The following is a 115343-nucleotide window of genomic DNA, read 5'->3' as shown; positions in this document are numbered from 1 at the left end:
TTTAGTGCCCCTGTAGAGCGCGTTTATCGTGCCTTTGTGGAGCCAGATGCTTTGGTTAAATGGATGGCACCGCATGGATTTACTGCCCATGTGGAACATTCGGATGTGCGTGTAGGTGGCTCGTACCGCCTGTCTTTTCAAAATTTTTCAACGGGAACCACACACGCTTTTCATGGTGATTATCATGAAGTCGTGCCGAATCATTTACTGCGCTATACAGACCAATTTGATATGCCAGAGTTGGCCGGTGAAATCGAAGTCACTGTTGAGTTTAAAGCGGTATCAGTAGGAACCGAAGTGACGATTGTACAGGCAGGGTTGCCGAGCGTTATTCCAACTGATGCCTGTTATTTGGGTTGGCAGGAGTCTTTACAGTTACTGGCTTTTTTAGTGAATCCAGCAATCCCCGATGAATAATCTGACGAATGATTGAAAAACTGCAAATAGGCGAAGGAGGGCTTAATGACTGTACACATTAAACGTATTTATGATGAGATAAGCCCAGACGACGGTAAACGCATATTAGTCGATCGCTTGTGGCCGCGTGGTATCAGTAAAGTGAGCGCAGAGCTAGATTTGTGGCCGAAGGCATTGACGCCATCTACAGATTTACGTCGTTGGTATCATCAAGATGAGGCAATGGCTTCTCGATGGGACGAGTTTAAACAGCGCTATTTGCAAGAAATACAGCCACATCAAGCCGAGTTGGAACAACTACGGGCATGGGAAAAAGAGGAGCCACTAACCTTACTCACAGCGGCTAAACATACGGATAAAAATCATGCGCATATCTTAAAAGCGTTAATATTAAATACCTCATTAGAGATCTAAAATTTAAACCTTCAAGTGCTGTAGCGTTGTGAAATTTACGACCTTCACAAGGTGATTAAACCATACGAAATTTATGGTTTTTAAGTTTATGAAATACATAAAAATGTTATATTAAGTTTTTATGGATTTTTGCGTCCATCTTTTTTTGAGGTTTTTTATGTCTTTACCCAATTGTCCCCAATGTAATTCTGAATATACCTATAATGATGGCGATTTACTGATTTGTCCCGAATGTTCACATGAATGGCGTGAAGGCGAAAGTGCTGCAGATGAACAGGTGCTGATTAAAGATGCCAATGGCAATGTATTGACCGATGGTGACACGGTTACTGTGGTGAAAGACCTTAAAATTAAAGGTTCATCTTCAGTGGTGAAAGTGGGCACAAAAGTTAAAAATATCCGTCTTTTAGCTGATGCAACAGATGGTCATGACATTGACTGTAAAATTGATGGTATAGGAGCAATGAAACTCAAATCTGAATACGTGAAAAAAGTTTAAGTTTCGTTATTGTTCGCTTTAAAGCAATCTTCAATCATCCTAAGCCAAGGCCACACTTGGCTTGGGATGTCTACTTAAACATGAAATAGATAACTAATCCGCTATAGATTTTATTTTTCAGCCTGCATAATAGACGCATTACGGGTTTGAAAAGTCTTTACTATGCCGCATATTCATTTGGAATATTCCAATAATCTTGAGCTTGAGGCTCGTCCTTTACTTAAAGCGCTAAACACTGCCTTATTTGAATCGGGTCATGTTAGTGCCATCAATGAGATTAAGAGCCGAGCTGTCGCTCAGGAAGATTTTGTTGTGGGTTTGGATGAACACGCTCAACATGCGTATATGCATGCCAAAGTTTCATTATTGACGGGTAGAACGGTTGAAGTTCAAAAGCAAATTTCATTGTTGTTATTGGACGTGTTGAAACAACATGTCACAGCTTCAGCAGTAGAAGTGCAACTTTGTGTGGAAATTTTAGAAATGAATAAAGCAACATATTCAAAGCAGATCGTCAGTCCTTAAGGCCTTTATTCAATGCGTTGAGTAATGCGCCTCTATTCACAAATACATCATGATGAAAGAATGATGAAATCCGACTTCGGTCGGATTATTTTTTATTGGAATTATTTATTGAAAATCATTTTCTTAGTGATTAAATTTTAAGCCTTTACTCTGATCAAAAAAGACATTGAAAAATGTGACCGAGTTCATTTATATTCTGTAGATCAGGTTCAATTTCCAATAATAAATCCTGATCGAATAATAGATAAAACAATGAAAATGAAGGGGTAACATATGTCGGGATGGTACGAGATCAGTCATTCTAATGATCAGCAGTTTCGTTTTGTATTAAAAGCATGGAACGGTGAAATCATTTTAACGAGTGAATTATATAAAGTGTAAGCATCATCACAAAACGGGATAGAGTCTGTACAAAACAACAGTGCAGATGATAGTCGCTTTGAACGACTGAATGTTAATAATGGTAAACCATATTTCAATCTGAAAGCGGCAAACCATCATATTATTGGGATCAGCCAATTTTATGCCAGTGAGCAATCGCGCGATAAAGGCATTTAGTCAGTTAAAACCCATGGTGCGAATACCCAAATTAGAGAATTAACAGCTTAAATTTGAAACAACCTGATTAAGACAGCCAAAGCGAGATGAACAAACCTGAAGGCTCGTCAAAATCACAAGATCAAAAGCTATATGGTTCTCAGATAAGCGCTGTTAGGTTGGATGCTATTCAATCTAGATCAAGCTTATTTAACGGTACAAGGAAGTACCACAACTTCACTGGCTAGAGTGGTGAACGATGAATAAGCAGAATCATATTTTGTATTATGGGCTCATTGCGATCTTGATCATCGTCTTGGGTTGGATGATTGCGTCTCCGTATTGGGTGCTGTACCAAATACGTCAAGCCTATGAGCACAATCAACCTGAAAAAATTGCTCAATATATCGATTTTGCGGCAGTCAAATCGAGTCTAAAACCACAAGTTAAAGACCTCATTCAACAGAAAACTGGGCTACAGCATTTACCCGAATTCGCTCAGTCGTGGGGTGGGCAGCTCAGCACAGTCCTCAGTGCAACGCTGGTCGACAGTCTGGTCAATCCAAACAGTATCATGCTGCTTTTACAAGGCAAAGCATTAAAAGAGTCGATTCAATTACCAGAAATAACCCAACTAACCAATCCGAGCATGATTAGCTCAGAGATTGAACTATTCACTCATGCTGAAAATAAGGTCGCAGAACAACCTCATACATCAACATCATCCAAAAAGGATGCAACTCCAACTACTGTCGCTTTAAAACAAAGCCAGTCCCTTGAACCCAAAGCAAGCTATAGTGCTTGGAATCGATTTGATCTGTATGTGCCGCTCCAAGGCCTAAGTGAAGCAACATATACCGTATTTAGTATGCAACGCCGAGGTTGGAGCTGGAAGATCGTTGAAATTCAACTTCCAAACGCTTTCCAGAACAATGCTTCATAAAAAATAAAAGAAATAGGTGCCAGAGATGCAAGATAAAATCAAAATAGTCGGTGACCAACAGGCCGCTGACGAAATTCTGCAATTTTTAGCCAATTGGGATGAGGTTATCTGCCAATTGAAAATTGAGAATATTGCTGAATCCTGCGCAGCAGATGTGAACTTTTTTGATGCCAGTTGTGAAATGCGCGGCTTAATGGCATATCAAAAAATGTGGGAATTTTATCGGGAGTATTTTCGTGAAGGTTTAAAGGTGTTTAGGCGGGAACTGGTCATCCATGCAGAACCTGATATTGCCTTTCTGCACTGTTATTCCAAAATTGATGATAAGAGTGGGATACCAACGCCAGGGATCTCGTGGTGTCGTAACACCATTGGGATGAAAAAAACGCAGTCTCTATGGAAGATCGTTCATCAACATATTTCTGTTCCAGTGGATATTGTGACTCATCAAAGTAAAGTAATTATCTTTTAATTCATCTCAAAACACAGTATGAAAACAGAGCCATGTCGCTCTGTTTTTTTTCTTTGCAAATCATTACATGAAATGCGTATGCAGTTCTAAAACTTCAGCCTAAATTAAAAAATAATGACCATCGTTCAGGATAAGAAAATGGATCATAAAAATAATAAATTAGCGCAAGATTTTGAATCATCACCATCAGGTCAAAAGCAAGGCTTACAAGACCTGAACGCCTCGAAGCAAATGCCTCCCGCAGATTTACATAAAGTGATTCGAATCACGGCAGGATTCATCATCTGCAGTTTGCTGATTGCAGCCTTATATCTTGGTAAAGATATTTTTATTCCATTGGCACTCGCAATCTTATTGGCTTTTTTAGTTGACCCTTTGGTGATGAAACTCCGAGGTTGGGGACTACCACAGATGCCATCGATATTTATTGTGGTCGGTTTGGCTTTGGCGATTTTGTCCGGCGCGGCCTCTTATTTGGGTTATCAACTGGGGCAATTAAGCCAAGAGTTACCGCAATATCACGGTACGATTCAAAAGAAAATGGATTCTATTCGTCAATTTGCACGCGGCCCGAGTGTTTGGGATGGCGCAAAAACCACCATAGATACTGTTGAAAACTCGATAGATGATGTGGTGCCTGAAGAGAAAAATCCTAAAGTGCAGCAAGTGGAAGTGGTGGGACAACAACAAACCACGGCTGAAGCGGTCATGGTTTGGAGTGAGCGGGTGCTCAATCCCTTGGCAACCGCAGGTATTGTATTTTTATTTGTGATTCTGATTTTGGTCAATCGGAAAGATTTGCATGACCGTTTCCTTAAGCTACTGGGCGGCAATTTAAATATCGGAACAGACGCACTAGATGAAGCGGCCAATCGTATCGGTAAATATTTACGTATGCAGCTGATGGTCAATGTGACCTACGGTATTCCGATGGCCTTGGGACTTTGGTTTATTGGGGTGCCGGCAGCAATTATGTGGGGAATGGTGGCGATAGTGATGCGCTTTGTTCCCTATGTCGGCCCAATGATTTCTGCGATTTTCCCCATTGCATTGGCTTTTGCGGTAGATCCTACATGGAATATGGTGCTATGGACAGTGGGTTTAATTTTGCTCCTGGAATTGGTCAGTAATAATATTATTGAGCCTTGGTTATATGGGGAAAGTACCGGACTTTCAACCTTAGCCATTATTATTGCCGCCATGTTTTGGACGGCTGTGTGGGGGCCGATTGGTTTAATTTTATCGACGCCTTTAACCGCGTGTTTATTGGTGCTTTCAAGCTATGTACCATCCTTAGGTTTTATTAAAACCCTGATCGGTAGTACGCCTGCATTGGCACCGCATGAGCGCTTTTATCAGAGATTAGTCGCTGATGATGTGCAAGATGCCGTGGATGTCGCACAAAATTTTATTGCTGAAAAGTTACCGAAGGAGGCGAAGGATGAAATCAAGGCACGTCGGGTTAATGCGTTTTATGCCAAAGTCGCGATTCCAGCCATACGGATTTTTTCGAGAGGCCACAACACCGAGGCCAGTGCTGAACATCGACTACGTTTACATCAGGGATTAAAACTGTTTAATCATAGTTTTCAACGGGCATATCCAGTTGCACAGCAGGATCAGAAAGCAGCGGTGTTATGTATCGGGGCACGTTGGGAAATTGATGTTCAAGTATCGGCTATGTTGGCGCATAGCCTAAGCTTAAGCAGTATTCCGGCTCAGGCTTTTAGCGACGTATTGATACAAAATCAGCATCAAAGTATAGATGATATCCAAGAGGATATTCAGATCGTATGTATTTCGATTTTCCATACGGCACCAGAAGCTCAAATTCGCCTTTTAAGCCATGTTTTTAAGGCAAAGTTTCCAGATAAAAAACTGATTTTTGCACTGTGGAGCTGTGATGAGATATCCCAATTAGATGCGATCAAAGAAAATTTCACCGTCGATGCAGTGGTCAATAATATGAATGACTTGTTATTAACCATTGAAGCTTTTCAATTGAAGCAGGGTGAATCTTGGTTGGATGAGCCTGATCCTAGCGTTGAAGCACAGCGCTTAAAAGCATTAGAAGAACTGAATGTTTTGGATGAGCGGAATTTACCGATTTATGAACAATATATTGAAGAAGCCCGACAAGCCTTCGATGTGAAATATGCGCAAATTTCTTGGGTCAAGCAAGATTGGGTTTATACCCCAGATAGCCCTTTGGCTGAGGCTACTGAGCAACCGATGCAGGTGCGCCAGTCGAAGCAAGACTCGATCTGTAGCTATTTGGTCTATCAAAATGAACGCTTGATAATTGAAGACCTACAACGTGACCCACGCTTTGCGCATTTACCTGAATTGATGCATAACCGTATTCGCTTTTATGCAGGCGTTGTACTTAGAGACCGTAATGGGGTGGCGTTGGGAAGTTTTTGTGTTTTAGATCGGCAGCCGAATCAAATGACCGATGATGATATGAGTCTGTTAAAAGGCCTAGCGGCAGATTTGATGAATACGCTCAGTGATGAAAATGTGAAGCGCAAAAAATGTGAGGAGATACAGCAACTGAATGATTCGTCTTTATAATTTCAAATGATGTAGCAGATCCATTTAAACTGGAGTTTCAGTGAAAAGCATTCTAAGATGGCTCTAATATAATTATTCGAGCCAAAGACATGAACAAAAATAATGTCATCTGGCAACTTCTATTGGGCTATGTTGCTGCATTGGGTTGTAGTGTGAGTTTTGCTCAAATTCAAGGAAACTATTTTTCACATAAAGATTGGGAAATCGCTTGTGATAATACGGGGACGTGTCGCATTGCAGGTTATCAAGCGGAGGGCAATCAACCCGCTATTTCTGTGTTATTACAACGTGCTGCGGGCGCACAAGCGCAAGTCAGCGCACGAGTGAAACTCGATCCTGAAACGTTAAGTGCGGCAAATAAACCACTTCAACTTTACACTTTAGGTAAAAATCAGGGAACTGTGCAGCTTGATGCCAAAACTGCGGAAGGTCAGTTAAGTGCAGCTCAAACTCAAAAACTGATTCAAGCCTTACAAGCCAACCAACCAATTGTGTGGAAAGGCAACAACAAAACATGGTTATTGTCCGTGCAGGGCGCAAGCGCCGTATTACTCCGTATGGATGATTTTCAAAAGCGCATAGGGACAAATTCGGCATTATTGCGTAAAGCCAATAGCAGTTCGGCCAATGTACTCAAACCGAAAAGTATTCCAAAAGTGTATATTCAAAATTACAGTAAGGGCTTACAAACGCGGTATGCCGTCAATGCGCCCACAGCCAAACAATTATTTGGATTGATAAAGAAAAAAACCATAGTGGAAGATTGTCCTCAACTCTTTGATGCAAATTTCTTAGAGGATGATCGAGTCGTGGTGTTTCCAATCAATGGAAAAAATGCCTTGGTCGAAGTGCCATGTTGGCGTGGGGCATATAACAGTGGCAATGGCTATTGGCTGATGGATCGTAACTTAAAGCAAATCAAACAATCCGTGACCTTTTCTGGAAGTGGGTTTAGTGAAGGACAAATTTTCTCCAACCAACGTGGACGAGGCATTGGTGATTGTCAAAGTAAAGGGGAATGGTCGTGGAACGGTCAGCGCTTTATCCAAACTTATATGGCAAAAACCACACAGTGCAAAGGATTTGCTGGCGGTGCATGGGAAATTCCAACCTTAGTATATTGGGTTCAACTCGACTCTTAATTACAAAAAGCCCTGATATACAGGGCTTTTAAATCATATAAAGTAGTTTTTATCGGCTTAACATGAATAACCAACAATACTAAAAACGTTTTGGAATTTTTTGTCCGCCCGCAACAGGTGATTCAGCGATTTTCAACACACCAAATAGCCATGTTTCGGCATGATGAACAGCCGCTTTGAGCTCATCACCCAAGGCTAACCGCCCAGCTATAAAACTCGCCAATGAGCAGCCTGAGCCGTGATATTCCCCATCTAGTCGTGGACAACGGGTTTCAGAAACTAATTCACCCTGAATGTACAACGAGTTTTGGATATAGTCTGGCGTATTTTCATGGCCACCTTTTACTAATACCGCTTGAGCGCCCATCGCAAAAAGTTTTGCTGTAGCTTTAGATATGTCGTCTTCACCTGTGAGTGCGCGTAATTCTACGGTATTAGGTGTAAGCACAGTGGCAAGCGGAATCAATTCCGCAAAGGCTTTGACCAACGTTGCTTGATCGCCCAAAGAACCACCACTATTGGCAACTAAAACGGGGTCGAGAACATAATGATATTCGGGATGTTCACGTAAAAACTCAGCGAGAGCCGCGATATTTTCAGTCGTTCCTAGCATTCCTGATTTTACACAGCGAATAGGGAGATCGCCGACGACAGCATGTGCTTGAGCCAACAATAACTCGCGAGAGGTTGCTTCAAACGAATACACTTGTTGTGAGTTTTGAACGGTTAATGCTGTACACGCAATGGCAGCATGTGCACCACTTTGACCAATGGCTTCAATGTCCGCTTGCAGTCCTGCACCACCTGAAGGGTCAAGACCTGAAAAGCACAGTACAGTAGGGCGCACAATGATGTCCTTATTACACAAAATTTACGATAGTATAGGCAACTTTGAGCGAACACTCGATAGTATTTTTGCAGAAGTGAATGGATAAGGTAAAAGCTGTGATTAAGAATATATTGATCGATCTCGATGGAACATTAACAGATCCAAAAGTAGGCATTACCACTTCAGCACGCTATGGACTGGCGAAAATTGGACATCCCATTTCGGATGAGACTAATATCGATTGGATCATTGGACCACCTTTGAAAGCCTCTTTGGCCAAAATCCTCAATGTCGATGTGCATAATGTACTTGCAGATCAGGCTTTACTAGGTTATCGCGAGCGTTTTGCCGTTACCGGTTTATTTGAAAATAAAGTCTATCCTGCCGTTGCTGAAACTCTAGCAACTTTACAACAGCAGGGCTTTCACTTGTACGTCGCTACAGCAAAGCCGACGGTCTATGCCCGCCAAATTTTAGAACATTTTGATTTGGCAAAATATTTTACTGTGATCTATGGCAGTGAACTAAATGGCGAGCGCACCAACAAAGGCGATTTAATTGAATACATCTTGCAGCAAGAACAGTTAGATGCAAAAGAATGTGTGATGGTGGGAGACCGTGAGTACGATATTTTAGGCGCACGCCGTAATGCAGTGGCAAGTATTGCTGTGAGCTATGGTTATGGTAGTGCAGAAGAAATTCAAACGGCTGCACCGGCACTGGTGATTGATCGTTTTAACGATTTGATTTCGAGTATTGAGCAATTGCAGCAGCAGAAAGTATCGTAGTTTGATTTACCCTTGCGAATGAAGCTGATTATTTAAAGATAATCAGCAAAATGAGCAAGATCACCCCACAGAAAAACCATTTGAGCAAAGGAGACTCATCATTTTGGATGGTTTCTGCTTCGAGTGCGATGCCATGTTTATCGTAGACAAATACAAAATGTGCATTTGCGCTTAGAGCCATTTCTTGAATGGCTTGTAGCTCGAGTACGCTGACTTCTTCACTTAAGCGTTCTTTTAACTGAATAAAAATAACCGGCTGTCCAAACTCATACCACTTGAAGTGGATCTGTTGTATGAGTTGGTTGAAGTACTGTTCTGCAACATGATAGTTTCGGACAAAACTTCCGCGTTCTATAAAAGCTAAAGGGCAGTTTTGTTCGGCTACAATTTGATGATCACGCGTTAAAACTTGCATTTGATCATAATTCGTTTTCAAGGTCAGTATTTTGATGAGGAAACAGGGCTACACTATAACCGCCATCGGTATTATTCACCTGATGTAGGGCGATTTATTTCTAAAGACCCGATTGGACTTTTGGGTGGTCATAATGTTTATGCTTATGCACCAAACCCTGTTGAATGGGTAGATCCGAGAGGTTTAGCAAAAGGAAAAGGTTCTAAAGGAAGAGGTAGTGGAAAAGGACGTAATCAGGGAACTACACAAAAACAACCTTGTCCTGATAGTAATCCGTGTAAAACAGCAAATCCATCACAGGGTGCAAGGTATTTTCAGAGTCAGAAACCTTATGATCAACAAGATAAATGGGAAAATATAGTTTTACCAAAGGGAACGAAACTTTATACTCTTGCACCATATGGGGCAAAACCTGGTGGTTTTTTGCAGATGTATCGACGTTGAGTCAAGCTAATGGGTCTGCTATAAAATACCACGATCTCGTTCAGGTTGGGCATAAAGGGATAGCACCTGATCGCTTTCCTCGTGATGCACGGACAAAGGTACGTGAGTTTATCGTTACTAAAGATATTTGTGTAGGGCGTGCTAAGGCATTAGCTAATAAGGATTATGGAACTGGGGGAGGAACGCAGTATTATATTACGCCATCAAATCGGTCAGCTTTAAAGAAAAAAAATATTTCTGGATTAACTTAATATAGGGCTAGCTAATGAGTAATAGTAATATACAAATTAATGATCTTAAAGAGATAAAAAATATTTTTAAAAAGTTAAGTTCAGAAAATATGTTGAAAAAGATAAGGGTTTCTAAATTAAATCATGTGGTTTATCAGTCTTTAATTGAAATTTTAATACATGATTTTAAATTTAATATTTTTTTTGAAACGTCAAAAAATGAATTAACAGAAGCTTTATTACATTGGATAGATGGTCCAGTTACTCAAGTTGATTGGGATAATGTATCCAATGAGAAATTAGATAGAGAGTTTGATTTGTTAAAATTATTTTATGAGAAAGAATTTTCTACTTTTCCCACTGAAAAAAATAATGAAAATTATTGGAATCTTAGTTGGGGTGAGGTTTCTGTAGTTAAAAACAAACGAGATTTTAATGTAATAACTTATATAAAATTTAAAGGGTTGTACTAGATAAGGTTTAAATTTTAGTCAAAATTCGCCAAATTTTAGAACATTTTGATTTGGCACAATATTTTACTGTGATCTATGGCAGTGAACTGAACGGTGAGCGCACCAACAAAGGCGATTTAATTGAATACATTTTGCAGCAAGAACAGTTGGATGCGAAGGAATGTGTGATGGTGGGAGACCGTGAGTACGATATTTTAGGCGCACGCCGTAATGCTGTGCCGAGTATTGCTGTGAGCTATGGTTATGGTAGCGCAGAAGAAATTCAAACGGCTGCACCGGCTTTGGTGATTGATCGTTTTAACGATTTGATTTCGAGTATTGAGCAATTGCAGCAGCAGAAAGTGTCGTAGTTGCACCGAACCTAATGAATGATGCTGATTATTTAAAGATAATCAGCAAAATCAGAAAAATCAGCCCACAGAAAAACCATTTGAGCAAAGGTGACTCATCATTTTTGATGGTTTCTGCTTCGAGTGCGATACCATGTTTGTCGTAAACAAATACAAAATGTGCATTTGCGCTTAGTGCCATTTCTTGAATGGCTTGTAGCTCGAGTGCGCTGACTTCTTCACTTAAGCGTTCTTTTAACTGAATAAAAATAACCGGTTGTCCAAACTCATACCACTTGAAGTGGATCTGTTGTATGAGTTGGTTGAAGCACTGTTCTGCAACATGATAGTTTCGGACAAAACTTCCGCGTTCTATAAACGCCAGAGGGCAGTTTTGTTCAGCTACAATTTGATGATCACGCGTTAAAACTTGCATTTGATCATAATGGATCTGTACCCAAACTGCGTCAGGAAAAGACGCTAATTTTTCTTTTAACATCACTTTTAGGTTTCATTATTGTTTTTAGTGGCTAGCAGTATGTCATTAAAATTTAGAGAAAAATATAGCTGAGATATAAAAAACACATCGATCTATCGAGTTTTTTTTTAACGTCTTTCGCAGTTTTGTCACTTTGAATTTTTAACTTCCACGATTGAAATATCTAAAGCTTAAGTAGGTTTTTAAAGCCATTATCCCTTTTCTAGAAAACTGTATCTCATCTGATTTATGTAATCGACCTTGTAACTATTTCAGGCTTTTGAAAAAATTCAGACAGAAAACAATAAAGCTGAATGCTATGTCCAAATCATTTTTATTCCCTAGTCAGTGGCTCAAACCTTTGCACCCACGTGATCCACATGAGCATCATCGTGTCGCGACCTCTTTAGAATTGCTTTTTGACTTGATCTTTGTCGTTGCGATCGCAACAGCAGGGCAGCAACTGCATCATGCCATTGTTGAAAATCATTTAGCTCAGGGTTTAACGCTGTATGGCATGGTGTTTTTTGCTTTATGGTGGGCGTGGATGAACTTTAGTTGGTTTGCCTCGGCATATGATAATGATGATGCGCTCTATCGAATCTTAACTTTTGTTCAGATTATTGGCTCTTTGGTCATTGCTGCTGGTATTCCAAGCGCTTTTCAAAAGCAGGATTTTGACGTAATTGTGATTGGTTATGCCATTATGCGTCTAGGCTTAGTTACGCAGTGGTTTCGCGTTGCAAAGCATGATCTGTCCCGTCGGAAAACTGCATTACGTTATGCTTTTGGCATCATACTGGTACAAGTCGGGTGGCTGCTCTTTCATTTTTCGCCGCTGCATTTCACCGTTTATCTTTTCATTTTGCTCGCAATTGCTGAACTGTCTGTGCCAGTTTTTGCAGAGGCTGCAAGCCGTACACCTTGGCATGCGCATCATATTGCTGAGCGATATTCACTGCTCACCATTATCGTTTTAGGCGAATCTATTGTCGGATGCTCGATTGCCATAACCGATGCATTAACAAATCAGCGTTTTAGTACTGAACTGATCTTTTTGATGGTAGGCGGCCTGATGATGATGTTCACCATGTGGTGGTCTTATTTTGATACCAGTATTGCAGAGCGTTTAAATAGCCGAAAAATGGCATTTACTTGGGGGTATGGACATTTCTTTGTCTTTATTAGTATCGCGGCGATTGGTGCAGGTTTAGCTGCCGCAGTTGATGTAGTTTCGCATGAGGCGCTGATTAGTTCTGAGAAAGAAAGCTACTTTGTGGCGATCAGCCTCGTGATTTATACGACAAGTTTATATTTACTCCATGAATTGCATCATCAAAGTGGCTTTAGAAAACTTTTATATCCTTTAACCGTGGTGATTGTTTTATGTATTCCGTTGTTTATTACTCCTGCGGGTTATGCAATATTTGCGATGGCAGTGGTATATGCATTGAGGTTGATGTTTACAAAATGCTATTTAAAATGAAGGTTTATTGTCATGGTTCCGTCTGCGATGAAGGGACTATGACCTTGGTTTGATGATGGTATTCGTCCGTAATCTTCATAACGACAGTTATTTTTAGCTTGTCTATTGTGTAGTTTGAATGTGAGGAAGGTGTGATTTGAACAAATAAGAAAAATAAATATATCTCTTAATGGTGTACTCCCAAATGAAAAAGGAGAGAAATAAGCTAACAGGTACGTAAAGAAAATAGCTGTTTTCTAATCTCGATAGAAAAGCCAATGGAATAGTGAATAAAATTACTAAATAGAGTAAAGGCAGGTGATATTTTCGTTGCCATATTCTCCCGTGGATCAATTCATGGTCAAGACTGAATTGGTCTCTATTGGAAATTACTGTAGGGATCGACTGCATAAAATTAGGTTGTTTGAGCAGCGTTTTTATTTTCTTTTGTACAAGATATCCATCAATTAAACAGTAGCTTATGAAGATAATCGAAATTGTATGATTAAAAATGATAAGGGGGTAAAAGCATATGCTGAATATGACCAAGATATTAAACGTTAGTGCTCTAAAATAGCAGTGATGACAAGTTCTTGTTGCAGCAATGAGTGTTACTGGAAGCGTAATGATGATTGCGATAATGAGTAGGTAAAAGCGTTGTATGAACAGGTAATACATGCCGAAAAGAAGCCCCATAATAATGACGCATATCCACGACCTATAAATCAATGAATTTTCTTTTGTTGTTGTATTTATTATTATTTCCATGCTTTATTCTCAAAAAATAAACCCTCCGAAGAGGGTTTAAATATTTATCAATTACCAGCTTAACGCACCACCAGTTTGGTAATCCGTTACGCGAGTTTCAAAGAAGTTCTTCTCTTTACGTAAGTCCATCATTTCAGACATCCACTGGAATGGGTTATTCACACCAGCAAATTGTTCAGGTAAGCCCAATTGGCTTAAACGACGGTTACAGATGAACTTCAAGTATTCTTCCATCATGCCTGCATTCATACCCAATACACCGCGTGGCATAGTGTCACGTGCATATTCGATTTCAAGCATTGTACCTTCAAGAATCATTTGAATGATTTCTTCTTGGAACTCAGCAGTCCATAGGTGAGGGTTCTCGATCTTGATTTGGTTGATCATGTCGATACCAAAGTTCAAGTGCATAGATTCATCACGTAAGATGTATTGGAATTGCTCAGCAACACCATTCATCTTGTTACGACGACCCATAGACAAGATTTGGCTGAAACCACAGTAGAAGAAGATACCTTCAAGTACGCAGTAGAACGCGATCAAGTTGCGAAGCAAGATTTGGTCGTTTTCAGGTGTACCTGTTTTGAACGTAGGATCACTTAAAGATTGTGTATATTTCAGACCCCAAGCTGCTTTACGAGCCACTGAAGGAATTTCACGGTACATGTTGAAGACTTCGCCTTCGTCCATACCTAAAGATTCGATACAGTATTGGTAAGCGTGCGTGTGAATCGCTTCTTCAAATGATTGACGTAAGATGTACTGACGGCATTCAGGGTTGGTGATGTGACGGTAGATTGCAAGAACCAAGTTGTTCGCAACCAATGAATCCGCAGTCGAGAAGAAACCTAAAGAACGCATAACAATGGTACGCTCATCTTCGGTTAAGCCATTTTCAGACTTCCAAAGTGCGATGTCATGGTTCATGTTCACTTCTTGCGGCATCCAGTGGTTTGCACAACCGTCTAGATATTTTTGCCAAGCCCATTCGTATTTGAACGGTACAAGTTGGTTTAAGTCAGCGCGGCAGTTGATCATCGCTTTATCGTCAACTTGAACACGCTGAGCACCCATTTCTAGCTCTTCTAAGCCAGGTGCAACGTCTAGATTTTCTAGAGCGTTAGATGCTCTTGCCAACGGATCGGTTGGATCTGTTGGTCGATTTGTACTGGTTCGAGCGGGTTGTGCAGCTGCCAAATTCGGCGATGAGTGCTGTGCATTAGATACCACTTGCGAATCAGTCGTTTTCTTCGGTTCGACGGGCGCAGGCTGGTGAGCTTGTGCAGCTTGTTTCGGTTCATCATCTTCGAAATCGTCCCAACTTAGGATAGACATATCAATTCTCTCTACGTTGCTTTATATCTTTTATAGACATCCAGTCGCGCTGAGATGTCCTACTATACGCTCAATTTGAGTAAGCAAAATCAAGTTTTGTCGATCATTGCTCTAAATTTGTTCGGTAGAGCAAATATCCCCACTACTTATTTTGATTACGCGTTTTATATGCCTTAAACCAGAAATAGGCGATTGGGACATAAAAAGTCAAAATAAAGGAAACCACCAAGGCAATTAACCCTAACTGATAGTTATGCGTCATATGTGGCATGGTGGAGTCCTTTGTTTCTATTGCTGATTCTTAGATGAGACTAAGAATCAAATTAAAATCATTTTTTAGATGATTTAACTGGCTTCACAGTTTCAACAACAGTAGTTTTTGGATGCTTTTTAGCATATTCCAAAGTTACATATTGACCTGTGATAGCACTACGAGCAGCTTTATTAGCCATGACTCAGTACCTCATTGATACAAAATCAAGATGACTCGTACTGGCTCGCTTCTTGAATCGGTGATACAATTCGTTCACGCATTTTCCGATGCCAGCCTCTTTGTGACCATCTTGGTATCACATCGAGATTAAAAGCCTTCTACGAGTTTTGATCGGCCTGTAGAGGGCTTTTTTATTGCTTAAATTTTTTAATCCCCCTAAATCCCCCTTTGCAAAGGGGGACTTACATCCCGTCATTTGCTTCGAGGAATCTCCCTCCTTTATTAAAGGAGGGCTGGGGAGGATTTTAAAACCTGTCAGATTACTGACAAGCCTCACAATCAGGGTTGTCAATTGAACATGCCATTGGTACTGGCGCTGCTTGACCAAAACCTTCTTCTTCAGCAGGAGCTTCAGCTTTAGGTTCTTCTTTTGCAACTGCAGCAACAGGTGCTGCAACTGTTGTTGGTTTCACTGCGTTTAATGCACCAGTGTTAATGGTCGATTTTTCAGCAGATGTTGCACCCAATGCACGTAGGTAATAAGTCGTCTTAAGACCACGTAACCACGCCATTTTGTAAGTCATATCTAGTTTCTTACCGTTTGCACCAGAGATGTAAAGGTTAAGAGACTGAGCTTGATCGATCCATTTTTGACGACGTGATGCAGCATCAACAATCCAACGTGGTTCAACTTCGAACGCAGTCGCGAAGATTGCTTTAAGCTCTTCAGGAATACGTGCAATTTTTTGTACCGAACCTTCGAAGTGTTTCAGGTCATTTACCATTACAGAGTCCCAAAGACCGCGATCTTTTAACGCACGTACTAGGTACGGGTTGATCACTGTGAATTCACCAGAAAGGTTAGATTTCACATACAAGTTTTGGAAAGTTGGTTCGATTGATTGAGACACGCCACAAATGTTCGAAATGGTTGCAGTCGGTGCAATCGCCATCACGTTTGAGTTACGCATACCGTCTTTTTGAACTTTAGTACGTAAAGTATCCCAGTCCAAACGTGTTGTACGGTCAACTTCGAACATACGGTCAGGACGTGCTTTTTGTACGATATCTAAAGAGTCAATTGGCAAGATACCTTGATCCCAAAGTGAACCTTTAAATGTCTCGTAAGTACCACGTTCAAGTGCCAAGTCGCTAGATGTTTGGATTGCGTAGTAAGAAATCACTTCCATAGATTCATCAGCGAACTCAACCGCAGCATCAGAACCATAAGCCAATTTCATTTCGTATAAAGCATCTTGGAAGCCCATGATACCCATACCCACTGGACGGTGTTTCAAGTTTGAGTTACGAGCTTGAGGAACAGCGTAGTAGTTGATGTCAATCACGTTATCGAGCATTCGAACAGCAGTTTTAACTGTACGAGCAAGCTTTTCACGATCTAACACACCGCCTTGCACGTGTTGTACAAGGTTGATTGAACCTAAGTTACATACTGCGATTTCATCTTCGTTAGTGTTCAGCGTAATTTCTGTACACAAGTTAGAAGAGTGAACTACACCAACGTGTTGTTGTGGTGAACGTAAGTTACATACGTCTTTGAATGTGATCCAAGGGTGACCAGTTTCAAACAACATAGACAACATTTTGCGCCATAAGTCTTTCGCACGGACTTTCTTATGTAGCATGTTGGTTTCTTTCGCAATGCCTTCATAGTAAGCATAGCGTTCAGCAAATTCTGCACCTGTTAGGTCATGCAAATCAGGTGTTTCAGATGGTGTGAACAGAGTCCATTCAGCATCTTCGAATACACGTTGCATAAACAAATCAGGAACCCAGTTCGCTGTGTTCATGTCGTGTGTACGACGACGGTCATCACCTGTGTTCTTACGAAGTTCTAGGAATTCTTCGATGTCCAAGTGCCAAGTTTCAAGGTATGCACATACTGCACCTTTACGTTTACCACCTTGGTTGACAGCAACAGCAGTATCGTTGGCAACTTTAAGGAACGGTACAACACCTTGTGACTTACCATTTGTACCTTTGATGTACGAGTTAAGCGCACGAACTGGCGTCCAGTCATTACCTAAACCACCCGCCCATTTAGACAACATTGCGTTATCACGCATTGCGCCATAAATGTTGTAAAGGTCATCTGAAATCGTTGTTAAGTAACAGCTAGATAACTGTGGACGTAAAGTACCAGAGTTAAATAGAGTAGGCGTAGACGCCATGTAATCGAAGCTAGACAATAAGTTATAGAATTCGATTGCACGTTCTTCACGGTTTGCTTCGTTCAATGAAAGACCCATTGAAACACGCATGAAGAATAATTGTGGTAATTCGAAACGTACACCATCTGAGTGGATGAAGTAACGGTCAAATAAGGTTTGTAGACCTAAATAAGTAAATTGGTTTGAGCGTTCTGGTTGAATCGCAGCAGCCAATTTTGCAAGGTCAAAGTTAAGTAGTTCTGGAGAAAGAAGATCAAGCTCGATACCTTTCTTCAAGAAAGTTTCTAAAGCGTCGCCTTCATTCGTGTCAGTATCTAAACCTAAGAACTCTAACCCTGTAGCAACAAGGTCGTTACGCAATAAACGCGCAGTCACATATGTATAGTTTGGTTCTTGTTCGATACGTGTACGAGTAGCCATCATCATGGTCGTTGAGATGTCTGACTCTTTTACGCCGTTATAAAGGTTTTTTACAGTCTCATCGATAATCGCTCGAACATCGATGCCTTCTAAACCTTCAGCTGCTTTAACAATATTTGCCTCAAGTGCGCCAAGATCAAGCGGTTTAAGCTGACCGTTTGAACCTGTCACTTGTAAAGTAGGGTGGTGGTGAGCACCAGTTTGTTTACGAGCTTCGGCACGTTGTTCGCGGTAAATCACGTAAGAGCGAGCAACTTTTTGCTCACCTGTACGCATAAGCGCAAGTTCAACCTGATCCTGAATTTCTTCAATATGAATGGTACCGCCAGAAGGTAAACGACGGTTAAAGGTATTCAATACCATCTCAGTTAATTGAGAGATACGGTCATGAATACGGCTGGAGTCAGCGCTTTGCTGGCCTTCAACGGCCAAGAACGCTTTACCAATCGCCACAGAGATTTTTTCTGCATCAAAAGGTGCAACGTCACCGGTGCGTTTAATCACCTGAATTTGACCAGGGGTTGAATTCGTTACGCTCATGCTAGCATAGCTCCATTTGTCATCTATTTTTATGTTAGGACCGTTTGAACTGGGCAATTTTTATGCCACAGTGTTTGAGGTTTAAACACAAGACCTAGTGGTTTAAAAATTTATTGAACACAAGATACGGGAAAATTCAGGGTATATCAATATTGACATTTTACTAAATGCTTTGAACTTTTCTGGCAGAAATCCATCTCAAAAAATCCCTATTTTTTTTCTTTGTTATATATGCCTTATCCGACAAGGGCATAGCATAGCAAAGTCGAAAAAGAGTGCTTATAGATAACATTGTGGATAACTTCAGAAAGCCTAAAAAGTTGTGAATTAATCAGTCAGTTTTTATTCGATGAAAATGTATCCAAATTTATTATTGTTGGTATTGTGAGCAATAGGGCATGGAAATGATTGGTAAATACGGCTGCAAAAATGTAGCAGGTTAAAATTTATTACAAAATACGATATTGATGTATCAGTTTGGTGAATGCCATCTTGTTTACAATGTAAACGTGTGTATATTGCAAACTATGTTTAAGCGTATCTATCGGATTTCAAATAGGATACGCCCAATCAAATAAGGGGCAATCAATGAGCCAAGAAGAAAAGTTACCTAAAATTTTAATTGTTGAAGACGATGAGCGTCTTGCTCGTTTAACTCAAGAATACTTAATCCGTAACGGACTTGAAGTTGGGGTAGAACCAGACGGTAATCGTGCGATTCGCCGTATTATCGCTGAACAACCAGATATGGTATTACTCGACGTGATGCTTCCGGGTGCCGATGGTTTAACCATTTGTCGTGAAGTTCGTCCACACTACCATCAACCAATTTTAATGTTGACTGCACGTACCGAAGACATGGACCAAGTGTTGGGTCTAGAAATGGGTGCAGATGATTATGTTGCAAAACCTGTTCAACCTCGCGTTTTACTTGCGCGTATTCGTGCATTATTACGTCGTACAGACAAAGCACCAGAAGATGAGGTTGCACAGCGCATCGAATTTGATGATCTTGTAATTGATAATGGTGGTCGTTCTGTCACACTCAATAATGAGTTGGTTGACTTTACCAGTGCAGAATATGACCTTTTATGGTTGTTGGCATCTAATGCGGGTCGCATTCTTTCTCGTGAAGATATTTTTGAGCGTCTGCGTGGTATTGAATACGATGGTCAAGACCGTTCAATTGACGTGCGTATCTCGCGTATTCGTCCAAAAATTGGTGATGATCCAGAAAATCCGAAACGTATTAAGACCGTACGTAGTAAAGGTTATTTATTCGTAAAAGAAACCAACGGCATTTAATGTAAAATACCGTCCCTTAGTTTGGCAAAGTAGGACACTTTTACGTGTTTAAACACAGTATATTTTTGCGCGTTTATGCGGGGCTACTGATTTTAGTCTTTTTAGTCGCTACATTTGGCTATTTGCTGGTGCAAATCATTAACTACCAGCGCGCGCAAGAATATCGTGAATCGCTTACTGACGGTTTGGCTTTCATTATAAGTGAAGGTATTGCACGTCAGCCAAATGAACAACAAAAGTCAGATTGGGTGTCAGATGCATCTGATCTACTTGAGTTGCCTATTTATTATGTAAAAGCTAATCAGGTTGATTTAACCCGAGCGGAAACAAAACGTATAGAAGAACGTAAAGCTGTAGTGCGTTGGGACGCACAAACGACGGCAGCCTACATTATTATTGGCTTAAAAGATGACCCTGCACATCTGCTGTATATTAAAGCCGATAATATTTCAGAACGCCAAATGAAGGCGTTGCCTGTCTTTATACTGGATTATTTGGTGTATTACCCTGGTCAAGAAAAACAATATCTTGAAAAAATCCAGCATCATTTTTCTTACCCAATTTCAATTCAAAATGTTCAAAGTTTACCTTTAGACTCTGAGCAAATCGGCCGATTACGCTTAGATCACAGCATTATTTTGTATCGTGATAGTGCGACTGAGCGCGGCACAACTATTTCGATCGTATCACCAATTCCAAGCTCAACTTCAGAAGTCTTGGTCATGGGGCCGGTACCATTATTTAATTGGATGCCTTTCCAGTTGGCAGCGGGTATTACGCTACTGAGCTTGTTTGTCTTGAGCTTGGGTGTTTATGGTCTATTGGTGCCGATGCAACGTAAGCTGCGTGCTGTAAATTATGCGTTAAATAAAATGAAGGGCGGGGACTTATCTGTACGTCTGCCTGTCGAAAGCACGGATGAGTTTGGTACTTTAGCATCGAGCTATAACTCCATGTCAGATCATATTGAGCGTTTAATTGAAGCACAGCGTGAGTTAATGCGCGCGGTATCGCATGAACTGCGGACACCCGTGGCACGTATTCGCTTTGGTGTTGAAATGATGGCGGATGAAGACGACTACGATTACCGTCAGCAACAAGTTGAACAAATCGACAAAGATATCGAAGCCCTCAATACCTTGATTGATGAAATCATGACCTATGCTAAGCTCGAACAGGGTATGCCATCTTTGGAGTTTGAAGACGTTAGCTTGTTTGAAGTTTTAGATCAGGTTCTGATTGAAACAGAAGCCTTAAAGACTGGGAAAACCTTGGAATTGCAAGCACCACCAATTGGAGTGGTTGTGGAAACCGAGCGTCGCTATTTACACCGTGTTGTGCAAAACTTGGTGGGGAATGCAGTGCGATATTGTGATGATAAAGTGCTGATTAGTGGTGGTGTGAATGATGAAGGTATGGCTTATATCTGTGTTGAAGATGATGGCCCCGGCATTCCAGAAGAAGATCGTAAGCGTATTTTTGATGCCTTTGCGCGTTTAGATGATAGTCGTACCCGTGCTTCAGGGGGTTATGGTTTAGGCTTATCGATTGTTAGTCGTATTGCATATTGGTTTGGCGGGACTATTGATATTGATGAAAGTCCAATATTAGGCGGGGCGCGTTTCACCATGACATGGCCTGCAACTCGTTTTAAGAAAAATAAACCGAAGTTAGATGTTAAAGAACCGAGTACCAATGAAAATTAAGTTAGCTTAGATATGTAGCTAAGCTGATTTTGGTGAATGATAAGTATAAAAAGCCATTCAATTTGAATGGCTTTTTGATATCAGTTTTATACTTATTCCGTAATTGTTGCATCGGGTTCAATAATAGGTTTGCCATTTTTTAATGCGGCAAGAGCATCTGCATTAAAATCGATGAGTAAGGAGTTGTTTTTAGCATCGATAGAATAATTGCTAATAAGTTTTTGATCACCGTTTAAAGTTTCAAGTTTATATTCATCTGCAATATTCATAATTCCGTTAAGGTTGGTTGTTGCAGAAGCTAAATCTTGTCGTAACAACTCATAAATATCACGTAAATCAAAAATGGCATTTTGAGCATCAGGATGCTTATCTAAGTAGCTTTTAATATGGTGAATCACCAATTGTGCAGATAGAAAATAATCAGGTTTATGCGTAAATTCTAAAGTCATTATTGTCTCTCCGTTGTGATTGCTTTTTCTGTTTTAACTACAAATATCACACTCTTTGTGGATCGTGTCAAAGAATTGCAAAAAAGTCACAAGAAGCTAAAAAAAGCCTTTTTTCTTTGTGCTAATTCAACTTGTTTTTCATTTTAGGGGAAAGATCAAAGCTAATAGATGGGATAAAAAAGGCAACCAATTTGAAACAAGATGGAATTTATTTAATAAATGATACGGCCATGAAAATTTAATACATGAGCTAAAAGTTGAAGGATTTGTTCATGAAACTGAACAGTCATAGTTTTCTGTTAAAATCGCATAAATGTAATAATTAATAAAAAAATAAGATCTAATCTAATTAAACGATTAATCCTAAATTTAAGGGAGTAAACCCAATTTAAATGCTGAAATGATTAAAAAATCATCCTAAAGACGAATATCGATAAGCTAGCAAGAAGCCTCCTCAATCAGGTACAATTGGCGGGATTAATTTTGTGTTTGGTGTATTTGAAGGCCAATACATACATTCTTTGTTAATAAATAGGCCTGCCAGGAGTTATCCCCGCATGAGTGCCATTACTCCATACGATTGGGCAATTATTGCCTTCGTGATCGGCGTTACATTCCTTTGCGTCTTTATGCTGACCGTCCCTTTACTCCTTGGGGGTAAATCATGGGGTCGTGCTAAGCAAGAGCAATTTGAGTCAGGTGTAGTAGGTGCTGGTGGTGCACGTATTCGCTTGTCTGCGAAATTCTATTTAGTTGCGATCTTCTTCGTGGTGTTCGATATCGAAGCACTTTACCTTTATGCATGGGCATCTTCTGTTCGTGAAACTGGGTGGGTTGGTTTTGCAGCTGCAGCAGTCTTTATTTTAGTTTTACTTGCTGGTTTGGTTTATGAATTGTCTTCTGGTGGTTTGAATTGGTCACCTTCTGACAAGCGTAAAGCGGCGGGAATTAAACCTAAAATTGGTTCGCCAAATATGGATATCGCAGAAATCACACGCTTTAACTCTATTGAAGAGTTGGTTATGGACCCTACAGGTCAAATTCCAGCGCAATCATCTGGTCGTGTGAAATCTAAGTCACCGACTGCATCATCTGACAAGGAGTAAGACGGGATGAAATATACATTAACCCGTGCGAATCCGGATGCTGATCAATATCCACTTCAAGAGCGTCAAATCGTTACCGATCCGCTTGAAGAAGAAGTGAATAAAAATGTGTTCATGACTCGTTTAGAGGATGTTGCACATACAGCAGTAAACTGGGGTCGTAAAAACTCAGTTTGGCCGTTCAACTTTGGTACATCTTGCTGCTACGTAGAGTATGCAACGACTTTAACAGGCGTGCATGACTTGTCACGTTTCGGTGCCGAGGTTATTCGTGCTTCACCACGTCAGGCTGACTTGATGATTGTTGCAGGTACATGCTTCATGAAAATGGCGCCTGTAATTCAACGTTTGTACGAGCAAATGCTTGAGCCTAAATGGGTAATCTCAATGGGCGCATGTGCAAACTCTGGTGGTATGTACGACATTTATTCAGTTGTACAAGGTGTGGATAAAATCATCCCTGTCGATGTGTATATCCCGGGTTGCCCACCACGTCCTGAAGCTTTAATTCAGGCATTGATGTTATTGCAAGACCAGATTCAACTTGAGCGCCGTCCTTTATCGGCCGTGATTGGTGATGATCTTAAGCCAGTGTATAAGCCAAAGATGATGCCAGAACGTGACCGTAAGAACGCACAGCGTATTGCAGTGAAAAACTTACGCTCAATGGATGAAATTAAATAATCACTGCGACGGAATATTGATACACCCGGACTGGGTGTAATTGTCGTTTTGATTGACTGAATTTGTATTAAATAGGAAGCCAAGCCAATGGCTGAAACTGACATTGCTATGCCAGAATCAACTCCAGTTGATTCCCGCCCTGCATTTGCAATTGTAGAAGAGCTCAAAACCAAATTTGGTGAGAACTTCTACGTGCAAACGACTTTTGAAGACTTTCCAACAGTCTGGGTTGAGCGCGCACGTGTACAAGACGTTTTAATGTTCTTGCGTACTGTGTCACGTCCATACGTGATGCTGTTTGACTTGTCTGCGGTTGATGAGCGTTTACGTACACACCGCGATGGTCTGCCTGCATCTGACTTCACTGTGTTCTATCATCTGTTATCGCTTGAGCGTAACAGTGATATTCGTATTAAAGTTGCATTGAATGAGTCAGATTTGAACATTCCAACGGCAACCAACATTTGGCCAAATGCCAACTGGTACGAACGTGAAGCTTACGACATGTTTGGTATCAACTTCGAAGGGCATCCAATGCTCCGTCGTATCTTGTTGCCAACATATTGGGAAGGTCACCCGTTACGTAAAGAATATTCTGCACGTGCGACTGAATACACGCCTTATCGCCAAAACCAAGCGAAACAGGATTACGAACAAGAACATCTTCGTTTCGTACCTGAAGATTGGGGTATGAAGCGTGGGAACGATGATGAAGACTTCATGTTCCTAAACTTGGGTCCTAACCATCCATCTGCGCACGGTGCATTCCGTGTGATCTTGCAGTTGGACGGTGAAGAAGTGAAAGACTGTGTTCCTGACATCGGCTATCACCACCGTGGTGTGGAAAAAATGGCTGAGCGTCAAACATGGCACTCATTCATTCCGTATACAGACCGTGTTGACTACTTAGGTGGTTGTGCGCAAAACATGCCTTACGTTCTTGGCGTAGAGCAAATGGCAGGGATTACCGTTCCTGATCGTGCACAATGTATCCGTGTCATGATGTCTGAATTGTTCCGTATCAATAACCACTTATTGTTCATTGGTACTGCGATTCAGGATGCCGGCGGTATGACCCCAGTATTCTATATGTTCGCTGACCGTCAAAAAATCTATGACGCGATCGAAGCGATCACGGGTTACCGTATGCACCCAGCATGGTTCCGTATCGGTGGTACAGCGCACGACTTGCCAAACAACTGGCAGCACCTCATTCGCGAAATCCTAGATTGGATGCCGAAGCGTATGAACGAGTACTACACTGCAGCACTTAAAAACTCAGTGTTTATCGGTCGTACCCGTAATGTTGCTCAGTATGATGCTAAATCTGCATTGGCTTGGGGTGTAACGGGTACTGGTCTACGTGCTACAGGTATTGATTTCGACGTTCGTAAATACCGTCCTTATAGCGGCTACGAAAACTACGACTTTGATGTGCCTTTAGAGTACGAAGGCGATGCTTATGCACGTGTTCTTGTTCACTTCCGTGAAATTGAAGAATCGCTGAAAATCATCAAGCAATGTTTAGACAACATGCCTTCTGGTGCATACAAAGCAGACCATCCACTGGCTGTTCCACCACCAAAAGATAAAACTTTACAAGACATCGAAACATTGATTACGCACTTCTTGAGCGTGTCATGGGGTCCTGTAATGCCAGCAGGCGAAAGCTCTGTAATGGCGGAAGTGGTAAAAGGTGCGTCGAACTACTACTTGACTTCAGACAAGTCAACGATGAGTTACCGTACACGTATCCGTACACCAACCTTCACGCACTTACAGCAAATGCCTTCTGTGATTAACGGCAGCTTAATGTCTGACTTAATCATTTATTTAGCGACAATTGACGTCGTAATGGCTGACGTGGATCGCTAAGGGGTAATCGCATTATGATGATTTTGACTGACAAAAAACCACGTGTGAATGTTGAAGGGATTTTAACTGCGGAAGAAATCCACGATATCGAACATCACATTGGTCACTATCCGTACCCACGCGCAGCATGTCTTGATGCTTTGAAGTGTGTACAACGCCGTAATGGCTGGGTAGATGATGCACAGATGAATGCTATTGCGCAATTGCTTAGCATGAGCCTTGCAGACCTAGAAGGTGTTGCAACTTTCTATAACCGTATTTACCGTCAACCAGTTGGTCGCCACGTAATTTTATTATGTGACTCGATTGCTTGTTTCTTGATGGGTGCGGAAACACTTGCTGAAGCATTCCAGCGTGAATTAGGCATTTCATTTGGTCAAACGACTGCAGATGGTCGCTTTACTTTATTGCCAATTTGCTGCCTAGGTAACTGTGACAAAGGTCCGACGTTAATGATTGACGAAGACACTCACGGTCTAGTTGAAGTGACTTCAATTAAACAGTTATTGGAGAAGTATGTATGAATACTGAACCAAAACCAATTTATGGCGACGGTAACCCAGAAACTCACCCATTAACTTGGCGTTTGAGCAAACAGGAACACGTTCGCAGTGCAGATGATTACGAAGCACTTGAAGGTTATGCTGGCTTTAAGAAAGCTGTTGGCATGCAACCGAAAGAAGTGCTTGAAGTGATTAAAGCTGCGACAGTAAAAGGTCGTGGTGGTGCGGGCTTCCCTGCAGGGATCAAATGGTCGCTTATGGCGCCAAATGATAACTCAGGCCCTCGTTACCTTATCTGTAATGCCGATGAAATGGAACCAGGTACCTTTAAAGACCGTCTGTTGATGGAAAAACTTCCTCATCAGTTGATCGAAGGTATGTTGATTGCTGCTTATACATTAGAAGCAACACAGGGTTATATCTTCATCCGTGGTGAATACGTCGAAGCGGCTCAATACTTAAATGAAGCATTGGACCAAATTCGTGCCAAAGGTTACTTGGGTGAAAACATCTTAGGTACAGGTTGGAACTTCGAGTTACACGTGCATACCGGTGCGGGGCGTTATATCTGTGGTGAAGAAACTGCATTGATTAACTCGCTTGAAGGTCGCCGTGCGAACCCTCGTACTAAACCGCCATTCCCACAAGTTGCAGGTGCTTGGGGTCGTCCTACGATTGTAAACAACGTAGAGACTTACAACAACTTACCCGCAATTATGCTTCGTGGCCCTGAATGGTATATCGGTTTATCTGAAGGTAAGTCGAAAGATCCAGGTACTAAAATTTATGGCGCTTCAGGCAAAGTAAAATTCCCAGGTCTTTGGGAACTTCCATTTGGTACAACTGCGCGTGAAGTGATTGAAGATCATGCGGGTGGTATGCGTGATGGTTTAAAACTCAAAGCATGGTTACCGGGTGGTGCTTCTACAGACTTCCTTGCTGCTGAACACATTGACCTTCCTATGGATGCGGAAAACATCATGAAAGCAGGTTCACGTCTAGGTACGTGTTTGCTCATGGTAGTAGATGAAACCCAATGTATGGTTTCAGCAACACGTAACCTAGAAGAATTCTTTGCACGCGAATCATGTGGTTTCTGTACGCCTTGCCGTGATGGCTTGCCTTGGGCTGTGAAAGCGCTGAAAGCACTCGAAGATGGCACAGGTAAGAAAGAAGATATCGATCACTTACAAGAACTGACTCGTAAGCTTTGGATTGGTAAAACTTTCTGTGCCCATGCACCGGGTGCAATGGAGCCGCTTATGGGCGCACTCAAATATTTCCGTGGCGAATTTGAAGCGAAGGTTGTGAATGCCGCCGCTCAAACCAGCAACGTAGAACAAGCTTAAGGAATTCGACTATGGCTACAATTCATGTCGATGGCAAATCGTATGAAGTCAACGGCTCGGAAAACTTGCTACAAGCATGTTTGAGTCTTGGCATTGATATCCCATACTTTTGTTGGCATCCATCCTTAGGTTCTGTCGGTTCTTGCCGTCAATGTGCCGTGACCCAATACGCGAATCCGGAAGATACGCGTGGTCGTTTGGTCATGTCATGTATGACGCCTGCTGCTGACAATACCTACATCTCGATTGAAGACAAAGAAGCAAAAGATTTCCGTGCTTCGATTGTTGAATTCTTGATGACTAACCACCCGCACGACTGTCCGGTCTGTGAAGAAGGTGGTCACTGTCATTTACAAGATATGACTGTAATGACGCAGCATGACCGTCGTCGCTACCGTTTCACTAAACGTACGCATTACAACCAGGAGCTAGGCTCATTCATTTCTCACGAAATGAACCGTTGTATCGCGTGTTACCGTTGTGTGCGTTACTACAAAGACTACGCAGGTGGTACGGACTTCGGCGTGTATGCCAACGCATCACGTGTCTACTTTGGCCGTCCAGAATCAGGTACTTTAGAATCTGAATTCTCGGGTAACTTGACTGAAGTTTGTCCAACAGGTGTATTCACCGACAAAACCCACTCTGCTCGCTACAACCGTAAGTGGGACATGCAGTATGCGCCAAGCGTATGCCAAGGCTGTTCTTCGGGCTGTAACATTTCTCCGGGTGAGCGTTATGGTGAACTGCGCCGCGTAGAAAACCGTTTCAACGGTGAAGTTAACCAATACTTCCTGTGTGATAAAGGTCGTTTTGGTACGGGTTATGTGAACCGTGAAGATCGTCCACGTCAACCACAATTCCGCTCTGGTGCAAATGTGACTACAGTTTCTGTAGACCAAGCATTGGATACCGTAATTGAAAATATCCAAGGCAAAAAAGTATTGGGTATCGGTTCACCACGTGCGTCACTTGAATCAAACTTCGCGCTTCGCGAACTTGTAGGTCAAGACAACTTCTCAACAGGTATGTCTCAAAAAGAGCAAAAACTTGTTGAGCTTGCAGCTTCTATCATGCAAACCGAAGGTGTTTATAACCCAGGTATGCGTGAAATCGAAAGCTACGATGCTGTGTTGATTTTGGGTGAAGATCTGACTCAAACTGCGCCTCGTATGGCTCTATCTGTTCGCCAAGCTGCGAAAAATAAAGCCAAAGAAATGGCTGCAGAGCGCCGTACGCAAGAGTGGTTGGCTGAACCTGTACAACGTATTGCTCAAGATGCCAAATCTCCGATTTACATCCTTGCTGCCACTCAAACACGTTTAGCTGATGTTGCTACCGGTGAAGTTGTTGCATCACCTAACGACATTGCACGTTTAGGTTTTGCGGTCGCTGCTGCTGTGAAAGGTGAAGTGATCTTAGGTTTGGATGACGATGCAAAAGCATTTGCACAAACCATTGCTGACACTTTAAAAGCTGCGAAAAAACCATTAATCATCTCTGGTACAAGCTTACAAGACGCATCAATCATGGAGGCTGCTGCACAAGTTGCACAGAACCTTGGTAATGCGGGCTTAACATTGACTGTTCCTGAAGTGAACTCAATGGGCTTAGCGATCTTTGGTGGTCAAAGCTTAGAACAAGCATTTGCACAAGATTACGATACCGTGATCGTGGTGGAAAATGACCTTTATCGTCGTTTACCAGCTGCTCAGGTAAATGCTGCACTTTCAGCGAAAGAAGTGATCGTACTTGACCATTCTGAAACTGAAACTGTGAAAAAAGCCAACATCGTACTTTCTGCTGCTTCATTTGCTGAAGGTGATGGTACTGTTGTCTCTCAAGAAGGCCGTGCACAACGTTTCTACCAAGTGTATGACCCAAGCTACTACAAACCTGAACTTGCGATCAAAGAATCTTGGCGTTGGTTACATGCCATTGAAACTGGCGTGAAAGGCAAAGCGATTTCTTGGACACTTCTTGATGATGTTATCGAGTCAGTAGCGAAAAACGTTCCTGCACTTGAAGCGATTCAAGATGTCGCACCAGATGCTGGCTTCCGTGTACATGGTCTGAAAGTGGCACGTGAACCACGTCGTTACTCAGGTCGTACTGCGATGCGCGCACCACTTTCTATTCATGAACCAAAACAACCAGTCGATAAAGACTCTGCGTTGACGTTCTCTATGGAAGGTTATGTAGGTAACCAAACTCCAGCTTCACTTGTACCATTTGCTTGGTCTGCAGGTTGGAACTCACCACAAGCTTGGAACAAATTCCAAGACAACGTGGGTGGTCACTTAAAAGGTGGCGATGCAGGCGTTCGTTTATTCGATCGTTTAGCGAAACGTCCAGCACGTACATTCGTTGCACCAGCACCTGTTGCGGTTAATGGTGAAAGCTTCCGTCTTGTACCGATGCATCACATCTTCGCTTCTGGTGAATTTACAGTGAAAACACCTGCGATGGAATCACGTATTCCTGAAGCAATGTTTGCTGTGGGTGAACAAGATGCAGCACGCTTAAATGTTCAAGATGGTCAACGTATCGCTGTGAAAGCAGGGGATGTTGAAATCGTCCTTCCAGTTCAAGTGATTGAATACTTACCTACAGGTTATATCGGTTACCCAGTGGGTCTAGCACCTACAGTATCGCTTGCAGAACCTGTTTCAGTCGCGGTAGGAGTGTAATTCATGGAACAAGAATTAATCCGTCAAACGCCGCTGTGGGCTGAAAACTGGCCAATCGCCTATTCAGTTCTTCAAGCAATTGTGATCTTACTGGTAGTGGTATTGATCGCTGCGTTGATGTCTTTTATTGAACGTCGTTTACTCGGCTTGTGGCAAGACCGTTACGGTCCAAACCGTGTAGGTCCGGGCGGTATGTTCCAGATCGTTGCCGACATGCTGAAAATCATGTTCAAAGAAGACTGGACACCAAAATTTGCTGACAAATTGACTTTCCGTATGGCTCCAGCAGTTGCGATGGCAACTGCGGTGCTATCGTTCATGGTTATTCCTGTTTCACCTTATCTAGGTGTTTCAGACATGAGCATCGGTCTATTGTTCTTTATGGCAATGGCTGGTATTGCGGTATATGCAGTATTGTTCGGTGGTTGGTCATCAAATAACAAATACGCATTACTTGGTGGTTTACGTTCTGCTGCTCAAACCATTTCTTATGAAGTGTTCTTGGGTATTTCACTGATGGGTGTGGTTGCGATTGCAGGCTCATTCAATATGCGTGAAATTGTTGAAGCTCAACGTGATGTTTGGTTTGTTATTCCTCAGTTCTTAGGTTTCTTGATCTTCGTGGTTGCGGGTGTTGCGGTAACTCACCGTCATCCATTTGACCAACCAGAAGCAGAACAAGAATTGGCGGAAGGTTACCATGTCGAATACGGCGGTATGAAATGGGGTATGTTCTTCGTTGCGGAATACGTCAACGTAGTACTGATCTCTGCATTAATCGTGACTTTATTCTTCGGTGGTTGGTTAGCGCCTTTCAACCTAGATATTCCATTCATTCCAGCTGCGTTCTGGTTCATTATTAAAACAGCATTCTTTGTAATGATGTTTGTCTTGGCTCGTGGTTCTTTAATGCGTCCACGTTATGACCAAGTCATGAACTTTGGTTGGAAAATTTGCTTGCCATTGGCGTTGGTTAACCTTCTGGTAACTGGTGCTGTGATTCTGATGAATCAGGCCTAAGACAGCAGGGAGAATAAAATGTTTAAATTTCTAGCTGGATTTGGGTCAATTGTACGTTCGTTGTGGATGGTATTCTCACACGCGACACGTAAACGTGACACCATTTTATATCCAGAGGTTAAAGCGGAAGACATCGTACCACCACGTTTCCGTGGTCGTATCGTGTTAACGCGTGACCCTGATGGTGAAGAGCGCTGCGTTGCATGTAACCTTTGTGCGGTTGCATGTCCAGTCGGCTGTATTTCACTACAAAAAGCTGAAAAAGAAGATGGTCGTTGGTATCCGGAATTTTTCCGTATCAACTTCTCACGTTGTATTTTCTGCGGTATGTGTGAAGAAGCATGTCCTACGACTGCGATTCAAATGACACCTGACTTTGAGTTAGGTGAGTATGTTCGTCAGGACTTAGTATATGAGAAAGAAAACCTTCTTATCTCAGGTCCTGGTAAATACCCAGACTATAACTTCTACCGCGTAACAGGTATGGCTGTTGCTGGTAAAGATAAAGGTCAGGCTCAACGCGAAAGCACACCAGTTGATGTACGGAGTCTATTACCATGATGTGGCCATTTTATTTGATGGCGCTTGTGGCCATCGTCTCTACCGTTCGTGTTGTAACTAACACGAACCCAGTACACGCTTTATTAAGCTTGATTATCTCTTTACTTGCAGTTGCAGGTATTTTCATGATCGTGGGTGCGCCGTTTGCCGGTGCCCTCGAAATTATCGTTTACGCTGGCGCAATCATGGTGCTATTCGTATTCGTCGTGATGATGCTGAATCTTGGTCAAAATACAGTTGAACAAGAAAGCAAATGGCTGACTTCTTCAGCGTGGGCATATCCTGCGTTGATGAGCTTCCTGATGGGTCTAATCCTTGTTTGGATGTTGAAGTCAGACTACACAACTGCTGGCACTATCATGGGTGCTCAAGTTGTCGGTCCGAAAGAAGTGGGTACTTCACTCTTTACTCAGTACTTATTGCTGGTTGAAGTTGCTGCGATGTTATTGCTTGGCGCACTTGTCGCTGCATTCCATCTTGGCAAACGTGAGCCAGGTGCAGAAGAGGACAAAGAATAATGGGCAACATCCCTTTAGAACATGGTTTGATCGTTGCAACCATTCTTTTTGCACTGGGTTTTTACGGTGTGATGGTTCGACGCAACCTACTATTTATTTTAATGAGCCTTGAAATCATGATGAACGCTGCTGCTTTAGCGTTCGTTTTGGCAGGAAGCGCATGGGCACAGCCAGATGGTCAAGTGATGTTTATCTTGATCTTAACGCTTGCTGCAGCAGAGGCGTGTATCGGTCTTGCGATCGTCCTTCAGTTCTATCATCGCTTCCATCATCTGGATGTGGATGCTGCTAGTGAGATGCGCGGATGAGTTATTTATATTTAACAGTACTTTTCCCGCTAATTGGTTTTATCCTGTTGGCGGCAGGTCGTAAAAACCTTCCTGAATCAGTTGCTGCAATTATTGGTGCAGGTTCAGTTGGTCTTTCAGCTTTATTTGCATTAATTGCCGGTATCGACTTTGTTAATAATGGTTCAGTTGCAACAACTCAGCATCTTTGGACTTGGTTCAGTGCAGGTAACTTAGCACCGGGCTTCACGCTTCATTTAGATGGCTTATCATTATTGATGATGGGCATGATCACAGGTGTGGGTTTCTTAATTCACATCTTTGCAACATGGTACATGCGTGGCGAAGAAGACTTTGCACGTTTCTTCTCATATTTCAACCTATTCGTAGCAAGCATGCTGCTTTTAGTGTTGGGTGACAACTTAGCGTTGTTATTCCTCGGTTGGGAAGGTGTAGGTCTATGTTCATACCTATTGATTGGTTACTACTACCAAACACCTGCAAACGGTTTTGCTGCAATTAAAGCATTCACTGTGACACGTGTGGGTGACGTATTCTTACTGATTGCATTGTTCTTGATCTACCAACAATTCGGCACTTTAAACATTGCAGAAGTTGTGGCTGCTGCGCCAACAGTTTTGGCTCAGAGTTCTTCGATTGCAATTTGGACTGCATTGATGTTGTTCTTGGGTGCTGCAGGTAAATCTGCTCAGATCCCATTACAAACATGGTTGGCAGATGCGATGGCTGGTCCTACACCAGTATCTGCATTGATCCACGCAGCAACAATGGTAACGGCGGGTGTTTACCTATGTAGCCGTATGTTCAGCGTGTTTGAACAAGCGCCAGAAGTGATGATGTTCATCTCAATCACGGGTGCAGTGACATTGTTAGTAGCAGGCTTTGCTGCATTGGTACAAACAGACATCAAACGTATTCTTGCTTACTCTACTATGAGTCAGTTGGGTTATATGTTTATGGCTGTAGGTGCTGAAGCTTACCAAGCTGGTCTATTCCACATGCTGACTCACGCATTCTTCAAGGCATTATTATTCTTGTCTTCTGGTGCAGTGATTTTGGCTTACCATCATGAACAAAACATCTTCAAGATGGGTGGTCTATTCCACAAAAACAAATTCTTGTTTGCTTGTTTCGCGATTGGTGGCGGTGCATTGGCTGCGATTCCATTCATCACGATCGGCTTCTTCTCGAAAGATGCGATTCTTGGTGCGGTATGGGTGAAAGGTCAAGCGATTGCAGTTTATGACTGCTTGTACTGGACTGGTGTAGCAGGTGCGTTCTTAACTTCAATTTATACATTCCGTCTTATTTGGGTTGTATTCTTTGGTAAAGAAAACACGCCTTACCACGAAATCAAAGGTGTTACTTACTGGGGTCCATTGGCGATTCTTGCAGTGCTTTCAACTGGTTTAGCTTATGTATTAAAAGCACCAGTAACGAATATTTTAAATGCTGCACAAATCCCAGCGTTTAATATTCCAGAAGCGCTAGAACATGGTATGCATAGCGCTGAATACACAGCTGTTGGTATTGCACTTGCAGGTCTTGTAGTCGGTGTTGTTTTATTTGCATTTGCTTATGGTGCAGTAAAATCGTTCGCGAAAACTTCACTGGGCGCGGGTCTTGCAAATATCTGTCGTAATGCACTTGGTTTCGATGCTTTGTACAACATTGTTTTCGTTAAGCCTTATTTGCTAATGGCTAAAATCTTTGGTCGTGATCCAATTGACGGCTTATGGCTTGTATTGCCTGCACTTGTTAAAGGCGGTAATAGCTTTACAAGTTCACGTCAAACAGGTTCATTGCGTGAATACGCATCTAGTATGGCATTCGGTACGTTTGCATTACTATTGATCCTGGTCGTGATTCAGGTCGTGGGGAAATAAAATGGAAACTCCAAACAATTTAATTCTACCCGCTCTGATCCTTATTCCGTTCATTGCAGGTTTTGTATGCTGGCTTGTCGATAAACTCGACAAGCACTTACCACGCTATATTGCCTTAATTGGTATGCTATTAACGTTGGTGTTAACCGTCGTTTTATGGCAAAGCGGTACTTATAACTACGAGTTGGGTACACAAGCTCCACAGTGGGCTGCTCAATTTAACCTACCATGGATTACCACTTTAGGGATTAACATTCACCTTGCGGTGGATGGTCTTTCACTGCTTATGGTGGGTTTAACTGCATTACTGGGTGTACTTGCAGTTGGCTGTTCATGGGGTGAGATTCAAAAGAACGTTGGTTTCTTCCACTTAAACCTACTTTGGTCTTTAGGTGGTGTGATCGGTGTATTCTTAGCGATTGACATGTTCCTATTCTTCTTCTTCTGGGAGATGATGCTGGTACCAATCTACTTCTTGATCGCACTTTGGGGTCATAAAGGAGCAGAAGGTAAGTCACGCGTTTACGCTGCAACTAAATTCTTTATCTATACTCAGGTTGCGGGTCTGATCATGTTGATCGGTATCTTGGGTCTAGTGGTTGTTGGCTTCCAACTTCACGGTCAAATCAGCTTTAACTATGACTTCTTGATGAGTGTTGCACACACTGTTGAGGCAAAAGCTCCAGCACTTGCGTATGCATTCATGATCTGTATGTTCATTGGTTTTGCGGTAAAACTTCCAGTTTTCCCATTACACGGCTGGTTACCAGATGCACATGCACAAGCACCTACAGCGGGTTCTGTCGACCTTGCAGGTATCTTGATTAAAACTGCGGCTTATGGTCTTTTACGTTTCGTTATTCCATTCTTCCCGGTAGCATCTGCTCAGTTTGCTGACATCGCGATCATTCTTGGTCTAATCGGTATTTTCTACGGTGCATGGTGTGCATTCCAACAAACAGACATGAAACGTCTGCTTGCGTACACATCTATTTCGCACATGGGCTTCGTACTTCTTGCTTTGTATGCAGGTAACATCCTGACATTCCAAGGCTTGATGATTATGATGCTGGCTCACGGTCTATCTTCTGCTGCATTGTTCATTATGTGTGGTCAGGTTTACGAACGTCTGCATACACGTGACATGCGTTTGATGGGCGGTATTCGTGGTCAGTTCCAATACCTTTCATTCTTCTTAATGTTCTTTGTTGCGGCACTTGTAGGTATTCCGGGTCTAGGTAACTTCATCGGTGAATTCCTGATCTTGATGGGTTCTTATGACAAGTTCCCTGTGTATACAATCCTTGCTGCAGTAAGCTTAGTATTTGCCGGTCTTTACGGTTTAATCCTGATCCACAAAGCGTTGTTTGGTACACCAAACGAAGAACAAAAACAGCATTACGCAAATCCGTTGAAAGACTTAAATGCGCGTGAAGTTGTGATTCTTTTAATCTGTGCTCTTGGTCTAGTATGGCTTGGTCTATTCCCACAAAGCTTCCTTGATATTTCAAATTCAAGCATGGCGTGGATTGCAAATAGCTATATTCCAGTTCAAGAAGTCGTTGATGTTGTGCAGCAGATTGCTGTACAACCTGAAAATGTGGAGATGCAATAAGCCATGGACTTCACAATGTCATTTTCTGAGCTTATGCCATTAGCTCCTGTGATGATCGTGGCTTTAACTGCGATCATCGTGATGTTGCTAATTGCAATCAAGCGTAACCACAATTTAGTTGCAACGACTTCCGTTATTGGTCTGAACCTTGCAGCCTTTTATATTATTTTTGTTTTCGTTGCAGGGCAGTATGCACCTGCAAACGTAATGAATTTGTTCATCGTAGATCCATTTACGATGTTGTACCAATTCGTGATTTTGATTGCAGCACTTGCTTGCTGCACATTGTCACATGCGTATATCGAAACCTATAAAGATAACCGTGAAGAACTTTATATCTTGATGCTGTGCTCTGTAACAGGTGCATTGTTAATGGTTGCAAGTTCTCACTATGCGTCATTCTTTATCAGCCTTGAGTTAATGTCGATTCCTGTATACGGCCTATTGGCTTATACACACCAACGTTCACAGTCGCTTGAAGCGGGTGTGAAATACTTGGTGCTTTCAGCAACCGCTTCTGCGATGTTGTTGATGGGTATGGCTTATGTATATGCGTATACAGGTACAATGGCATTCGTTGCTGAACCAGGCAAAATGTTCACAACTTTCAGCCAACCGGGTGTAGTCCTTGGTCTTGCACTGATTGTATTTGCTGTTGCATTTAAATTGTCTCTTGCGCCATTCCACAAATGGACACCAGACGTGTATGCAGGTGCGCCAGCGCCAATCGCGACATTCTTAGCGACTGTGGCTAAAGTGGCAATGATCGGTCTATTCGTTCGTTACTTCTTGGCTTCTGGCTTAATCCTTTCTGACAGCTTCATCACGATCGTGACCATCATTGCAGTATTGTCTATCCTTGCGGGTAACTTACTAGCAGTACGTCAAGTGAACTTGAAACGTATCCTTGCATACTCTTCAATCGCTCACTTTGGTTACTTACTTGTTGCGATTGTCAGTGCACGTAATACTGACTTTGTTCAAGTACAAGGCTTTGCAACATTCAGCAGCGTCAACGTTTATGTGATTACTTATGTATTAACAACGATTGGTGCGTTCGGTGTTGTGACACTGATGTCTAGCCCTTACAACAACAAAGACGAAGCAGGTAGTCTTGCTGAGTACCGTGGTTTGTTCTGGCGTCGTCCAGTGTTGACTGCAACACTCACTGTCATGATGTTATCTCTTGCAGGTATCCCATTAACAGCGGGCTTTATTGGTAAGTTCCTTGTGATCAAAACAGCAGTTGCTGGTGGTTCATGGTTCTTAGCTGCAATGGTGATCCTTGGTTCAGGTATCGGTTTGTACTACTACCTACGTGTGATGGTTGTGATGTACATGACTCCACCAGAAAACCCACGTATCGACGCTGTCGATCATTGGGGTCAAAAAGTGGGTGGTATTATGGTGCTTGGCGCAGCTGCACTTGTGTTGTTGATCGGTGTATATCCAGATCCAATCATTGCAGTTTCTCAAGTGGCATACTTTGCGATCTCACCTGAATTACAACAGTTCATTTTTAGCTTAATTCAAAGTGGTTTTAACTAATGAATTAAGCAATTAATTTGCTTATTACAAAAAAGCCTCCTGTAAAGGAGGCTTTTTTATTTTTATCATTTGTTAAATAGCTTTATAATGGTTGAAATTTTATCTTAACCTTTTAGGTGTTCTCCCGTGGCTATCCATGAAATCCGTCATCCTTTAATCCGACATAAACTCGGCTTACTTCGTCGTGCAGATATTAGTACTAAAAACTTCCGTGAGCTTGCTCAAGAAGTGACTATGCTTCTGACTTATGAAGCAACGAAAGATTTACCAATGGTCGATCATGAAATTGATGGTTGGAATGGTAAAGTAACTGTAGATCGTATTGCCGGTAAAAAAATAACAGTTGTACCGATTTTACGTGCAGGTATTGGTATGTTGGATGGTTTCTTAAACCTGATTCCAAGTGCGAAAGTATCTGTATTGGGTTTAGAGCGTGATGAAGAAACTTTAGAAGCGCGTACTTACTACAAAAAATTAGTACCAGACGTACAAAACCGTTTAGCGATGATTATTGACCCAATGCTTGCAACGGGTTCATCGCTCGTTGCTGCTATTGACGTTCTAAAAGCCAGTGGTTGTAAAGATATTCGTGTCATGGTGCTTGTTGCCGCTCCAGAAGGCATTAAACGTGTAAATGAAGCTCACCCAGATGTGATCATTTACACAGCATCTGTAGACCAAGGTTTAAATGAAAACGGTTATATCGTTCCTGGTCTTGGCGATGCAGGCGATAAAATTTTCGGTTCAGTTCAAAAAGACTAATTTTTGCATCATGAACAGAAAAGGGGCTTTTATAGCCTCTTTTTTATATACTAAAGACATTGGCATAAATGGAATAGGGTACTTTTATGAAGTCCGAACAATATAAAGGTAAAGTGAAGCAGTACAATCCTGAAAAGGGCTTTGGCTTTCTTTCATGTGAAGAAGGTGATGTATTTTTCCATATCTCTGACTTTCCCGCAGATGGTGTCGAGCCAAAACGTAATGATCGTGTGAAATTTAATGTGGTGAAAAATGGTGATCGTTATAAAGCCATAAACATTGAGCGTGAAGAAGACAAATCTGCAAAAGCTAAAAAATCTAAAGTAGTGGCAAATAACCAGTCAATTACTTCAGCTTTGCTTTCGAATTTGCGTAAATAATGTGATTGTAAGATTTCATGGAAATCTTTGAAATTGAAAAAGAGGTCTATAGGGCCTCTTTTTTTATTATCATAAGAGTATTAAAAGAAAAGATGAGAGACAATTTTTATGTTTAAAGAGGGGAAAATCAAAAGCTATAACGTTGAGCGCGGCTTTGGATTTATACAACAAGATCAAGCACAGGATTTATTTTTTCATATTCGTGATTTTCCTAGCCGACACATCGAACCACGTGTTGGAGAAAATCTCAAATACAGGATTGAAGCAGATCAAGGTAAATTTAAAGCGGTAAATATCATCCGTTTAGATTTGAAAAAAGAGCAGTCCACTCATGAACAGATAAATCCGTCATTTGAATCAAGGTCGGATCGAGTGAATGACCAAGCTACTCCTCACGATACAGTCAAAGGCACAGTTGGGGGCAGTAAAATCTTCAGCATGATTGGACTCATTGTAATTGTAGTATTAGCTGTGGCTGTTTATGGGAAATATCAGCAGTACCAAGAACAGAAGCAGCTACATTTACAACAGCTCATGCAAGAAAATGAAAACATCGTAAAAGAACAACGTAAAGCTCAGGGGGATTTACCCGATCGGGTGCTGTCTGTGCAAGGTGAAAAAAACCTATACGGCACAGCTTCAACACAGGCTCAGTCTGTTGTTCGAGACACTGTGCCAGCTCATGCTTCAAGTGATACGCCAAGGGCAGTAGAAAAAGCTCAGTTTAGTTGTGATGGACGACAGCATTGCAGTCAAATGCGCTCAAGAGATGAAGCTCAGTGGTTTATTAAGAATTGTCCAAACACGAAGATGGATGGTGATAATGACGGTATTGCTTGTGAGAATGATTCTAGGTGGTAATGGAAGCATTCACAAAAAAAGCGCCATTAGGCGCTTTTTTTATTTAGACAGATTTTTCACAAAATTGCATAAAGGCTTTGAGACCCGGTCCTTGGTATTTCTGACGATGTACCAACATGAATAATGGACGGGCTAGTTGCCAGAACGGCGTATCTAAAACCACCAATTGACCTTTTTCACGTAAAGGCTCAATCGCAAGTTTAGAAATACATGACATACCAAGACCACCTGCCACGATTTTTAGAATGGCTTCGTTATGACCCAAGGTTAAACGTATATTGGCATCTGGCAGGTCTTTTAAAATTGCGTTGTCAAATACTTCACGTGTGCCTGAACCTTCTTCACGTAAGATCCATTCCACGTTATCAAAGTCAGCTGCAGTGAGTGCACGATCCAACTTCGCTAAAGGGTGCTCTGGTGAACAGCACACGGCAAGTTCATCGTCACGCCAGTGAATACATTGTAGCTGTGGCAGATGGCATGAACCTTCAATTAAGGCCAAATCCAACTGAAATTGGTTTACCGCTTCAATCATTTGGCGGGTATTGCCGACTTGAAGTTGTAAATGTGCTTGAGGCTGAATTTGTAAGAAATCTGCCATGAGGTCTGGCATCAAGTAGTCACTGATGGTTAGGGTCGCACCTAAACGCAGATCAATACTTTGTAGTTCGCCTTTGGCTGCTTGTTCAAAAGCTTCGCAGCGCCCTAAAATTTCCAAAGCTTGTGGCAATAAAAAACGACCCAAGTCATTCAATTGCAAGCGTTTACCAAGTCGGTCAAACAGTGGAGCACCGAGACCATCTTCGAGGTCTGCCAATGCCATACTTGCTGCACTTTGAGTAAGTTTGACAGCATCACTGGCTTTGGTAACGGTACCTTCTTGAGCGACTGCTACAAAAACAGCCAACTGGCGTAAAGTCATGCGCATGAATCAGGCCTTAACATTTAAAAAATATTAATAAATTATGCTGTCATGCTAACATGAGCACAGTCTGTCACGCCACGTTCAAATCATGTCAATTGAAAAATTTAGCTTAGAAAAGGTTTTATCTGTACACCGTTGGACCAATACTTTGTTCAGTTTTACCATGACACGCCCTGCACATTTTAAATTTACCGCTGGTCAGTTCGCACGAATTGGTTTGAAAGTGGGCGATGAATTGGTGGTTCGTGCCTATTCTGTGGTGTCGTCACCTTTTGATGAAACTTTAGAATTTTTCTCTATCGTCGTTCCTGACGGTGCGTTTACTTCAAATTTGCAGCATCTACAAGTGGGCGATGAGCTGTATTTAGAAAAAGTGCCTTATGGCTTCCTCACCTTAGCGCGTTATCAGTTGCCATTGCCAAAGGACTTATGGCTGTTGGGAACAGGAACAGGTCTGGCACCATTTTTATCGATGCTACAAGACTTTGAAACATGGTCTAAATACGAAAAAATTAATCTAGTCTACAGTGTGCGCACCGTATCAGAACTGGCTTATGTCGAGCGGATTCAAGAAATCGCGGAAACCTTTGGTGAAGGGCATACGGGCTTCAAATTTATTCCTATTGTGACACGTGATCCAAATGCACCGTTGCATGACCGTTTACCAGTTTTAATTGAAAATGGCGAGTTAGAACAGGCGGCGGGCTTAGCGTTTAATGTTGATACGACGCATGTCATGCTGTGTGGTAATCCACAAATGGTTGATGACACCAAGGCGGCCTTAAAAGCGCGTGGTTTGACCATGAACCGTCGTGGTGAAGGCAATATTGCTGTAGAAAACTATTGGTAATCTGCCATGAAAAAAATCTCATCGAAGGTTGAGCTTTTTTATTTTCGGAAATTAAATAACTGATGTTATGCATGCAAAAGTAATTTTGCATTTTTAAAATGATTGTTAAGCCAATTCGACGGAGTCTTACATCAAGAGAATGAATAAAGGGATTAGCCTTCGGCTGGAGGTACTCTTACGAAGCACGCTTCTCATTAGGCAAAATGAGAAGCGAAGCTTCGCAAGGAAACCATCTTGCTGAGCAGTGCTCCTCACCGCAAAACTCGTTCACTAGTGTCTAATTATCAAAAGTATCGAAAAAATATTTTTGATTAGAAGAAGTCCTATCTCAAACACTTGCGGATGACGTTACCGCGTATCGTACTTTTATTTGAATCAAATTACGCTTCTGATGTTACTTCGTAACATCAGTTAAATAAACGTTTTGTTGTTAATGTAGAATTTTATTTAAGAACTGCTGCGCTCGTTCACCACGAGGGGCATTAAAGAATTGATCTTTACTACAGTCTTCCACAATTTTTCCTTGATCCATAAAGATCACACGGTCCGCAACCTGACGCGCGAAGCCCATCTCATGGGTTACACACATCATGGTCATACCTTCTTTGGCAAGACCCACCATCACATCAAGCACTTCGTTAATCATCTCTGGATCAAGTGCCGAAGTCGGTTCATCAAACAGCATGGCAATCGGGTCCATACTGAGCGCACGTGCAATGGCAACACGTTGTTGCTGTCCACCTGATAACTGTGCAGGGAATTTAGCGGCATGCGCACTTAAACCCACACGGTCTAAATAAGCCAAACCTTTTTTCTTGGCTTCGGCTTCTGATCGACCCAAGACTTTAACCTGCGCAATGGTCAGGTTTTCGGTAATGGATAAATGTGGAAACAATTCAAAGTGCTGGAACACCATGCCGACACGACTACGCAATTTATTTAAATCGGTTTTTGGGTCATTAATGGAAATACCGTCGACTAAAATCGTACCGGCCTGAAAAGGCTCAAGTCCATTAACGGTTTTAATGAGCGTTGATTTACCTGAACCTGAAGGTCCACACACGACAACCACTTCACCTTGTTTAATTTGAGTCGTGCAATCGGTAAGCACTTGAAAATCTTTATACCATTTACTGACATTTTGGAGGTCAATCATCGTTTTTTGATCGGTCATACACTTAACCTCCGTTGTAATTTTTTAACTGCATAGGTAGCGATCATACTAATAGTGAAATACACCAAACCAGCAAACAGAATGTATTGAGTTAACAATGACATGAGGTCGCCTCGAACATAGTTGGTGCGGAAAAAGTCTAACAGTCCGATGGCATAAACCATGGTTGAATCTTGGAACAGAATGATGGTTTGTTGTAAGAGAAGTGGCGTCATTTTGCGAAAAGATTGCGGCAAAATAATTAAGCGCATTGCTTGGCTATAACTCATACCGAGAGCATAAGCTGCAGATGTTTGACCTTTAGGAATTGATTGAATCCCGGCACGGACAATCTCTGAAAAGTAAGCCGCTTCAAATAGCATGAAGGCCACGATACTTGAAACGAGGGCAGTATCAATCGTTAGATAGTTACCCGTGATCCCTGTGTAGATAAAGGGTACGGCAAAGTAGAACCACATCAGCACCAAGAGCAAAGGAATAGAACGAAAGAGGTTCACATAGCCTTTAGCAAAAATATTAAAAGCCTTAATCGAGGACAGGCGCATCAACGCCAACAATGTCCCAATAAAGACACCACCAATGGTTGCCGTGATCACCACTTTGAGTGTGATGCTGAAACCATGCCATAGCGCAGGGCCAGACGCTTGGAGGTCTTGAATAAAAGAACTGAGCCATTCCATTATTTATCTCCTGCAATTAAGCCAGGAACGCGTAGGCGTTTTTCCAGAAAATTCATGAAACCAATTAAACAGATATTGATCACGATGAAAATAATGGTGACGTAGGTATAAATTTCGATGGTGTTTTGCGTGTATTCACTGATGGTTTTCATCTGTGAAATGACTTCTGCAACACCGACTAAAGAGGCGACTGAGGTGTTTTTGACACAGTTGGTCAACTCAGAGCTGAGAGGTGGCAAAATCGTGCGGAATGACTGCGGTAAGATCACATAGCGGTAAAGTTGAGCCGTGCTAAATCCCATAGCATAACCTGCATTGGTTTGCCCCAAAGGAAGCGCTTCAATACCTGTCCTGACTTGCTCACAGACCCGTGCAGCTGTAAATAAACCCAAACCGACACTTGCAGAAATTAAGGCGGTTGTATTTGCCCCAAGGTCATTCATCCACCAGCTTTTAATCGCAGCAGGGAGGAAGTTGGGTACAACATAGAACCATATAAACAGTTGAATCAATAAGGGTACATTTCTGAAAATAGTCACGTAGGCAGTACCTATACCACGTGCTACAGGACTCGGTAGGGTACGCATAATACCCAAGATGCTGCCGAGTACCATCGCAATGCTCCATGCCACCAAAGCGATGACAAACAGCCAGCCGATCCCAATTAAAATCCAATTCAGGTAGGTTGAATCACCTACACCTGTAGATTGGAACAGCACACCCCAATTCCAGCTATAATTCATAGGAACTCCCTATAATGAGCTTAAGCCAAAATCCGTTTGGCTTAAGCATCTTTAGAATGTTTAGGGAAAGTTATTCGTCACGGTCATGTGGATTGTTAATCAATGATTTTAATTGATCAGACATCGGGAAATTCAAATTGATATTTTTTGGTGGAATTGGCGTTTGGAACCATTTTTTATACATGTCATTGATTTCACCAGAGCTATAGGTCGCTTTGATTGCATCATCAACCACTTGTTTAAAACCAGTATCGCCTTTACGCAGCATACAACCATAGATTTCATGAATCGGCGCTGTACCCACGATTTCCCATTTATTTGGATCTTTGGCTTTCGATTTTTCACCCGCCAGCAAAATATCATCCATCATAAATGCCGCTGCACGACCATTTTGTAGCATGAGGAAAGACTCAGCATGGTCTTTGGCAGAAATGACTTCACCAATACCTAATTCTTTTTCATGTTGACGAATATAACGCTCAGATGTCGTTCCTGCCGTGGTGACTAACTTTTTGCCTTTTAGGTCAGCAAAATCTTTAATCCCAGAGTCTTTTGCGGTAAGTAAGCGTGAACCGACCTCAAAGAAACCTGTTGAGAAATCTACTTGTTGTTGGCGTTCTTTATTGTTGGTGGTAGAACCACACTCTAAGTCGACGGTGCCATTAGAAACCAATGGAATACGGTTTTGGCTAGTCACTAAGTTATAACGGACTTTTAATTCGGGAAGATTTAATTGCTTTTTAACCGCCTCAACGACTTTTAATTGAAGATCGTGTGCATAACCTACAGGTTGGTTTGGATTATCTGCGATATATGAAAATGGAATCGATGAATCGCGATAGCCTAATACAATCGTGCCGGATTTTTTGATCTTATCTAAAGTCCCTGAGTCAGAAACAGCAGCTTCACTTCCTGCAGCTTTATCCGTTGTAGGTGCTTTATTGTCACTACATGCGCTAAGCCCTAAAGTGAGCGCACTTGCACAGAACAAAGTTGCTAAATGTTTTTTTGACGTCATCGTTAAAACTCCTTTTACCCTGAATTTAATATCCACTTTTTATGATCTTGTTTCTCGTTAGATTTTATTGCTTTGTTATTAAGAATGTTTCAACAATAAAAAAGAGATCATTTTCTACATCTTAGGTGATATATCGAGCAAGGCTCAAGCAAAATTTATTGCCGAATTGTTACTAAGAAATGGGATAAGTTATGAACATTTTTTATAAGAAGGTTTGCTATAAGCCATTAAATATAAAATAATTTAATTTTATTGTGAAATAAATAATTAAAATAAAAGGGCATAAAAAAACCTCCAAATGGAGGTTTTCGGGATTAAACTTTAGTTTAATCTCCGTATTAATGCACAAACATATCCATAAATTCACGAATTTCTTGAATCGCTGTGTCTACGTCAGCAGTCAACCAAGTCGGTTCAAAAAAGCCAGCATAATGCTCCAGTCGATCTTGGGGAACAACTAAGCGAATCGGACATTCTTCTTCGAGCAAGCGCCAAGGAATAATAGGCACTTCATTATCTAAAAAAGCCGCAATATTTCGAATATCAATCACCATCGCATTGATGCATTCAGGGAATGGCATCACTGAAAACTCTTCAGTACGTCGGCGAAAATATTCCAAATCACCCCATTTCAACACATAACTCGGCTTACTAAATTCAATAATGCCAATAAGATGTTGATCGCGAGTGTAATGAAGGGAACATTGATGAGTGACGTCAGTGTCAAGATCAAGCGTTACACCTTGTTGATGGTACGCCATAGATTTGATAACAGGTGAAAAAATAAGGTGCATGATTATAGCTCATTTAATCCATCAAAAGCAGATAATTCCATCTGGCTCAAAAAAGCATTTATTCTTTAAGATATAATCCTATAAAAATGCTTTAAATTTAAATATAGCACTTAAATCTTTGCCCAATATTTTCACTCTTATATATTGATTTATCTTCAAAAATAACTGACCTAGCTCCAAAGGAAAGTATATTTATTAAACTTATCATTCAAGTTACACGTTTTCACTGATTGTAATTGTTCTTCACACAATACAGGATATTGTATTGCTAGTATAAAAATTCAACTATGAACAACAAAATTGCGAGGGGAATATGACACACGATTTTAATAAACCACCCCATACCACCAGTACGGAAGAAACAACACAAAAAAAACGTATCCCTGTGTACATACTGATCTTAGTGGGTATCTTTTTAATCGCATTATTATTTTATATGTTTGCAGATATGAAACCTTCTGCTTCGGATGCACCGCCTGATCATCCTGCACCCAATGCACAAACTGCAACAGCCAATGATACGACTAGCGGTACACCGGGGGATGAAGCTGTTGCTAATGATTCAAATACTGCAACTGCGACAGATCGTTGATAATAATTGATGATAAACATGAGTCAGAGTTACATGAGTGCTATATCTGAACCTTAAGTATCTCTTCAGAGTGACATAAATAAAGCCTTGGTTGTTCCAAGGCTTTTTTACATTCAATTGTGAGCTTTTGTTGGAGTTATGCATACTTTGGTTGATTAAAAAATATGCAAAAACTAAGGTGGAAAAGAAAGCTTAAGTTCAAAGCACTAATGCTGTGTGATATCGCGGCATACGTAAAAATGCACATAACAACAGATCATGTATAACAATGAGGGCGAACGTATGAATGATTATCTGGGTGGTCCGCGTGGCCGTTTTGATGCCATGTATTATTGGGAACAGTTTCATCCCATTTTAAGTGCAGTAGCAATTCTCCTGATAGGTTGGGTCATTGCCTTATTGATTGCTGCTGGCGTCAAAAAAGTTTTGCAAAAATTAGGTACAAATCAAAAACTTTCAAATGCAACTGGGCACCGTTCCAATGTTGAAAATATAGTCTCCAGAGTTGTGTTCTGGATTATTTTGATCATTGCCGTCATTGGTGCACTCAATGTGCTGAATTTGACCAGTGTCAGCGGCCCATTCAGTAATATGATTCAGCAGTTCTTGTTATTTATTCCACAGCTTTTGGCTGCGGTAGCTGTAGGTTTTATTGGTTGGATCGTGGCAAGTTTGGTCAAAGTCGGTTCAAAGAAACTGCTGGATAAAACCCAACTCGATGAAAAACTCAGTTCCGAGGTTGGCGTCAGCCCAATCAGTCAAAATATTAGTGAAATTGTTTATTGGCTGATATTACTACTCTTCCTACCGATTGTTTTGTCGATCTTGGGTTTAAACGGTCTCTTGTTCCCAATCCAAAATATGGTCACTGAAGTTGTTTCTTATCTTCCCAATATCTTTATTGCCGGTGTCATCGTCTTTGTGGGTTATATCTTGGCGAAGATTGTACGAGGCATCGTGGAAGGCTTGGTGAACAGTTTGAGTTTGCAGCAGCAAGTCGAAAAAGTGGGCATGTTTAAAAACGCAAAACTTGCTCAAGTTTTGGGTAATTTTGTCTTTGCTATAGTCATTATCACTGCATTAATTGTGGCTTTCGAAGCACTTGGTATCGAGGCGATTTCTCAGCCGGCAACGGCCATGTTACATGAGATCATGTATGCGATACCGAATATTATTGCCGCAGGTTTAATCTTAATCTTGGCTTATGTGGTATCACGTTTTGTGGCACGTCTAGTGGTAGATGTGATCTCGGGTACTGGTGTCGATGCTGTACCTGAAAAATTAGACATTCAACGCTTTTTGGGCAATACCAAAGTGTCGGATGTGGTTGGTTGCCTGATCGTATTTTTCACCATGCTGTTTGCGGTATCTGAAGCCGCTAACCGTTTAGGCTTTGAACAAATCAGTGCCTTGATTGCGATGTTTATCCAGTTCGGTGCAAGTATTTTACTTGGTGCTGTGATCTTGGTGGTGGGCTTCTGGCTTGCCAATATTGTGGCAAATGTGGTGCAACGAGGGGAATACAACAGTTCACGTTGGTTAGGTAATTTGGTTCGTGTGCTGATTATGGGCTTGGTTGTAGCCATGGGCTTACGTGCCATGGGTATTGCTGACTCGATCGTAAATTTGGCCTTTGGTTTAACCCTCGGCGCGGTCGCAGTTGCTTTCGCTTTGGCCTTTGGTTTAGGCGGTCGCAATCCGGCGGAACGATTGTTATCAGATCTTATCGATAAAGCGAAACGCGAAGCCAATGAACCGAATCCAGTACAGGAACAGGCGAAGGCAAAAACCACATTTAATACGACTACATCGTCTGCAGCGAGTCCAACGCCATCAACATCTGTGATGACTTCTGAAGTGAAAACCGATGATGGCTATCCAAACATTCAACAGGCTGCTCCCGGCGTCAGTGAAAAAGAAACTGCGACGCCAGATCAGTTGGATGTAAACCCAAGTGATCAACCACAAAATAATCCATTTGGATCGACAGGCGAGGCTGAAAAACAGGTCGATGCACCTTCGGCACCTTTAACCCCGCCAAAACCAGATGATCCAAATTAAACTATTCTGTCTTTAAAAAAATCGGCCACGCTTAAGTGGTCGATTTTAATGCTCTATAAGGAATATTGTATGGCAAAAGCACCGAATAAATTTTTAGCCCCAGTGATTATTGCAGGGATCACGGTGGGTTTCTTGGCAAGCGCACGACGCTTTATTTTTGCAAAACCAAAACGCACTAATTTGGAGCAGGCAGAACAATCACCGCCAAACAGTGAAAAAAATTATACCAATCAGTCCAAAAATAATGATTGAAATTTACTCGAAAATTGGTATTTTAAGTAATAGTGATATATGGAATATTACTTAAAATATAAAAAATTAGGATTCATATTGCTGTCATGAATGACACTTATGATCCGTGCAAAGGAATGGCAAAATGGGGGTAATTTCAATGCTCAATACTTTAGTATCGACACTCAAACAAACCGCAAGCGTGCAACCACAACATATTTCAGTTGCCGTTGAAAAAATGGATATGACAATTCAACGAACTTCGTCGTCGTCAATATCATTATTTAAAACCGACTATCTTGAATAAGTCAGATCGGGCAAGAAAAAGGGCTGAATGAATCAGCCCTTTTTTTATGCAGAGATCTTCTGCAGGTTATATTTAATTAATTCTATGTCGAGATCAGACGTATTCAGAAGCTGCATGCGCAGAAGCCCATGCCCATTGGAAGTTGTATCCACCTAAATGACCTGTTACATCAAGTACTTCGCCAATAAAGTACAAACCTTTCTGTTTTTTACTTTCCATGGTTTTTGATGAGACTTCAGTGGTATCCACACCACCCAGTGTAACTTCAGCAGTACGGTAACCTTCAGTGCCTGATGGTTTTACTTCAAAGCTTTCTAAACGGCTTGCAATGTTTTCTAGTTTTTCATCACTGATATTGCCAATGGCTAATTCAGCTTGTTCAGGCCAAATCAGATTTTGTAATTCCACAACCACGCTTTTCGGTAAGTGTTCATTAAACAGTGTGCGCAGTAACACTTTTGGTTGACTAGATTTCTTAGATTTGAGGAAATCTAAAACATCTAAAGCTGGCAGGAAATTGATGTTAAAGCGTTGACCGACATCCCAGTAGTTTGAAAGTTGTAAAGAGCTTGGACCACTTAAACCACGGTGAGTAAAGAGTAAAGCCTCAGTAAAACTATTTAACTCATTCGATAACGTCGCTTCAACAGCATTGCCGCTCAAGCGAGTGGTGACTTCTTTAAAACTATCGGAGAAAGTGAAGGGTACTAAGCCTGCACGAGTGGGGTAGACAAAATGACCAAATTGTTTGGCAATCTCATAGCCAATTCCTGAACCACCTAACGTTGGAATGGACAGACCACCACTGGCAATAACCACCGATTCTGCTTCAAAATAGCCTAGATTGGTTGCCACTTGAAAGCCTTGTTCAGGCAAGGCATTGACTGCTTTTACTTCACAGTTGGTTTTAATATCGACCAAACCAGTTTTGTCACATTCTGCCAATAGCATGGCGAGAATTTCTTTTGCACCATTTTGGGTAAATAACTGCCCATGTTTGCGCTCTTCGTACTCAATGCCATATTCGCAGACCATACCAATGAAGTTCCAGTTGGTATAGCGAGTTAATGCCGAAATAACAAAGTGCGGATTATGTGAAATATAATTTTCTGGTTCGACATACAAATTGGTGAAATTGCATTTACCACCGCCAGACATTAGGATTTTTTTGCCAACTTTATTAGCTTTTTCAACCACCAAAACTTTGCGTCCACGCTGCGCCGCTTTATATGCCGTCATTAAGCCTGATGCACCAGCACCTAAAACAAAGACATCATATTGATTTTGCGACATGGTAAGTTTCCGCGTGGAAGAAAGGACGCAGGATTATACGCTTTTTAGCGCTTCGGTTGAACCTTTCAAGCGACCTTGTAGGCCACCAGTATGGATCACTAAAACACGCTGATGGTTTTTAATCTGACCCCGCTCAATCATGCTGAAAATACCTCGCAGCATTTTAGCCGTATAAACCTGTTCTAATGGAATCGCAAAGCGTTGTTCAAAGTCATGCATAAACTGTAAAAGTTCCGGCGTTGTTTTGGCATAGCCACCACAGCAAAATTCATCACTGATGCTCCAATTGGTTTTCTGTGTCAACTGAGCAACATCGTCGCAAAGAAAATTGCCTTTGAGCGCTGAAAAACCAAGAACAAGTTGATGTTCCGCACTGGCTTCGATCAAGCCCGTTATGGTTCCACCTGTACCGACTGCACAGCAGATGAGATCAAAATTTTGTTGATTTTCATGGCTTAAGATTTCCGTACAGCCACGGATAGCCAATGCATTGGTTCCACCTTCAGGAATGACATAGTATTCGGGATATTGCTGTCGTAATTGCGCTAAAGCGTCTGCTTGTTTCTGTTCTCGATACTGTTGGCGTGTGACAAAACTGAACTGCATACCAAACTGTTCGGCGGTGGCTAAAGTAGGATTTCGGGCTTGATGTTGTAATTCTTCCCCACGGATGATGCCTAGACTGCCGAAACCAAATAAATATGCAGCATATGCAGTGGCTGCAATGTGATTTGAATAAGCACCACCAAAGCTAAGCACCTGTTTAAACCCTAATTTCTGCGCCTCAATAAAATTATATTTGAGTTTATAAAATTTATTGCCTGATATTTGTGGGTGTACCAAGTCCAAACGCTTAATACACAAATCAACCCCTTGATATTGAATAGTCTGCTCAGGAATGGCGTGGGCGATAGATTCAAACATGTTGGTGATCGTTATCTTGGTGGTTAGAGTTCAAATAGGTAGGCATTGTAAAACGGGAGGTGCAGAAGATAAAATCCTTTGCATCTTAGTCAGTTCAACTCTGCTTATAGCACTTCACTGTCGATATCTGCTAACTAGCAACATCAACGGAGGTGACGACAGACATACCGGGTCTTAAGTTTTCCAAACCTTGTTGATTGGGATCAATTGCAATTTTCACGGCGATGCGTTGCACGACTTTAGTGAAATTTCCTGTGGCATTGTCAGGTTTCAATACACTAAATTCAGAACCAGCCGCAGGGGAGATTTGCTCAACTTTGCCGTAAAATTTTTGATGTTTCATGCCATCGACGCTGAACCACGCTTTTTGACCAATATGCATATCTGCAATTTGCGTTTCTTTAAAGTTGGCAGTCACCCAGCGCTGCTGTGGAATTAAATACATCAGTTGAGAGCCTGCCGCAACATATTGACCAATCCGTGGGCTGACTTCGCCAAGTTGACCATCCATAGGTGCCACAATCGTGCTGTAGTCTTTAGTGGTCACTGCCTGATCAAATTGTGCTTTGGCACTATTCACTTGCGCTTTAAGCCCTGTCGCTGCAACTTGTGCAGTTTTGAATGATTCTTTGGCAACTAGTAAATTGGCTTCTGCTTGATGAAGTTGGGCCAAACTATTTTTAGCGTCTGCAATCGTTTTATCTTGTTCTGATTTCGATGCAGCGCCAGTATTGCCGAGTTGTTGGTAGCGCGTCATTTGTGCAAGAGCTAATTCATAGGCCGCACGTGATTGGTCCACTTTCGCTTCGGCTGCCGTAATATCTGCTCTGCGTTGTTCAATGGCCTGGCTTTGATTGGCAAGTGAGTTCTGTGCTTGTTCCACCCCAGATTCAGCCTGTGTGACTTTTTGATCATAGGTCGTTGCATCGATATGCATAAGCACTTGACCTTTTTTCACATGATCAAAATCCGTCACCAAAACATCTTTCACATAACCATTAATTTGTGATGAAAGCACCGTGGTTTTGCCTTTGACATAGCTATTTTCAGTCGACTCGATACTGTTATGAAATGGACCAATCCGCCACGCCCATAAGATCAGCGCAATTCCCAACAAGAGGATGATCAACATGAAAATCAGGGTATGCTGCGGCGTAGAAATAATCTTGCTCGATGGCGCAGGCATAGCAGTTGCTGTTTGTGGTTGCTGCGGTGCTGCTTGCTCAGTGGGTTTATGGTCTTCGGTCATGGTGTTCTCAATATCAATTAGGTCATTTGGCTGTGGCTTATGTTGTTTAAGTCGGGAAAATTTTAGCTACTATCCGTGCGTTGCTGTTGGCGTAATTGATATTTATTTTTGCCAATCAGCAATAAACCCCAAAGCAACAATAAAACGGCGAAGATACCATTTAAAAAAATCACATCGTTATAGGCTCGAACTTGGGCTTCTCGAGTGATGGTTTGATTAAGGCTACGTATGGCTTGTTGTTGGTCTAAATTGGGGTCTAAAGAATATTGATGCGCACTTTGCGCCAATTGTTGTAGGCGCTGTTCGACTAAAGGGGAGGTTTGCGATAAATCGTTATAAATCTGTGCCTGATAGGTTTGGGTACGCATTTGCTGATAGGTCGAAAAGAACGATGATCCGACCAGTCCCCCAAAGGTCTGTGTCGCAGAAAACAGTACGATAAACGTCACCATGTGCGATGGGCCTTTTTGCAAAGCACTGACAATGCCTGTAAGCAAAAGTGGGCCAATAAACATGCCACTAGCAAAGCCCACCAAAAACTGACTCCAATAAAAATCATGCGGTCGAACATCACTGGTCAGGTGGTAATCCAGCGCACAGGCAAAGAGCACGAGACCTGCTGCACCGAGTAGATGAAGCACGATTTTTTCTTTGGAAAAGGTCAGGGCACTAAACACTGTTCCTAAGACAATCCCGATCAGCACGACGGTATAAAAGGAAACAAATTGGTCGGGTCCCATGCCCATGGTTTTCAAAAAATTCACGGCTGCATAGCTTTGTTCTGACATGAGAAAGCGAATGGCAAAGGCACCGATAATAAAACTTACGGTCGACGATGTTCCGAGCCAGCGTGTGACAATCAGGGGATTGACCCGAAAATGTTCATAGGTCAGACCGACAACTAAAAGAATCAAAGCGGCGATGAGTAAATAGGCCAACCATTCAGCCTCAAACCACCAAAGAATCGGGCCTTGAGTTAGCACGATACATAGCAAAGCAAAGCCGGGTGCTAATAATGCAAAGGTGAATAAATCTTGCTTTTCAAACACCTCGATTCTTAAACTTCGTGGCAATTTAAGAGAGACCACCATCGCCAAACAACATAAGGCTAGACCTAATTCAAAGGTGTAAAAAATAGACCAATCATTTACATCGACCAAATAGGGAGACATGATCCATGCCAGCGGAATCCCCAACTGCTGAAAGCCCAAGGCTAGATAAAGCCCACGACCAAAATGAGCACGTTTAAACGCTTGCATGATGTAATACATCCCAAGCGAACTGAGGGGAGCTGCAAGTAAGCCACTGATCACCCGTGCAAAAATTGCCATTTCATAGGTATGGACGAATAAATGCAGCAGCATTACCGCGATAAATAATACCAAGCCAATTTCTGAAAATAGCCTAAGTCCATATTGTTGGCGGGCTTTAAATAAGATTAGGTTGGAGCTGACATTGGCCATAACAAATGCTGCAGGAATCCATGCCGCTTCTGAAGGCGTTAAGCCATATTCACCTTGTAGAAGGGGTAAATTTGCAGTGATAAATCCATTACTTAAACTCCCCGAGATCGCAACAAATAAACCGATAAAGAAGTATAAAAAACGCTTATAGGTGGGATGTGCAATGGCAGCGGGAGATCCGGGCAAAGTCGGTTTTTCTTCGGGTGTCCAATCCGGAGCAGGTTCTAATAAACGCGGTGATTTGGACATGACGTGTTACCCGCAAATACCATGTAGTAAAAATTCCACGGCACGTTTGGCGAGTTTTTCCTGATCTGCTTCGGTATGGCCTTGCAAAGCTGCACGTAAAATGGAGGTGACCATGGCATAGTCCGCCGGTTTAAAGTCTGCTCGGCAGCGACCATTTTGAATAGCCTGATCAATCATCGGTTGCAATATGGCATCACGTCGTTGGTATATTTCAACCATGGCGGCATCATCCCGATCGATCACACGCCAATATTCCATTAAAGCCGTGAGATAGGGAATATTATAAATATGGTCTTGAATGAGGCGAATAAATCCATCATCGAACTGTGCATAATTAAGCGCACGCTGTTCAAGTCGGTTCAAGGCAGCTTGCATTAAGGCGAGTACCAACTCACGACGGTCATTAAAATTACGATAAAACGTCGCACGTCCAACTTGAGCCTGATCCATTATGAGTTGTAGAGGAGCATTGATTCCGTGAATACGGAATACCTCAATCGCAGCTTCTAAAAGGATTTCACGATTTTGTGCAGCGAGTTGTTGACGTGTGGACATTATTCTTTGGCATCATCATTTTAAATTTATCTAGATATTAAACGGACAAAAGTGTCCGAAGTAAAATCGTATTCGATAGCAGTTTTGTAACTTGTCTTCTATGTAGTTAAATAAAATGAATCAATTATTTATTTTTAAAAGGAAATATTTTTCTATCGGCATCAGTTTGCATCCGCATTGGAAAGACCGTCGAGACATAATTCCTGACAATTGACCCTAAATCGGCAGATAAATAAGGTGAATATCTGCACAAAAATGCTATGCTGAATTTATAAGCAAGATAATTATAAAAATGGAGGGCATTCAATGAGCAAATTAAGTCGGGCTGTGTTGCCTATGCTATGCCTGTGCAGTTTTTGGATGGTGGGTTGTGATACGACAGACGAATTGCATCGTCCTCAGAATGAACATCGCACCATGATCATTGGCGGTGTCCCTGTGAATGACCATGACTATAAATTGCCCCGTGAAGATGTTGCACTCAATGAAGCCGCTGCGGATGACGACTAGCAGATAGTTCCGTCAAAAAATAGGGTGGACATACTGTCAGTACACGGTAGTGAGACGTGACATGTAAAGAGTCACAGATGCAGTGTGCTACGTCAGATGTGTGAACATTTTGAAGTAGACGTCTTACTTCTGCAGTTTAGTTTGTTGGATTAAAGCCTTACAAACATTTAAAAAGGCTCTGTACTCGCCCAGTATGCCCGAACTGGAATGAACCGTGGTTCAGATGCTTAAATCAGGTCAATCTATCAGGTCTATTTGCCAATTGGATGCCTGAATTTCTAAGTTATTTTGTCTAAGTTGCTGACTAATATTGTCGGCCTGTTTTTGTAAATCTGCCACTGCAATGGTTTTAATCCAACGGATTTCACTCGAGCTATAACGACCATTTTCACGGCGTGAGCTGTCAATCGCTTGTTGCAAGATACGATGCTGTTGGGTCAATAAATCACGTTCATTGAGCACTGAAAGCACGGAGCGTCCAGAACTGGTTTTAGCCTGTGCATTGGTGGCGTGAATCTTTTCAATTAAGCCATAAAGTTCTGTATTTACGGCAAATGCTTCTTGAATTAAAGCGTTCGGTTCTTCGCTAGGTGCATCACCTTCTTGAATGAGCACGTTGTTATTGATTCGTTGTTGCAGCGAGGCCAATTTAGTTTGTAAGTCACTGCGTAAAAGTAGGGCTTCGGCTAATTTCATTGTCTTGATATTAATTTGTACTTTTAGCGATCATGCGATGGATTAATGCGGTATTCAAGTTATTTATAGTGAAAAATTTGGTCAATTGAAATATACACTGCAAATTATAGGGAGAAATTCAGATATTCTATCTGTAAAATTGCCACGAATTTAAGTGAAAACGGTGTGATAGTGGAATCATTTTGGATATTAGGCTCGATTGCGGCAGCACTATTACTTGGTGCCATGAGCCCGGGGCCAACGTCAATTTATGTGGCGAAAAATTCCATTGCGATTTCACGTAAACACGGTTTATTTACTGCACTTGGTACAGGTTTGGGCGCTGCAATATTTGGGCTTTTAGCGGTATTGGGTTTGCAGGCATTTTTGTTGGCTGTACCTTCTGCTTATTTGGCTTTAAAAATTTGTGGTGGTTTATATCTGCTTTGGATGGCATTTAAAATTATAAAACATGCCAAAGAACCGATTGGAGCAGGAGATGATGTTAGTTCGCAAATGTCATTGCGCCGTGCATTTACCACTGGTTTAATTACTCAGTTGTCGAATCCGAAAATTGCAATTGTGTTAGCCAGTATTTTTACGGCACTTTTACCGAAAGAGATTCCAACGTATTTTTACTTTGTACTGCCAGTTTTGTGTTTCTTTATCGATGCAGGGTGGTGCTCATTGGTCGCTGTGGCTTTATCGGCAGAAAAACCACGCAAAGTTTATTTGAAGTTTAAAGCGGGTTTTGATCGGGCAGCTGGGGCAGTGATGACAGTGCTTGGGTTAAAGCTGATTTTTGGGATGAAGTGATTGAACGAAACAAAAAAGCCTCTACGAATAGAGGCTTTTTTTATTGGGTTTATTTTTAAATTTACCATGAAATTCTCTCTCCTTTTAGGAGGTGAGAAGCACTGCTTCGTAAGGCGTGATGTTTATGCTTTTTACCTTACTTTTAAAGGATCAAAAGTAACATAACTCCTTTGTTCGTTAGGATTCACCTCCATGTGCCGCTAACGAACGATCGACTTCCATGTCGCAAATCACCTAATTGAATACTGTTTTAGCTTTCAAAAAAATCTAGAAAAGAGCTAGGTAGTGGTGATAAAACCAAGAAAAAGCCTCTACAGAGTAGAGGCTTTTTCTGTTCTAAGAAATCGTTTCTTTTATTTAAGATTAAACTTAGGTGAAATTAGAAAATAATATCCATCATTCTTGTAATGAATTAGATATTGGATTCATAGCTTTTTTCCATTCGATCCAAGTACAAACTAAACAAACAGGTAGGATAAGCACAAATTCAACAAATAAAAAAAACTTAGATCCTGCACCTACTGCTAAATCAATAACTAAGATTATTGGCGACCACATCAAGCCTATAACCAAGCCGTATAAAGTTGCGCGAGAGAAACTAGCTGAACCAATTTTAACTGCATAAAAATGTTCGAATAACAACTTACTAACTAGCGCAGGTAGTAATCCTATTAAATATCCAAAGGGTAAGATAAATACGAATGCTAGTAGCATTGGAAAAATAATATGTGGAGTGATTAATCCATGTAAAAAGCGACTAGGGTCATCAAGAAATATAAGTAAATGAAATGAGAGCGTAAAAAGTAAAGTTCCAAGCAGTGAACCAATTGCGATGAATGCAGAATTATCATGAATAAAATTTTTAAAGAGTTTCATATAATTTTTATTGATTGATTTTTAAGTGTTATAGCATAAAAAAGCCCCTACATCGTAGAGGCTTTTTCTTATCTTAATCTAAAAAATTAAGAAACTTTATCACCCGGTTTAGCACCAGTTTCAGGTGAAATCACCCAAACACCTTCGCCATTACCCGCAGCTAAAACCATACCGTTAGAAATACCAAAACGCATCTTACGTGGTGCAAGGTTCGCCACCATCACCACCAATTTGCCTTTAAGGTCTTCAGGTTGGTAGAACTCACGAATACCGCTAAACACGTTACGTGGCTCAGCTTCGCCGACATTTAAGGTCAATTGAAGCAGTTTGTCTGAACCTTCAACGTGAGCAGCTTCTAAAACTTCCGCTACACGTAAGTCAACTTTCATAAAGTCTTCGATACCGATAATTTCAGCTTCGCCAACTTTAAGCTCAGGTTTCTTTTCAGCTTTCTTCTCTTTTTTCTTCTCAGCTTTTGGTGCTTCCGCAGGTGCAGCTAAAGAGTCTTTAGAAGCATCAACCATAGCAGCAACAGCTTTTGGATCTACACGCTGCATTAATGGTTGGAATTGAGCAATTTGATGATCCACCAAAATCGTTTTACCAGACGCAAAGTCGAAAGATTCTAATTTTAAGAAGCTTTGAACTTCTGCTGCCAATGTAGGAAGTACTGGTGCAAGATACACAGCCAATTGACGGAACAAGTTGATGCCGACAGAACATACGTCATGAACTTGTTGTTCTTCGCCTTCAATTTTCGCTAAAGCCCAAGGCTTTTTCTCGTCGATATATTGGTTGGCTTTGTCCGCAAGCGCCATGATTTCACGGATGGCTGCAGAGAACTCACGTGCTTCATATTGAGCAGCGATTGAAGCGCCTGCATCAATAAAGCTTTGTACCAATTCAGGCTCTGCACACGTTGCAGAAAGTTTGTTATCAAATTTAGTATTGATGAATTTCGCACAACGACTTGCGATGTTGACCACTTTACCCACTAAGTCAGAGTTTACTTTCTGAACGAAATCATCAAGGTTCAAGTCAGAATCTTCAACTTTGTCAGAAAGCTTAGATGCAAAGTAGTAACGTAAATATTCAGGGTTTAAATGCTCTAAGTATGTTTCCGCTTTAATGAACGTACCGCGAGATTTAGACATCTTCTGACCATTTACAGTCAAGAAACCGTTGACGAATAAGCTTGTTGGGGTGCGGTAGTTTGCACCTTCAAGCATTGCAGGCCAGAACAACGCGTGGAAGTAAACGATGTCTTTACCAATGAAGTGATAGACTTCATTTTTAGAATCTTTTTTCCAGTAGTCGTCAAAGCTTAGGTCAGGACGTTTAGTCTTGATGTAGTTTTCAAAGCTCGACATATAGCCAATTGGCGCGTCTACCCAAACGTAGAAGTATTTGTTTGGCGCATCAGGAATTTCAAAACCGAAATAAGGCGCATCACGGGAAATATCCCAATCTGACAAGCCTGCTTCAAACCATTCATCCAGTTTGTTGGCAATCGACACAGGTAAACGACCTTCGTCACGTGTCCATTTTTGCAGGTATTCACCAAAGTTCGGTAGCTTAAAGAAGTAGTGATCTGAAGATTTCTCTACAGGTGTCGCACCGCTCAAAGTCGATTTTGGATTGAGTAATTCAGTTGCGTTGTATGTTGTACCACACACTTCACATGAGTCGCCGTATTGGTCTTCCGCTTTACATTTCGGGCATGTGCCTTTAATGAAACGGTCAGACAAGAACATTGCTTTTTCAGGGTCAAACAATTGCGTCACAGGGCGTACAGCAATGTTGTCCGCTTCACGGTTCTTAATGTAAATCTCTGAAGCGCGTGCTTGGTTTTCAGGGCTATTAGTTGAGTCGTAATGGTCAAAGTCAACTCTAAAGCCAGCAAAGTCACGTTCATGTTCTTTTTGCACATTGGCAATTTGCTGTTCAGGCGAAATACCATTGGCTTCCGCACGTAGCATAATCGCTGTGCCGTGAGCATCATCCGCACATACATAAGTCACGTTATGACCCATTGCACGCATGGCACGAACCCAAATATCAGCTTGGATATAACCGAGTAAATGACCCATATGAATTGGGCCATTCGCGTATGGAAGGGCGTTAGTAACTAAAATATTACGCACGGATATGACTCTCTCATTCGTATTTATGCAATGGGCTGTAATTTTACATGAGATAGCCAGTACTTGCACAAGGGAATAGGTGAAATCTTTGCAAAAGTAAAAAAATCTATATTGCTGACACAATTACAGTGATAATAGGGCATAACTGTGATGCTTAAGAGTAAGAAGCCCATGTATGAAGATGACTATGATGACGATCAGCCAATCACTCGTATTCCTCAAAATGAACAGCGTCATAAATTGGGGTATCACATTATTAAAGATGCGCAGCAATATTTAGAACAGATTTCTGCAGATGAGCATGCCTTACTGATTCAAACCCTGCGTCATTTGGCACAAGATGAGCCTTACTTCGAGGTATTGGCCGATGAGCTTGATCAACCTATAGAAATGAAAGTGGCAAATGACGCCTTAAACTTGTTGTACTTTTGGCAATTGCTGCATCAACATGAAGATCAAAAACAGTTTCATTTACTCGATGCGATTAACACCGAGTTTTTTCAGACAGAAATGTTGAAAGCCTTTGATGCTTTGAATATTGGTGAACATAAAGCACAGCGCCGTCAGGTACTTCTAGATGCGTTTAAACTGTATAAATTAGACATCCATACAGGCTGTGTCCCTGTGTTATATGCACAGCTTGAAGGTATTTTGACGGACGTCTTGATTCAAACCGGTTTCTTAAATCAAAACGGCACTAAATTTGTCGATGTCTATAAAATTGTACCGGGGCTTAAAGGCAGTGAAATTAAAAGTCTGTGGCACAAATCTAAAATTGCCAATGAGTTGAATCCGTATTTTGCCGAATTAGCTGCTTATCAAATGGATAGCAGTTCAACAATTGCGATGACCCGCCATAATATTTTGCATGGTACCGATGTCGCGCATTTTAATCAGGGACGGAGTTTCATCCTGTTTATTTGGCTGTTTTCCGCAGTGAGCTTTATGAGTACGGTCAGCAAATAAGTTTAATTTCAAGAGATCAATGCATCGGAATGGCGTTGGTCTCTTTGCACAACATCATCCTTTAAAATTAAAAGCTTCGAGTAAAATCGACCATGGATATTTGCATCAAGCCATTGTGAAAATAGGCAATCACATGGCGTTTTCCTGTGGTTGATTTGTTTCTAAATGCGTCTATTTCAGGTATCTGCTTCAAATCGCGTTATAACTATTGTTAGACAATAACAGAGAAGAGGCGAGAACGATGACAACTGAAAATAAAATTGATCAATTGAAAGATAAAGCGTCAGAGTTGGGTGATGATCTAAAGCTCAAAGCCAAAGAGGCTCAACTTGAAGGTGAAAAAGCACTCGATGGTACAAAGCATAAAGTTGAAGAACTCAAGCTTGAGGGTGAAAAAACCTTAAATGACGCCAAACATGAACATGCAGAACAGCATGCTGAAACCAAAGACCGTCTAGAGCAGTTAAAAGCAGAAGCGAGTCATAAATTTGATGAAGCCAAAGTCAAAGCTTCCGAACTTAAACATGAGGCTGTCGAAAAATTTGATGAACTCAAAGTGCAGGCGACAGAGAAATTTGACGAGTTAAAAAAGAAAGCCACTGACACACTGAATAAGTTTAAAAAAGATGACCAAGCTTAAATTAGGTCTGATGAAAAAAGCCGTTCTATAAAGAGCGGCTTTTTTAGGTTTTATTGTTTTAATCCATCCAAATTTTCAGTCTTAATATTTTTGACTTGATCATCGACTACGGTAATCACGTAGCGCATATTGGCAATTTCGTAGGTGTAATCTACCGCCAATTTTGCAGGCAGATTTTTCTCTTGCAGCGGATAGGACACCATTTTCATCGGAGAGGCTTGCATACGCGAGCGCATGAGATCGAGGCTATCACCAATCGCTACAGTTTGTCGGTCAGGTGTTTGAATGGCTTCAGTCATAACTTCTGCATGGGCTGCTGAAGTCAGGAGCATCAAGGCACATAAAGCCGTTTTATACATATTCTTCTTATACACAGTCTTCTGATACATCGTCATCCCCATTTTAAAAACTAAAAAGCACAAAATGTGCCTTTAGATTGCACATCCATCGCTATGATTATTCTGTTGAAACGATTGAAATATAAACTGAAATTACGCTGTAAAAGTATGGTTGATATGTAATTTAAAATTTAATGGCTTTGGTTTAGCCGCATAGATCAACTATAAGGGCATTTTAAGTGGCACACGCTTGAAAACTTGCTTGAAAGCTGACTAAATTACTCACTGATGTTACGCAGTAACATCAGACGCACCGTTTGCTTCAAATAAAAGAATGATACGCGGTAAGGTCATCCGCAAGTGTTTGAGACAGGACTCCTTCTAATCAAAAATGGTTTTGCGATACTTTGAATAATTTGACGCTAGTGAACGAGTTTTGCGGATGACAATGGTTTTGGGTACTTTTGCCAAAACAAAAGTACCTCCAGCCGAAGGCTAATCTCTTTATTCAAACCCTAGATATAAGACTCCGTTGAATAGACTTAAAAATCATTTTTAAAATGCGAAATTACTTTTAGGTGCGTAACATCAGTTACTCAACTTTATAAGCTTATAGGGATAAGTCATTCATCTCCCTCTTACTCTGGGGCAGATGAACAGGTAAACTATCGCTATTATCTTTTGATGTTCCTGTTTGGAGACAACATAATGTCGTGGCTTTCTTCTCTAAAATCTGTGTTTTCACCCTCCCAAGAGGTGAAAGAGGAGGAAATCCAACAGGTTTTACAAAACTATGTACTTCCCAATTCAAATAATGCCTTAAAAGACCGTATTACTCAGGTGAATGTGCAAGGTCAGATCTTACAGATCACGATTAATACCTTTCCTTCAGAAGCCGATGACTTACAAAAAATCCATGATGATTTGGCTGATGCGTTAGAAAAATGCGGCATTAACGAGCTGAATATGCATGTGATTCAACAAAAAACAGGGCATAAATCTGAAGGTGGTTGTGGTCATCATCATGCAGAAGGCGAAAGCTGTTCTAGCCAAGAAAAAGCTGAGAGTTCAGCAGCAAAAAGTCAGTTACCTCCAGTTGTGGATGCGTCTGCGAAAACACCCGAAGCACCTGCCGAAGTTGATCCGAATAACCCACCGATTCAAAAAGCCGCTCCACAACAGCGTGATGTACCGAAACACCCACGCATTCAAAATGTCATTTTGGTGTCATCTGGTAAAGGTGGTGTGGGTAAGTCAACCACCACAGTGAATTTGGCGCTTGCATTACAACAACTGGGTTTAAAAGTTGGGGTATTGGATGCAGACATCTATGGTCCAAGTATTCCAACGATGCTTGGCAACGCAGGCCGTACGCCGATGATTGAAGCTGAGCAATTTGTTCCCATCGAAGCCTATGGTATGGCTGTACTTTCAATTGGTCACTTAACTGGGGATAACAATACGCCAGTGGCTTGGCGTGGGCCGAAAGCGACGGGGGCGTTAATGCAGCTCTTTAACCAAACTTTATGGCCTGATCTGGATGTATTGGTCATTGATATGCCACCAGGCACAGGTGATATTCAGTTAACGCTTGCACAGCGTATACCAGTGACAGGTGCTGTGATTGTGACGACACCACAAAACGTTGCATTAATGGATGCGACCAAAGGTATTGAGTTGTTTAACCGTGTACACATCCCTGTGATGGGCGTGGTTGAAAATATGTCGACGCATATCTGTTCGAACTGTGGACATGAAGAGCAAATCTTTGGCACAGGTGGTGGCGACCAACTTTCAGCCCAATACGACATTCCACTCTTAGGCCGTTTACCGCTGAACGTACAAATTCGTGAAAATGCCGATGCAGGGAAACCGTCCGTGATTGCTGGTGATGATGCTGCTGAAAGCTATATGGCGATTGCGCAAAAAATTGCAGATGCATTGCCTCAAGCTGAAAAAGATAAAAACCGTATTTTCTAAGGGTGAACTGAAATTTAAGTTGATCGTATTAAAATCTGGCCTCGTGCCAGATTTTTTATAACGTGGTATTGGGAGTGTTTGAAAATTATGAGTACTGAACTTTAGACATTCAACGATGTCTATGAATTACACATCTAAAAAACGATTTGCACAATTTCTTATTTTTCCTGCGATTATAAGCCGTATGCCAAGGATAAAATTCTTGAGGCATATCAAAGGATGTCGCGTTTGTACTTAGTTTTTACAAAATAGCTTTCACGATATTTCTATTATTTTGGCTAGGATCAATTCTTTGAACGGCAGTAACTGTACAAACGCATTGTGTCTTAGATTTTTGCCAAATGTCCTCTGTTACAAGGGGCTTAGCATTGAAAAAATATAGAGGAACAAATAATTTTAAATATTATTTGAAGTCATTAAAACCCACCCATCAAATGAGGGTACGCCTTAGTCTAAGAAATTAAAAAGCCCGGTAATTACCGGGCTTTTTAATTGGTTTTTTAGGAGGAAAGAGACGGGTTTGCTTTACGTTTAGCAGTGATAATATTCACCGTAATTGCGATGATGACCATGAGAATGCCTACAATATCTGTAATGGTTTCTGGAATAATCATACACAGCGCACCCACACCTAAAAAAATACGCCAGAACCAGTTGAGATAAGTCTTGAAATAACCTTCAACTGCGGAGCCTAAAGCGAGAATTCCTATCACTGAAGTGACAGTAATACTCACTATAGTTGTCCATGCAGGAAAGGCAAATTCTCGAGCATTGACTGCAACATTGGTGGTATCAATCATCAGCATGGCAGGGTTATAAACGAATAAAAATGGAACAATAAAACCAGCAAGAGATAGTTTTAAGGCCTGAAACCCAGTGCGCATTGGATCACCGCCTGCAATTCCTGCGCCCGCAAAGGCGGCAAGGGCAACTGGTGGGGTGATGTTTGCAAATAAACCAAAATAGAACACAAACATATGCGCGACTAATACAGGGATATCAAAGTTTGCGAGTGCTGGTGCTGCCATGGTGGCAGTAATGATATAGGCCGGAATAGATGGAAGCCCCATGCCTAAAATCATCGATGCAATCATGGTTAAAAATAAAGTGAGAAAGAGACTACCTGCACCTAAACTCATAATTGAAGAAGTCATTACTGAACCAAAACTTGTCAGACTTACTACGCCGATAATAATACCAACGACAGCACAAGCAGCCATCACAGATAATGATTGTTTGGCTCCATCAACGAGCGCATCTAAAATATCTTTTACACCCATTCGTGTTGATTTTCTTAAAGCTGCTACAAAGATGGTCAGGACGATGGTGTAGACAGCAGCATAGCTCACAGGAATATTTTGAAATAAGAAAAAGACCAGTGCCAAAATTGGAATAAGTAAATGTCCACGCTCTTTTAGAACTTCTTTTACTTTAGGTAAATCAGCTTTAGGTACGCCTTTCAGATCATCTTTACCCGCACGGAAATGAACTTGAGCCATGACGCCAAGGTAATACAATAAGGCAGGTAATAATGCGGCTAGTGCAATCGTGCCATAACTCACGCCAGTTGTTTCGGCCATAATGAAGGCACTCGCACCCATGACTGGCGGCAAAATTTGTCCACCGACGGATGCACTGGCTTCAACGGCACCAGCAAAATTCTTGTGATAACCAATTTTTTTCATCAATGGAATGGTAAATGAGCCTGTGCCAACAACATTGGCAACAGCAGTTCCATTAATACTGCCCATAAATCCACTTGAAATTACAGCAACTTTGGCAGGACCACCTTGTTTATGACCCGCCAATGCCATGGCAAGATCATTGAACAATTTCCCCATACCTGATTTTGCAAGAAAAGCACCAAAAAGGATAAATAAGAAAATAAAAGTGACGGATGCACCAATTGCCGAAGAATATAAGCCTTCGGTTTTTAAATACATATGTCCGAAAATGTCGCTGATGGTATAAGGGCGAGTAATTAATCGATCTGGCAACCAATCAAAGTGACTGATAAATGTATAGGTCAGGAAAATTAAACTTAAAATGGGCAGCATCCACCCCATGACCCGGCGAGTTGCTTCTATGACTAATACCACACTCATAATTGCAAACGCGATATCTAAGGTATTTGGAATACCACCTCGAGTGGTCATAATAGATTGATATTCTTTCCATAAATATAAAAAACTGAAGATGGAAAGCAAAGCCAAGAACCAATCGAGAAGTGAAATATGCTGCCGGGAGCTTGCTTGACGAGCTGGATAGAGTAAGAAAATGAGTGCTAGGCCAATAGCGACATGGGCTGCACGCTGTATTAACTCAGGTAAAGGATTAAACGTAATAAATAAATGAAATAATGAATAAAAGATCGCTACAAATGCAACAAAGTAGGTAACAGATTTGCTCATATTGATTCGAGTAACAGATTCCCGATCAAATTTTTCTAATATGGCTTGTTGTTGTTTCTCATCGAGTTGTTCTAATACAACTTTATCTTCTTTGGAATTCATAGGCATTCTCCAATCCACCAAGACTTCCATTTGGGTTGATATTGAACCGAGATGTTGACCAAACTATAGTCTGGGTAACTTTGAAAAATAGACCAAATTTTTTGGTCAGCGAGGATCGTGCCTTGCATATTTCTAGAAATCACCCAGTTGATTTCATCTATATTTTGATTGACCCGCATTCTAATCACACCATTTTTTTGAAACTCAATGGGATAATTTGAGGGTGTACCTGCACCAAATGAAATCAAATCGGTGTGGCGCAGTAAAAACTTATTCTTTTGACGCTGATATTGTTCAGACCAAGCCGTCTTTTCTACTGAATGCTTCCACTGTAAATCAAATTGATCAGTTGAAATTTTGCATATATCAGTTTCAACTCTAACCTGCGTATACAGTGTTGGATAGCTAGCATAGATTAAGAAGAACAATATAAAAAATGCAGTATAAACTGCATTTTTTTGAAGCTTATTATTTTTTAGCCACTTCATCATAGTAGCGTTTCGCGCCTGGATGTAGAGGCGCTACAAGGCCTTGTTGAGCACCTTCAAGCGTGATTTCTGTTGCTGCTTGGTGTGAAGTTGCCAATTGAGGCAAACTGTCAAAGAAAGTTTTTGTTAGTTTGTAGACATCATCATCCGATATATCTGTGCGAACAACTAATGCATTTTTAATTGCGGCAGTTTGAATGTCCGCAGTATTGCCATATGTGCCTTTTGGAATAATCATCGGTAAGAAATAACTTTGATCTTTAGCTATTTCTTTGACTTTATCTGCATTGATTGAAACTAACTGTAGATCAAAGCTTTGTTGAAGTTCCATGAGTGATGAATTTGGAATGCCACTAGTCAGGAATGCTGCATCAAGCTTGCCACCTTTTAAAGCATCAGCGGCTTCAGCATAGCCTAAATAATCAACTTTAATATCTTTATAGGTGATTCCAAAACCATTCAACAGTGTACGTGCATTTACTTCTACACCTGAATTTTGTGCACCTACAGCGATACGTTTACCTTTCAAATCTTCGATATTTTTGATCCCTGATTTTTTAGAGGTTACGATTTGTACGTAGTTGGGATAAAGCGCTGCGACTTGGCTGATATTCTCAACTTTACCATTTGCGAAACTTCCTGTTCCGTTCAGTGCTTCTGTTAAGCTGTCACTCATAACAAATGCCATTTCAACTTTATTCTGTTTGAGAAGGTTTAAGTTTTCGACTGATGCACCTGTAGTCTGAGTCTTAGAATTTACACCAAAAGTTTTGTTATAAATTTCTGCAAGACTCGTCCCAATCACATTGTAAGGTCCTGATGCTCCGCCAGTTGCAATGGTTACGAACTTAGTTTGAAGTTGGTTAGATGTAGCTGTTTCTGTGCTTTTTCCTTCCGTGGTATTTTTTGAAGTAGATTGATCATTTGAGCAAGCAGTAATACATGCCAAAGTGACCGAGAGTAACGTGAGTTTTGTCCATTGGTTCATAGAAACGTCCTTTTACACATAAATTTTGAATATTGATTTGATGAATTTTAGTTTTAATTTCCACTACTCAATTGAACATAACTTAATCAATTATTTTTGAAAAGTATTTTTTTTGATTTTTAGTTTCCAATAAATAATGGCTATGCGTAAGAATGGCATGGGGCGGTATTGTTTATTTTAATAATATTTTGTTACGTGTAATAACTGTAGGGTATGTATGGGGTTTATGTGAATTTTCTATTAATAAATATAAGTTCAAACTATTTCTTTGAATTGTAAAGTGCTCTGAATGACTGTTCAGCTAAGGTTCTGTTTTTTCTATTTAAGTTGCTGAATTCATAAAATTAAATAAGGAGTTCTCTATAAGCGATATCTATTTTTATTTTGCTAATACGAAACAACTGAATTAACCTTCGCGGATTAAGTTTGAGGTCAAAGTATGATTTCATGGTTTTTTATTGGTCTAGTTATCAGTATTTTGTTAACGCCGGGACCAACCAATACGTTACTCGCATCTTCGGGTATTCAAGTTGGGCTACGTAAATCATTCCGACTCATTCCAGCGGAAGCCTTTGGTTATCTTATTTCGATTAGCCTATGGGGTTTTCTCATCGGTAAAATTTCCGTATATCTACCTTTATTGCCGACCATTTTGAAATTGTTTAGTGCTGGCTATATTCTATTTTTGGCTATGCGATTATGGCGTACAGCAACTGTTGCTGAAAATTTTAATCAAAAGGGCATTCGTGCACGCGAACTTTTTGTTGCGACTTTATTAAACCCTAAAGCATTATTATTCGCTTCAGCGATTTTTCCTGCATTGGCTTGGCAAAATGCGCAGTATTATGTAGCTCACATGCTGATTTTCTTGCTGTTGATCGTTCCAATAGCATTCTTTTGGACTTTCCTCGGTTCAGTTTTGGCGTCGAATAAAATTAGTTGGCTCAATCAAGCCAATTTACAACGAACAGCGTCATTGGTCTTGGTTAGTTTTTCGATTCCACTGAGTTATTCTGCGATTTTAAAACTCTAAATTGATTTGAAAATGACTAAATCCGCTTAGTTCGGCAAAGCTTATTTTCATTAAGTCGGATTTCAGTTAAAGTACCACGCAATAATTGATTTAAGTTTTTGGATAGAGATAAATGGCTATTAAGTCTGATCGTTGGATTCGCGAAATGAGCGAAAAACACGGCATGATTGAACCGTATGCAGAAAACCAAGTCCGTTATGATGAAAATGGCGAAAAGCTTATTTCGTATGGCGTGTCGAGCTATGGTTATGACGTGCGCTGTGCTCGTGAATTTAAAGTCTTTACCAATGTTCATTCAGCAATTGTTGACCCTAAAAACTTTGACGATAAAAGCTTTATTGATATTGAATCAGATGTTTGTATCATTCCGCCGAACTCGTTTGCACTAGCACGGACAGTCGAATATTTCCGTATTCCACGTAATGTGTTAACCGTTTGTTTAGGTAAATCAACCTATGCGCGCTGCGGTATTATTGTCAATGTGACGCCTCTTGAACCAGAGTGGGAAGGTCACGTGACTTTAGAATTTTCGAATACAACCAACTTACCTGCACGTATATACGCGGGTGAAGGTGTCGCACAAATGTTGTTCTTCGAATCAGATGAAGTGTGTGAAACCTCTTATAAAGACCGTGGTGGTAAATACCAAGGTCAAACCGGTGTGACATTACCGAAAGCTTAATCCTTCGGATTGAGTTTAAAAAAGCGGGCGAATTAGCCCGCTTTTTTGTTGGGTCATTCATCGGAAAATAGACCATTCGGTGGGGAAGTTTTTGCAATTGAGTAATTATTCAGCATAATAAAAAGTTAAGTGACTGGTCTATCACAAGTCTCCATTTAAGGAATAAATGGACAATAACATCAAAGCCAGTTCTCAGGAATAAATATAAGAGAGATGCAGAGCATCTGATAAAAGGAAGGTCGAGATGACTCAATTCACCCAGGCTAAGTTATTCCGCCAGAGTTGCTTAGCAGCCGCAGTCAGCATTTTTGCTGCACCATCTGTTTATGCGCTTCAAGATTTATCAGATGAAGCACTTTCAGCCACAACGGGTGAAGGTGTTGCACTCACTTTAGAGAATTTCAAAATGGTCTTTCAAGGGCCAAATGACCGTTCTACGGCTTCTAGTTATGCGTCTGGTATGGTTGATCCTGGGAAAAACGATACAGGTTTTATTCGGATTATTCCTACAGGTGAAAACTATGAACAATTAGGGCAGCGTGCTTACGATAAAATCTACAAAGCAGCTTATGTTGATGCTTATCAGCAAGGCCGAGTTACGGGCTATAACGGTGTTTATGACTCAACTTTTATAAGTTCTAAAAGCACTTATGAGACCAATAATGCTACACGAGTAACCAATGAAACCATCGCAACATATTCAACAGAATATCGTGGCCGATTAGTACAGTCTTATCTTGAATCACCAACGATGAAGGCATATTACGATCAGCGTTATGCAGATTATTATAATGGTTCATCGGCTGGCTTACCTTTTGAAAACGATGGCACAACGAAAGAATCAATTACTCCAGGACTAAAAGAAAAGTCACAAACTGCTGCTTTAAAAAATACCTATGAAATGATTGAGTTACTATACGGTAACAATAGTACGGGTAATTTGCCGACCACTTCGACTTTTTATAAAAATTATGTCTCAGGAAAAATTACACGTTCAAATATTATAGATACAACAAAAAATGCTCAGTTGAATGCCAAAGCTGCAGAAACCCTCAATCAGTTGGCAACGGACTATGCTAAGCTTGAAGCTCAAAAGGCAAGCGATGCAGCATTAGCAACCGTGAAGAAAAATGCTGAAATTACAGCAAAACAAATTGCTTCGACTGCGACCGTATCGAGTCTCAGATCGAAAGCAGATGTCTTTATATATGGTTTAGCCTTATCAAACAGTAAAGATAAAAATGGCAAAAGTTCATTAGCAACACGCTATACAGACCAAGGATTTAATTGGGGGACCGCTGAAAATCCGTGGCTTTTCCATGCGGGAAATCAAGATGTTGAACAATTTGCGAAAGATAATAAGGGGAATGTTGGTTACTTAGCGATTGAGGCACCATTAAAGAAAATTGCGGCAGATGATGCATCTAACAACATCAAGCTTGGTTTGTGGATGGATGTATTTTCACGGTCTTTGAATTCAAGCAATGTCGTCGATCCGATTACCGGTGCGCCGACCAGTGGCTTAGATAAAGATTATCGATTACGGACTCAAATTGTTGCGAATGGTTTGAGTTTTAATGGTTCACAAGTTCGCATTTTTCAAACACTTAAATCAACAAATACCAACTATAACCAAACTTTAGGTTTAGCCAGTTTAATTCGTATTAATACCAATGATCGTGCTGAGTCACTGAGTATCAATGATGGTGATTTGGATGCTCGCGGTATGCGTATCAGTACAGCTGCACGCTCCGAACTGGATGATGGTACTGCAGCGACACCAGCGATGGATCGATCTGCAGCTCCAATCTTTCATGAAACTGAAGGTCTATATTTATATAGCCCAAATATCAATTTAGTTTTAGGAAATATGTATCAGCCCTTTATTGTGGGTTCAGAAGGTCGAAATATTATACTGGAAGTAACTCGTATTCCAAATGTACCTTCTATTTACAGTAAAATTTATACCTACTATACGGATATCCCGGGTAATACCACGGGTACATCGGGTTTAACCGCTGCTGACTTTAAAGGTTCAACCTGTAACGTCTATAGTTGTGGTACGGAGTTAAAAGCAAACTCTTCAGATGCGACAGCACTATATCAAGGGCGTAATGCAACACACAGTAGTATTGCAATCGGTACAGTAGAGCGCTTGCCTGGTAATCTGCTGAATGCAAAAAGTACGGATACTGCGACAGGTGTAGTGTTTAAAGGTGTTAATAGACAAAGCACGAACTTAGGATCTGTTGCCATAGATGGCGTTTTGATTCAGCACTTAAAAATAAGAACAACAGGGCTGTAGGAGAAATTATATGTATAAAATTTTATGCGCTGTTGTTTGTGCTGCACTGACACAAACTCATGCAGGTTTAGTGTCTATGGATAATAGCGAACTTACCGCTGCAACAGGTCAAGGCGGTGCAGATCTCAGTTGGACACTTTCCTTAAACCATCAATATGCCAATGATATGTCAAAAAACAACATATCAATCATGGATGCGAATGGAAAAACGACTCAAGCTTTTTATGGATATCAATGTTCATCCAATGAGTTTTGTCGCTTAGCACTTGCGCCCAATAATCATGTGGATGCAAATGGTAATAAGAAATGGTTGGTGTTTAAACAGTTTCAAGGAACGTTACAGATCGATCAATTTTCACTAGATGGTGTGACGATTATCAATCGTGAAGGCAATCCACAAACGGCTATGCAGTTGACATTTTATGATGATAAGCCATTAAAAATTAGAAATTTAGGTTTTGCTACGTTGGCGGTGGAAACAGGGACGACAGGTAAGGAAGGTTATGAAAATACCAGTACTTATACGACCTATACCGAAAAGAAAGCTGATGGAACAACTTCAACTTTAGCAGTGCCTGATTTTGATCGTGGTTCAGAACAAGGATTTATGGGTGTTAATGTGCATGGCAACATGCACATGAGTGGAAAGTTAAACATCTTCAGTTTTAACTGCACTGGAAATGGTGCAGGTCGCTGTTAATCAGCTGTGACTGAATATAAGGATATAGTGATGAAAAAAATAACAACTTTAACGGCACTCGCAACCAGTATTTTACTTGCTCAACACGCCTATGCTTTTGAAGCGATGACCGATGAAAGCTTGGGTGCAGTTACTGGCCAAGATGGTATTTCGATTACCCATGAAGTTTCTAGAGTCAAAGTTGATCAGTTAAATTGGGTTGACCCAACTGACCAAAATAAGATGAAAATGGGTTTGCACAATGTACAAATAGATGGCGTTGGGCAAAGCACCATTACATCAAAATTAGATTTTGATGTTGGGACTACGGATGCTGGTGTAGGCATGCGTATTGCCGCAAGTGTCAGCCCATTTACTGCTGTTGCGCAAAATATTATGCTGCTGTGTCAAGGCGCAACGTGCCAAACGCCTACGCAAAATTTAGGTTCACTTGCGATTGCAACATCTTCACCTTTAAAAGTATTACTTGAAACCAGTAATGGTCTATTTAACCGTAATGATACGGCGTATATGGAATTTCAATTGCAAAATGCCAGTATTAGTCATGGTATGAATGGACATAGCGTAACCTTAAAGGACTTTAACTTTAACTTTGCTGGTTCAGGTTATATGTATGTCGCAGCTGATGAAGGCATTGTTCTCACCACAAAATCCACAGGAAGCAAAGACCATACGGTCAATTTAGGGCGGGTAAAGGACATTTCAGATGTGCATAGTTCACGTAGCGATGCCACAAACCCCGGCGTTAATATCGATTTACGCTACGGTACCGATGGTGGTGCACAGCGCAATTTAATTCGTATGGGAGCATCGGGTGCTGTCACTAATGCACGAGTTGCCTTAAATGCCAATCAAGAAGGAATTAAAGATTTTGGTCTAGCAACGAAGGCTTCAGGATATGAGTCCGTTGGTTCAGGTGGTTTACATTTAGGTGTGCGCGCGGATTTCACTTCAAAAGATGATCCGAGTCTTGTTGCAGGTCAAGCACCGACAACCTTAGAAATTGGCCATACGGGTATTGGTAGTTATGCCATTGAATTTTCTAATTTAACGTCTTTAGTTGCTGATAAAAATGCCTATATTGATTTTGGCGATATTTATATCAATACCATTCAAGCAAAAAGCCTTGATTTTCTGGTAAATGATAAATTAAAAGCGACATTAGGTTTAACCAATAATGTTTTAACCCAAAACTTGTCAAATCAAACGACGGGTGGAAATTTTGCACTTGTGGCGATTCGTGGTATGGATTTTCAGTCCATCGCGCGTACAGCACGATTTATTTCTGATAACTCAATTGCTGCAATTGCAAGTAATGACAACAGTTGGGGGATTGGTATCCCGATTTATAATATGAATGCCAACGTTGCATTATCAGAGAAAAAATACAGTTATAAAAATGCGGCTGAAAAATCAGGTATTGGCTATAACCTTGTAATGAGCACAGATGGTTATGGTGTTGATAAAAAAACAGGAACACCAAGTACAACTTCCATTATTTTGATTGATGGTAAAAAAGGTATTAATGGTCAAGAAGTCAATTATTATGCAGGCTTACGAAACATCAATGCACTTATTCAATCTGATGGTGTGATTGGCTATGAAAATGATGGCATCTATGTACGTGCAGATAATTTATTGATTGCAGCCAATGCCGAGTTAGCGATTGGTCAACTTCCGGGTTCAACCTATAACTGTGCGACTACAGCTTCTGCCAAATGTGGGACCACAGTACCTTTAGATAATTTCTCTAAACGTGATGATGTGTTGACGAATATTGCGTTTAAACTCGATGGTAAGGGTGAGCTATTTATAGTGCCGGGTCTAAATGACAGTGCAGAAAATAACTATTTGTCTTTCCGTGGAAGCTTTGAATTTAAAGCATTAACTGATGCTGAAAAGAAAGATCAAAAAGTTATGGGAAGCTATTTAAGTTTGATGAATGAAGATGTAAATGCCAGCGGTGTCGTTTCAGCTTCAAGTATCAATATTAATAAAATGCAGGGCGATCTAGGCTTTGATGCTCGAATTAAAATGAAACAAGATTCGGTAGAGTTTGATAATCAGGTAAAATTCAATCCAACCAATAATATGTCTAAAGCGTTTCGTGCAGAAGTTTCGATGTTAACAAATGGCAATATGCAAAAGATGGCGGATATTGCCCTAACCGGTGGAACAATGCGAAGTACGATGGGGATTACTCCACGCTAGTAAGATTAAATCAATAACAAATAAATAAAATAACGAACAGGGAATTTGTTATGAAAAAGAAGTTAATCAGAGGTTTGATATTCTCGACATTTGCGATGAGTAGCTTATCTCATGCAATGATGGCTTTAGATGATGAAAGCTTATCAAAAGTTGATGGTCAAGCTTTACTCTCCATGGAATATACGCAGGGGTATAATTCTGTGGATGAGAGTGGACAAGCCGTTGACCAATCCAAAGTTGGCTTTTATAAACTTGGTTTGGAAGCTGAAATGGAGCTCAATGCCAATATTAAAAAGCTCCAATTGGGTTGTGGTGGTGCAAATGGCTCAGGTGCTTGTGATATTGATATTGATCATATTTCACTGAGTGGCTTGCCTGCAAATAGCAATTATACGTCGGATGAACGTGCGGCAACTTCAGCTTTGCTGACCAATCCTTTTATCGAAATTGCAATTAAAGATCCGAAATCAGCGGCAACACGTGAAGTGATGGGCTTTCGTTTGAGCGCTGAAAAAATTTCTGGATTAATGACATTAGGTACAGAAAATAGCAATACACCCAATGGTATCAATACCTTTAGTGGTTATATGAAAACAAAAGCGTCTGCGGGTGTTGCAACAACTGCCGAGCGTGTGATGGACTATGCTTCTACGCAGCAATACATTGAAGGGGCTGTTAAGGGGACATTATTTGGTGCTGAAGTTGATCTACCGCTTCACTACAAATCTGATAATTATTCTTTTAATTTAAAATCAACCACGGCTCCTTTTACGATTCCAGCCACTGTTGTAAGTGGGAATCGAATGACAGATGTACAGTTAAAGGGTACAGGAACTGTTGATCGTCTAGATTTTAGTGGTCCATTAGAAGCTCAAATCTCTTTACTCGGTTTAAACATTAATTTGAATAAAGATGTGACGGGGTATCTTACTGGGCTAAAAACCGATATTACGGTAAATCAAAGTTTAGGTTTGATTCACGCACTTTATCTAAATAACCCTGCTTCGCTATCTTTACAAGCTCAAAAAATACTCTGGCCTGGTGCTGCAGTCGCAGCAGAAAGAGGGTGGTGGCTGGCGATGGAAGATGAAGTCGATTTGGGCAGTATTACACCATCAGATAAAGTGGCGATTACGGATGAAGTATTGAAACAAACGATCGCCGGAATTAACCATGACCTAAGTACCAATGTTCGTAACTGTGGAGATTTACTCTTTGGTTGTGTTGCAGGTTCTTCTTTGGATGTTAAAGAGATTAAAAACCCGTCATTAATTGATTTCCCATTAACCAATTTAAAACTGTCTGGACAGGAGTTTCGTTCTAACTGCTTCGGGGGGCTGAAATTCTGTTAAGGCTTAAAATATTTGATATAAAAAATCCCGCACCTAGCGGGATTTTTTATGTTTAGCGCAAATTATTTTGCAAGTTTCGCTAAAAGGTCTTCTTTACTGAGGTTGCTTGATTCTTCATCACGGCGACCTTTGTACTCAAATGTACCAGCATCCAAACCTTTCTCGCCAATGACAATACGGTGTGGAATACCTGTTAACTCGATATCAGAGAATTTAACACCAGGACGCTCATTACGATCATCAAGAAGCACATCATAACCAGCAGCAGTTAATTCTGCATACAGTGCTTCAGCTGCTTCCATTGTACGTGGTGACTTATGTGCATTCATTGGCACGATAGCAACTTCGAAAGGAGCAATTGCAGACGGCCAAATAATACCTTTGTCATCGAAGTTTTGTTCAATCGCAGAAGCAACAACACGAGTTACACCAATACCGTAGCAACCCATAGTCACAACGAGAGGTTTGCCATCTTCACCTAAAACTTTGCAGCCAAGCGCTTCAGAGTATTTTTGACCCAACTGGAAGATATGACCAACTTCGATACCACGTTTAATCAAGATTGTACCTCGACCATCTGGAGAAGGGTCACCTTCAACAACATTACGCAGGTCATAAACTTCGGTGTATTGTGCATCACGTTCCCAGTTTACACCTACAGCATGTTTATCAACTTGGTTCGCACCAGCAACAAAGTCTGAAAGTACAGACGCTGCACGGTCAACAATAACGGTAATGCCTTTTTCGGTTAAGCCTTGAGGGCCACAGAAACCAGCAGTTAAGCCTAAGTCAGCTAATTGTGCTTCAGTTGCAAAAGTTAATGGAGCAGCAATTAATGGGTGTTTTTCTGCTTTAATTTCATTCAGTTCATGGTCGCCACGTAGGAATAAGGCAACCACTGGTGCAGCTTTACCTTCTTCAGCAACACCTTGAACCAATAATGCTTTGACAGATTGAGTAGGGTCTGATTTAAGGAATTCAGAAACCTCAGCAATGGTTTTCTGATTTGGTGTATCAACAATTTCAAGTGCTTTAGTCGGAGCAGCACGTTCACCTACTAATACTGCTTCCGCCATTTCTACGTTAGCAGCATAATCTGACTCTGTAGAGAATGCGATGTCATCTTCGCCGCTAGACGCAAGGACGTGGAATTCGTGTGAACCAGAACCACCAATTGAACCTGTATCCGCTTGAACTGGACGGAAATTTAAACCTAAACGAGTGAAAATCTTGCAATAAGCTGCATACATCTTGTCATAGGTTTCTTGTAAAGAAGCTTGGTCAACATGGAAAGAATAGGCATCTTTCATGATGAATTCACGTGAACGCATCACACCGAAACGAGGGCGGATTTCGTCACGGAATTTAGTTTGTACTTGGTAGAAGTTTGCAGGCAATTGCTTATAGCTTTTCAATTCATTGCGAGCAAGATCTGTAATTACTTCTTCATGTGTAGGGCCAAGTACAAAGTCATTGTTATGACGGTCTTTAAAACGTAAAAGTTCTGGACCATATTGTACGAAACGACCTGATTCTTCCCATAAAGATGCGGGTTGAGTGACAGGCATCAGGACTTGAAGTGAACCAGCACGATCCATCTCTTCGCGGATAATCGCTTCAACTTTATTTAATACGCGAACGCCCATCGGCAGCCAAGTGTATAAACCTGAAGCCAATTTACGAATCATCCCGGCACGAAGCATAAGCTGATGTGAAATAACTTCAGCATCGTTTGGGGTTTCTCTTAACGTTGCAAATAAAAAGCGACTCGCGCGCATGGAAACTGTCCTAAAAAATTAAGCGTTAAAGTGGAGAGTATACAATAAAAAATGAGGTGAACATTTTCCAAAGTCACCTCATTTTAGATTTTGTCATTATGACATGATTTTTTTGGCCTGACGTGCAAGGAAGTTTCGGAAATCATCCAAATAGGTAAAAATCACCGGCACAACCACAAGTGTTAGTAGGGTAGAGGTAATCACCCCGCCAATCACGGCATGTGCCATTGGTGCACTTTGTTCACCGCCTTCACCTAAACCAAGTGCAAGCGGAACCATACCCATCACCATTGCACTAGTGGTCATTAAAATGGGACGTAAACGGGTTTTACCTGCTTCAATAATCGCCTCATAACGATCTACACCATGATCCATGGCTTTTTTAATAAAGTCGATGAGTAGAATTGCGTTCTTTGTCACCAAGCCCATGAGCATAATAATCCCGATAATGGAAAAGAGGTTCATGGTTGAATTAAATAAGAATAGGGCTAAGAAAACCCCAATCAATGATAAGGGCAATGAAGCCATAATGGCTGCAGGGTGAATGAAGCTATTAAATTGTGAACCCAAAACAATATAAATAAATACAATAGAGAGGGTAATCGCTGTCATTGCATAACCCGCGGACTCAGCCATATCTTTATTGGCACCTTGCGTGACAAAACTATAACCTGGTGGCAAGTCGAAGTTTTTCTCTATCTCATTGATTTCGGCACCAATATCACCCGCAGGACGTCCTGCTGTGTTGGCTTCAACCATCACTTCACGTGCCAGATCACGACGGTTAATTTGTGAAGCACCAAGTGTTTCTTCAAAGCTTGCCACACTTGCCAATGGAACTAAAATAGGTAAGCCTGCAGCATCGGTTTTTTGTGATGTGATGTACATGCTTTGAATGTCAGTTGGCAGTCGACGCTGATCTTCAGTGAGTCTTAAATTTACATCATAGGTTTCGCCTTTATCATCCTTCCACGTTGTTACATTATCACCCGCAAGAAGAGGGCGTAATACATTGGCGATTTGATTGACGGATAAACCTAAATCACTGGCTAAAACGCGATTGATATGTACACCTAAGGTCGGTTTAGGTTCTTTGAGTGAGCTTTCTAAGTCGACAATACCGTCGACTTTCGAAATTTCTTTCATGAAGCGGTCAGAAATGCGTTGTAACTCATCTAAGTCTGGTCCTTTAATCGAGATCATAACCGGCTTTTGGCCGCCAGATACTGTTTCATCAGCTGAGGCAATCGAGGTAATAGTAATACCTGCTATATGTTTTAAGCGGGTACGGAATTCATTGTTGAGATCCGTTAATGTTTGACTACGCTCCGTACGTGGTGAAACAGTGACACGAATGCTAGCATGGTTTTTACCCCGATCAGTGGCACTATTAATTGCACCATAAGTGGCTTTGACTTCTGGATGTTGGCGAATGATACGATCTACTTGCTTAAGCTTCGCCTGCGAATATTCAAGGGTTGCATCAACTGGTGTTTCAAATTTGATCCGAATTTCACCTTTGTCTGGTACGGGTACAAATTCAGTTCCGATCATTTTGGATAAAGCTAATGCGCCAAATAAAGACGCGACGGCGATTAAAAGGGTAATGAGCCTAAATTTTAAAGCAAGCTTGAGTAATTTTTCATAATGATGGCTTAGGTTGTCGAGCTTGCCCGAAATCCAGTTAAAAAAACGTTTAATTTTACCCGGCTTTTTATTTGGATCGTGGCGCTCTGCCCAGTGAGCAGACAACATGGGGTCAAGGGTGAAACTCACAAACATTGAAATCAGTACAGCGGTACTGACGGTTACACCAAATTGATAGAAGAAACGCCCAATAATGCCGCCCATAAATGCCACAGGTAAAAATACCGCGACAATAGTCAATGTTGTGGCCAATACGGCTAAACCAATTTCTTTCGTGCCGTCGAGTGCAGCGGTGACGTGGTCCTTGCCCATATCGGCATGGCGGACAATATTTTCGCGTACTACAATGGCATCATCAATCAGGAGACCGATACTCAGTGAGAGAGCTAGTAGGGTCATCATATTGATGGTAAAACCAAAAATCCAAACAAAGGTGAGGGTACCTAGTAGTGAAATCGGTAGGGTTAAACCTGTAATGGCTGTTGAACGAAATGAGCCGAGAAATAACAATACAATGAGTACCGCAAGTACTGCACCTTCAATAATCGTACGTGCCACGTCTTTAATGCTGCCACGAATACCTTTTGAAGAATCAACCACAATTTCTGCGGTCGTGCCTTGCGGCAATTGCTTTTGGATTTTACTTAAGGTTTTACGGGTATTATCAACCACCTCAATCACATTAGAGTCCGAACTTCTCAGAATGTCGACAGCGACGGCTGTTTTACCATTCAGATAAGCACTCGACTCCATTTCAGCTTGGCTATCTTCTATTTCGGCAATTTGTTTGAGATAAATCGGCGCGCCATTTTTATTGGCAACCACTAAATCACCGAATGAGTTTGGGTGAATAACGCGAGATTTAATTTCGACCACCAATTCTGAGTTCTTTTGTTTTAAAGTCCCCCCCGGAACTTCAATATTTTCAGATTTTAGGGTGTTTATAACTTGGTCTATCCCAATCCCGAAACTTTGTAATTTTTGCGGATTTACTTGAATACGAATTTGACGCTGTGCATCACCCAATAAATTGACCGTACCGACACCGGGAACCGTTCTAAGCTGGGGCACAATCCGTTGATTCAGATAGGAACTCAAATCACGTAAAGACATGTCCTTTGATTCAAAAACAATCGACATAATCGCACTGGCAGTAGGGTCGTAGCGTTCTACAATCGGGTCATCAATTTCATCACGAAATTGTGCGGTTACTGGTGCAATTTTATCTCGAATATCCTGTGCAGCTACAGAGGACGAGACATCTAGATTAAATTCGACAATAACCGTGGATAAACCTTCACTGGATTGAGAAATGACTTGCTTGAGGCCTGAAATGGTATTGATCTGATCTTCAAGTTTCTTGGTGATTTCAGATTCGACAGACTCAGGAGAAGCACCCGGATAGTTGGTGTAGACAACAACAAAAGGGAAGTCGACATCAGGAAACTCTTCAACACCCATACGTTGCCAAGAAGCGAGTCCTAGTACCATCAGACAAAACATCATCATGATGGTGAAAACAGGATATTTCACACTAATTCGGGTTAACCACATAACAACTGTCCTGCCTTATTCTTTTAATTTTGGCTGATACTTACATCTTGTTTGATATCTGAATCATTAAATTTAATTCGGCTGATCAGATCGCTATTTTGTAAGCCCTGAACAATCGCGGTGTTATTGCTATAACTCTGATTCAAAATTTGTACAGGTACTTTGGCAATTCTATTTTGACGAATGACCCAGACGTAAGGTTTATCTTTTAGACTTTGAATGGTGTCGAGTGGAATTTTTTGGCCTGAAATATTATCTGTACCTAAGATGTGACCTTCGACAAAAGCACCAATACTTAATGACGTAATGGTTTCATTTGGGGCTGCAAAAAACTCAATTTGACGACTGGCTTGATCGGCAATTGGTGAAATCCGGCTGATTTGTGCTGTGAGTAAATTGCTATTACCTTGGATGCTATATTCAATCTTTTGTCCAATTTTCAGTGCAGCTTGCTGATCACTTGGTAATTTGGCTTGAATTTCTAATTGGTCTGGATTGACAATTTCAAAAAGGGTTTGTCCGGCAGCAACCGTTTGTCCCGGTTCAACATCACGTTTGGTAATCACGCCTTGGATAGGGCTATAAATGGTACCATCTTGACTGGCTTTTCGCGCAATATCGACATTGGCTTGTTGAGCGCGAACATTTTCCATTTGAGCTTGGTAATCGACACGACTTTGTTCAAACTCTACTTTGGAAATAAAGCCTTGATTCAGCAAACGCTGTTTACGTTCCATCATCAGTTTGGCTTGATTGGCTTGAGCTTGCGTTGATGCAAGGTTTGCTTGAGATTGAGCAAGACGTGCGGCATTGTCTTGATTATTTAAACGCACCAACACTTGGCCTTTGTTGACACGTTGTCCGACTTCTGCATTAACATTGGTTGCAGTCGCAGTGACTTGGGCTTGAATACTGCTCTGATTGACCGCCCGAATGGTACCTGTAAAGGCTGTTTTTGAAATGGCGTTGCCTTGTTCGATCGTGACCAGATCTTGTTGAATCAATTCAATCTTATTTTCTGGTTTAACACTTTGCTGCGGATCTTCTTTTTGACATGCAGCCAAAGTCAGGCTTATGCAAAGCAGGCTAAGCTTTAAAAATGGGGATGATTGCTGTGCAGAGTGCATAATGGTCCTTATATCAGCGGTCTACAAAAGCAATTGAATAACAAGTTTATTCCATCGCTTTTAAACGCGTAATAATTCTGTCGTATTCAGCTTCTGTATTTCGATAGCGAGTTTGTAACGATTGAATGTATTCTTTTTTCGCTACCATATTTTTTTGATTATTATCCAACATTGTTTTTAATTTTGCCGGAACGGTTTCACCTTTTCGAAAATGTTCACGTTCTTGGCGAACAAATAATACACGATCATTTTGTAATTGTTTTAATTGTTCTTGTTCAAACACGATCTGTTTACGTATACCAGTCAGTGCATCACGCTTTTTGATGGCCGCAGTTCGGCTATTGGTATAGGCTTTTTTAAGTTTGATATCTGATGCTTGCTGACGTGCTTGGGCAGCACGCTGAGGAGCTTGTCTAACATCGGCTTCAGCATTGTAGGGGCGGTTACGTTTAATCACTTGCATATTTTGATCAAGTGCTTCATAACCATAGCGGATGTGATTTGGTGTCACATTGGTACTGATGTTTGCTACGCCTTTACTGTCATAGTAACGATACCAAGTCGCCTTTTGTGGTTGCTGCGTATTGGTTGGTGCAGCAAATAAAAGCGGGGTATAAGCCAACAAACAAGCCGTCAGAATGACTTTTTTTGAGAAATGTTTAAGGCCAATCAAGTGAATTTTTTTTGTAAGCGGACTCAACCTTGTACTCCCCAGTTTAAAGTTGACTAAATTACTTATTTTAAAGTAATAATCTTGCTATAATATGCTTAATTAAGACAATTAAATACTATTCCAAGTTAAAAAAAAATCGTTGGTCATCGGAAAGTGTGAAGCAGTTAATAAAAAAAAGAAATCTTGTGTGTTTGCGCAGAAAATGTTCATTGAAAACGCAAGTAAAGATATGTTAAAAATGTTCACAACTTGTAAATAATAATGCTGCTAACTTAATTGTTTGTACATCCTCAATGGGTAGGGTCAATAAATGGACGATAAATTCCAAAATCTAAAAGTCATGGTAATTGATGATTCAAAAACCATTCGTCGTACGGCCGAAACGCTGCTTCAGCGTGAAGGATGTGAAGTAGTCACTGCTGTAGATGGTTTTGAAGCACTTTCAAAAATTGCAGATGCGAATCCAGATATCGTATTTGTCGATATAATGATGCCACGTCTAGATGGCTATCAAACTTGTGCCCTGATTAAAAACTCTCAAAATTATCAAAATATTCCTGTGATTATGCTTTCAAGTAAAGATGGTTTATTTGATCAGGCGAAGGGTCGTGTTGTGGGTTCGGATGAATACTTGACTAAGCCATTCAGTAAAGATGAATTGCTGAATGCAATCCGTAATCACGTTACAGCATAATTAGATTTTTTATTTTTTGGGGAAAAAGCATGGCACGTATCCTAATCGTTGATGATTCACCAACAGAAACATTCCGTTTTAAAGAAATTTTAGGTAAACACGGATTTGAAGTGATTGAAGCTTCAAATGGGGCTGATGGGGTGACAATGGCTCAAGCTGAGTTACCTGATTTGGTCTTAATGGATGTGGTAATGCCGGGTGTGAATGGTTTCCAAGCAACACGTCAAATTGCACGTGGTGCGACCACCAAACATATCCCGATTGTCATTGTAAGTACCAAAGATCAGGCAACTGACCGTGTTTGGGGTAAACGCCAAGGTGCTTCTGATTATCTGACTAAACCTGTAGACGAAAAACAATTAATTGATGTGATTAAGCAACACCTCAATGCAGGATAAAGCTCTATGGCAGCAAATGGATTTATCGAATTACTTCGAATCGCAAAACGAGGAAACAAAAACTACGTTTCCACTGAAAATGAAGTAAACCGATGGTCAGGCATTGCTTTTGAGATGATGGGGCAATATTACGTTGCTCCTTTAGGTGAAGTAGCTGAAGTGATCTACCCACCAAAATATACGCCAGTTCCCAATACCCAACCTTGGGTGATGGGATTAGCCAATATTCGGGGACGCTTACTTTCTTTGTCTGACCTAGCACAATATATAACCGGTCATCGAAGTAGTTTTTCACCCACTCAAAAAGTTTTATGTATTAGTCATAATGACCATTATGTCGGTTTGGTAGTCGATCAAGTTTTGGGTATTCAACACTTTAATAAGAAAAGTTATTTTTCTAAACATAATGAGTTGGATCGAAATTTGCAGGAATATTGTCAGGGGTATTTCCACCAGCATAACCAGCAGTGGAATGTATTTCTCTTCAGTCGTTTACTGCAAAATCCAAAATACATGAACGCATCTATAAAATTTATAAATTAATTGTCGCGCACGAACGAAAGAAGGCGTAATCGGGGAGAAGCTGAATGGGCTTTAAACTTAAAAAGAAAAATACGGGTGAAAGCACCAGTGGTCGTAAAGGCGGTAATGCTTTTCTGGCAAAACTGCAATCACAGACAGATCAATTATCTCGAGTTTTTGGTGATAGTGAAAAATCCAAACCATTTATTTATGGTGCGATTGGTTCATTAGTACTGGCAACGATTATTTTATTATACCTATTCTATAGCGTTCCTCGCGGTAACCAATTAACGCAAAGTTTGGGTGAACTCCGTCTTCTTTCGCAAACAATTTCGCGTCAAGCAACTGAGGCAACTGCATCAGGTACTGAAGATGCAATGAAAAAATTAATTGCCTCTCAAGATTCGTTCAAAGAAAACTTAGAAACTGTAAAAGACATTCATGCAAATACAGATGCGCTGAAATCTGTAGATACGCAGTGGGCTGAGGTCTCAAAAAGTATTGACTTGATTACTTCGCAACAAAAAATCATTAATAAGTTATATGACACGAACATCGCGATTGGTGAAACCATTCCGGGGATTCAGGCGGAATATAACTTGATGGTCGACCAAATGGCACGTCAAGACATGCCTTCGAACCAGGTGGTGATTGCGAAAAACCAGGTATTCATTGCTGAACGTATTTTACGTTCGATCAGCTCGGTGCTTTCCGGTTCTGATAGTTCACGTGAGTCTGCGGATGACTTTAGTGCCGATACTGAAACCTTCGGTTTGTACTTAAATGCCCAATTGGATGGTAGTACAGAGCTTGGTGTACAACGTATTGAAAGCCCTGAATTACGTGAGTCACTTGAAGGCATTAAAGCTGAATATGACGATGTATTAAAATCAGCGGCTGCGACAATTTTGAAAAACTCAACGCAAATTGTGAACGTACGTAAAGCATCTTCACAAATTTTTGCTGAGTCAGACAAATTGTTGGACAACTTAAATCAATTGTCTTCTAGCACAGGCTTGAAAACCATTTTACCTGCGGTACTGTTGATTCTTGCTTTAACAGCCTTCTTGATCTGTGTGTTCAAACTTCTTTCTTTACGTGGTCAATCGGATAAATTCCGTGTAACCCGTCTTCAAGAAGAATATGACCGTAACCAGAACGCGATTTTACGTTTACTCGATGAAATTGCCGATCTTGCAGACGGTGACTTACGTTCGTATGCGACGGTATCTGAAGACTTTACGGGTGCGATTGCCGACTCGATTAACTTCGCAATCGACCAATTACGTGACCTTGTATCGCGTATTACAGAAACTTCTCAAGAAGTTGCGCAATATACCGCGAATACGCAGGGTATTACCAACCAGCTTGCAGAAGCATCTGAACATCAGGCGCAAGAGATTGCTGGTGCATCTGCAGCGATTAACGAAATGGCAATGTCGATTGACCAAGTATCTTCGAACGCTGAAGAATCAGCTGTCGTAGCAGAACGTTCTGTACAAATTGCTGCAAACGGCGCAGATGTCGTAAACCGTTCAATTGAAGGTATGGACACGATTCGTGAACAGATTCAGGAAACTTCAAAACGTATTAAACGTCTAGGTGAGTCTTCTCAAGAGATTGGTAACATTGTCGCATTGATTAACGATATTGCCGACCAAACAAACATCTTGGCATTAAACGCAGCAATTCAGGCGTCAATGGCGGGTGAAGCAGGTCGTGGTTTCGCCGTGGTAGCGGATGAGGTACAGCGTCTTGCGGAACGTTCAGCGTCTGCAACCAAACAGATTGAAGGTTTGGTAAAAACCATTCAAACGGATACTAACGAAGCCGTAATTTCAATGGAACAAACGACTTCGGAAGTTGTACGTGGTGCGAACTTGTCTAAAGATGCCGGCGTAGCACTAGATGAAATTCAGTCTGTATCGGGTAACTTGGCGAAACTGATTGCAAACATTTCGGATGCTGCAAAACTTCAGTCTGCTTCAGCAGGTCATATTGCGACAACGATGAACGTTGTACAAGAAATTACCTCGCAAACTACCAGTGCAACATTTGATACTGCACGTTCGGTATCTGAATTGGCGAATATGGCTGAATCATTACGTGAATCTGTATCTGACTTTAAACTCCCAGAGTAAGTCAGGCGCAAACCTGGAGTACCTTAGCTGCGGCTAGGGTACTGCACCGATTACAGATAACACATCGATAAGGTGAACTTAACGTCACAGTTAAGTCTTAGGTGATGGTTACAATTAAGTTTGAGCAACCTTCTTGGTGGCAAAACATAAGAAGCCTTAGCTATGAAAGAAATATTAAAAAATTTAGTTGAAACAACTACGCTTCCTGAAGATAGTTATCTTGATCAAGATGCAGAAATTTTAGAGATTTTTGTTGAAGAAATAGAAGAAATCTTTGAAGAACTGGCGGGTTTATTTACAACTTGGTTGGAAAATCCACAAGATAAAGAGACTTTAACGACGATTCGTCGTCATTTCCATACCCTGAAAGGTTCAGGTCGTATGGTCGGGGCAAAATCGGCGGGTGAAACTGCATGGGCAGTTGAAGATACGCTGAACCGTGTCATTGCGGGTTCAGTACAGTTAACGCCGACCGTTCAAAAGTTTGCACAAACAGTTTTAAATGTTTATCAATATAAGCTCTATCCACGGTTTAAAAATGTTGCCGAATTGGATGTTGACTTACGTCCATTGGTTTTAATGGGGCAACAATTACAACAAAATATTAGCCTTGAGCCTGCACTCGAAGAATTATTAAAACTGGCAGATCAATTAAAATCTGAAGATGGTGTCACTGGTTTAGAACTGACTGATGTTGAAGCTACAGCACCTGTAGAAGTGCTTGAAAACACGATTGATGCGGTTGTTGAATCAGAACCTGCTCCTGAACAAGTGGATGCAGATGCATCTCTGGTCGAAGAGACAGTGAGCATTTTTATTGAAGAAGCTGAAGAACATCTACAAACGATTGATCAGTTCCTCCAATCTGATGACAGTAAATCACAAGATTATAATGGTTTGATTCGCGCGCTACACACCTTGCGTGGTAGTTCGTCGATGGCGCAGATCGAAGAGATTTTTGAAGCCAGTTCAAAAGTTGAAAACTTATTCAAAACCTTATTGCAAGACGAAATCATATCGAGCTCGAAAGAAACTGCTTTATTGATTCAATATGCTGAATTTGTTCGTGATTATTTACACGTGCTGCGTTCAGGGGATAAGGCAAATCTTGCATCTATTTATGAAACCTTCAAAGCAGCTTGGGACGATTATGGTTTTGCTAGCCAAGATCAATTGGCGCCTGAAGATAATCCGCAAGGTTTGGTTTCTAAACTAATCGAATTAAATATTGATCAGTTATTAGATGCTGAATTTGAGTTTGATAAACGTGCTCTTGCTGAATTCCCAGACTATATTCAACAGCTCAGTCAACAAGCTTTAGAGTTGATTGAACATACGGATAATCGTGCGTCTGTTGGAATCCATGATTTCACAACTCAACTGCGTGCAGCATATCAGTCTTTAGTTGAAAAGCCTGAATTACTCCATGCTGATTATGGCTATGAGTTATTTGCGCAAGCACATCAAGAGTTTATTCACTTATTTGACACTTTAGCTGCGGGTCAGCGTGTAGTGTTAAGTGAAGAGGTTCAGCGTTTCTTAAATGAGCTGACTGCATTTGTTCAACAAGACATTGAAGCAGTTGCAGCGACGACAACACCAGAAGCCCATGTAGTTGCTGAACCTGTTGCCACAGTAGAAGATAAAGCCGCTGTTGCAAATACAACAGCAGTAGACTTTGCACAATTAAGTCAGCGTATTCAACTTGATCATCAACAGATGCAAGCGGCGGATGCGAATAATGACTTTGATGAAGATCTTTTAGGGATCTTTATTGAAGAGGCAGAAGAATTATTGGTGGGGATTGATCAAGACCTCAGTACTTGGACACGTGATCAGACCAATACTTCAGCTTTGAATAATTTAATGCGTTATTTGCATACCCTAAAAGGTGGTGCAAATATGATTGCCGCGTCTCATGTGGGTTTAATTTCGCATGAATTGGAATCGATTTATGAGCGCATTATTCGTCAGCAAATTTCGATTACCCCTGCGTTAATTCAAATTATTCGTTTGGTGCAGGATGATATTTCAGATCGTATTCAAACCATTCGTGACCAAGGGATCGACTACCCAGCGAATAATGTGATCGATATTCTCAAGAATATTCAGTCAATTGTGGCAGGAGAGCGTTCAGAACCTGTTGCATTGGCTTCGGCTCCTATTTCAGCTGAAACTCTACAAGCTACAGTAGAGCCAGATGTGTCGGTGTCAGAGCCGATGGATGCTGCTGAAGACACTGCAGAAGCAGTGGTTGAAGCTCAAACGACTGCTCACACTGAGTCCGCTGTTGAACATCTTGAACATGCGGTTGCTGAACATGTTGAGCATCCAGATGATGATCTACGTTCAGTCATGGAAGAAACCTTCCTTGAAGAGTCTGAGGAAATTCTTGAACAAGCCGTTCAATTATTAAATCAATGGACTGAACAACGTAGTGACCGTAACGTATTGCTTCAATTACAACGTGCTGCCCACAGTATTAAGGGTGGCGCGCGTATGGTTGAAAATGAACCTGTTGCCGCAATTGCGTATCAACTTGAGACGACGTTTGAGCATTTTGCGGTTCATCATTTCAACTCAAATGCATATGACGGCTTACTCAAAACGACGTTGGCATGGTTAAAAGAAGCAATCTTCAACCATGACTATAGTAATTTTGACAGCATCAAATTGAGCTTAGAATCCATTCAGTATGTGGATGTTACGGTTCAACTGCCAAACCGTGTTGCAGAATTAGAACAAGGTATTGTCAGTAAAGGCTTTGAATTTATTCAAGGTGATGGTGTTGAACCTCCATCTATGTTGGGTGAATGGTCTGAAGCTAATTCTTCTGATAACAGTAATGAGATGATTCGTATCTCGGCTGATCTCGTCGAGAAGATGATTGATTTATCAGGCGAAAACTCGATTAACCGTTCACGTATTGAGATGGACTTAGGTCAGCTAGGCAATACCTTGAATGAAATGGAGTTAGCAATTAAGCGACTTGCTGACCAGTTACGTCGAATGGATGGTGAGCTTGAGTCACAAATTATTGCCAAACATGGTTCTGAAAATTCACGCTATGCGGATTTCGACCCATTGGAGATGGACCAATATTCATCGATTAACCAATTGTCAAAATCTCTAGCCGAATCTGCGTCGGATTTGGTTGACTTTAAGAGTACTTTGGCAGAAAAAATCCGTGATGCGGAAGGTTTGTTATTACAACAATCACGTATTCAGTCAGAAATTCAAGAAAGTCTGATGCGTACCCGTTTGGTGCCATTTGATCGTTTGTTACCACGTTTACAACGTATTGTGCGTCAAACCTCTTCGACCTTGAACCGTCCTGCAGAATTGATTGTTCAAAATACAGAAGGTGAATTGGACCGTACGATCTTAGAGCGTTTGGTGACACCATTTGAACATATGCTGCGTAATGCGGTCGACCATGGTTTAGAAGATACTGCTGACCGTTTGGCTTTAAAAAAGCCAGAAGTAGGTAGCATCGTCTTGAACATTAGTCGTCAGGGTACTGATGTACTGGTGTCTTTCAGTGATGATGGTAAAGGGATTGATGAAACCAAAATTAAAGACAAAGCCTTAAAACTTGGTTTAATCAAAGCGGATCAGTTCCTCGATAAACAAGAAATCTTGCAATTGATCTTCCATCCAGGTTTCTCAACGGCACAATCGGTAACGCAAATTTCGGGTCGTGGTGTTGGTCTGGATGTGGTGCAAAGTGAAATTAAAGCCTTGGGTGGTCATGTTTCCGTTGAGTCTGAGTTAGGTAAAGGGACGACCTTTACCATTCGTGTACCAACCACAGTAGCGGTCAGCGATGCCTTGATGGTGAAAGCGGGCGATCAGCAATATGCGATTTCATTAGCGCAAATTGAACGTATTGTCCGTATTGCACCTACGGCACTCGAAACTTACTTCAATAGTAAGGATGACGTGTTTAAAATTGACAACACCAATTACAAACTACGTTATCTATCAGAGTTTGTGGGTAATCAGCCAATTCCACGTTTAAATAATGTCGGCCATTCATTGCCTGTACTACTAATTAAAGGCAACAGTGGTCAAACCATTGCTTTATTGGTCGATCAGCTGGTGGGTTCACGTTCTCAAATCGTGGTGAAACCAATTGGTCAACAATTTACCAGTGTGGCCGCGATTGCAGGTGCCACGATTCTAGGTGATGGTCATGTATGTTTGATTTTGGATGGGCAAAATATTGCACGTCAAATTCAAACCACGCAGCGTGTTAAACATTCAGCTGAGCAACGTGATATGGGCCGTCAATCCAATGCGCGTCGTTTAGTGATGATTGTCGATGACTCGGTAACTGTACGTAAGGTGACTTCGCGCTTACTTGAACGTCAAGGTTATGACATCGTGACTGCGAAAGATGGTGTTGATGCGATTGAACAGCTTGAAAATGTTCGTCCAGACTTGATGTTACTCGATATTGAAATGCCACGTATGGATGGTTTCGAAGTGACCAACTTAGTTCGTCACCACGACATTCACCGTGACTTGCCAATCATTATGATTACATCGCGTACAGGTGAAAAACATCGTGAGCGTGCATTTAGCTTAGGTGTGACTCACTATATGGGTAAACCATTCCAAGAAGCTGAATTGCTTGCCAATATTGAAGCTTTAATTGCAGAAAAGCAGGGGTAATTTATGAGCCAAAACACTGTTTCTCAGGTTGTCAGCGATAAAATTGATCAGCAGGAACTGCAACATCTCATTACGGTTTCTACCGGTTTTATCGATGCGTATATCATCGATTGTCATGGTAAAGAGCCAATGTTGTTGCCACAAAATATTGTGCTTTCAGCGCTCGATAGTGCAACCAAGGTTCCTTTTGTTGAATGGCATGAATTGAAATTGCCTGTTTTCTCGGTCAATGATCCTGCAAAAAATCAGGGCGTGGCTTTGGTGATTGAAGGCGATGATGTTGGACAGCGTTTTGCACTGATGTGTAATGAAATGCCGAAAACCATTCGTCTGCGTATTTCTGAAGTGGTTGATGAAGAAAAAGCCGTGAAAGACGCCAATATTTTCCAATATGTACGCATGGCCGATCAGGTATTTCATATTCCAAATTTAGCCAATATTCAAAATAGCATTGGGCTTCAAGTGGCTTAGTATTTGTAAAAGCGAGATATAAAAAAGGAACTCAATGGAGTTCCTTTTTTTGACTATGTGGGGAATATTTAAGCCAACAGGTTTTCTAAAATCTTTTCGTAAATTTCAGAAAGTGGCTCCAACTCTGCCACATTAACGTGTTCATTGATTTGGTGAATCGTAGCATTTAAAACACCCAGTTCAAGCACCTGCGCACCTGTAGGCGCAATGAATCGACCATCAGAAGTTCCACCACTGGTCGAAAGTTCTGTTTCTGTCCCAGTAACTTCTCGAATGGCATCACGTGCGGCATTTACTAACTCACCTACTGGGGTGAGGAATGGCAAACCAGATAAGGTCCAAGAGATGTCATATTCAACGCCATGACGATCTAAAATTTCCAAAGTACGTGCTTTGAGTTCATCTGCCGTTACTTCTGTTGAATAACGGAAGTTAAAGAGTAAATTCATCGTGCCCGGAACAACGTTGGTTGCACCTGTGCCGGCATTGATATTGGAAATTTGAAAAGATGTTGCGGGGAAGTATTCGTTGCCATTATCCCACACGGTATCGCAAAGTTCAGCCAGTGCCTTTGATGCTGTATGGATTGGATTGACTGCTAGATGTGGGTAAGCAACGTGCCCTTGTTTACCCTTAACCGTTAAATTGGCATTTAGCGAACCACGACGACCATTTTTAACAATATCGCCAAGTGTGTTGGTGCTAGATGGTTCACCCACCAAACACCAAGTCATTTTTTCATTACGCGCTTCTAAAGTTTCAACAACTTTGACAGTCCCGTTGATCGAAGGACCCTCTTCGTCAGAGGTAATAAGAAATGCAATCGAACCTTTATGATTTGGATGCTTTGCAACAAAACGTTCTGAAGCAACAACCATAGCTGCCAACGCGGTTTTCATATCTGCGCTGCCACGACCATACAGTTTACCGTCGCGAATTTCAGGAAGAAATGGGTCAGAACCCCATGCATCCAAGTTACCCGTAGGTACTACATCCGTATGACCTGCAAAGCAAAATACTGGTGCTTCAGTCCCTTTACGTGCCCAAAGATTATCTACATCATCAAAACGCATATTTTCAATGTTAAAGCCAATTTTGGCTAAACGATCCGCCATAATGTTCTGGCAGGTATGGTCAATCGGTGTCACCGACGGTTGGCGAAGTAGTTCTAGGCTGAGATCAAGAGTTGCTGTTGAGGTCATGCTAAATACAGAAGTCAAAAATGTCGCAATATAATAGGCGAATCAACAAGCGAAGGGAAATTTAGACGTAAAAAAACCCTATTAAAAAATAGGGCTCTTTTATAAATTCTTGGGAAAGAAATTAATTGCGGCGAATTTCTTCCGAAGTTTTCTCAGCAGTATTGGTTACCGCATCTCCAGCTTTAGATACGTCTTTACCAACACCTTTTACTGTATTACAACCTGTCAGTACAAAAGCAACCATAAGTGATGCAGCTAAAATTTTTTTCATTGACTGTATTCTCCATTATGAAAGAATAATTTTTAGAGGGATAAATTATTCTGATGTGAGATTTAGATTAAAAAATAGCCGTATCAAACAGTAGGTGGTTTTTACGGTGGTTGAGTAAATAAATGTAAATTTCTACTAAATGGTGGATTGAGTCTTAAATCGTTTGCGGCAAAATCAAGCGTGGCTGTCTATACATATAATAGCTTTCCTCACTGTCTTTTTTATATAAACCATCTGTCCACCAATGTGCGGTTTTACTTGTCGGTTGCTGCTGCACGCAAATCCATTCATGTCGTTGTAGGCGATAGTAACCTTGACTCGTAGATGGAATGACATGTCCCCATTGACCTATTCTACGTGCAGGATTGACCCAGTTTGGTAATGTGCTGGTACGCTGAATAGGTAAATATAATTGACCCTTTAAAACGCAATAGCGCTGTTGAATCTGCTGCCCAAGTGCTTCATCAAATTGGAATTGTTTTTGGGTGAAATGATTGAGCTTTCGAGCCAAAGTATCACTACGATTTAAGCCATACCAATAGGGTAATTGAAAATCACGCTCGGCTAGATAATATTTTAAAGCCACTTCCCAGTGTTCAACTTCACCACTTTCGGTATTTTTTAAAACAAAATCGAGTTCACCTACTGTACGAGGGCCGTCAATTTTTTGAATGCTATGTCCGAGTAACTGGTAGGGATGGTATGGGTGATCGAGAAGCCAAAACCATATAAACATTTCGAAACGTAAACCAAGGCGAGTACTTTTTAATTTTTGTAAAAATTCTACTAATGCACTTGGGTGTTGTTCGAGTTGTTTTAAACGGGGAAGGTAGGCTTCAAAATATTTATGCCAAAGCTCGCTTGGATGAAAATGAAAGGGATAGCGGATTTCGAGTTCATTGGGAATTTGCTGCAGAATATTTGGGCTAGCAATACAGAAAGCTAATTGGCGAACTAAGGGCTGTTTAAATTGCAACCATGGCTCAAAATAAGACGACGTTGTCGGGGCTACAGCCATATTGAAACCTTTCGAATAATGCAGAATAACAACGGATAATTGTTAAAAACATCTTATACTGCCTGAATTGAAAGTTCAGGGTAGCGGTATGAAGACGTTGTTTTGGCGAAGCTTAGTGGTTGTCTTTGTCATTTTAGGCTTTATAGGGGCTTTATTGCCGGGAATGCCCACGACAGTCTTCTTAATATTAGCGGCATGGGCGGCTTCAAAAGGTTGGCCTCAAATGGATGCTTGGTTGTTGAATCATCCTAAATATGGGCCAACCTTACGCGCTTGGCGCGAAAATGGCACAGTCCCACGCAAAGCAAAATGGTTTGCATCGATCATGATGTTTGTGAGTGGTCTGATTATGCTTTTTACATCAGCACCGATTGCCGTCAAGATTTTCACTGACTTAACCATGTTGATTGTTGGCATTTGGTTATGGACACGACCAGAGCCAAATAAGATTAGAACTATTGAAACATCGCCGCAGACACAACCACAAGATAAAGATAAGCAGAAAGAGCAAGAGCATGTCTGAATATACCCAAGATCAAGCAGATATCCTGATTAACTTGAAAGATCAAACTTTAACTTTGCCGAAACTGAATAAGTTTTATCTAATTTCATCGGGTAAAAATGGCATTGGTGAGCAGGAAAATAGTGGAAAGACGCCACGAGGCTGGCATCAAGTGGCTGAAAAGTTTGGTGGACAACATCCTCAAAATGCAGTTTTTAAAGCACGTCAGTGGACCGGAGAGGTTTACGACGAGCAACTTGCTGCATCACACCCTGATCGGGATTGGATTTTATCTCGAATATTATGGCTCAGTGGTTTAGAACCCGGCTTTAATGCAGGTGAGGGCTGTGATACTTATCAGCGTTATATTTATATTCATGGCACACCAGATAGAGAGCCTATGGGTATACCGATGTCGCATGGTTGTATTCGCATGCGAAACAGCGATGTTGTAGAACTTTATCAATTGATTCCATTAAATGCGCTGGTTTACATCACTGAACATTGAACACGTCGTTAAAAGCACAAGCCATGAAAACAGAAGTTCATGACATCAAACCATGGGTTTGAAGAATTAAAGTGAGTTTGAAAGGCGTTTTTTTGTCAGGACTTTTGTCAGGACTAATGCTCGCAAACTAACAGAAAATCGTGTTTGAATGTATTTTGTGCACTGCGGTGTTTTAGAATGCAGTGTGTGTGGTGAATTAATCGTCGGTTCGCTGAATGATTAGTTATGAGTCCACGCGAAAAACTGTTTTTTATGTGAATGATGCAGAATATAAGTCCTATTTTTAGTAATAAATTTACAGGTTTATAGCTAAAAAATGTTCAAAAATACTGATTTTTCCGCAATATAACTTATTTTTTAATCACTCAAACAGAAAAAGTGGAAAAGAGTTAGAAAAGCGTTTGACAGACCGTGAGGATTCTCTATAATGCACCTCATCAAACGATGAACATGTTTTGAAAAGGGCGCTTAGCTCAGTTGGTAGAGCGTCTGCCTTACAAGCAGAATGTCGGCGGTTCGATCCCGTCAGCGCCCACCAAACCTTTTCAGCGTTAAGATATTTAGAGTGCAGCGGTAGTTCAGTTGGTTAGAATACCGGCCTGTCACGCCGGGGGTCGCGGGTTCGAGTCCCGTCCGCTGCGCCACTTTAAATCTTAATTCGTTTGAACCACAATAGCGACATTGTGTAAGTGCAGCGGTAGTTCAGTTGGTTAGAATACCGGCCTGTCACGCCGGGGGTCGCGGGTTCGAGTCCCGTCCGCTGCGCCATTTACATGATAGATCTTTTGAGGGCGCTTAGCTCAGTTGGTAGAGCGTCTGCCTTACAAGCAGAATGTCGGCGGTTCGATCCCGTCAGCGCCCACCATATTTTTTGCGATGCAGCGGTAGTTCAGTTGGTTAGAATACCGGCCTGTCACGCCGGGGGTCGCGGGTTCGAGTCCCGTCCGCTGCGCCATTTCAAAGAATATAATTTTTGTACCCTTTAAGGGCGCTTAGCTCAGTTGGTAGAGCGTCTGCCTTACAAGCAGAATGTCGGCGGTTCGATCCCGTCAGCGCCCACCATATCTTTTAAGATATAGGTTGTGTTTCGAAAGAAACTACGTGATGCAGCGGTAGTTCAGTTGGTTAGAATACCGGCCTGTCACGCCGGGGGTCGCGGGTTCGAGTCCCGTCCGCTGCGCCATTTATCTTAAAAATCTCTGTTCAAGAGAATGCCTTTAGAAAAATCTTTGATTTTTCTCTTGCGCTCAGACAAAGCTTCGCTTTGTTACTCTTCGCTCAGGGCGCTTAGCTCAGTTGGTAGAGCGTCTGCCTTACAAGCAGAATGTCGGCGGTTCGATCCCGTCAGCGCCCACCATATTCTTCTATAGAAACTTCTTTCCCCAAAAGCTTGCCTAAATTTTCTGATTTACATAGAATCCGCTCTATAATAATTTTAATATTGTATGTGATCTATGAGAAATCCATATCAGCGCAAGGCAGCGTCTAAAACTCAAACTACAAATTACAATCCTCAAGAAACCTATAAACAATTTATTGAAAATATGGTCGCTCAAGGTGGCGTGATTGCGTTATATCAAGATGGTTGGGCACTTTGTGCGACACCTACAGGTCAGCGTTCCTTCGCCATTTGGCAAAATCGTGGTTTGGCACATTTATTAATTAAAGACAATTGGTCCAATTATGAAATTCAGGAAATTTCATTAAAAGACTTTATCGAAAAAGTCATTCCGTTTTTACGCAGCGAGAGCACTACGGTATCTTTAGATTTAACCCCAGACGGGCAAAATATTTTGGTTGCGCCTGAAAAGATGCTGTTAGATATTAAAAATTATTTATATCAAGTCTATCAACAGCGCCCAGAAATCTTTGAAAACCTTAAAATTCCTTTGCCACGTAGCATTCGTTTAAATTAATTGTTTATTTACAGCATAAAAAAGCCCTTGTTTACTGATCAAACAAGGGCTTTTTTTTAATATTCGTTAAGTACAAAACCGCTCAAAAAAGCAAAATATTCACGTAGCCAAGAGTTGTAGCGGATGTACAGCGGTGTAGGCGCTGCAATGGTATACACCTGTGTATAGCCTAACTTTCGTGCAATTGCTTTTGCACGTGGAAGGTGAAAGTCACTACTGGCAATTGCTATGGGTGTATCAAGCGAAATTTGATGTTGTTTTAAAATCTTTTTACTATTGATCAGGTTGAGTTCTGTACTGGTACTTTTACTTTCTTCATATAGACGTGCCGCTGAAATGTCATAGTGTTGAAGTAAATAGCGCTTCATGACAGAGGATTCGGTCATTTTTTCATTAAAGCCTAAACCACCGGTCATGATCATGATGGCATTGGGCTGTTGCAAGGCATACGGTGCTGCGGCATCGAGACGCGCCTTTAAGGTCGGAGAGGGTTGACCATTTTCAATACCACTACCTAAAACGATGATAGCTTGGACGGAAGTAAATGGCTTAGATTGCTGGCTATTGAAGTGTAAATACGCAAAAAACAGTAAAAGGCTCAATAGCCAAAGCCAAAACAACCACCATGTAGCACGCCAGAGCCTTTTGAGTTTAGGGTATTGATCTAAAATATTGTGGATTTGGGTTGAAAATAGTCCGGATAAAATAAAAATACACCCAATGACTAAGGGTAAAAGGATGCCTAAATGAATTTTATCTAATGTAAGTAACCAAATGGCATCTACGCAGAGCAGCAAGCCTACACAAAGCAGTAGTATTCTTTTCATGCAAAAAATTAAAGCAGTATTCGTATTTGGCCTAAGTATAGCGTGAAAAAAACCAGACACGAGGTCTGGTTTTTAGTTGGGACTATTTATGAGTAAACATCTTATTAATAAACATCACGGCGGTAGCGCCCAGCTTGACGCAGTTCAGCAACAACGTCTTCACCTAATATATCAATCAGTGCGTGGTCAACGTCCGTTGCCATACCGTTGATACTACCGCAAACGTAGATCACGGCACCTTGTTCTACCCATGATTTTAATAAGGTCGCATGGTCACGTAGCTCATGATGCACATAGCGTTTCTCCGTTTGATCACGAGAGAAGGTGAGGTCTATGCGTTGAACTAAACCGGTGTTTTGCCATGCTTCAATGACGTCTTGATAAAAGAAATCATGTGCGCGTTGGCGCTCACCAAAAATCAGCCAGTTTTGCGTATAGTCTTGACGAACTCGTGTATGTAACAGGCTGAGTAAACCAGCAATACCTGTACCGTTACCAATACAAATCACAGGACGATTATCTGCAATCAGATGGAATGATTCATTGGTACGAATACGCAGTTGTAGTGTGCTATTGATCGCAGCATGTTGTGTTAACCAACCAGAGCCTAAACCAAGCTCACCATCCGCATTGGATTGCTGACGCACCACTAAGCGTAATACTTGCTGACTTGGAATACTGGCAATCGAGTATTCACGAGTTGGAAGCGGTGGAAGCTGTTCGAGCAAGTGATCAAGGTTGGCAAATGGTTCGACATCCGTATTTAGGTTACGATCCCATAATGCATCTTCAATACGTTGCTGAGTAGAATCAACCACTTGCTGACTCTGAATCTGATACTTTTGCATGAAGTTTGCAATACGTTCAGCACTATTACCCGGCTGAATCTCTGCAATATCACCCGCTTGCCAATTGGCTTCATGTTGCGGTTTTAACTCAATATTAAATGCAGGTGCACCTAAACTGTTCGGGTTGAGTAAATCACGTTTGGTCAATGTCCATGCATCAAAAGTTTTTTCAATTTGCATGTGCTGAAGTTCAAGTTTAGTCGCTTTGGCTAAAGCGCTATTCCATGCTTGAATGGCTTGGGTGTCGCCATTATTGACTTCAATCGTGTCAAACAGGGGCTTCGCCGCATTACTCTGCATCCAACGATGAATCGCATGACCAAAGCTACAGAAAGTATCAGGATATTCTTCTGAACCTAAAGCTAATACGGCAAACTGAACATGACTCAAATCGAGGCTTTGTGTCATCAGTTTACGTTCAAAGCTTGAAGCGAGGTCAGGTGCTTCGCCAGTGCCATAAGTACTTGCAACAAATAAAACCTGAGCGGCTTGCGTTAAGTCATCTGCTGAAAGTTGCTGAACAGCTTTCACTGTGACGGGCTGACGAGCCTCTTGTAAGCTTGTTGCTGTACGCCATGCCAATTGTTCAGACTGACCTGTTTGTGATGCATAGCAAATTAACCAAGGCTGTGCGTTTGGGTCGATGGCAACAGGTGCTAAGCTTTGACGAGCTTGCTGTGTCAGTTTTTTCTGTTTACGACGTTTGAGATAGAGCATCCATCCAGTGACAAAGAACAGCGGCATCATGAGGGATGCAATAACCACAAAGAACTGATAAATCGGTCCGAAGAAACTACCACGATGCACAGGTAACATGCTGGTCATGATTTTTTCATTTAATTTTTTATCTTCGTATAACTCGATATCGGTGAGAGCAGACGTTTTGTAGTTATAAGTCGCTTTGTTGCGAGCACGTTCATGTTGAGGGACGGCATCCACAAAGTTAATTTCTAATTCACCATTGGCTTTTTTCGGAATATTAAAAGTGACACTTGAGTATTCACGACCAATATTTTGATTAAAGCCATTCCAACTTTGGGTAAGGGCAATATTCACTTGTTCTGGTTTTAGACCACGTTTTTCTCCGCGACCTTTAGCACCATGTTTGTTTTCTTGAGCGCCGTGTTCAGAGGGACTCGACGTTGCAGGGTTTCTTTCAGAACGTGCTTGGTGTTCACCACGAGTTTGTCCTGCTTCAGTGGCTTGTTTTTCAGCGCTTTGCTTTTCGCCCGCATGTTCAGCAGGTTGTCCATTCGTTTTTGGACCTTCTTGCAATTGGGGCTGTGGACGTTCAACGCCCATGACTTTAAACATGCCATTACGCCACCAATCATAAGACCAGTACAGACCTGTACATGCCAAAATGAGATAAAAAACAATCACCCATGTGCCGACGACTGCATGTAAATCCCATAGGAAATTACGTCCTTTGAGCTTTGGTTTTACTGCAAGCCATTGTTTTACAGAATGTCTTTTTGGCCAACGCAGATATAAACCACTCAATACAAAATAAATCAGCATCAGTGTACATGCGCCGGTAATTTGTTTACCAACAGGGCCAACAGTTAAATTACGGTGTAGCTGCTGTACAAACTGGAAGAATTTTTGACCTTTGATTTCAGGTAAAACTTCGGCTGTATAGGGGTTAACCATCATGTTATAGCCACGACGAGCACCTTCTTTGACAATATTCACGGTACTTGAGGTGGTAGCATCTGAGGCAATAGAGATGCTGTTAATTTTCATGTCAGGATCAGACTGACTAAAGTGCTGATAAAGCTCAGCAGGGGTTAGTTTAGGCTGCTGTTGAGCCTGAACCACATAACTGTCCTGATTGATTGCTTTAAGTATTTGCTGTTCATAGGAATAAATGGCACCTGTAACCCCCATAAGCGAGAGTATTAAGCCGGCACTAATCCCCAAGAACCAGTGAATCTGGAAAAGGGTTTTCTTAAACATGATGAATTTAATATTGATAAAAGGTTGCTGAATTGCGACAAATTATAAACGATGATGTAGTAGAGAATGTGGAAAAAGTAAGTAATATTCATTCTCATTATTGTAATTATCAATAATTATTCAAAAATTAAACACATAAAAAAACCTCCAAAGAGAGGAGGCTTTTTATAAACAAATGTCTGTTAGGCTTAAATTGGTTTAGCAGGGCCTACAGTTTCATTTAAATGTTTACGAATGGTCGAAAATGGAAACTTCTTGCTATCCATACGTTTAGGCAAGATGTATGCGCCGTCTTGACCCTTCACTTTAAAGTTTAAAAGGATGAAGTCTTTAGTGTCATACCATTCATGAATGTCTTTCCAACCGACAGTCATCGTCCCCATGTTTGCGCCCATACGTTGCTGCATAGAGATCCCATGCGGCTGAACACCCATACGGATGCCTTTAATTTCTTGTACAGGGACTTCGTTCAGTTTGCGTTTCGCATACCACTCGATACCGAATTTACGCACAAGGAAGTAAATCACAACACAGACAATAGCTACCCAGCAAAATACTGTTGAATAGTTCTTAATAAAGATGAGGCCCAAGAGTGCCAGTGCAAGAATTGCACCCATAATCAGCCATGCTTTTTTGCCAATTTTGAAGTTACTGCGAGACAGAACAAGTTGAGCATAACGTTGTTCTTCTTCAGAAATTTCATAAGCCACTGGCTCTAGCGTGTAGGCGTATAAATTTTTTGCGGTCATAGTGAAAGTAACAGATTTAAAACTGTAAAAAGTTTAGCATTATTTATACCAATTCAGTGAGTATATTGTTCCAAAATCATCCAAATTATAGCGAAGCCAGTTCAGTCGATGCCTGATCATGCTCATGACTTAGATTTTGTTTCAATTGGCTAAATTGGTTCAAGACGTTAAACATCAAAGAAAGCTGTTGTAGCACAATCAAGGATTTTTGATCTTCCTCACTGTTTTGTGACAAACGCTGACGGATTTCTTGCAACATGTTTTGCGCAGATAAGTCTGGAACTTCGTCACGCAGCAATGCACCTTGAATGTCATCTGTGGCTTTATCCAATAAGGTTAAGACCTGTTGGTCTTGAATTTTTTCACGATGCGCACCTAAGGCCGCGATATAACTAATAAAGGTGTGATTGAGACACAAAAACTCAAAGGCTAAAGTTTTTTGAGTCGGATCGGTATCGGGTTCGGTGGCTAATGTGGAAATCAGTGATGCTACTTCTGCATCGGTATTATGTGCTGCACGACGGACCACACGATAATTCAAGCCGTTATTACGACCAGATTTGTATTGTTCAACCACTTCGGCCAAATAATCACACTGCGCTTGAATAGAGCGACTGATGGTCCGAGGTAGGCGACGAAACTTCCAGTCAGGGAAAATGAAACTCACACCAAACCATGCCAAGGCACAACCAATCAGTGTATCAATCATACGCGGCATTGCTGCGGCAAAACCCATTCCATCTAAGTTAAAGTTGATCAGCGCCAAAATGGTAATAAATGCAGTGGCTTGTGCATATTGCTTACTGCGTAATTCAAAAAACAGCACGCCACTTAAAATGAGTAGCAGTAACTGACCTTCGACAGAAGGAACAAAATATAAAATCGCATAACCTAAAATAATTCCGACCAAGGTGCCAATGATACGTAAATAGAGGCGGCGCTTGGTGGCGTTAAAGTTCGGCTGGCTGACAAACAGGGCAGTCAATAAAATCCAATAGCCATAACTGATATTGGTGACTTGGACAAAAATATAACCAATAAATAACACGGTCGATAAACGCACAGCATGACGGAACAGCACCGACTCAGGGCTCAAATGTTGTTTGAATCGAATGACGATGTCGTCCCAGCCTTTTAAATCATCATCTTTTAAACGATTTTCAATCAGGGCTTGTCGGTCAATATAACGCTCGGTTTCGACATTACGTAATTGCGCATCGATGCCTTTTAGGTTTTGGTATAAAGCAAATAAAGAGTTGATCCAAACTTCATCGTATTTTTGTTCTTCACGCAGCTTTTCGAGTGACAATTTCAGATTGTGGAACGCATGTTTAAAACGTTGATTATGATGATAAGGTTTTCGCTGTAAGATACTGATACTCAAATCTTTACAAGCTTTACCTTGAATCGAAAGCACGCGTTGAAAGCGAAATAAAATATCACTATGTTCAAAAATACGGGTCAATTTTTGATAATCAATATGCGCGGAATCGGCACGTTCATGAATGTCTTGCGCGACAAAATAATATTGCAGGCTACGACGCGTATCTTTTTGTCCACGGTCACCTTTTAAACGCGTTAATAAGGCTGTTTTCATATCGTTGAAAATGCCAATTAATTTGCCATTTTCTAGCGATAGCTCAATCAAACTTTGCTGATAACTTTCTGGTGTCATATCGACATCAAACAAGTTAGATTTTGCAAATAAGAAGTCACCTAGAGACGAATAGCTTTGGGCCAATTTGTCCTGAACTTGACGTACTGGAAACAGCAGAAAGCTCAAAGTCGAAAGCAGTCCATACCACATCGCACCGATGACCAATAAACCCGCTTGTGTGTACCAATTTTCAAAAAGTTCGACCCCAAGCATGGAATACACGGAGATCACCAGACAGCCATAAGAAATGGTGGCATAGCGACGACCCAATGAACCCAAAAGAATCCAACCGATACAAGACACAATCAGCCCCAAAGCAAATAAAATCGGATGCGGGAACAACAGATAAATGGATACCGCAGTAATAAAGAACCCGATATAGGTATAAATTTGATTGAGCACGCGGACTGAAAAGCGGTCATCGATATCACTTAGACCTGCGGCAACCACACCCAAGGTGAGGGGAATGGTCATCAATTGCTGATCTAAAAAATATGGGACAAAGGCTGTTCCTGCGAAGGCAATGACCATGCGCAAGTTATACATAAAGGTCGTGTTATAGGTTGCTTGTTTCAGTCGTGCGAGCCAGGCGTTCAAAATTTTTCCTTTGCTAAAGCGATGGGGCAGTAAGCGATGTGTATCGTGTGAATTTTCACATTGAAGCCAAGAAATAATACTATGTGCAGTGTAAACTTGTCTGCAAAACTTGCTTGCAATAAATGAATTATTCTTATGAAAAGCGTCGAATCACAAAAGGAATTTTCTCAACGCTGGATCGTCTTGTTGGCATTGCTGACTGCTTTAGGGCCACTTTCAATCGATATGTATTTGCCGGCTTTACCTCAAATGGCCGACGATTTTGGTGTCACAACCCAACAAGTGGCCAATAGTCTTCCAGCGTATTTCTTGGGTTTGGCGATTGGGGCAGTTAATTTATGGGCCAGTCAGCGACCGTATTGGGCGTAAAACACCGCTATATTTCGGTTTGGTTTTATATATTTGTGCCAGTTTTCTGTGTGTCTTTGCCAATAGTGAATGGAGCTTGATCGCTGCTCGTGTTTTGCAAGCCTTGGGGGGGTGTGTCGGTGTGGTGATTGCTCGTGCTGCAATTCGTGATCGCTTAAGTATGCAAGCTTCAGCTCAGGCCTTTGCGAGTATGATGATCGTGACAACAATTGCACCAATCATTGCACCTACTTTAGGCGCGTGGGTGTTACAGGTGTTTGAATGGCAATACATATTTGCGGTATTGGTGCTTGTCGGTATTTTTTGTCTTTTCTGCGTACATTTTTTCTTTCAGGAAACCCTACCTGTCGAGCGGCGCTTAAACTTAAGTTTAAAACAAGTCTTAGGTTTATATGGTGCGATTTTGCAAGACGAAACCTTCCGTAAACCGATGCTCACAGGCTGTTTTTCTGGCGCAATTTTATTTTGTTATATCAGTGGCTCATCTGCCATTTTAATGGATGGTTATGGTCTAAGCCAACAGCAATTTGCTTATGTATTTGGTGCGAATGCTTTAGGGATTATGGTGTTTTCGACCCTCAACAAGAAACTTGCAAATCGACTGGATGTTCGCCATCGTTTGCAATTGGGTAATGCACTTCAATTGTGTGGTGTGCTGATCTTATTGGCGGCAGGGTTATTTTATCTTTCCTCTATCATTGTTGTAATGTTTGGCATGTTCTTATGTGTTGCTTCAATTGGTTTTACTGGGCCAAATGCGATGGCATTGGCAATGTCTGAACAAGGCTCACGAGCTGGCACAGCCAGTGCAATCATGGGAAGTATGCAATTTGCCTGTGGTCTATTGGCTGGAGTGTTTTTGAACTTTTTATTATGGTCAGCGCTGATCAATATGGCCCTGATTATGTTGCTATTTATAGTTGTTGCAATGATTATTATGCGTAGTTTAAAAGCTTCAACGATAGATTGAACTGAATGCAGGTGATGACGTTTAGCAGGTCTTACTTAAACGTCAGTCATCAACGTACTAGTATTATTGATCAAATATCCACGTCACTCATTTATAAATGTTCATCATCCATAACTTTAGAAGAGGGCGCTATTTTCCCATTGTGAGGGCAGTATCTGTTTACTCGAAACTTATATCTAAACAATCATCCACTTGAAAATAATTAATGAAACTGCGCATCATTGTTGTCTTAATCTAAGGAAATAGAATAATTATTAAATAAGTATTATTCGCATTAAATACATTACGTTATGCTGGATAAATACATTGTGAATGTCTCTATCGGTAATATATCGGATTTTATAGTTTTTATTGCATACCTACAGGGTATGGGTTTTTACCTTTAAGGTATGAATATTGAGATTTTTTGCCATCTGAATCGGCTAAGTCCGAATTTTAACTAAATATTTCAGTCTATTTTCAGTAATGGATTCAGGTTTCTTGCTTTTTGCTTTCAAGTATTTCGTTATTGGGGGCTACAAGTTAAGGCTTTAATGCGACTAAAGCACGGATATGCAGCTTGAAATTTGTCCGCTCAAATAGCTGAATAACAAAGCACCCGGATTTAGGGTATACAACAATGACAGGACAATAGAGAGCTTAGGATGAAAACTCAAACTGTATTCCACCCAATGAAAACCCTTGTTGTTGCCATGAGTTTGGCAACGGTATCAATGGCTCATGCAGGCAGCAATACTTCTGAAATTGAACAATTACGTGCAGAAGTTGCAGAACTGAAAAGTTTGATTAAAGCGCAGCAGCAAGTTCAACAACAGCAACAAACAGAGATTCAGCAAGTTAAAGCGCGTCCTGTTGCACCACCACCGCAACCAGCTACTCCAGCTGCAAGCTTAAAATCTAAAACAGGTGCAGATGTAAGTCTTTACGGTTTTGTTCGTGGTGATGCGAACTACATTATTGAAGGTGCGGATAACGACTTTAACAACGTACATACGTCTAAAGAAGAAGCACGAGATAAACTTCGCGCAACTGCAAAAACCACACGTTTTGGTTTAGATTTTACAGCACCCGTCGGTGGTGATGATAAAGTGGGCGGTAAAATCGAGGTCGATTTCAATGGAAGTGGCGAAACTATTCGTCTACGTCATGGTTACTTAACCTTTAACAACTGGTTATTTGGTCAAACGACATCTAACTTCTTGTCTAACCATGCACCAGAAATGATTGATTTCAATACAAACTTGGGTGGGGGTACTACACGTATTCCTCAAGTTCGTTATAACTACAAGTTAGCTCCAGATACTCAATTATTTGTTTCTGCGGAAGAAGGGGATAGTAAAGGGACTGTTGCTGCAGATCCGACGTATCGCCTTCCAAACTTAACTGCCAAAGTGACTCAAGGTTTTGCTGCAGGGAAAGGTACCGCTTCAGCTCGTGCATTGGTTGAAAACTACAAATCTAAAACTGCGGATGATACAGAAACAGCTTGGGGTGTAGCAGCGGGTGCATCTTATGCAGTGACTGATCAATTGAAATTGAATGGTGATGTTTCGTATACAGAAGGCAACAGCAACTATTTATATGGTTCTAACTCGGCTTACTCTGTGGTAGATGGCAACATCGAGCAAAACAAATTCACTGCTGTACAAGTGGGTGCAACTTATAAGTTTAATGAAAAACTACGTTCGACTTTAGCTTACGGTGCGCTATTTGCGGATGATGGCAGCGCGTATGCGAAAGATGCATCTAACTCAAATGCAAACGAAGAAGCACAGCAAGCTTGGATTAACTTTATTTACGCACCTGTAAAACCAGTTGAACTTGGCTTGGAATATGTGAACGGTAAACGCAAAAACTTTGCGGGTGAATCTTATAACGATGACCGCGTGGGCTTAATGGCTAAATATAGCTTCTAAGCTAAATCATCGAAAAGAATCGATCAAAAAAGCCTGACTCAGTTCAGGCTTTTTTTGTTGAAACAGGAGATTTTTCAACGCAAATTAACCCATAGCACTAAGCAGATGGAATCACTAAATCGCCTGAGTCATGATGTCGTACTGGTTAAAGCAGTCGTTTAACCACGTCTTACATGGGCATCATGTTCAAATCTTTAATATTTTATATAGATAAAAAATGCGAATACATTTTAGTAAAAACAAACAGATATAACTTTAAATTATAGCAAATAAAACTTTTTGTAATTAAAATTAATGAAATTTCTCTGTTCTCCACGCATAATGTGCGACTTTTCTAATCAGCATTTGATTTTATGTATTTCATCTATGATGTGAATATTGTAGTAAGTGTTGGTTTAGTAAGCATGAACTGCTTTTATGGATTTGTTTTGTCGAATTGAGTTTTCACTTCTTTTAACTCAGGCATACATATTTGAATCAGATGATGAATATTTATGATTGGCAATGAATAGCTGGTAGCCTGATTTATTAGTTAAATTTACAAATTGGAATTGTATTTTAATTAATAAACGCTACTAATTTCTATTAATTGGACTAATAAATATTCTAACCATTTTGGACAAATTATTATGGAATTTAGCTTTAACGCATTTTATACCTTAATTGCGGCGGTGATCGTTCTTTTATTAGGACGTTTTCTGGTAAATAAAATCAGTTTTTTGAGGCGTTACAATATTCCTGAGCCCGTAGCTGGTGGTTTGGTTGCTGCAATAATTTCATTGGTTGTACATAGCATTTGGGGTTATAGCATTACTACGAGTAGTGAATTACAAACCAGTTTTATGCTAATTTTCTTCGCATCCATTGGTTTAAGCGCAAACTTTGCCAAATTGAAAGAAGGAGGAATTGGTCTTGTTATTTTTCTGGTAGCCGTTGCTTCTTTCATTGTTGTGCAGGATGTCGTTGGTATCAGTCTTGCCACTTTATTGGGTATTGATCCACTGATTGGTTTGATTGCAGGTTCAATTACGTTGACAGGTGGTCATGGTACAGCTGGTGCATGGGGTGAAATTCTTGAAGTTGAACACGGTATACAAGGTGCATTAGCTTTAGGTATGGCAAGTGCAACTTTTGGTTTAATCATTGGTGGTATTATTGGTGGACCATTAGCTAAGTTGCTAATTAATCGTTATCACCTAGCAACTCCGCGCACAAATGAGCAAATTGAGCGTAGTGATAACACACCACTAGCTGATATTAATTCAACAGAATATGTACCTTTTGAATATCCACATCGTGTTCGTTTAATTACCGCAGATAATGCAATTACGACTTTGGGCTTATTTGCTGGCTGTTTAGCATTTGCTGATTTTATGACGGCTTTCAGTAAAGGTACGATGTTTGAATTACCGACATTTGTATGGGCTTTAGCTGGTGGTGTCATTTTACGTAATGTATTAGAAGGTATTTTCCGCGTACAAATATTTGATCGTGCAATTGATGTATTTGGTAATGCTTCATTATCACTGTACTTAGCAATGGCACTATTATCGTTGAAACTATGGCAGCTATCAGATCTTGCAGGACCATTAGTTGTGATTTTGGGAGCCCAAACATTAACAATGGCACTATATGCTGCGTTTATCACTTTCCGTGTAATGGGCAAAAATTATGATGCTGCGGTTTTAGCGGCGGGTCATTGTGGTTTTGGTATGGGGGCAACACCTACAGCAGTCGCAAATATGCAAGCCATTACCAATATGTATGGTCCATCTCATAAGGCTTTCTTAATCGTTCCTTTATGTGGCGCATTTTTTGTTGATTTGATTAACGCAACAGTTATTCAATTAATTCTTAAATTCTTTGCTTAATTTAGAAAGGCTCTTCAAAAAAGAGCCTTTTATACTTTTGACCATTTAAAACTAGGGTTGAATATGAATGAACAATTAAACGAAACCCTGATGAGCTGGGTCAAAGTTTTTAATGATCCGCTTTGGGATTTCTTAGTCGTACTTTTAGTGGCGGTTGGTATTTTTTATACCTTAATCACTGGTGCAGTTCAGATTCGTCTATTTTTTCATAGTATTAAAGTGATGAAATCTAGCCGTAAAGAAGGCGATGATGAGCATGGGATTACACCATTCCAAGCCTTTGTGACTGGACTGGCAAGTCGTGTCGGTGTGGGTAATGTCGCAGGTGTTGCAATTGCTATTGCTATTGGTGGGCCTGGTGCAGTCTTTTGGATGTGGTTTACCGCATTTTTAGGCATGAGTTCTGCATTTGTGGAGTCTTCACTTGCACAGCTCTTTAAAGTGCGTGATACGCAAAATCAGCAATTCCGTGGTGGTCCAGCGTATTACATCACGCAAGGCTTGAAGCAAAAGTGGTTGGGCGTGGTTTTTGCCATCGCGCTGATTTCAACCTACGGTTTTGTCTTTAATGCGGTGCAAGCCAATGCGATTACAGGTGCGACCTCACATGCGTGGGGCTGGGATAAAGCCAATATCATTTTAGACTTAGGTGGTTTTGGTTTCGAAATCTCTTGGGTAGGTTTGTTCTTGGTGTTCATTACCGCGCTGATTATTTTTGGTGGTATTAAGCGTATTGCAAAAGTGGCAGAACGTTTTGTTCCATTTATGGCATTACTTTATTTGGCAGTCGCGCTCTATATCGCTTTTGCTAACTTTGCAATCTTGCCTGATATCTTCCAGTTAATATTCAGCAAAGCATTTGAGTTTGATGCTGCGGCTGGTGGTTTCTTCGGTGCTATGGTTTCTATGGCGATGATGCAAGGCATTAAGCGTGGATTATTCTCAAACGAAGCGGGTATGGGTTCTGCTCCGAATGCTGCGGCAGCATCAGATGTTAAACACCCGGTCAATCAAGGCCTAGTTCAGATGCTCGGTGTCTTTGTCGATACATTTGTGGTGTGTACCTGTACGGCGATCATTATTTTGGCATCTGGCTTGTATGAAAATGCAGGCTTTGAGGGTGTTGCTTTGACGCAAATGGCGCTTGAAAGCCAGATTGGCGCATGGGGAGATGACTTCCTTGCCATAATCTTGTTCTTATTCGCTTATTCTTCAGTAATCGGTAACTATGCTTATGCTGAAGGTAATGTGCAGTTTATCAATAACAATCCTAAGGTCATGTTTATATTCCGCGTAGTCGTCCTCATGATGGTGTACTTTGGCTCAATCATGAGTGTGCCACTGATTTGGAACTTAGCGGATCTCTTCATGGGCGTGATGGCGAGTATTAACCTCTTTGCGATTTTATTGCTGACGCCATTCTTATTGATGCTGATGAAAGACTACACCTCACAGTTAAAACGGGGTGTAAAAGAGCCAGTATTTAAAATGGATGAACATCCAAAATATAAGGATCGCGTTAATTCCGATATTTGGTAAAGTCAAAAATTAACTTTAAAAAGCTCCGTTATCGGGGCTTTTTTTGCTAGACAATGTTTTGGATCCTGATGTGGAAATTCTGCTAAACATTGAAATTTTGACAGCCAATGACTTTCTAGGTTGTATGTCAATATAATGTGCATCGGTCAGAGGCATTAACGAATAATAACAGTGACGTGAATGTGGACTGATTAGACTACTTTTTCTCTTCAAATCTCGAGTTGCATTTGGAACATCTCTCAATGAAAAGCATAACTGTTTTGATGACTGCATTCGCAATCAGCCTTGTAGGTTGTCAAAGTGTGGGCTCAAAAAAGGTCAGCGCTGAAACAACATCACAAATTCGAACTTATACAGCAGCACCTGCTCAAGTGGCGAATAACCGCATTGACTTTAAAAAAGTGAAAAAGCAGGAAAAGCGTCCGATTGTTGCTTTGGTTTTAGGGAGTGGTGGGGCACGTGGTTATGCACACATTGGCGCCATTCAAATACTTGAACAGCAGGGAATACACCCAGATTTTATTGTTGGAACCAGTGCGGGTAGCATTGTGGGTTCAATCTATGCTTCAGGTAAAAGTGCCAATGAGTTAAGAGATATCGCCTTAAATATGAAAGCCAATGATGTTCGAGAAATACGTTTGGACAAAAAAGGGTTTTTTGACGGTAAAAAAGTTGAAGATTATATCAATGAGCAAGTTGATGATGTGCCTTTAGAGTTGCTAAAAACCCCAATGTATGTGGTGGCAACCGAGTTAAAGGATGGCAAAAAAGTCGTGTTCAACTATGGTAATACGGGACAGGCCGTTCGTGCTTCGGTGTCGATTCCGAGCATGTTTATTCCAACGATTATTGAAGACACTGAATATGTCGATGGTGGCTTGGTCAGTCCAGTTCCTGTGGACGTTGCACGCGATTTAGGGGCAGATATTATTATTGCGGTGGATATTTTGGCACGACCGATTCATACCGAAACGTCGAATGTTTGGGGCTTGTTTAACCAAAATATCAATATTATGCAAAATCGTTTAGCTCAAGAAGAGCTGAAGCGAGCAGACATTGTGATTCAACCTGATTTACGTGAAAAAGCACATATATTTGATGTAAAAGGTCGTGAAGCGACGATGCTTGCAGGTGAAGAGGCAACTTTAGAAAAACTTGGAGAGATTTCTCGTGTTTATGCTGAACATCAATATAGCAAGGGACATCATATTCCTTATTTTGCAGCCAAAGACTAGGCTGTTACGATTCGCAAATTTAAATGCATCCTGTTCACCTAGCAGGGTGCATTTTTATTTCAGCAAAGCATTTTAATTTTTGCTCTCAGCTTTTCCCATGCTCAATAGTATCTAGTAATCATTAATATCTTGGATGTTGATTGGTTTTAGGTCTTAATCAAAAGATTTGCCAAATATAAAAATCGTAATAATACGAAAATATACAGTTAATTATTTGAAATTAATTAAAAAAATCATATTAATTGGTTTTACGTAGGTTTTAAGAGTATATACCTATATTAGCTTTTTATTCATGTGCTTACGTTTACCAATACTGTTGAAGTGTTTAGAATATCATCAGGTTATTAATACTTAAAACCAATAAATATTTTAAAGGTGGCTGTAGATGAAAACGCTTGATGTAGGACAAAAAGTAAAGCTTGCGATGATGGAAGATAACGTATTTATTGTCACTCATGTACATGTAGATAATTCTTACACGCTAGAAAGTACCAATGATGGTGGACAAAAAACTAGCTATGACAACGTATCTTTCGAGATGTTAAAAGTCTTAGAAGATTAAGTTTAATGCCGCGCTATGTTGAATCGATGAACAACGCGTTTTAATGAATATGTTTTAAATATAAAACACAGCATAGCTTGGATTAAAAAAAGTTGATAGATAGCGCGATAAATACTTGTTTATCGGGTGTATATCGTTATCGATATATATTTTACTGAATGATGGTATGATCACTATAAATAATAATGATGGTTTTTTTGCCGATTTGAACATTTAATTTGGATTAAAATCTATATAATAATCACATTAATCATTGTTATATCACGAGTCTAGAGAAACAAGATGTCCCCATTAGATCAAATTGCGAATGCACTAGACGACCAGTCAGAATTATCGATGTCAGTTTTAATGACTCCTGACATGGCGAATTTTTCGGGTAATGTGCATGGTGGAACGATTCTAAAATTGTTAGACCAAGTCGCGTATGCTTGTGCAAGTCGCTATTCTGGTAGCTACGTGGTGACACTATCAGTCGATAAAGTGAATTTTAAAGAACCAATTCACGTGGGTGAGTTAGTGACTTTCCTTGCAAGTGTGAACCATGTTGGTCGTACTTCAATGGAAATTGGTATTCGTGTTGAAGCGCAGAACATTCAAAAACGTACAGTACGTCATACCAATAGTTGCTATTTCACAATGGTCGCTGTTGATGATCAAGGTAAGCCGAAACAAATTCCAGCATTGAATCTAGATAATGACTGGAAACGTTGTCGTTTCGAAGCTGCGGAACAACGTAAAGTGGCACGTTTACAGGAAAATCATCATCCTTCTTGCAGTATTTATAAAAAGTCGACACAAAGCTAATCACTTTGGTGGCTGAATATTTGAAAAGATCGCTTAGGCGATCTTTTTTGTATTCTGAAATTCGTCTGGAGAGTGCAGTTGGGATTTGAGTTCCGAGTGTGCGACTAAAGTTTATTCTTCGAAGCTCAGTTAAAGATGGTCATTCAGTCCAATACTGTTTAATATAAAACGATACGTAGCGTTTCGTTTTTAAATTATGAGTGAAACTGAAAAAACTTCTCGGCGTAAGCAATGTATCTTACAGGCAGTCACAGATGCTTTAGCGGAAAGTGATTATCGAAGCATGACCATTGAAGATATTGCGGCTCGTGCAGGCGTGGGAAAATCGACGATTTACCGTTGGTGGAAGCATAAGTCCGATCTGGTTTTCGATGCTTTTAAAGCGCACACCGCGTCGGTGTTTGAACTCGATTTATCACAAAGTTTAGAGTTCAATCTAAATCAACAATTGCTCAAACTATCACGGGCTTTAAATCAGCACGTGGGTCGAGCATTGCTCGTGGTTTTGGCGGAGCATCGTGAAGCAGCGGGTGAGTTTTTTAAACAGTATTTGTTACCTCGACGAGAAGCGACACGTGAGCTGATCCAATTGGCCATTCAACGAGGCGAAATTCGCGCGGATTATCCTTTCGAACTCATGTTGGACATGTTGTATGGCCCGATTCATTATCAGATTATTTTCTTTAATACCCAGCCAGATGAAGACTATATCAAGCGACTGGTGCAGTTGGCGCTAAACCCGATTTTTACGCAGTCCCAAGCCACGCGTAGCAGCGAGACAATGACCTCATGACTACTCAACATCAGGCATCGCTATGGAACAAGTCTTTCGTTTTTTGTCTGTGTAATAACTTGTTTTTATTTAGCTATTACTTTGCGCTGCTGACCATATTGCCCATTTATATTATGAAAGAATTGGGTGGTTCGATTCAGCAAGCGGGTATGGCTTTAACGCTGTTTTTGGTGTCATCCATTGCGATTCGTCCCTTTTCCGGCATGATCATTGAACGTTTTGGTAAAGCCAATTCTGTACGTATTTCAGGCTTTATCTTTGTCGTTTTTGCGCTGAGTTATTTGTGGATTGACAGCATGTGGTCGTTGTTGGTCATTCGTTTTTTACATGGTTTTTGGTTCAGTATATTAACCACGGTCAATGTTCCCATCGTAAATGATTACATCCCAGATCATCGAAAGGGCGAAGGCATGGGCTACTTTGTCATGTCGACCAACTTAGGCGTGGTGATCGGGCCATTTTTAGCGCTGAGTATGATTCAATTCAGCAGTTTTAGTACCTTATTTGCAGTATTAGCCTTATTGGTTGCAGTGGGCTATATTTTTACGTGGTTGGTTCAAATACAAGAACACGTACAGCATAAATCAAGTGATCAAGCGAGCCAATCCGCAGCCATCCAATGGCGTGATGTGATAGAAACACGGGTACTTGCCATCAGTTTTGTGGCATTGCTGACCGCATTTGCATATTCGAGTGTGATGAGTTTTATCACCGCTTATGCAGAGTTGAAGCATTTACTCGCTTATACCAGTATCTTTTTTATTGTCTTTGCTGTGTCGATGTTGCTCGTCCGTCCTTGGGTTGGCAAAGTCTATGATCGTAAAGGCCCGAGTGCAGTCATCTATCCATCCTTTATTTGCTTTGCCATTGGTTTGGTGGTTGTGAGTTTTCTCACGAATCAATGGGTGCTTTGGATATCGGCAGTTTTTATGGGCATCGGCTACGGTTCAGTGTTCCCATGCCTGCAAACGGTCGCGATTCAAACGGTAGAAAAAGCCCGAATGGGACATGCGATATCCACCTTTTTTGCCTTGTTTGATATTGGCCTTGCTGTCGGTTCGGTCATTATGGGTGTGCTGATTGCATACTTTGGATTTCAGGCAACCTATTTATTTTGTGCGGTGATGGTGCTGTTCACTTTGTGGATGTATCGTCTATTCGTGGCAAACCAATTCAAACGCAGTGCTTTAGGAGCTGAATAATGGAATTACGACATCTACGATATTTTGTTGCGGTTGCCGAAGAGCTAAATTTTACCAAGGCTGCGCAGCGAATGTGTACTGTGCAACCTTCTTTAAGTCAGCAAATTAAAGACCTAGAACAGGAAGTTGGGGTGCAATTATTGATGCGAACCAACCGAAAAGTTGAACTGACTGCAGAAGGTCAGGCCTTTTTAAAAGAAGCGCGTTTGAGTTTAGAGCATGCTGAAAAAGCC

General features: G+C 41.0%; 100 protein-coding genes, 8 tRNA genes and 4 pseudogenes (2 of these 112 running past the window's edge). 75 read left to right on the top strand and 37 right to left on the bottom strand.

The genetic code is table 11. The features are described 5' to 3' along the window. The 9 genes and pseudogenes from FTU02_RS06170 to FTU02_RS06130 form a co-directional block, all read left to right on the top strand. Positions 1–417, top strand: partial view of an SRPBCC family protein gene (locus FTU02_RS06170; RefSeq protein ID WP_180156338.1) — the 3' portion only. Its footprint begins 30 nt before the window's first position; 417 of the gene's 447 nt are visible here — the last part of the coding sequence; its start codon lies beyond the left edge, outside the window; it ends in the stop codon at positions 415–417. A gap of 45 nt (positions 418–462) precedes the next feature. Continuing rightward, the gene (locus tag FTU02_RS06165; RefSeq protein WP_111884822.1) at positions 463–831 is read left to right on the top strand and encodes a DUF488 domain-containing protein; all 369 of its coding nucleotides are present in this window, start codon (positions 463–465) and stop codon (positions 829–831) included. Between the two features lie 157 nt (positions 832–988). Continuing rightward, on the top strand, positions 989–1330 hold the full coding sequence (locus tag FTU02_RS06160) for a zinc ribbon domain-containing protein YjdM (RefSeq protein WP_078192316.1): 342 nt from the start codon (positions 989–991) through the stop codon (positions 1328–1330). Positions 1331–1492: 162 nt separating this feature from the next. Beyond that, complete coding sequence (locus FTU02_RS06155) at positions 1493–1855, top strand: 5-carboxymethyl-2-hydroxymuconate Delta-isomerase (protein ID WP_180156336.1); 363 nt, start codon at positions 1493–1495, stop codon at positions 1853–1855. 273 nt (positions 1856–2128) lie between these two features. Beyond that, positions 2129–2413: pseudogene (locus FTU02_RS06150) on the top strand (YegP family protein). 238 nt (positions 2414–2651) lie between these two features. After that, positions 2652–3335 carry a DUF2939 domain-containing protein gene (locus tag FTU02_RS06145; protein WP_180107302.1) on the top strand — a complete coding sequence of 228 codons (684 nt, stop codon included), beginning with the start codon at positions 2652–2654 and terminating at the stop codon, positions 3333–3335. A 25-nt stretch (positions 3336–3360) separates the two neighbouring features. Next, on the top strand, positions 3361–3807 hold the full coding sequence (locus tag FTU02_RS06140; RefSeq protein ID WP_218948040.1) for a nuclear transport factor 2 family protein: 447 nt from the start codon (positions 3361–3363) through the stop codon (positions 3805–3807). 138 nt (positions 3808–3945) lie between these two features. Beyond that, a complete protein-coding gene (locus FTU02_RS06135; protein WP_257232761.1) occupies positions 3946–6381 on the top strand; it encodes an AI-2E family transporter in 2436 nt (811 codons plus the stop codon). An 89-nt stretch (positions 6382–6470) separates the two neighbouring features. Further along, positions 6471–7523, top strand: a complete 1053-nt coding sequence (locus FTU02_RS06130; protein WP_180156334.1) for a DUF1176 domain-containing protein — start codon at positions 6471–6473, stop codon at positions 7521–7523. 79 nt (positions 7524–7602) lie between these two features. On the opposite strand, the gene FTU02_RS06125 is transcribed toward FTU02_RS06130, so the two are convergent. Further along, positions 7603–8370 carry a hydroxymethylpyrimidine/phosphomethylpyrimidine kinase gene (locus FTU02_RS06125; RefSeq protein WP_180126149.1) on the bottom strand — a complete coding sequence of 256 codons (768 nt, stop codon included), beginning with the start codon at positions 8368–8370 and terminating at the stop codon, positions 7603–7605. A 98-nt stretch (positions 8371–8468) separates the two neighbouring features. Between FTU02_RS06125 and FTU02_RS06120 the strand changes: the two genes are divergently transcribed. Beyond that, a complete protein-coding gene (locus FTU02_RS06120; protein WP_180156408.1) occupies positions 8469–9140 on the top strand; it encodes an HAD-IA family hydrolase in 672 nt (223 codons plus the stop codon). Between the two features lie 28 nt (positions 9141–9168). Here FTU02_RS06120 and FTU02_RS06115 read toward each other — a convergent pair whose 3' ends face one another. Then, the gene (locus tag FTU02_RS06115; RefSeq protein ID WP_180156332.1) at positions 9169–9555 is read right to left on the bottom strand and encodes a hypothetical protein; all 387 of its coding nucleotides are present in this window, start codon (positions 9553–9555) and stop codon (positions 9169–9171) included. Positions 9556–9564: 9 nt separating this feature from the next. Between FTU02_RS06115 and FTU02_RS16495 the strand changes: the two are divergent. The 4 genes and pseudogenes from FTU02_RS16495 to FTU02_RS06095 form a co-directional block, all read left to right on the top strand. Next, positions 9565–9747: pseudogene (locus FTU02_RS16495) on the top strand (RHS repeat-associated core domain-containing protein); the annotation flags it as partial. Between the two features lie 248 nt (positions 9748–9995). Continuing rightward, positions 9996–10250, top strand: coding sequence for a hypothetical protein (locus tag FTU02_RS06105; protein WP_180156330.1), 255 nt, complete (start codon positions 9996–9998; stop codon positions 10248–10250). 14 nt (positions 10251–10264) lie between these two features. Continuing rightward, positions 10265–10702, top strand: coding sequence for a hypothetical protein (locus FTU02_RS06100; protein WP_180156328.1), 438 nt, complete (start codon positions 10265–10267; stop codon positions 10700–10702). A gap of 14 nt (positions 10703–10716) precedes the next feature. Next, a pseudogene (locus FTU02_RS06095) lies at positions 10717–11052 on the top strand (HAD-IA family hydrolase); the annotation flags it as partial. A gap of 28 nt (positions 11053–11080) precedes the next feature. On the opposite strand, the gene FTU02_RS06090 reads toward FTU02_RS06095, so the two are convergent. Continuing rightward, positions 11081–11533 (bottom strand): hypothetical protein, encoded by a 453-nt coding sequence (locus FTU02_RS06090; RefSeq protein WP_180021346.1) that lies wholly within the window; start codon positions 11531–11533, stop codon positions 11081–11083. 295 nt (positions 11534–11828) lie between these two features. Between FTU02_RS06090 and FTU02_RS06085 the strand changes: the two genes are divergently transcribed. Further along, on the top strand, positions 11829–12995 hold the full coding sequence (locus tag FTU02_RS06085) for a low temperature requirement protein A (RefSeq protein WP_180156326.1): 1167 nt from the start codon (positions 11829–11831) through the stop codon (positions 12993–12995). Between the two features lie 798 nt (positions 12996–13793). Here the strand turns inward: FTU02_RS06085 and FTU02_RS06080 are convergent. The 4 genes from FTU02_RS06080 to FTU02_RS06075 form a co-directional block, all read right to left on the bottom strand. Beyond that, positions 13794–15077, bottom strand: a complete 1284-nt coding sequence (locus FTU02_RS06080; protein WP_180156324.1) for a ribonucleotide-diphosphate reductase subunit beta — start codon at positions 15075–15077, stop codon at positions 13794–13796. A gap of 142 nt (positions 15078–15219) precedes the next feature. Further along, positions 15220–15348, bottom strand: a complete 129-nt coding sequence (locus FTU02_RS16335) for a hypothetical protein (protein WP_257232760.1) — start codon at positions 15346–15348, stop codon at positions 15220–15222. 58 nt (positions 15349–15406) lie between these two features. Continuing rightward, positions 15407–15529, bottom strand: a complete 123-nt coding sequence (locus FTU02_RS16330; RefSeq protein ID WP_257232759.1) for a hypothetical protein — start codon at positions 15527–15529, stop codon at positions 15407–15409. Between the two features lie 301 nt (positions 15530–15830). Next, on the bottom strand, positions 15831–18662 hold the full coding sequence (locus FTU02_RS06075) for a ribonucleoside-diphosphate reductase subunit alpha (RefSeq protein WP_180156322.1): 2832 nt from the start codon (positions 18660–18662) through the stop codon (positions 15831–15833). A gap of 588 nt (positions 18663–19250) precedes the next feature. On the opposite strand from FTU02_RS06075, the gene bfmR reads away from it, so the two are divergent. Both bfmR and bfmS read left to right on the top strand, forming a co-directional pair. Next, positions 19251–19967 carry a response regulator transcription factor BfmR gene (gene bfmR / locus FTU02_RS06070; RefSeq protein WP_067764711.1) on the top strand — a complete coding sequence of 239 codons (717 nt, stop codon included), beginning with the start codon at positions 19251–19253 and terminating at the stop codon, positions 19965–19967. A gap of 44 nt (positions 19968–20011) precedes the next feature. After that, complete coding sequence (gene bfmS / locus FTU02_RS06065) at positions 20012–21673, top strand: sensor histidine kinase BfmS (protein ID WP_180034533.1); 1662 nt, start codon at positions 20012–20014, stop codon at positions 21671–21673. Positions 21674–21765: 92 nt separating this feature from the next. Here the strand turns inward: bfmS and FTU02_RS06060 are convergent, their stop codons facing one another. Then, positions 21766–22122, bottom strand: a complete 357-nt coding sequence (locus FTU02_RS06060) for a hypothetical protein (RefSeq protein ID WP_078192296.1) — start codon at positions 22120–22122, stop codon at positions 21766–21768. A 557-nt stretch (positions 22123–22679) separates the two neighbouring features. Between FTU02_RS06060 and ndhC the strand changes: the two genes are divergently transcribed. From ndhC to FTU02_RS05980, 16 genes are all read left to right on the top strand, one after another. Then, positions 22680–23228 carry an NADH-quinone oxidoreductase subunit A gene (gene ndhC, locus FTU02_RS06055; protein ID WP_078192295.1) on the top strand — a complete coding sequence of 183 codons (549 nt, stop codon included), beginning with the start codon at positions 22680–22682 and terminating at the stop codon, positions 23226–23228. Positions 23229–23234: 6 nt separating this feature from the next. After that, a complete protein-coding gene (locus FTU02_RS06050; RefSeq protein WP_078191105.1) occupies positions 23235–23912 on the top strand; it encodes an NADH-quinone oxidoreductase subunit B family protein in 678 nt (225 codons plus the stop codon). An 87-nt stretch (positions 23913–23999) separates the two neighbouring features. After that, on the top strand, positions 24000–25787 hold the full coding sequence (gene nuoC, locus FTU02_RS06045; RefSeq protein ID WP_180023140.1) for an NADH-quinone oxidoreductase subunit C/D: 1788 nt from the start codon (positions 24000–24002) through the stop codon (positions 25785–25787). A gap of 14 nt (positions 25788–25801) precedes the next feature. Further along, complete coding sequence (nuoE, locus tag FTU02_RS06040; RefSeq protein WP_078191103.1) at positions 25802–26311, top strand: NADH-quinone oxidoreductase subunit NuoE; 510 nt, start codon at positions 25802–25804, stop codon at positions 26309–26311. After that, complete coding sequence (gene nuoF, locus FTU02_RS06035; RefSeq protein ID WP_180156320.1) at positions 26308–27639, top strand: NADH-quinone oxidoreductase subunit NuoF; 1332 nt, start codon at positions 26308–26310, stop codon at positions 27637–27639. Before nuoE ends, nuoF begins: the two co-directional genes overlap by 4 nt. A gap of 11 nt (positions 27640–27650) precedes the next feature. After that, the gene (gene nuoG / locus FTU02_RS06030; protein WP_180156318.1) at positions 27651–30329 is read left to right on the top strand and encodes an NADH-quinone oxidoreductase subunit NuoG; all 2679 of its coding nucleotides are present in this window, start codon (positions 27651–27653) and stop codon (positions 30327–30329) included. A gap of 3 nt (positions 30330–30332) precedes the next feature. Continuing rightward, positions 30333–31349: an NADH-quinone oxidoreductase subunit NuoH gene (gene nuoH / locus FTU02_RS06025; protein WP_078191100.1), complete on the top strand. Its 1017-nt coding sequence runs from the start codon at positions 30333–30335 to the stop codon at positions 31347–31349. Between the two features lie 18 nt (positions 31350–31367). Then, positions 31368–31910 (top strand): NADH-quinone oxidoreductase subunit NuoI, encoded by a 543-nt coding sequence (gene nuoI / locus FTU02_RS06020; RefSeq protein ID WP_078191099.1) that lies wholly within the window; start codon positions 31368–31370, stop codon positions 31908–31910. Further along, entirely contained in the window at positions 31910–32428 is a 519-nt protein-coding gene (gene nuoJ, locus FTU02_RS06015) for an NADH-quinone oxidoreductase subunit J (protein ID WP_180156404.1), read from the top strand. Before nuoI ends, nuoJ begins: the two co-directional genes overlap by 1 nt. Next, positions 32428–32736 (top strand): NADH-quinone oxidoreductase subunit NuoK, encoded by a 309-nt coding sequence (nuoK, locus tag FTU02_RS06010; RefSeq protein WP_067665227.1) that lies wholly within the window; start codon positions 32428–32430, stop codon positions 32734–32736. Before nuoJ ends, nuoK begins: the two co-directional genes overlap by 1 nt. Then, positions 32733–34622 (top strand): NADH-quinone oxidoreductase subunit L, encoded by a 1890-nt coding sequence (gene nuoL, locus FTU02_RS06005; protein ID WP_180156316.1) that lies wholly within the window; start codon positions 32733–32735, stop codon positions 34620–34622. Before nuoK ends, nuoL begins: the two co-directional genes overlap by 4 nt. Position 34623: 1 nt before the next feature. After that, positions 34624–36237, top strand: coding sequence for an NADH-quinone oxidoreductase subunit M (gene nuoM, locus FTU02_RS06000; RefSeq protein ID WP_078192291.1), 1614 nt, complete (start codon positions 34624–34626; stop codon positions 36235–36237). A gap of 3 nt (positions 36238–36240) precedes the next feature. After that, on the top strand, positions 36241–37785 hold the full coding sequence (nuoN, locus tag FTU02_RS05995) for an NADH-quinone oxidoreductase subunit NuoN (RefSeq protein ID WP_180156314.1): 1545 nt from the start codon (positions 36241–36243) through the stop codon (positions 37783–37785). Positions 37786–37911: 126 nt separating this feature from the next. Continuing rightward, on the top strand, positions 37912–38547 hold the full coding sequence (upp, locus tag FTU02_RS05990) for a uracil phosphoribosyltransferase (RefSeq protein WP_078192289.1): 636 nt from the start codon (positions 37912–37914) through the stop codon (positions 38545–38547). Positions 38548–38633: 86 nt separating this feature from the next. Next, positions 38634–38927: a cold shock domain-containing protein gene (locus tag FTU02_RS05985; protein ID WP_078192288.1), complete on the top strand. Its 294-nt coding sequence runs from the start codon at positions 38634–38636 to the stop codon at positions 38925–38927. Between the two features lie 108 nt (positions 38928–39035). Continuing rightward, the gene (locus tag FTU02_RS05980; RefSeq protein WP_180156312.1) at positions 39036–39788 is read left to right on the top strand and encodes an excalibur calcium-binding domain-containing protein; all 753 of its coding nucleotides are present in this window, start codon (positions 39036–39038) and stop codon (positions 39786–39788) included. 43 nt (positions 39789–39831) lie between these two features. Here the strand turns inward: FTU02_RS05980 and gigC are convergent, their stop codons facing one another. Next, a complete protein-coding gene (gene gigC / locus FTU02_RS05975; RefSeq protein WP_078191091.1) occupies positions 39832–40716 on the bottom strand; it encodes a LysR family transcriptional regulator GigC in 885 nt (294 codons plus the stop codon). Between the two features lie 85 nt (positions 40717–40801). Between gigC and FTU02_RS05970 the strand changes: the two genes are divergently transcribed. Beyond that, positions 40802–41563 (top strand): ferredoxin--NADP reductase, encoded by a 762-nt coding sequence (locus FTU02_RS05970; RefSeq protein ID WP_180004746.1) that lies wholly within the window; start codon positions 40802–40804, stop codon positions 41561–41563. A 430-nt stretch (positions 41564–41993) separates the two neighbouring features. Here the strand turns inward: FTU02_RS05970 and FTU02_RS05965 are convergent, their stop codons facing one another. From FTU02_RS05965 to FTU02_RS05945, 5 genes are all read right to left on the bottom strand, one after another. Next, positions 41994–42737 carry an amino acid ABC transporter ATP-binding protein gene (locus FTU02_RS05965; RefSeq protein ID WP_373684212.1) on the bottom strand — a complete coding sequence of 248 codons (744 nt, stop codon included), beginning with the start codon at positions 42735–42737 and terminating at the stop codon, positions 41994–41996. After that, positions 42734–43417, bottom strand: a complete 684-nt coding sequence (locus FTU02_RS05960; RefSeq protein ID WP_078191088.1) for an ABC transporter permease subunit — start codon at positions 43415–43417, stop codon at positions 42734–42736. Before FTU02_RS05960 ends, FTU02_RS05965 begins: the two co-directional genes overlap by 4 nt. After that, positions 43417–44160, bottom strand: a complete 744-nt coding sequence (locus FTU02_RS05955; protein ID WP_180101833.1) for an amino acid ABC transporter permease — start codon at positions 44158–44160, stop codon at positions 43417–43419. The genes FTU02_RS05960 and FTU02_RS05955 overlap by 1 nt, the downstream gene beginning before the upstream one ends. A gap of 70 nt (positions 44161–44230) precedes the next feature. Continuing rightward, positions 44231–45178, bottom strand: coding sequence for a transporter substrate-binding domain-containing protein (locus FTU02_RS05950; protein ID WP_180156310.1), 948 nt, complete (start codon positions 45176–45178; stop codon positions 44231–44233). A 338-nt stretch (positions 45179–45516) separates the two neighbouring features. Further along, entirely contained in the window at positions 45517–45939 is a 423-nt protein-coding gene (locus FTU02_RS05945; protein WP_078192409.1) for a hypothetical protein, read from the bottom strand. A gap of 346 nt (positions 45940–46285) precedes the next feature. Here FTU02_RS05945 and FTU02_RS05940 point away from each other — a divergent pair, with 346 nt between their 5' ends. From FTU02_RS05940 to FTU02_RS05930, 3 genes are all read left to right on the top strand, one after another. After that, a complete protein-coding gene (locus FTU02_RS05940) occupies positions 46286–46564 on the top strand; it encodes a hypothetical protein (protein ID WP_078192282.1) in 279 nt (92 codons plus the stop codon). Between the two features lie 282 nt (positions 46565–46846). Further along, positions 46847–48625: a mechanosensitive ion channel gene (locus FTU02_RS05935; protein ID WP_180156308.1), complete on the top strand. Its 1779-nt coding sequence runs from the start codon at positions 46847–46849 to the stop codon at positions 48623–48625. 69 nt (positions 48626–48694) lie between these two features. After that, positions 48695–48877, top strand: coding sequence for a hypothetical protein (locus FTU02_RS05930; RefSeq protein ID WP_180156306.1), 183 nt, complete (start codon positions 48695–48697; stop codon positions 48875–48877). Positions 48878–49256: 379 nt separating this feature from the next. Here the strand turns inward: FTU02_RS05930 and FTU02_RS05925 are convergent, their stop codons facing one another. The 5 genes from FTU02_RS05925 to FTU02_RS05905 all read right to left on the bottom strand — a co-directional run bounded on the left by FTU02_RS05925 (position 49257) and on the right by FTU02_RS05905 (position 54896). Further along, a complete protein-coding gene (locus FTU02_RS05925; protein ID WP_180156304.1) occupies positions 49257–50456 on the bottom strand; it encodes an NAD(P)/FAD-dependent oxidoreductase in 1200 nt (399 codons plus the stop codon). Between the two features lie 33 nt (positions 50457–50489). Continuing rightward, positions 50490–51380 (bottom strand): 1-aminocyclopropane-1-carboxylate deaminase/D-cysteine desulfhydrase, encoded by an 891-nt coding sequence (locus FTU02_RS05920; RefSeq protein ID WP_180156302.1) that lies wholly within the window; start codon positions 51378–51380, stop codon positions 50490–50492. Positions 51381–51510: 130 nt separating this feature from the next. After that, on the bottom strand, positions 51511–52629 hold the full coding sequence (locus FTU02_RS05915; RefSeq protein ID WP_180078201.1) for an HlyD family secretion protein: 1119 nt from the start codon (positions 52627–52629) through the stop codon (positions 51511–51513). Positions 52630–52691: 62 nt separating this feature from the next. Next, entirely contained in the window at positions 52692–54341 is a 1650-nt protein-coding gene (locus FTU02_RS05910) for an MFS transporter (protein ID WP_180156300.1), read from the bottom strand. Positions 54342–54347: 6 nt separating this feature from the next. After that, positions 54348–54896: a TetR/AcrR family transcriptional regulator gene (locus tag FTU02_RS05905; protein ID WP_180156298.1), complete on the bottom strand. Its 549-nt coding sequence runs from the start codon at positions 54894–54896 to the stop codon at positions 54348–54350. Between the two features lie 306 nt (positions 54897–55202). Between FTU02_RS05905 and FTU02_RS05900 the strand changes: the two genes are divergently transcribed. After that, positions 55203–55406, top strand: coding sequence for an NF038215 family lipoprotein (locus tag FTU02_RS05900; RefSeq protein ID WP_078191077.1), 204 nt, complete (start codon positions 55203–55205; stop codon positions 55404–55406). A 237-nt stretch (positions 55407–55643) separates the two neighbouring features. On the opposite strand, the gene FTU02_RS05895 is transcribed toward FTU02_RS05900, so the two are convergent. Continuing rightward, positions 55644–56102, bottom strand: a complete 459-nt coding sequence (locus tag FTU02_RS05895) for a DIP1984 family protein (RefSeq protein ID WP_180156296.1) — start codon at positions 56100–56102, stop codon at positions 55644–55646. Positions 56103–56273: 171 nt separating this feature from the next. Here FTU02_RS05895 and FTU02_RS05890 point away from each other — a divergent pair, with 171 nt between their 5' ends. Beyond that, positions 56274–56897 carry a LysE family translocator gene (locus FTU02_RS05890; protein ID WP_180156294.1) on the top strand — a complete coding sequence of 208 codons (624 nt, stop codon included), beginning with the start codon at positions 56274–56276 and terminating at the stop codon, positions 56895–56897. 396 nt (positions 56898–57293) lie between these two features. Here the strand turns inward: FTU02_RS05890 and FTU02_RS05885 are convergent, their stop codons facing one another. Both FTU02_RS05885 and metG read right to left on the bottom strand, forming a co-directional pair. Beyond that, entirely contained in the window at positions 57294–57773 is a 480-nt protein-coding gene (locus tag FTU02_RS05885) for a hypothetical protein (RefSeq protein ID WP_180156291.1), read from the bottom strand. Positions 57774–57859: 86 nt separating this feature from the next. Next, positions 57860–59917 (bottom strand): methionine--tRNA ligase, encoded by a 2058-nt coding sequence (gene metG, locus FTU02_RS05880; RefSeq protein ID WP_180156289.1) that lies wholly within the window; start codon positions 59915–59917, stop codon positions 57860–57862. A 171-nt stretch (positions 59918–60088) separates the two neighbouring features. On the opposite strand from metG, the gene FTU02_RS05875 reads away from it, so the two are divergent. Both FTU02_RS05875 and FTU02_RS05870 read left to right on the top strand, forming a co-directional pair. Beyond that, positions 60089–60883 (top strand): hypothetical protein, encoded by a 795-nt coding sequence (locus FTU02_RS05875; protein ID WP_180156400.1) that lies wholly within the window; start codon positions 60089–60091, stop codon positions 60881–60883. Between the two features lie 241 nt (positions 60884–61124). Further along, positions 61125–61523 carry a hypothetical protein gene (locus FTU02_RS05870; protein ID WP_180007518.1) on the top strand — a complete coding sequence of 133 codons (399 nt, stop codon included), beginning with the start codon at positions 61125–61127 and terminating at the stop codon, positions 61521–61523. A 50-nt stretch (positions 61524–61573) separates the two neighbouring features. Here the strand turns inward: FTU02_RS05870 and FTU02_RS05865 are convergent, their stop codons facing one another. Continuing rightward, positions 61574–61912, bottom strand: coding sequence for a hypothetical protein (locus FTU02_RS05865; RefSeq protein WP_180021292.1), 339 nt, complete (start codon positions 61910–61912; stop codon positions 61574–61576). Positions 61913–62569: 657 nt separating this feature from the next. Between FTU02_RS05865 and apbC the strand changes: the two genes are divergently transcribed. Beyond that, positions 62570–63841: an iron-sulfur cluster carrier protein ApbC gene (apbC, locus tag FTU02_RS05860; protein WP_180156287.1), complete on the top strand. Its 1272-nt coding sequence runs from the start codon at positions 62570–62572 to the stop codon at positions 63839–63841. Between the two features lie 500 nt (positions 63842–64341). On the opposite strand, the gene FTU02_RS05855 is transcribed toward apbC, so the two are convergent. The 3 genes from FTU02_RS05855 to FTU02_RS05845 are packed head-to-tail and all read right to left on the bottom strand — an operon-like array spanning position 64342 to position 67830. Beyond that, on the bottom strand, positions 64342–66354 hold the full coding sequence (locus FTU02_RS05855) for a TRAP transporter permease (protein WP_180156285.1): 2013 nt from the start codon (positions 66352–66354) through the stop codon (positions 64342–64344). Next, the gene (locus FTU02_RS05850) at positions 66351–66845 is read right to left on the bottom strand and encodes a DUF1850 domain-containing protein (protein WP_227591861.1); all 495 of its coding nucleotides are present in this window, start codon (positions 66843–66845) and stop codon (positions 66351–66353) included. The genes FTU02_RS05855 and FTU02_RS05850 overlap by 4 nt, the downstream gene beginning before the upstream one ends. After that, the gene (locus FTU02_RS05845; RefSeq protein ID WP_180156284.1) at positions 66823–67830 is read right to left on the bottom strand and encodes a TAXI family TRAP transporter solute-binding subunit; all 1008 of its coding nucleotides are present in this window, start codon (positions 67828–67830) and stop codon (positions 66823–66825) included. The genes FTU02_RS05850 and FTU02_RS05845 overlap by 23 nt, the downstream gene beginning before the upstream one ends. Positions 67831–68269: 439 nt before the next feature. On the opposite strand from FTU02_RS05845, the gene FTU02_RS05840 reads away from it, so the two are divergent. The 6 genes from FTU02_RS05840 (at position 68270) to FTU02_RS05815 (ending at position 76113) form a co-directional block, all read left to right on the top strand. Further along, the gene (locus FTU02_RS05840) at positions 68270–68863 is read left to right on the top strand and encodes a LysE family translocator (RefSeq protein WP_180023160.1); all 594 of its coding nucleotides are present in this window, start codon (positions 68270–68272) and stop codon (positions 68861–68863) included. A 112-nt stretch (positions 68864–68975) separates the two neighbouring features. Next, positions 68976–69545 (top strand): dCTP deaminase, encoded by a 570-nt coding sequence (dcd, locus tag FTU02_RS05835; RefSeq protein ID WP_005008040.1) that lies wholly within the window; start codon positions 68976–68978, stop codon positions 69543–69545. A 244-nt stretch (positions 69546–69789) separates the two neighbouring features. Then, on the top strand, positions 69790–71850 hold the full coding sequence (locus FTU02_RS05830; RefSeq protein ID WP_180156282.1) for a hypothetical protein: 2061 nt from the start codon (positions 69790–69792) through the stop codon (positions 71848–71850). 10 nt (positions 71851–71860) lie between these two features. Then, positions 71861–72550: a hypothetical protein gene (locus FTU02_RS05825; RefSeq protein ID WP_111884916.1), complete on the top strand. Its 690-nt coding sequence runs from the start codon at positions 71861–71863 to the stop codon at positions 72548–72550. 30 nt (positions 72551–72580) lie between these two features. Beyond that, a complete protein-coding gene (locus FTU02_RS05820; protein ID WP_180156280.1) occupies positions 72581–74761 on the top strand; it encodes a DUF6160 family protein in 2181 nt (726 codons plus the stop codon). Positions 74762–74811: 50 nt separating this feature from the next. Further along, positions 74812–76113 carry a hypothetical protein gene (locus tag FTU02_RS05815; RefSeq protein ID WP_111884918.1) on the top strand — a complete coding sequence of 434 codons (1302 nt, stop codon included), beginning with the start codon at positions 74812–74814 and terminating at the stop codon, positions 76111–76113. Positions 76114–76175: 62 nt separating this feature from the next. Here FTU02_RS05815 and FTU02_RS05810 read toward each other — a convergent pair whose 3' ends face one another. The 4 genes from FTU02_RS05810 to FTU02_RS05795 all read right to left on the bottom strand — a co-directional run bounded on the left by FTU02_RS05810 (position 76176) and on the right by FTU02_RS05795 (position 82859). Further along, on the bottom strand, positions 76176–77891 hold the full coding sequence (locus FTU02_RS05810; protein WP_180023163.1) for a proline--tRNA ligase: 1716 nt from the start codon (positions 77889–77891) through the stop codon (positions 76176–76178). Positions 77892–77987: 96 nt separating this feature from the next. Further along, a complete protein-coding gene (locus FTU02_RS05805) occupies positions 77988–81092 on the bottom strand; it encodes an efflux RND transporter permease subunit (RefSeq protein ID WP_180156277.1) in 3105 nt (1034 codons plus the stop codon). 23 nt (positions 81093–81115) lie between these two features. Then, positions 81116–82219, bottom strand: a complete 1104-nt coding sequence (locus FTU02_RS05800) for an efflux RND transporter periplasmic adaptor subunit (RefSeq protein ID WP_180156275.1) — start codon at positions 82217–82219, stop codon at positions 81116–81118. A gap of 46 nt (positions 82220–82265) precedes the next feature. Further along, positions 82266–82859, bottom strand: a complete 594-nt coding sequence (locus FTU02_RS05795; protein WP_373684217.1) for a hypothetical protein — start codon at positions 82857–82859, stop codon at positions 82266–82268. 343 nt (positions 82860–83202) lie between these two features. Here FTU02_RS05795 and pilG point away from each other — a divergent pair, with 343 nt between their 5' ends. From pilG to FTU02_RS05765, 6 genes are all read left to right on the top strand, one after another. Continuing rightward, positions 83203–83586, top strand: coding sequence for a twitching motility response regulator PilG (gene pilG / locus FTU02_RS05790; RefSeq protein WP_078191060.1), 384 nt, complete (start codon positions 83203–83205; stop codon positions 83584–83586). Between the two features lie 29 nt (positions 83587–83615). Next, positions 83616–83984, top strand: a complete 369-nt coding sequence (locus FTU02_RS05785; RefSeq protein ID WP_078191059.1) for a response regulator — start codon at positions 83616–83618, stop codon at positions 83982–83984. A 6-nt stretch (positions 83985–83990) separates the two neighbouring features. Beyond that, positions 83991–84527 (top strand): chemotaxis protein CheW, encoded by a 537-nt coding sequence (locus FTU02_RS05780; RefSeq protein WP_078191058.1) that lies wholly within the window; start codon positions 83991–83993, stop codon positions 84525–84527. A gap of 44 nt (positions 84528–84571) precedes the next feature. After that, positions 84572–86647 (top strand): methyl-accepting chemotaxis protein, encoded by a 2076-nt coding sequence (locus FTU02_RS05775; protein WP_078192256.1) that lies wholly within the window; start codon positions 84572–84574, stop codon positions 86645–86647. Positions 86648–86809: 162 nt separating this feature from the next. After that, a complete protein-coding gene (locus FTU02_RS05770) occupies positions 86810–91324 on the top strand; it encodes an Hpt domain-containing protein (RefSeq protein ID WP_180156271.1) in 4515 nt (1504 codons plus the stop codon). Between the two features lie 3 nt (positions 91325–91327). Continuing rightward, positions 91328–91795, top strand: a complete 468-nt coding sequence (locus tag FTU02_RS05765; protein ID WP_180156269.1) for a hypothetical protein — start codon at positions 91328–91330, stop codon at positions 91793–91795. 68 nt (positions 91796–91863) lie between these two features. Here the strand turns inward: FTU02_RS05765 and dapE are convergent, their stop codons facing one another. The 3 genes from dapE to FTU02_RS05750 form a co-directional block, all read right to left on the bottom strand. Further along, entirely contained in the window at positions 91864–92997 is a 1134-nt protein-coding gene (gene dapE / locus FTU02_RS05760; RefSeq protein WP_180134737.1) for a succinyl-diaminopimelate desuccinylase, read from the bottom strand. 121 nt (positions 92998–93118) lie between these two features. Continuing rightward, positions 93119–93268, bottom strand: coding sequence for an entericidin A/B family lipoprotein (locus FTU02_RS05755; RefSeq protein ID WP_078191053.1), 150 nt, complete (start codon positions 93266–93268; stop codon positions 93119–93121). A 154-nt stretch (positions 93269–93422) separates the two neighbouring features. Next, positions 93423–94286: a DUF1853 family protein gene (locus tag FTU02_RS05750; protein WP_180156268.1), complete on the bottom strand. Its 864-nt coding sequence runs from the start codon at positions 94284–94286 to the stop codon at positions 93423–93425. Positions 94287–94374: 88 nt separating this feature from the next. Between FTU02_RS05750 and FTU02_RS05745 the strand changes: the two genes are divergently transcribed. The 11 genes from FTU02_RS05745 to FTU02_RS05695 all read left to right on the top strand — a co-directional run bounded on the left by FTU02_RS05745 (position 94375) and on the right by FTU02_RS05695 (position 97212). Then, a complete protein-coding gene (locus tag FTU02_RS05745; RefSeq protein WP_180004991.1) occupies positions 94375–94809 on the top strand; it encodes a YbaN family protein in 435 nt (144 codons plus the stop codon). Then, entirely contained in the window at positions 94802–95296 is a 495-nt protein-coding gene (gene elsL / locus FTU02_RS05740) for a cell wall-recycling L,D-carboxypeptidase ElsL (protein WP_180156266.1), read from the top strand. Before FTU02_RS05745 ends, elsL begins: the two co-directional genes overlap by 8 nt. A gap of 462 nt (positions 95297–95758) precedes the next feature. Continuing rightward, positions 95759–95834, top strand: a tRNA-Val gene (locus FTU02_RS05735). A gap of 29 nt (positions 95835–95863) precedes the next feature. Then, positions 95864–95940, top strand: a tRNA-Asp gene (locus FTU02_RS05730). 47 nt (positions 95941–95987) lie between these two features. Further along, a tRNA-Asp gene (locus FTU02_RS05725) sits at positions 95988–96064 on the top strand. A 21-nt stretch (positions 96065–96085) separates the two neighbouring features. After that, positions 96086–96161 (top strand) — tRNA-Val (locus FTU02_RS05720). A 13-nt stretch (positions 96162–96174) separates the two neighbouring features. Further along, a tRNA-Asp gene (locus FTU02_RS05715) sits at positions 96175–96251 on the top strand. Positions 96252–96282: 31 nt separating this feature from the next. After that, positions 96283–96358 (top strand) — tRNA-Val (locus tag FTU02_RS05710). 44 nt (positions 96359–96402) lie between these two features. Continuing rightward, positions 96403–96479, top strand: a tRNA-Asp gene (locus tag FTU02_RS05705). A gap of 98 nt (positions 96480–96577) precedes the next feature. Continuing rightward, positions 96578–96653: transfer RNA gene (locus FTU02_RS05700), tRNA-Val, on the top strand. 97 nt (positions 96654–96750) lie between these two features. After that, positions 96751–97212, top strand: a complete 462-nt coding sequence (locus FTU02_RS05695) for a DUF2750 domain-containing protein (protein WP_180156264.1) — start codon at positions 96751–96753, stop codon at positions 97210–97212. A gap of 56 nt (positions 97213–97268) precedes the next feature. Here the strand turns inward: FTU02_RS05695 and FTU02_RS05690 are convergent, their stop codons facing one another. The 4 genes from FTU02_RS05690 to yccS form a co-directional block, all read right to left on the bottom strand. Next, positions 97269–98039, bottom strand: a complete 771-nt coding sequence (locus FTU02_RS05690) for a YdcF family protein (protein WP_180156262.1) — start codon at positions 98037–98039, stop codon at positions 97269–97271. A gap of 104 nt (positions 98040–98143) precedes the next feature. Further along, positions 98144–100846, bottom strand: a complete 2703-nt coding sequence (locus FTU02_RS05685; RefSeq protein WP_180156260.1) for a sulfite reductase flavoprotein subunit alpha — start codon at positions 100844–100846, stop codon at positions 98144–98146. A gap of 188 nt (positions 100847–101034) precedes the next feature. After that, entirely contained in the window at positions 101035–101595 is a 561-nt protein-coding gene (locus FTU02_RS05680; RefSeq protein WP_180004995.1) for a YcxB family protein, read from the bottom strand. Positions 101596–101680: 85 nt separating this feature from the next. Next, a complete protein-coding gene (yccS, locus tag FTU02_RS05675; protein WP_180156258.1) occupies positions 101681–103849 on the bottom strand; it encodes a YccS family putative transporter in 2169 nt (722 codons plus the stop codon). A 135-nt stretch (positions 103850–103984) separates the two neighbouring features. On the opposite strand from yccS, the pseudogene FTU02_RS05670 reads away from it, so the two are divergent. The 10 genes and pseudogenes from FTU02_RS05670 to FTU02_RS05625 form a co-directional block, all read left to right on the top strand. After that, a pseudogene (locus FTU02_RS05670) lies at positions 103985–105188 on the top strand (multidrug effflux MFS transporter). 644 nt (positions 105189–105832) lie between these two features. After that, complete coding sequence (locus tag FTU02_RS05665; RefSeq protein ID WP_180126243.1) at positions 105833–107104, top strand: DcaP family trimeric outer membrane transporter; 1272 nt, start codon at positions 105833–105835, stop codon at positions 107102–107104. Between the two features lie 629 nt (positions 107105–107733). Next, complete coding sequence (gene gltS, locus FTU02_RS05660; RefSeq protein ID WP_078192244.1) at positions 107734–108975, top strand: sodium/glutamate symporter; 1242 nt, start codon at positions 107734–107736, stop codon at positions 108973–108975. Between the two features lie 63 nt (positions 108976–109038). Next, complete coding sequence (locus FTU02_RS05655) at positions 109039–110514, top strand: sodium:alanine symporter family protein (RefSeq protein WP_180156256.1); 1476 nt, start codon at positions 109039–109041, stop codon at positions 110512–110514. A gap of 242 nt (positions 110515–110756) precedes the next feature. Beyond that, positions 110757–111749, top strand: a complete 993-nt coding sequence (locus FTU02_RS05650) for a patatin-like phospholipase family protein (RefSeq protein ID WP_180156254.1) — start codon at positions 110757–110759, stop codon at positions 111747–111749. 385 nt (positions 111750–112134) lie between these two features. Then, positions 112135–112311 carry a hypothetical protein gene (locus tag FTU02_RS05645; protein WP_171263721.1) on the top strand — a complete coding sequence of 59 codons (177 nt, stop codon included), beginning with the start codon at positions 112135–112137 and terminating at the stop codon, positions 112309–112311. A 282-nt stretch (positions 112312–112593) separates the two neighbouring features. Then, positions 112594–113115 carry an acyl-CoA thioesterase gene (locus FTU02_RS05640; protein WP_078192241.1) on the top strand — a complete coding sequence of 174 codons (522 nt, stop codon included), beginning with the start codon at positions 112594–112596 and terminating at the stop codon, positions 113113–113115. 196 nt (positions 113116–113311) lie between these two features. Further along, a complete protein-coding gene (locus FTU02_RS05635) occupies positions 113312–113908 on the top strand; it encodes a TetR/AcrR family transcriptional regulator (RefSeq protein WP_180107360.1) in 597 nt (198 codons plus the stop codon). Then, complete coding sequence (locus FTU02_RS05630; RefSeq protein WP_180156252.1) at positions 113905–115110, top strand: MFS transporter; 1206 nt, start codon at positions 113905–113907, stop codon at positions 115108–115110. The genes FTU02_RS05635 and FTU02_RS05630 overlap by 4 nt, the downstream gene beginning before the upstream one ends. Next, a protein-coding gene (locus FTU02_RS05625) for a LysR substrate-binding domain-containing protein (RefSeq protein WP_078192238.1) crosses the window boundary here: on the top strand, positions 115110–115343 show its start. It continues 660 nt past the right edge of the window; 234 of the gene's 894 nt are visible here — the first part of the coding sequence; its start codon is at positions 115110–115112; the stop codon falls past the right edge of the window. Before FTU02_RS05630 ends, FTU02_RS05625 begins: the two co-directional genes overlap by 1 nt.

The sequence above is a fragment of the Acinetobacter sp. YH12045 genome, assembly GCF_013419925.1.
GTDB lineage: Bacteria > Pseudomonadota > Gammaproteobacteria > Pseudomonadales > Moraxellaceae > Acinetobacter > Acinetobacter amyesii.
This window is presented reverse-complemented; position numbering and strand designations above follow the sequence as displayed.

What these genes read in the sequence shown, in the direction of transcription:
- FTU02_RS05985 (WP_078192288.1), top strand. Translation starts at nt 38,634, where the DNA reads ATGAAGTCCGAACAATATAAAGGTAAAGTGAAGCAGTACAATCCTGAA.
- FTU02_RS06080 (WP_180156324.1), bottom strand. Translation starts at nt 15,077, where the DNA reads ATGTCTATCCTAAGTTGGGACGATTTCGAAGATGATGAACCGAAACAA.
- FTU02_RS05680 (WP_180004995.1), bottom strand. Translation starts at nt 101,595, where the DNA reads ATGACCGCAAAAAATTTATACGCCTACACGCTAGAGCCAGTGGCTTAT.
- FTU02_RS06075 (WP_180156322.1), bottom strand. Translation starts at nt 18,662, where the DNA reads ATGAGCGTAACGAATTCAACCCCTGGTCAAATTCAGGTGATTAAACGC.
- FTU02_RS05820 (WP_180156280.1), top strand. Translation starts at nt 72,581, where the DNA reads ATGAAAAAAATAACAACTTTAACGGCACTCGCAACCAGTATTTTACTT.
- bfmR (WP_067764711.1), top strand. Translation starts at nt 19,251, where the DNA reads ATGAGCCAAGAAGAAAAGTTACCTAAAATTTTAATTGTTGAAGACGAT.
- FTU02_RS05875 (WP_180156400.1), top strand. Translation starts at nt 60,089, where the DNA reads ATGTATGAAGATGACTATGATGACGATCAGCCAATCACTCGTATTCCT.
- FTU02_RS05900 (WP_078191077.1), top strand. Translation starts at nt 55,203, where the DNA reads ATGAGCAAATTAAGTCGGGCTGTGTTGCCTATGCTATGCCTGTGCAGT.
- FTU02_RS05650 (WP_180156254.1), top strand. Translation starts at nt 110,757, where the DNA reads ATGAAAAGCATAACTGTTTTGATGACTGCATTCGCAATCAGCCTTGTA.
- FTU02_RS06130 (WP_180156334.1), top strand. Translation starts at nt 6,471, where the DNA reads ATGAACAAAAATAATGTCATCTGGCAACTTCTATTGGGCTATGTTGCT.
- FTU02_RS05695 (WP_180156264.1), top strand. Translation starts at nt 96,751, where the DNA reads ATGAGAAATCCATATCAGCGCAAGGCAGCGTCTAAAACTCAAACTACA.
- nuoF (WP_180156320.1), top strand. Translation starts at nt 26,308, where the DNA reads ATGAATACTGAACCAAAACCAATTTATGGCGACGGTAACCCAGAAACT.
- FTU02_RS05930 (WP_180156306.1), top strand. Translation starts at nt 48,695, where the DNA reads ATGGCAAAAGCACCGAATAAATTTTTAGCCCCAGTGATTATTGCAGGG.
- FTU02_RS05685 (WP_180156260.1), bottom strand. Translation starts at nt 100,846, where the DNA reads ATGTTTAAGAAAACCCTTTTCCAGATTCACTGGTTCTTGGGGATTAGT.
- FTU02_RS05960 (WP_078191088.1), bottom strand. Translation starts at nt 43,417, where the DNA reads ATGGAATGGCTCAGTTCTTTTATTCAAGACCTCCAAGCGTCTGGCCCT.
- nuoE (WP_078191103.1), top strand. Translation starts at nt 25,802, where the DNA reads ATGATGATTTTGACTGACAAAAAACCACGTGTGAATGTTGAAGGGATT.
- nuoL (WP_180156316.1), top strand. Translation starts at nt 32,733, where the DNA reads ATGAGTTATTTATATTTAACAGTACTTTTCCCGCTAATTGGTTTTATC.
- FTU02_RS06145 (WP_180107302.1), top strand. Translation starts at nt 2,652, where the DNA reads ATGAATAAGCAGAATCATATTTTGTATTATGGGCTCATTGCGATCTTG.
- pilG (WP_078191060.1), top strand. Translation starts at nt 83,203, where the DNA reads ATGGACGATAAATTCCAAAATCTAAAAGTCATGGTAATTGATGATTCA.
- FTU02_RS05645 (WP_171263721.1), top strand. Translation starts at nt 112,135, where the DNA reads ATGAAAACGCTTGATGTAGGACAAAAAGTAAAGCTTGCGATGATGGAA.
- FTU02_RS05865 (WP_180021292.1), bottom strand. Translation starts at nt 61,912, where the DNA reads ATGTATCAGAAGACTGTGTATAAGAAGAATATGTATAAAACGGCTTTA.
- FTU02_RS06115 (WP_180156332.1), bottom strand. Translation starts at nt 9,555, where the DNA reads ATGCAAGTTTTAACGCGTGATCATCAAATTGTAGCCGAACAAAACTGC.
- FTU02_RS16335 (WP_257232760.1), bottom strand. Translation starts at nt 15,348, where the DNA reads ATGCCACATATGACGCATAACTATCAGTTAGGGTTAATTGCCTTGGTG.
- FTU02_RS05870 (WP_180007518.1), top strand. Translation starts at nt 61,125, where the DNA reads ATGACAACTGAAAATAAAATTGATCAATTGAAAGATAAAGCGTCAGAG.
- dcd (WP_005008040.1), top strand. Translation starts at nt 68,976, where the DNA reads ATGGCTATTAAGTCTGATCGTTGGATTCGCGAAATGAGCGAAAAACAC.
- FTU02_RS05940 (WP_078192282.1), top strand. Translation starts at nt 46,286, where the DNA reads ATGACACACGATTTTAATAAACCACCCCATACCACCAGTACGGAAGAA.
- nuoH (WP_078191100.1), top strand. Translation starts at nt 30,333, where the DNA reads ATGGAACAAGAATTAATCCGTCAAACGCCGCTGTGGGCTGAAAACTGG.
- gltS (WP_078192244.1), top strand. Translation starts at nt 107,734, where the DNA reads ATGGAATTTAGCTTTAACGCATTTTATACCTTAATTGCGGCGGTGATC.
- dapE (WP_180134737.1), bottom strand. Translation starts at nt 92,997, where the DNA reads ATGACCTCAACAGCAACTCTTGATCTCAGCCTAGAACTACTTCGCCAA.
- FTU02_RS05915 (WP_180078201.1), bottom strand. Translation starts at nt 52,629, where the DNA reads ATGACCGAAGACCATAAACCCACTGAGCAAGCAGCACCGCAGCAACCA.
- nuoN (WP_180156314.1), top strand. Translation starts at nt 36,241, where the DNA reads ATGGACTTCACAATGTCATTTTCTGAGCTTATGCCATTAGCTCCTGTG.
- FTU02_RS06140 (WP_218948040.1), top strand. Translation starts at nt 3,361, where the DNA reads ATGCAAGATAAAATCAAAATAGTCGGTGACCAACAGGCCGCTGACGAA.
- nuoM (WP_078192291.1), top strand. Translation starts at nt 34,624, where the DNA reads ATGGAAACTCCAAACAATTTAATTCTACCCGCTCTGATCCTTATTCCG.
- FTU02_RS05850 (WP_227591861.1), bottom strand. Translation starts at nt 66,845, where the DNA reads ATGATGAAGTGGCTAAAAAATAATAAGCTTCAAAAAAATGCAGTTTAT.
- FTU02_RS05810 (WP_180023163.1), bottom strand. Translation starts at nt 77,891, where the DNA reads ATGCGCGCGAGTCGCTTTTTATTTGCAACGTTAAGAGAAACCCCAAAC.
- FTU02_RS06060 (WP_078192296.1), bottom strand. Translation starts at nt 22,122, where the DNA reads ATGACTTTAGAATTTACGCATAAACCTGATTATTTTCTATCTGCACAA.
- FTU02_RS05690 (WP_180156262.1), bottom strand. Translation starts at nt 98,039, where the DNA reads ATGAAAAGAATACTACTGCTTTGTGTAGGCTTGCTGCTCTGCGTAGAT.
- FTU02_RS05920 (WP_180156302.1), bottom strand. Translation starts at nt 51,380, where the DNA reads ATGTTTGAATCTATCGCCCACGCCATTCCTGAGCAGACTATTCAATAT.
- nuoI (WP_078191099.1), top strand. Translation starts at nt 31,368, where the DNA reads ATGTTTAAATTTCTAGCTGGATTTGGGTCAATTGTACGTTCGTTGTGG.
- FTU02_RS06100 (WP_180156328.1), top strand. Translation starts at nt 10,265, where the DNA reads ATGAGTAATAGTAATATACAAATTAATGATCTTAAAGAGATAAAAAAT.
- FTU02_RS06160 (WP_078192316.1), top strand. Translation starts at nt 989, where the DNA reads ATGTCTTTACCCAATTGTCCCCAATGTAATTCTGAATATACCTATAAT.
- FTU02_RS05630 (WP_180156252.1), top strand. Translation starts at nt 113,905, where the DNA reads ATGACTACTCAACATCAGGCATCGCTATGGAACAAGTCTTTCGTTTTT.
- FTU02_RS06165 (WP_111884822.1), top strand. Translation starts at nt 463, where the DNA reads ATGACTGTACACATTAAACGTATTTATGATGAGATAAGCCCAGACGAC.
- apbC (WP_180156287.1), top strand. Translation starts at nt 62,570, where the DNA reads ATGTCGTGGCTTTCTTCTCTAAAATCTGTGTTTTCACCCTCCCAAGAG.
- FTU02_RS05980 (WP_180156312.1), top strand. Translation starts at nt 39,036, where the DNA reads ATGTTTAAAGAGGGGAAAATCAAAAGCTATAACGTTGAGCGCGGCTTT.
- nuoG (WP_180156318.1), top strand. Translation starts at nt 27,651, where the DNA reads ATGGCTACAATTCATGTCGATGGCAAATCGTATGAAGTCAACGGCTCG.
- FTU02_RS05925 (WP_180156304.1), bottom strand. Translation starts at nt 50,456, where the DNA reads ATGTCGCAAAATCAATATGATGTCTTTGTTTTAGGTGCTGGTGCATCA.
- FTU02_RS05640 (WP_078192241.1), top strand. Translation starts at nt 112,594, where the DNA reads ATGTCCCCATTAGATCAAATTGCGAATGCACTAGACGACCAGTCAGAA.
- FTU02_RS05965 (WP_373684212.1), bottom strand. Translation starts at nt 42,737, where the DNA reads ATGACCGATCAAAAAACGATGATTGACCTCCAAAATGTCAGTAAATGG.
- FTU02_RS05905 (WP_180156298.1), bottom strand. Translation starts at nt 54,896, where the DNA reads ATGTCCACACGTCAACAACTCGCTGCACAAAATCGTGAAATCCTTTTA.
- FTU02_RS05780 (WP_078191058.1), top strand. Translation starts at nt 83,991, where the DNA reads ATGGCAGCAAATGGATTTATCGAATTACTTCGAATCGCAAAACGAGGA.
- FTU02_RS05655 (WP_180156256.1), top strand. Translation starts at nt 109,039, where the DNA reads ATGAATGAACAATTAAACGAAACCCTGATGAGCTGGGTCAAAGTTTTT.
- FTU02_RS05635 (WP_180107360.1), top strand. Translation starts at nt 113,312, where the DNA reads ATGAGTGAAACTGAAAAAACTTCTCGGCGTAAGCAATGTATCTTACAG.
- FTU02_RS06135 (WP_257232761.1), top strand. Translation starts at nt 3,946, where the DNA reads ATGGATCATAAAAATAATAAATTAGCGCAAGATTTTGAATCATCACCA.
- ndhC (WP_078192295.1), top strand. Translation starts at nt 22,680, where the DNA reads ATGAGTGCCATTACTCCATACGATTGGGCAATTATTGCCTTCGTGATC.
- FTU02_RS05775 (WP_078192256.1), top strand. Translation starts at nt 84,572, where the DNA reads ATGGGCTTTAAACTTAAAAAGAAAAATACGGGTGAAAGCACCAGTGGT.
- FTU02_RS05815 (WP_111884918.1), top strand. Translation starts at nt 74,812, where the DNA reads ATGAAAAAGAAGTTAATCAGAGGTTTGATATTCTCGACATTTGCGATG.
- FTU02_RS05935 (WP_180156308.1), top strand. Translation starts at nt 46,847, where the DNA reads ATGAATGATTATCTGGGTGGTCCGCGTGGCCGTTTTGATGCCATGTAT.
- nuoJ (WP_180156404.1), top strand. Translation starts at nt 31,910, where the DNA reads ATGTGGCCATTTTATTTGATGGCGCTTGTGGCCATCGTCTCTACCGTT.
- FTU02_RS05800 (WP_180156275.1), bottom strand. Translation starts at nt 82,219, where the DNA reads ATGCACTCTGCACAGCAATCATCCCCATTTTTAAAGCTTAGCCTGCTT.
- nuoK (WP_067665227.1), top strand. Translation starts at nt 32,428, where the DNA reads ATGGGCAACATCCCTTTAGAACATGGTTTGATCGTTGCAACCATTCTT.
- FTU02_RS16330 (WP_257232759.1), bottom strand. Translation starts at nt 15,529, where the DNA reads ATGGCTAATAAAGCTGCTCGTAGTGCTATCACAGGTCAATATGTAACT.
- FTU02_RS06155 (WP_180156336.1), top strand. Translation starts at nt 1,493, where the DNA reads ATGCCGCATATTCATTTGGAATATTCCAATAATCTTGAGCTTGAGGCT.
- FTU02_RS05830 (WP_180156282.1), top strand. Translation starts at nt 69,790, where the DNA reads ATGACTCAATTCACCCAGGCTAAGTTATTCCGCCAGAGTTGCTTAGCA.
- FTU02_RS05750 (WP_180156268.1), bottom strand. Translation starts at nt 94,286, where the DNA reads ATGGCTGTAGCCCCGACAACGTCGTCTTATTTTGAGCCATGGTTGCAA.
- FTU02_RS05755 (WP_078191053.1), bottom strand. Translation starts at nt 93,268, where the DNA reads ATGAAAAAAATTTTAGCTGCATCACTTATGGTTGCTTTTGTACTGACA.
- FTU02_RS05770 (WP_180156271.1), top strand. Translation starts at nt 86,810, where the DNA reads ATGAAAGAAATATTAAAAAATTTAGTTGAAACAACTACGCTTCCTGAA.
- FTU02_RS06050 (WP_078191105.1), top strand. Translation starts at nt 23,235, where the DNA reads ATGAAATATACATTAACCCGTGCGAATCCGGATGCTGATCAATATCCA.
- FTU02_RS05825 (WP_111884916.1), top strand. Translation starts at nt 71,861, where the DNA reads ATGTATAAAATTTTATGCGCTGTTGTTTGTGCTGCACTGACACAAACT.
- FTU02_RS06085 (WP_180156326.1), top strand. Translation starts at nt 11,829, where the DNA reads ATGTCCAAATCATTTTTATTCCCTAGTCAGTGGCTCAAACCTTTGCAC.
- FTU02_RS05955 (WP_180101833.1), bottom strand. Translation starts at nt 44,160, where the DNA reads ATGAATTATAGCTGGAATTGGGGTGTGCTGTTCCAATCTACAGGTGTA.
- FTU02_RS05970 (WP_180004746.1), top strand. Translation starts at nt 40,802, where the DNA reads ATGTCAATTGAAAAATTTAGCTTAGAAAAGGTTTTATCTGTACACCGT.
- nuoC (WP_180023140.1), top strand. Translation starts at nt 24,000, where the DNA reads ATGGCTGAAACTGACATTGCTATGCCAGAATCAACTCCAGTTGATTCC.
- FTU02_RS05895 (WP_180156296.1), bottom strand. Translation starts at nt 56,102, where the DNA reads ATGAAATTAGCCGAAGCCCTACTTTTACGCAGTGACTTACAAACTAAA.
- FTU02_RS05805 (WP_180156277.1), bottom strand. Translation starts at nt 81,092, where the DNA reads ATGTGGTTAACCCGAATTAGTGTGAAATATCCTGTTTTCACCATCATG.
- FTU02_RS05945 (WP_078192409.1), bottom strand. Translation starts at nt 45,939, where the DNA reads ATGGCGTACCATCAACAAGGTGTAACGCTTGATCTTGACACTGACGTC.
- FTU02_RS05840 (WP_180023160.1), top strand. Translation starts at nt 68,270, where the DNA reads ATGATTTCATGGTTTTTTATTGGTCTAGTTATCAGTATTTTGTTAACG.
- elsL (WP_180156266.1), top strand. Translation starts at nt 94,802, where the DNA reads ATGTCTGAATATACCCAAGATCAAGCAGATATCCTGATTAACTTGAAA.
- FTU02_RS05855 (WP_180156285.1), bottom strand. Translation starts at nt 66,354, where the DNA reads ATGAATTCCAAAGAAGATAAAGTTGTATTAGAACAACTCGATGAGAAA.
- FTU02_RS05950 (WP_180156310.1), bottom strand. Translation starts at nt 45,178, where the DNA reads ATGACGTCAAAAAAACATTTAGCAACTTTGTTCTGTGCAAGTGCGCTC.
- FTU02_RS05765 (WP_180156269.1), top strand. Translation starts at nt 91,328, where the DNA reads ATGAGCCAAAACACTGTTTCTCAGGTTGTCAGCGATAAAATTGATCAG.
- FTU02_RS05885 (WP_180156291.1), bottom strand. Translation starts at nt 57,773, where the DNA reads ATGAAACTCTTTAAAAATTTTATTCATGATAATTCTGCATTCATCGCA.
- FTU02_RS05785 (WP_078191059.1), top strand. Translation starts at nt 83,616, where the DNA reads ATGGCACGTATCCTAATCGTTGATGATTCACCAACAGAAACATTCCGT.
- FTU02_RS05665 (WP_180126243.1), top strand. Translation starts at nt 105,833, where the DNA reads ATGAAAACTCAAACTGTATTCCACCCAATGAAAACCCTTGTTGTTGCC.
- FTU02_RS05845 (WP_180156284.1), bottom strand. Translation starts at nt 67,830, where the DNA reads ATGAACCAATGGACAAAACTCACGTTACTCTCGGTCACTTTGGCATGT.
- FTU02_RS05745 (WP_180004991.1), top strand. Translation starts at nt 94,375, where the DNA reads ATGAAGACGTTGTTTTGGCGAAGCTTAGTGGTTGTCTTTGTCATTTTA.
- gigC (WP_078191091.1), bottom strand. Translation starts at nt 40,716, where the DNA reads ATGCGCATGACTTTACGCCAGTTGGCTGTTTTTGTAGCAGTCGCTCAA.
- FTU02_RS05910 (WP_180156300.1), bottom strand. Translation starts at nt 54,341, where the DNA reads ATGTCCAAATCACCGCGTTTATTAGAACCTGCTCCGGATTGGACACCC.